General features: G+C 41.5%; 111 protein-coding genes (2 of these 111 only partly in view). 15 read left to right on the forward strand and 96 right to left on the reverse strand.

Annotation, left to right across the window (positions count from 1 at the left end; genetic code table 11):
- Both ribF and truB read right to left on the reverse strand, forming a co-directional pair.
- Positions 1 to 921 carry the 5' portion of a riboflavin biosynthesis protein RibF gene (gene ribF, locus IGI78_RS09120; RefSeq protein ID WP_081118621.1) on the reverse strand. Its footprint begins 33 nt before the window's first position, so the window shows 921 of its 954 coding nt (coding positions 1-921); it begins with the start codon at positions 919 to 921; its stop codon lies off the left edge, out of view.
- 2 nt (positions 922 to 923) lie between these two features.
- A complete protein-coding gene (gene truB / locus IGI78_RS09125; RefSeq protein ID WP_081118622.1) occupies positions 924 to 1,850 on the reverse strand; it encodes a tRNA pseudouridine(55) synthase TruB in 927 nt (308 codons plus the stop codon).
- A 122-nt stretch (positions 1,851 to 1,972) separates the two neighbouring features.
- Here truB and IGI78_RS09130 point away from each other — a divergent pair, with 122 nt between their 5' ends.
- Complete coding sequence (locus IGI78_RS09130) at positions 1,973 to 2,551, forward strand: phosphatase PAP2 family protein (RefSeq protein ID WP_081118623.1); 579 nt, start codon at positions 1,973 to 1,975, stop codon at positions 2,549 to 2,551.
- Between the two features lie 50 nt (positions 2,552 to 2,601).
- Here IGI78_RS09130 and rbfA read toward each other — a convergent pair whose 3' ends face one another.
- The 12 genes from rbfA to IGI78_RS09190 all read right to left on the reverse strand — a co-directional run bounded on the left by rbfA (position 2,602) and on the right by IGI78_RS09190 (position 13,116).
- Positions 2,602 to 2,952, reverse strand: coding sequence for a 30S ribosome-binding factor RbfA (gene rbfA, locus IGI78_RS09135; RefSeq protein ID WP_077454432.1), 351 nt, complete (start codon positions 2,950 to 2,952; stop codon positions 2,602 to 2,604).
- 32 nt (positions 2,953 to 2,984) lie between these two features.
- Positions 2,985 to 5,771: a translation initiation factor IF-2 gene (infB, locus tag IGI78_RS09140; RefSeq protein ID WP_288362126.1), complete on the reverse strand. Its 2,787-nt coding sequence runs from the start codon at positions 5,769 to 5,771 to the stop codon at positions 2,985 to 2,987.
- A 12-nt stretch (positions 5,772 to 5,783) separates the two neighbouring features.
- Positions 5,784 to 6,086: a YlxQ-related RNA-binding protein gene (locus tag IGI78_RS09145; RefSeq protein ID WP_015509584.1), complete on the reverse strand. Its 303-nt coding sequence runs from the start codon at positions 6,084 to 6,086 to the stop codon at positions 5,784 to 5,786.
- The gene (gene rnpM, locus IGI78_RS09150) at positions 6,079 to 6,375 is read right to left on the reverse strand and encodes an RNase P modulator RnpM (RefSeq protein ID WP_005225922.1); all 297 of its coding nucleotides are present in this window, start codon (positions 6,373 to 6,375) and stop codon (positions 6,079 to 6,081) included. The genes IGI78_RS09145 and rnpM overlap by 8 nt, the downstream gene beginning before the upstream one ends.
- A gap of 16 nt (positions 6,376 to 6,391) precedes the next feature.
- Entirely contained in the window at positions 6,392 to 7,606 is a 1,215-nt protein-coding gene (gene nusA, locus IGI78_RS09155; protein WP_081118625.1) for a transcription termination factor NusA, read from the reverse strand.
- A 21-nt stretch (positions 7,607 to 7,627) separates the two neighbouring features.
- Positions 7,628 to 8,101 carry a ribosome maturation factor RimP gene (rimP, locus tag IGI78_RS09160; protein ID WP_077454435.1) on the reverse strand — a complete coding sequence of 158 codons (474 nt, stop codon included), beginning with the start codon at positions 8,099 to 8,101 and terminating at the stop codon, positions 7,628 to 7,630.
- 207 nt (positions 8,102 to 8,308) lie between these two features.
- Positions 8,309 to 8,647 carry a DUF2752 domain-containing protein gene (locus IGI78_RS09165; RefSeq protein WP_170920140.1) on the reverse strand — a complete coding sequence of 113 codons (339 nt, stop codon included), beginning with the start codon at positions 8,645 to 8,647 and terminating at the stop codon, positions 8,309 to 8,311.
- On the reverse strand, positions 8,647 to 9,081 hold the full coding sequence (locus IGI78_RS09170) for a DUF4234 domain-containing protein (RefSeq protein ID WP_086292276.1): 435 nt from the start codon (positions 9,079 to 9,081) through the stop codon (positions 8,647 to 8,649). The genes IGI78_RS09165 and IGI78_RS09170 overlap by 1 nt, the downstream gene beginning before the upstream one ends.
- Before the next feature lie 177 nt (positions 9,082 to 9,258).
- Positions 9,259 to 11,199: a threonine--tRNA ligase gene (thrS, locus tag IGI78_RS09175; RefSeq protein ID WP_005235617.1), complete on the reverse strand. Its 1,941-nt coding sequence runs from the start codon at positions 11,197 to 11,199 to the stop codon at positions 9,259 to 9,261.
- Positions 11,200 to 11,511: 312 nt separating this feature from the next.
- Positions 11,512 to 11,688, reverse strand: a complete 177-nt coding sequence (locus IGI78_RS09180; protein ID WP_005225916.1) for a 2-hydroxymuconate tautomerase — start codon at positions 11,686 to 11,688, stop codon at positions 11,512 to 11,514.
- Positions 11,689 to 11,758: 70 nt separating this feature from the next.
- Positions 11,759 to 12,274: an ASCH domain-containing protein gene (locus IGI78_RS09185; protein ID WP_081118627.1), complete on the reverse strand. Its 516-nt coding sequence runs from the start codon at positions 12,272 to 12,274 to the stop codon at positions 11,759 to 11,761.
- Positions 12,244 to 13,116 (reverse strand): aminoglycoside 6-adenylyltransferase, encoded by an 873-nt coding sequence (locus tag IGI78_RS09190; RefSeq protein WP_081118628.1) that lies wholly within the window; start codon positions 13,114 to 13,116, stop codon positions 12,244 to 12,246. Before IGI78_RS09190 ends, IGI78_RS09185 begins: the two co-directional genes overlap by 31 nt.
- A 140-nt stretch (positions 13,117 to 13,256) precedes the next feature.
- On the opposite strand from IGI78_RS09190, the gene helD reads away from it, so the two are divergent.
- The gene (gene helD, locus IGI78_RS09195; RefSeq protein ID WP_081118629.1) at positions 13,257 to 15,536 is read left to right on the forward strand and encodes an RNA polymerase recycling motor HelD; all 2,280 of its coding nucleotides are present in this window, start codon (positions 13,257 to 13,259) and stop codon (positions 15,534 to 15,536) included.
- Positions 15,537 to 15,601: 65 nt separating this feature from the next.
- Here the strand turns inward: helD and IGI78_RS09200 are convergent, their stop codons facing one another.
- From IGI78_RS09200 to fabT, 24 genes are all read right to left on the reverse strand, one after another.
- Positions 15,602 to 16,261 carry a hypothetical protein gene (locus IGI78_RS09200; RefSeq protein ID WP_077454441.1) on the reverse strand — a complete coding sequence of 220 codons (660 nt, stop codon included), beginning with the start codon at positions 16,259 to 16,261 and terminating at the stop codon, positions 15,602 to 15,604.
- A 213-nt stretch (positions 16,262 to 16,474) separates the two neighbouring features.
- Positions 16,475 to 17,197, reverse strand: coding sequence for a YebC/PmpR family DNA-binding transcriptional regulator (locus IGI78_RS09205; RefSeq protein WP_005225911.1), 723 nt, complete (start codon positions 17,195 to 17,197; stop codon positions 16,475 to 16,477).
- Positions 17,198 to 17,276: 79 nt separating this feature from the next.
- A complete protein-coding gene (locus IGI78_RS09210) occupies positions 17,277 to 18,443 on the reverse strand; it encodes a nucleotidyltransferase (RefSeq protein ID WP_077454364.1) in 1,167 nt (388 codons plus the stop codon).
- 27 nt (positions 18,444 to 18,470) lie between these two features.
- On the reverse strand, positions 18,471 to 19,199 hold the full coding sequence (locus tag IGI78_RS09215; protein WP_081118644.1) for a class I SAM-dependent DNA methyltransferase: 729 nt from the start codon (positions 19,197 to 19,199) through the stop codon (positions 18,471 to 18,473).
- Entirely contained in the window at positions 19,199 to 19,540 is a 342-nt protein-coding gene (rsfS, locus tag IGI78_RS09220; RefSeq protein ID WP_034695537.1) for a ribosome silencing factor, read from the reverse strand. Before rsfS ends, IGI78_RS09215 begins: the two co-directional genes overlap by 1 nt.
- A gap of 11 nt (positions 19,541 to 19,551) precedes the next feature.
- Positions 19,552 to 20,151, reverse strand: a complete 600-nt coding sequence (gene yqeK / locus IGI78_RS09225) for a bis(5'-nucleosyl)-tetraphosphatase (symmetrical) YqeK (RefSeq protein WP_081118631.1) — start codon at positions 20,149 to 20,151, stop codon at positions 19,552 to 19,554.
- Positions 20,141 to 20,782, reverse strand: a complete 642-nt coding sequence (locus tag IGI78_RS09230) for a nicotinate-nucleotide adenylyltransferase (protein ID WP_081118632.1) — start codon at positions 20,780 to 20,782, stop codon at positions 20,141 to 20,143. The genes yqeK and IGI78_RS09230 overlap by 11 nt, the downstream gene beginning before the upstream one ends.
- A gap of 12 nt (positions 20,783 to 20,794) precedes the next feature.
- Positions 20,795 to 21,106, reverse strand: a complete 312-nt coding sequence (gene yhbY, locus IGI78_RS09235; RefSeq protein WP_005225905.1) for a ribosome assembly RNA-binding protein YhbY — start codon at positions 21,104 to 21,106, stop codon at positions 20,795 to 20,797.
- A gap of 15 nt (positions 21,107 to 21,121) precedes the next feature.
- The gene (gene yqeH / locus IGI78_RS09240) at positions 21,122 to 22,240 is read right to left on the reverse strand and encodes a ribosome biogenesis GTPase YqeH (RefSeq protein WP_077454368.1); all 1,119 of its coding nucleotides are present in this window, start codon (positions 22,238 to 22,240) and stop codon (positions 21,122 to 21,124) included.
- Position 22,241: 1 nt separating this feature from the next.
- Positions 22,242 to 22,766 carry a YqeG family HAD IIIA-type phosphatase gene (locus tag IGI78_RS09245; RefSeq protein WP_005225903.1) on the reverse strand — a complete coding sequence of 175 codons (525 nt, stop codon included), beginning with the start codon at positions 22,764 to 22,766 and terminating at the stop codon, positions 22,242 to 22,244.
- Between the two features lie 359 nt (positions 22,767 to 23,125).
- Entirely contained in the window at positions 23,126 to 23,851 is a 726-nt protein-coding gene (locus IGI78_RS09250) for an amino acid ABC transporter ATP-binding protein (RefSeq protein WP_081118634.1), read from the reverse strand.
- A 16-nt stretch (positions 23,852 to 23,867) separates the two neighbouring features.
- On the reverse strand, positions 23,868 to 24,557 hold the full coding sequence (locus IGI78_RS09255) for an amino acid ABC transporter permease (protein WP_005225900.1): 690 nt from the start codon (positions 24,555 to 24,557) through the stop codon (positions 23,868 to 23,870).
- A gap of 22 nt (positions 24,558 to 24,579) precedes the next feature.
- Positions 24,580 to 25,425, reverse strand: a complete 846-nt coding sequence (locus IGI78_RS09260) for a transporter substrate-binding domain-containing protein (RefSeq protein ID WP_077454371.1) — start codon at positions 25,423 to 25,425, stop codon at positions 24,580 to 24,582.
- A 190-nt stretch (positions 25,426 to 25,615) separates the two neighbouring features.
- Positions 25,616 to 26,401 carry an acetyl-CoA carboxylase carboxyl transferase subunit alpha gene (locus IGI78_RS09265; RefSeq protein ID WP_077454372.1) on the reverse strand — a complete coding sequence of 262 codons (786 nt, stop codon included), beginning with the start codon at positions 26,399 to 26,401 and terminating at the stop codon, positions 25,616 to 25,618.
- A complete protein-coding gene (gene accD, locus IGI78_RS09270; protein ID WP_081118635.1) occupies positions 26,394 to 27,263 on the reverse strand; it encodes an acetyl-CoA carboxylase, carboxyltransferase subunit beta in 870 nt (289 codons plus the stop codon). The genes IGI78_RS09265 and accD overlap by 8 nt, the downstream gene beginning before the upstream one ends.
- Positions 27,264 to 27,275: 12 nt before the next feature.
- Positions 27,276 to 28,640 (reverse strand): acetyl-CoA carboxylase biotin carboxylase subunit, encoded by a 1,365-nt coding sequence (locus tag IGI78_RS09275; protein ID WP_005225896.1) that lies wholly within the window; start codon positions 28,638 to 28,640, stop codon positions 27,276 to 27,278.
- Between the two features lie 7 nt (positions 28,641 to 28,647).
- Positions 28,648 to 29,076, reverse strand: coding sequence for a 3-hydroxyacyl-ACP dehydratase FabZ (fabZ, locus tag IGI78_RS09280; protein WP_005225895.1), 429 nt, complete (start codon positions 29,074 to 29,076; stop codon positions 28,648 to 28,650).
- A 4-nt stretch (positions 29,077 to 29,080) separates the two neighbouring features.
- The gene (accB, locus tag IGI78_RS09285) at positions 29,081 to 29,563 is read right to left on the reverse strand and encodes an acetyl-CoA carboxylase biotin carboxyl carrier protein (RefSeq protein WP_008378185.1); all 483 of its coding nucleotides are present in this window, start codon (positions 29,561 to 29,563) and stop codon (positions 29,081 to 29,083) included.
- Positions 29,564 to 30,802: a beta-ketoacyl-ACP synthase II gene (gene fabF / locus IGI78_RS09290; RefSeq protein WP_016610185.1), complete on the reverse strand. Its 1,239-nt coding sequence runs from the start codon at positions 30,800 to 30,802 to the stop codon at positions 29,564 to 29,566. It abuts the gene before it with no gap.
- Positions 30,803 to 30,814: 12 nt separating this feature from the next.
- Positions 30,815 to 31,552 (reverse strand): 3-oxoacyl-[acyl-carrier-protein] reductase, encoded by a 738-nt coding sequence (gene fabG, locus IGI78_RS09295; protein WP_081118636.1) that lies wholly within the window; start codon positions 31,550 to 31,552, stop codon positions 30,815 to 30,817.
- Between the two features lie 9 nt (positions 31,553 to 31,561).
- Positions 31,562 to 32,485: an ACP S-malonyltransferase gene (gene fabD, locus IGI78_RS09300; protein WP_081118637.1), complete on the reverse strand. Its 924-nt coding sequence runs from the start codon at positions 32,483 to 32,485 to the stop codon at positions 31,562 to 31,564.
- Between the two features lie 123 nt (positions 32,486 to 32,608).
- Positions 32,609 to 32,833, reverse strand: coding sequence for an acyl carrier protein (locus IGI78_RS09305; RefSeq protein ID WP_005225890.1), 225 nt, complete (start codon positions 32,831 to 32,833; stop codon positions 32,609 to 32,611).
- Between the two features lie 52 nt (positions 32,834 to 32,885).
- Positions 32,886 to 33,848 (reverse strand): beta-ketoacyl-ACP synthase III, encoded by a 963-nt coding sequence (locus IGI78_RS09310; RefSeq protein WP_005225889.1) that lies wholly within the window; start codon positions 33,846 to 33,848, stop codon positions 32,886 to 32,888.
- Positions 33,849 to 33,857: 9 nt separating this feature from the next.
- Positions 33,858 to 34,298, reverse strand: coding sequence for a fatty acid biosynthesis transcriptional regulator FabT (fabT, locus tag IGI78_RS09315; protein ID WP_008378199.1), 441 nt, complete (start codon positions 34,296 to 34,298; stop codon positions 33,858 to 33,860).
- Between the two features lie 320 nt (positions 34,299 to 34,618).
- Between fabT and IGI78_RS09320 the strand changes: the two genes are divergently transcribed.
- Positions 34,619 to 35,560 carry a GIY-YIG nuclease family protein gene (locus IGI78_RS09320; protein WP_194194602.1) on the forward strand — a complete coding sequence of 314 codons (942 nt, stop codon included), beginning with the start codon at positions 34,619 to 34,621 and terminating at the stop codon, positions 35,558 to 35,560.
- A gap of 68 nt (positions 35,561 to 35,628) precedes the next feature.
- Here the strand turns inward: IGI78_RS09320 and IGI78_RS09325 are convergent, their stop codons facing one another.
- The 7 genes from IGI78_RS09325 to IGI78_RS09355 all read right to left on the reverse strand — a co-directional run bounded on the left by IGI78_RS09325 (position 35,629) and on the right by IGI78_RS09355 (position 41,777).
- Complete coding sequence (locus IGI78_RS09325) at positions 35,629 to 35,859, reverse strand: YkuJ family protein (protein WP_005225886.1); 231 nt, start codon at positions 35,857 to 35,859, stop codon at positions 35,629 to 35,631.
- A gap of 83 nt (positions 35,860 to 35,942) precedes the next feature.
- Positions 35,943 to 36,818 carry an NAD(P)-dependent oxidoreductase gene (locus tag IGI78_RS09330; RefSeq protein WP_081118639.1) on the reverse strand — a complete coding sequence of 292 codons (876 nt, stop codon included), beginning with the start codon at positions 36,816 to 36,818 and terminating at the stop codon, positions 35,943 to 35,945.
- Positions 36,819 to 36,892: 74 nt separating this feature from the next.
- Positions 36,893 to 38,125 (reverse strand): glycosyltransferase family 4 protein, encoded by a 1,233-nt coding sequence (locus tag IGI78_RS09335; RefSeq protein ID WP_195265062.1) that lies wholly within the window; start codon positions 38,123 to 38,125, stop codon positions 36,893 to 36,895.
- 31 nt (positions 38,126 to 38,156) lie between these two features.
- The gene (locus IGI78_RS09340; protein ID WP_077454380.1) at positions 38,157 to 39,167 is read right to left on the reverse strand and encodes a glycosyltransferase; all 1,011 of its coding nucleotides are present in this window, start codon (positions 39,165 to 39,167) and stop codon (positions 38,157 to 38,159) included.
- Positions 39,168 to 39,431: 264 nt separating this feature from the next.
- On the reverse strand, positions 39,432 to 41,159 hold the full coding sequence (gene ptsP / locus IGI78_RS09345) for a phosphoenolpyruvate--protein phosphotransferase (protein ID WP_140964866.1): 1,728 nt from the start codon (positions 41,157 to 41,159) through the stop codon (positions 39,432 to 39,434).
- Positions 41,159 to 41,425 (reverse strand): phosphocarrier protein HPr, encoded by a 267-nt coding sequence (locus IGI78_RS09350; protein ID WP_003126335.1) that lies wholly within the window; start codon positions 41,423 to 41,425, stop codon positions 41,159 to 41,161. The genes ptsP and IGI78_RS09350 overlap by 1 nt, the downstream gene beginning before the upstream one ends.
- A gap of 160 nt (positions 41,426 to 41,585) precedes the next feature.
- Positions 41,586 to 41,777, reverse strand: coding sequence for a hypothetical protein (locus tag IGI78_RS09355; RefSeq protein ID WP_077454381.1), 192 nt, complete (start codon positions 41,775 to 41,777; stop codon positions 41,586 to 41,588).
- A gap of 270 nt (positions 41,778 to 42,047) precedes the next feature.
- On the opposite strand from IGI78_RS09355, the gene IGI78_RS09360 reads away from it, so the two are divergent.
- Both IGI78_RS09360 and IGI78_RS09365 read left to right on the forward strand, forming a co-directional pair.
- The gene (locus IGI78_RS09360; protein WP_428271764.1) at positions 42,048 to 44,306 is read left to right on the forward strand and encodes an AAA family ATPase; all 2,259 of its coding nucleotides are present in this window, start codon (positions 42,048 to 42,050) and stop codon (positions 44,304 to 44,306) included.
- A gap of 151 nt (positions 44,307 to 44,457) precedes the next feature.
- Entirely contained in the window at positions 44,458 to 44,769 is a 312-nt protein-coding gene (locus tag IGI78_RS09365; protein WP_077454383.1) for a DUF1827 family protein, read from the forward strand.
- A gap of 137 nt (positions 44,770 to 44,906) precedes the next feature.
- Here the strand turns inward: IGI78_RS09365 and IGI78_RS09370 are convergent, their stop codons facing one another.
- The 7 genes from IGI78_RS09370 to IGI78_RS09400 form a co-directional block, all read right to left on the reverse strand.
- Positions 44,907 to 46,376, reverse strand: a complete 1,470-nt coding sequence (locus tag IGI78_RS09370) for a helix-turn-helix domain-containing protein (protein WP_140964869.1) — start codon at positions 46,374 to 46,376, stop codon at positions 44,907 to 44,909.
- Positions 46,377 to 46,810: 434 nt separating this feature from the next.
- Entirely contained in the window at positions 46,811 to 47,782 is a 972-nt protein-coding gene (locus IGI78_RS09375; RefSeq protein ID WP_430617965.1) for a WxL protein peptidoglycan domain-containing protein, read from the reverse strand.
- A 73-nt stretch (positions 47,783 to 47,855) separates the two neighbouring features.
- Positions 47,856 to 48,320, reverse strand: coding sequence for a hypothetical protein (locus IGI78_RS09380; protein ID WP_229045497.1), 465 nt, complete (start codon positions 48,318 to 48,320; stop codon positions 47,856 to 47,858).
- A 288-nt stretch (positions 48,321 to 48,608) separates the two neighbouring features.
- Positions 48,609 to 49,226 carry a hypothetical protein gene (locus IGI78_RS09385; protein ID WP_349702159.1) on the reverse strand — a complete coding sequence of 206 codons (618 nt, stop codon included), beginning with the start codon at positions 49,224 to 49,226 and terminating at the stop codon, positions 48,609 to 48,611.
- A gap of 432 nt (positions 49,227 to 49,658) precedes the next feature.
- Positions 49,659 to 50,096, reverse strand: a complete 438-nt coding sequence (locus IGI78_RS09390; RefSeq protein WP_077454388.1) for a hypothetical protein — start codon at positions 50,094 to 50,096, stop codon at positions 49,659 to 49,661.
- Between the two features lie 279 nt (positions 50,097 to 50,375).
- On the reverse strand, positions 50,376 to 51,908 hold the full coding sequence (locus IGI78_RS09395) for a helix-turn-helix domain-containing protein (protein WP_229045496.1): 1,533 nt from the start codon (positions 51,906 to 51,908) through the stop codon (positions 50,376 to 50,378).
- A gap of 672 nt (positions 51,909 to 52,580) precedes the next feature.
- Positions 52,581 to 53,048: a hypothetical protein gene (locus IGI78_RS09400; protein WP_077454389.1), complete on the reverse strand. Its 468-nt coding sequence runs from the start codon at positions 53,046 to 53,048 to the stop codon at positions 52,581 to 52,583.
- A 1,425-nt stretch (positions 53,049 to 54,473) separates the two neighbouring features.
- Between IGI78_RS09400 and IGI78_RS09405 the strand changes: the two genes are divergently transcribed.
- The 3 genes from IGI78_RS09405 to IGI78_RS09415 all read left to right on the forward strand — a co-directional run bounded on the left by IGI78_RS09405 (position 54,474) and on the right by IGI78_RS09415 (position 56,887).
- Positions 54,474 to 54,974, forward strand: coding sequence for a hypothetical protein (locus IGI78_RS09405; protein WP_086292230.1), 501 nt, complete (start codon positions 54,474 to 54,476; stop codon positions 54,972 to 54,974).
- 324 nt (positions 54,975 to 55,298) lie between these two features.
- Positions 55,299 to 55,808 carry a hypothetical protein gene (locus tag IGI78_RS09410; protein ID WP_349702158.1) on the forward strand — a complete coding sequence of 170 codons (510 nt, stop codon included), beginning with the start codon at positions 55,299 to 55,301 and terminating at the stop codon, positions 55,806 to 55,808.
- A gap of 20 nt (positions 55,809 to 55,828) precedes the next feature.
- Positions 55,829 to 56,887, forward strand: coding sequence for a hypothetical protein (locus tag IGI78_RS09415; RefSeq protein ID WP_430617966.1), 1,059 nt, complete (start codon positions 55,829 to 55,831; stop codon positions 56,885 to 56,887).
- 226 nt (positions 56,888 to 57,113) lie between these two features.
- Here IGI78_RS09415 and IGI78_RS09420 read toward each other — a convergent pair whose 3' ends face one another.
- The 8 genes from IGI78_RS09420 to IGI78_RS09455 form a co-directional block, all read right to left on the reverse strand.
- On the reverse strand, positions 57,114 to 57,737 hold the full coding sequence (locus IGI78_RS09420; RefSeq protein ID WP_430617967.1) for a hypothetical protein: 624 nt from the start codon (positions 57,735 to 57,737) through the stop codon (positions 57,114 to 57,116).
- A 564-nt stretch (positions 57,738 to 58,301) separates the two neighbouring features.
- Complete coding sequence (locus IGI78_RS09425; RefSeq protein WP_005225872.1) at positions 58,302 to 59,882, reverse strand: peptide chain release factor 3; 1,581 nt, start codon at positions 59,880 to 59,882, stop codon at positions 58,302 to 58,304.
- A 191-nt stretch (positions 59,883 to 60,073) separates the two neighbouring features.
- Positions 60,074 to 60,889: a MetQ/NlpA family ABC transporter substrate-binding protein gene (locus IGI78_RS09430; protein WP_195265052.1), complete on the reverse strand. Its 816-nt coding sequence runs from the start codon at positions 60,887 to 60,889 to the stop codon at positions 60,074 to 60,076.
- Positions 60,890 to 60,894: 5 nt separating this feature from the next.
- Entirely contained in the window at positions 60,895 to 61,563 is a 669-nt protein-coding gene (locus tag IGI78_RS09435; protein ID WP_194194608.1) for a methionine ABC transporter permease, read from the reverse strand.
- On the reverse strand, positions 61,550 to 62,275 hold the full coding sequence (locus IGI78_RS09440) for a methionine ABC transporter ATP-binding protein (protein ID WP_077454397.1): 726 nt from the start codon (positions 62,273 to 62,275) through the stop codon (positions 61,550 to 61,552). Before IGI78_RS09440 ends, IGI78_RS09435 begins: the two co-directional genes overlap by 14 nt.
- 10 nt (positions 62,276 to 62,285) lie before the next feature.
- A complete protein-coding gene (locus IGI78_RS09445; protein WP_086292223.1) occupies positions 62,286 to 63,302 on the reverse strand; it encodes a lipoate--protein ligase in 1,017 nt (338 codons plus the stop codon).
- Between the two features lie 237 nt (positions 63,303 to 63,539).
- On the reverse strand, positions 63,540 to 64,916 hold the full coding sequence (locus IGI78_RS09450; RefSeq protein WP_077454399.1) for a hemolysin family protein: 1,377 nt from the start codon (positions 64,914 to 64,916) through the stop codon (positions 63,540 to 63,542).
- Between the two features lie 112 nt (positions 64,917 to 65,028).
- The gene (locus tag IGI78_RS09455; RefSeq protein WP_077454400.1) at positions 65,029 to 66,144 is read right to left on the reverse strand and encodes an AI-2E family transporter; all 1,116 of its coding nucleotides are present in this window, start codon (positions 66,142 to 66,144) and stop codon (positions 65,029 to 65,031) included.
- 142 nt (positions 66,145 to 66,286) lie between these two features.
- Between IGI78_RS09455 and IGI78_RS09460 the strand changes: the two genes are divergently transcribed.
- Positions 66,287 to 66,730 (forward strand): GNAT family N-acetyltransferase, encoded by a 444-nt coding sequence (locus IGI78_RS09460; RefSeq protein ID WP_077454401.1) that lies wholly within the window; start codon positions 66,287 to 66,289, stop codon positions 66,728 to 66,730.
- A gap of 58 nt (positions 66,731 to 66,788) precedes the next feature.
- On the opposite strand, the gene IGI78_RS09465 is transcribed toward IGI78_RS09460, so the two are convergent.
- The 4 genes from IGI78_RS09465 to recX form a co-directional block, all read right to left on the reverse strand.
- Positions 66,789 to 67,751, reverse strand: a complete 963-nt coding sequence (locus IGI78_RS09465) for an N-acetylmuramoyl-L-alanine amidase (protein ID WP_195265050.1) — start codon at positions 67,749 to 67,751, stop codon at positions 66,789 to 66,791.
- Between the two features lie 161 nt (positions 67,752 to 67,912).
- Positions 67,913 to 68,446, reverse strand: a complete 534-nt coding sequence (gene ntdP, locus IGI78_RS09470) for a nucleoside tri-diphosphate phosphatase (protein ID WP_005225863.1) — start codon at positions 68,444 to 68,446, stop codon at positions 67,913 to 67,915.
- Positions 68,447 to 68,539: 93 nt separating this feature from the next.
- Positions 68,540 to 69,691 (reverse strand): A/G-specific adenine glycosylase, encoded by a 1,152-nt coding sequence (gene mutY, locus IGI78_RS09475; protein ID WP_081118117.1) that lies wholly within the window; start codon positions 69,689 to 69,691, stop codon positions 68,540 to 68,542.
- A complete protein-coding gene (gene recX / locus IGI78_RS09480; RefSeq protein ID WP_170920106.1) occupies positions 69,684 to 70,478 on the reverse strand; it encodes a recombination regulator RecX in 795 nt (264 codons plus the stop codon). The genes mutY and recX overlap by 8 nt, the downstream gene beginning before the upstream one ends.
- Before the next feature lie 114 nt (positions 70,479 to 70,592).
- Here recX and rlmD point away from each other — a divergent pair, with 114 nt between their 5' ends.
- Positions 70,593 to 71,969, forward strand: a complete 1,377-nt coding sequence (rlmD, locus tag IGI78_RS09485) for a 23S rRNA (uracil(1939)-C(5))-methyltransferase RlmD (RefSeq protein ID WP_081118115.1) — start codon at positions 70,593 to 70,595, stop codon at positions 71,967 to 71,969.
- A 330-nt stretch (positions 71,970 to 72,299) separates the two neighbouring features.
- Here the strand turns inward: rlmD and glyS are convergent, their stop codons facing one another.
- The 5 genes from glyS to IGI78_RS09510 all read right to left on the reverse strand — a co-directional run bounded on the left by glyS (position 72,300) and on the right by IGI78_RS09510 (position 79,609).
- On the reverse strand, positions 72,300 to 74,372 hold the full coding sequence (gene glyS / locus IGI78_RS09490; RefSeq protein WP_081118114.1) for a glycine--tRNA ligase subunit beta: 2,073 nt from the start codon (positions 74,370 to 74,372) through the stop codon (positions 72,300 to 72,302).
- Position 74,373: 1 nt separating this feature from the next.
- A complete protein-coding gene (gene glyQ, locus IGI78_RS09495) occupies positions 74,374 to 75,285 on the reverse strand; it encodes a glycine--tRNA ligase subunit alpha (RefSeq protein WP_077454407.1) in 912 nt (303 codons plus the stop codon).
- 15 nt (positions 75,286 to 75,300) lie between these two features.
- Entirely contained in the window at positions 75,301 to 75,540 is a 240-nt protein-coding gene (locus IGI78_RS09500) for a hypothetical protein (protein WP_081118113.1), read from the reverse strand.
- Positions 75,541 to 75,839: 299 nt separating this feature from the next.
- Positions 75,840 to 77,597, reverse strand: a complete 1,758-nt coding sequence (locus tag IGI78_RS09505) for a glycoside hydrolase family 35 protein (RefSeq protein ID WP_195265046.1) — start codon at positions 77,595 to 77,597, stop codon at positions 75,840 to 75,842.
- Positions 77,597 to 79,609 carry a beta-galactosidase gene (locus IGI78_RS09510; RefSeq protein ID WP_430617968.1) on the reverse strand — a complete coding sequence of 671 codons (2,013 nt, stop codon included), beginning with the start codon at positions 79,607 to 79,609 and terminating at the stop codon, positions 77,597 to 77,599. The genes IGI78_RS09505 and IGI78_RS09510 overlap by 1 nt, the downstream gene beginning before the upstream one ends.
- A 121-nt stretch (positions 79,610 to 79,730) precedes the next feature.
- Here IGI78_RS09510 and IGI78_RS09515 point away from each other — a divergent pair, with 121 nt between their 5' ends.
- Complete coding sequence (locus IGI78_RS09515) at positions 79,731 to 80,537, forward strand: AraC family transcriptional regulator (RefSeq protein ID WP_140964889.1); 807 nt, start codon at positions 79,731 to 79,733, stop codon at positions 80,535 to 80,537.
- Here the strand turns inward: IGI78_RS09515 and recO are convergent.
- From recO to IGI78_RS09560, 9 genes are all read right to left on the reverse strand, one after another.
- On the reverse strand, positions 80,531 to 81,304 hold the full coding sequence (recO, locus tag IGI78_RS09520; protein ID WP_195265042.1) for a DNA repair protein RecO: 774 nt from the start codon (positions 81,302 to 81,304) through the stop codon (positions 80,531 to 80,533). The two genes, IGI78_RS09515 and recO, sit on opposite strands and share 7 nt — an antisense overlap.
- Positions 81,305 to 81,397: 93 nt before the next feature.
- Positions 81,398 to 82,297 carry a GTPase Era gene (era, locus tag IGI78_RS09525; RefSeq protein WP_005225846.1) on the reverse strand — a complete coding sequence of 300 codons (900 nt, stop codon included), beginning with the start codon at positions 82,295 to 82,297 and terminating at the stop codon, positions 81,398 to 81,400.
- Positions 82,298 to 82,333: 36 nt separating this feature from the next.
- A complete protein-coding gene (locus IGI78_RS09530; protein ID WP_170920108.1) occupies positions 82,334 to 82,723 on the reverse strand; it encodes a diacylglycerol kinase family protein in 390 nt (129 codons plus the stop codon).
- The gene (gene ybeY, locus IGI78_RS09535; protein WP_077454286.1) at positions 82,707 to 83,183 is read right to left on the reverse strand and encodes an rRNA maturation RNase YbeY; all 477 of its coding nucleotides are present in this window, start codon (positions 83,181 to 83,183) and stop codon (positions 82,707 to 82,709) included. The genes IGI78_RS09530 and ybeY overlap by 17 nt, the downstream gene beginning before the upstream one ends.
- Complete coding sequence (locus IGI78_RS09540; RefSeq protein WP_220426605.1) at positions 83,183 to 85,384, reverse strand: HD family phosphohydrolase; 2,202 nt, start codon at positions 85,382 to 85,384, stop codon at positions 83,183 to 83,185. The genes ybeY and IGI78_RS09540 overlap by 1 nt, the downstream gene beginning before the upstream one ends.
- A gap of 21 nt (positions 85,385 to 85,405) precedes the next feature.
- A complete protein-coding gene (locus IGI78_RS09545) occupies positions 85,406 to 86,365 on the reverse strand; it encodes a PhoH family protein (protein ID WP_369907672.1) in 960 nt (319 codons plus the stop codon).
- A 184-nt stretch (positions 86,366 to 86,549) separates the two neighbouring features.
- Positions 86,550 to 86,999 (reverse strand): GatB/YqeY domain-containing protein, encoded by a 450-nt coding sequence (locus tag IGI78_RS09550; protein WP_430617969.1) that lies wholly within the window; start codon positions 86,997 to 86,999, stop codon positions 86,550 to 86,552.
- Between the two features lie 33 nt (positions 87,000 to 87,032).
- Entirely contained in the window at positions 87,033 to 87,209 is a 177-nt protein-coding gene (gene rpsU / locus IGI78_RS09555; RefSeq protein ID WP_002356740.1) for a 30S ribosomal protein S21, read from the reverse strand.
- A 160-nt stretch (positions 87,210 to 87,369) separates the two neighbouring features.
- Entirely contained in the window at positions 87,370 to 87,801 is a 432-nt protein-coding gene (locus IGI78_RS09560) for a Fur family transcriptional regulator (RefSeq protein ID WP_005225833.1), read from the reverse strand.
- A 95-nt stretch (positions 87,802 to 87,896) separates the two neighbouring features.
- Here IGI78_RS09560 and IGI78_RS09565 point away from each other — a divergent pair, with 95 nt between their 5' ends.
- A complete protein-coding gene (locus tag IGI78_RS09565; RefSeq protein WP_010748043.1) occupies positions 87,897 to 88,784 on the forward strand; it encodes a pyruvate, water dikinase regulatory protein in 888 nt (295 codons plus the stop codon).
- A gap of 78 nt (positions 88,785 to 88,862) precedes the next feature.
- Here the strand turns inward: IGI78_RS09565 and thrB are convergent, their stop codons facing one another.
- The 6 genes from thrB to trxB all read right to left on the reverse strand — a co-directional run bounded on the left by thrB (position 88,863) and on the right by trxB (position 95,501).
- On the reverse strand, positions 88,863 to 89,732 hold the full coding sequence (thrB, locus tag IGI78_RS09570) for a homoserine kinase (protein ID WP_195265034.1): 870 nt from the start codon (positions 89,730 to 89,732) through the stop codon (positions 88,863 to 88,865).
- The gene (gene thrC / locus IGI78_RS09575; protein ID WP_086292206.1) at positions 89,729 to 90,787 is read right to left on the reverse strand and encodes a threonine synthase; all 1,059 of its coding nucleotides are present in this window, start codon (positions 90,785 to 90,787) and stop codon (positions 89,729 to 89,731) included. Before thrC ends, thrB begins: the two co-directional genes overlap by 4 nt.
- A 2-nt stretch (positions 90,788 to 90,789) precedes the next feature.
- Positions 90,790 to 92,040 carry a homoserine dehydrogenase gene (locus IGI78_RS09580; protein WP_195265032.1) on the reverse strand — a complete coding sequence of 417 codons (1,251 nt, stop codon included), beginning with the start codon at positions 92,038 to 92,040 and terminating at the stop codon, positions 90,790 to 90,792.
- 116 nt (positions 92,041 to 92,156) lie between these two features.
- Entirely contained in the window at positions 92,157 to 92,450 is a 294-nt protein-coding gene (locus IGI78_RS09585) for an ArsR/SmtB family transcription factor (RefSeq protein WP_005225828.1), read from the reverse strand.
- Positions 92,451 to 92,693: 243 nt separating this feature from the next.
- Entirely contained in the window at positions 92,694 to 94,421 is a 1,728-nt protein-coding gene (locus tag IGI78_RS09590) for a phospho-sugar mutase (RefSeq protein WP_077454293.1), read from the reverse strand.
- Positions 94,422 to 94,568: 147 nt separating this feature from the next.
- Positions 94,569 to 95,501 carry a thioredoxin-disulfide reductase gene (trxB, locus tag IGI78_RS09595; protein ID WP_077454294.1) on the reverse strand — a complete coding sequence of 311 codons (933 nt, stop codon included), beginning with the start codon at positions 95,499 to 95,501 and terminating at the stop codon, positions 94,569 to 94,571.
- A 185-nt stretch (positions 95,502 to 95,686) separates the two neighbouring features.
- On the opposite strand from trxB, the gene IGI78_RS09600 reads away from it, so the two are divergent.
- Both IGI78_RS09600 and IGI78_RS09605 read left to right on the forward strand, forming a co-directional pair.
- Positions 95,687 to 97,072, forward strand: coding sequence for an MATE family efflux transporter (locus tag IGI78_RS09600; RefSeq protein WP_140964900.1), 1,386 nt, complete (start codon positions 95,687 to 95,689; stop codon positions 97,070 to 97,072).
- A gap of 154 nt (positions 97,073 to 97,226) precedes the next feature.
- Entirely contained in the window at positions 97,227 to 97,697 is a 471-nt protein-coding gene (locus IGI78_RS09605; RefSeq protein ID WP_195265030.1) for a glutathione peroxidase, read from the forward strand.
- A 232-nt stretch (positions 97,698 to 97,929) separates the two neighbouring features.
- On the opposite strand, the gene IGI78_RS09610 is transcribed toward IGI78_RS09605, so the two are convergent.
- Both IGI78_RS09610 and IGI78_RS09615 read right to left on the reverse strand, forming a co-directional pair.
- A complete protein-coding gene (locus tag IGI78_RS09610; protein ID WP_008378424.1) occupies positions 97,930 to 99,363 on the reverse strand; it encodes a 6-phospho-beta-glucosidase in 1,434 nt (477 codons plus the stop codon).
- A 20-nt stretch (positions 99,364 to 99,383) separates the two neighbouring features.
- Entirely contained in the window at positions 99,384 to 100,775 is a 1,392-nt protein-coding gene (locus IGI78_RS09615) for a 6-phospho-beta-glucosidase (RefSeq protein ID WP_081118099.1), read from the reverse strand.
- Between the two features lie 260 nt (positions 100,776 to 101,035).
- Between IGI78_RS09615 and IGI78_RS09620 the strand changes: the two genes are divergently transcribed.
- A complete protein-coding gene (locus tag IGI78_RS09620; protein ID WP_195265028.1) occupies positions 101,036 to 101,956 on the forward strand; it encodes a MurR/RpiR family transcriptional regulator in 921 nt (306 codons plus the stop codon).
- 78 nt (positions 101,957 to 102,034) lie between these two features.
- Here the strand turns inward: IGI78_RS09620 and IGI78_RS09625 are convergent, their stop codons facing one another.
- The 10 genes from IGI78_RS09625 to IGI78_RS09670 form a co-directional block, all read right to left on the reverse strand.
- The gene (locus IGI78_RS09625; protein ID WP_195265026.1) at positions 102,035 to 103,954 is read right to left on the reverse strand and encodes a beta-glucoside-specific PTS transporter subunit IIABC; all 1,920 of its coding nucleotides are present in this window, start codon (positions 103,952 to 103,954) and stop codon (positions 102,035 to 102,037) included.
- A gap of 199 nt (positions 103,955 to 104,153) precedes the next feature.
- Positions 104,154 to 104,996 (reverse strand): BglG family transcription antiterminator LicT, encoded by an 843-nt coding sequence (gene licT / locus IGI78_RS09630; RefSeq protein WP_081118096.1) that lies wholly within the window; start codon positions 104,994 to 104,996, stop codon positions 104,154 to 104,156.
- Positions 104,997 to 105,301: 305 nt separating this feature from the next.
- Complete coding sequence (locus IGI78_RS09635; RefSeq protein WP_195265024.1) at positions 105,302 to 107,077, reverse strand: ABC transporter ATP-binding protein; 1,776 nt, start codon at positions 107,075 to 107,077, stop codon at positions 105,302 to 105,304.
- The gene (locus IGI78_RS09640) at positions 107,077 to 108,825 is read right to left on the reverse strand and encodes an ABC transporter ATP-binding protein (protein ID WP_081118091.1); all 1,749 of its coding nucleotides are present in this window, start codon (positions 108,823 to 108,825) and stop codon (positions 107,077 to 107,079) included. The genes IGI78_RS09635 and IGI78_RS09640 overlap by 1 nt, the downstream gene beginning before the upstream one ends.
- Before the next feature lie 201 nt (positions 108,826 to 109,026).
- Positions 109,027 to 109,248, reverse strand: coding sequence for a YneF family protein (locus IGI78_RS09645; RefSeq protein ID WP_005225816.1), 222 nt, complete (start codon positions 109,246 to 109,248; stop codon positions 109,027 to 109,029).
- A gap of 107 nt (positions 109,249 to 109,355) precedes the next feature.
- Positions 109,356 to 110,159, reverse strand: coding sequence for an ABC transporter permease (locus tag IGI78_RS09650; RefSeq protein ID WP_195265021.1), 804 nt, complete (start codon positions 110,157 to 110,159; stop codon positions 109,356 to 109,358).
- A 2-nt stretch (positions 110,160 to 110,161) separates the two neighbouring features.
- A complete protein-coding gene (locus tag IGI78_RS09655) occupies positions 110,162 to 111,070 on the reverse strand; it encodes an ABC transporter ATP-binding protein (protein ID WP_195265019.1) in 909 nt (302 codons plus the stop codon).
- Between the two features lie 240 nt (positions 111,071 to 111,310).
- The gene (locus IGI78_RS09660; RefSeq protein WP_195265017.1) at positions 111,311 to 112,834 is read right to left on the reverse strand and encodes a helix-turn-helix domain-containing protein; all 1,524 of its coding nucleotides are present in this window, start codon (positions 112,832 to 112,834) and stop codon (positions 111,311 to 111,313) included.
- Between the two features lie 296 nt (positions 112,835 to 113,130).
- Positions 113,131 to 114,183: an LPXTG cell wall anchor domain-containing protein gene (locus IGI78_RS09665; protein ID WP_195265016.1), complete on the reverse strand. Its 1,053-nt coding sequence runs from the start codon at positions 114,181 to 114,183 to the stop codon at positions 113,131 to 113,133.
- Between the two features lie 182 nt (positions 114,184 to 114,365).
- On the reverse strand, positions 114,366 to 115,343 hold the 3' portion of the coding sequence (locus tag IGI78_RS09670) for an Ig-like domain-containing protein (protein WP_195265015.1). It continues 462 nt past the right edge of the window; 978 of the gene's 1,440 nt are visible here — the last part of the coding sequence; its start codon lies off the right edge, out of view; the stop codon is at positions 114,366 to 114,368.

Here is a 115,343-nt window from a genome sequence, read left to right on the forward strand (position 1 = left end):
TTCAGTGTCTCGTTCGTCTTGCTTTAATTGTTCAATCAATGCTTGCGCACCATTGAAAGCCACTTGATCACGCAAGAAATGATGCCAGCGGATTGCCACAGTTTCCCCATAAATATCTTGGTGAAAATCGAGAATATAGATTTCAACTGTTAACTGGCGCCCTTGACCAAAGGTGTCATTGTGACCAATCGATCCCATCGATGGATACCACTTGTCACCGACTTTGATTTCCGTCACATAGACACCTTCTTTTGGCAACCGAACAGTGCTCTTCACTTTGATATTCGCGGTTGGAAACCCAAGTTCTCGTCCTCTAGCATCACCGTGAACGACGGTTCCTTCAAATTCATAAATATACCCTAACAAGCGATTGACTTGCGCCATATCGCCATTTTGTAGCGCAGAGCGAATGCGTGTGGAGCTAACCTTTTCTTCATCAAACGATTCTTGCGCGACAGTCACAACTTCAAAACGTCCTTCTGCATAGGTTGGCAACAGCGCCATGTTGGCAATTTCCTTCTTGCCATAGGTATAGTCAAAACCTGCAACAACAACTTTTGCATGCAGTCCGATCATATATTCATCTACAAATACTTGCGGTGCCAAATTTGCAAAAGCAGAAGTAAATTCAATGATATAAAGAATGTCTACCCCAAGTTGTTCCATATGCGCTTCTTTTTGAGCCAAACTGGTCAGGTATTGCATTTTTTCAGGATCGACTTTTTGAAACACGATCGAGGGATGTTGATTAAAGGTCATCAACGCCAATTTTAATCCTTTTTCCTCTGCAATCTTGCGCCCTGTTTCAATGACTTTCTGATGGCCTAGATGCACGCCATCGAAAAAGCCTAAAACTAAGACGATCTCCTCTTCAGGAATCGTTGCGTGATCATAAGGGTGTCTCATTTCAATGATTTCCATGTTCATTCTCCTATTTCTGTACGGATGACTTTTACCGGTTTCATCATATCGTGGTATTTGTCATGAGCTTTATAAATACTAATTAATTGTTCTTGATAGAAAATCGCCACTAACTCTTCTGGGCGCTCTTGTAATCCAAATGCACGAAATGGCAAACGCATGCCATTTTTTACTTTCTGCCAGAGGTCCGCATCGATCGTCACTTGAACAAACTCCGATACCCCGTATTCTAAAGGTAGTAGTAGTTCCGAAACACGTTGTTCATCGACTGCCTTTTGAACCTCTGCAATCGTGTAAGATTCTTCTTTAGAAAAACCACCGCTTTTTAGGCGAGTCAAATCAGACATATGCGCGGGTACACCCAGCAATTTCCCTGTGTCGACCGCTAATGTGCGAACATAAGTCCCTTTTCCACAAGAAACTTCAAAACGCCAGCTTTGCGTATTGTCCTCATGAGTAACCGGCTCTGAAATTCGTTTAAAGGAATAAATTTCGGCTTTGCGTTGTGGCCGCTCGACGGTTTCATTGTTGCGGGCATATTCGTAAAGTCGTTTGCCATTGACTTTGACCGCCGAATACATCGGGGGTACTTGGGTAATCGTACCCGTCAACTGTTTCATTGCCTGATCGATCTCTTCCTTCGTAAACGGACGAGTTAGTGCTTGTTGTTCAACGATATCCCCCGACCGATCTTCTGTAGTGGTACTGAACCCCAAGGTGATTTCCCCGGTGTAGACTTTTCCAGAATCAACCAAGTATTCAACGATCTTCGTTCCTTTTCCGATACAAATGGGCAAGACACCATCCACGTCAGGATCTAGTGTGCCGCTGTGCCCAATCTTTTTTGTCTTTAATATTTTTCGTAATTTAAACACGCAGTCGTGACTAGTTTGTCCACGCTCTTTCCATAATGGTAAAATCCCGTCCATCGTATTCCTCCATTTCACTTCAACTTGCTTATTATAACATATAAAAAAAAATCATTGCACGACAAAATCCTTTTCGCACCTTCTCATTACATGATAAACTAAGCATATAAGGAGGTCCTAAAATGGTTGTTTTAACGATAGGCTCATTTATTGGATTTGCCATTTTTTTGATCATGATTCAGCTCGGCACGATGCAGCGTTGGGAAGAAGCGTTTGCTTTGCAGATCATCCAAAGCCGTACTCCGTCTTTGACGCGCATGATGCACTTTTTTACCAATTTAGGAAAAGCCTTTCCGACAGTTGCGATCGCTTTACTGTTGTTTGCCTTTCCATCATCGCGGGCGGATCTTGCACCAAAAACAGCAGTCAGTATCTTCATAGTATCAGCAGCTGCTTATCTTATCAAACGAATCGTCCGAAGAGATCGGCCGATCGATCATCGTTTGGTTGAAGAAAAGGACCATAGTTTCCCTAGTGCCCATGCTGCCACATCAGCCGCTATGTACGGAACGATTGCTTTGAATCTTGGAATTTTGGTTCCCACAGCAGTCCTTCCGATGACTCTACTGGCAATTTTGTTGAGCTTTATGATTGGCTTTAGCAGAGTCTACTTAGGAATCCATTTTTTAACAGATGTGATTGGCGGTTGGCTTTTGGGGACAGGGGTTGCTGGACTGGTCACTTTACTGATGAATACCTGATGCTCATTTCAAATAAAAAAGAACAGCTTCGATTGGAAGCTGTTCTTTTTTTATTCTTCTGAGTGCAATGAACGAATCATTTCATCAATTTTATTCCCGTATTGTACAGATTCATCCAGTTCAAATTGGATTTCTGGGACTTTATAGAGCGTTAACGCTTGACCTAATTCACGACGAACTAAACCAGTTGCTTTTTCCAGTCCTGCTTGGGCTTTTTGCTTATCTGAAGCTAAGTCCGTTAGAGTGCTGTAAAAAATCGTTGCTTGCTGCAAATCTCCAGTTACTCGTACATCTGTGATCGTCACATCTTGCACGCGAGGATCACGAACTTTTTTACGAAGAATTTGATTGACTTCTTTTAAGATTTCTTGTGCCACTCGGCGATCTCGATAATTAGCCATTCAAAAAGCCTCCTTGTATAGTTGTCATTCCGTTATTTTGTCGGTACTTCTTCCATCACATAGCCTTCGATCACGTCATCAACTTTAAGATCGTTGAATTTCTCGATCATCGCGCCACATTCAAACCCTAGCTTCACTTCTTTGACATCGTCTTTGAAGCGTTTCAAGCTGGCAAGTTTGCCTTCATAGATAACGATACCGTCGCGGATCACGCGGACGCCACTGTCACGGCGAATGCTGCCTTCCGTCACATAGCAACCAGCAATCGTACCCACTTTAGAAACTTTGTATGTTTCACGAACGATCATTTGACCAGTGATTTTTTCTTCGAATTCAGGATCAAGCATCCCTTTCATCGCAGTTTCGATTTCTTCGATCGCTTTGTAGATGATGCGATGCAAACGAATATCGACTTTTTCCGCTTCCGCTTGCTGTTTGGCTTGCGGTGTTGGACGGACGTTAAATCCGATGATGATGGCATTACTTGCCGCTGCTAGCGTTACATCACTTTCATTGATGGCGCCAACGGCTGAATGGACGATGTTTACTCGCACACCTTCCACATCGATTTTCTTCAATGACGCAGCTAATGCTTCAGCTGAACCTTGTACGTCTGCTTTGATGATGACATTTACTTCTTTCAGTTCGCCTTCTTTTAGACTTTCAAACAAGTTATCTAATGTCACACGACTACTTGATGCGCGTTGCTCCATTAAAGCACGTTTTGCCCGTTCTTCCCCTGCTGCCCGAGCTGTTTTCTCGTCTTCAAAAGTAACGAAACGATCACCTGCTTGAGGGACATCGTTCAATCCTGTGATTTCGACAGGTGTAGCAGGTCCTGCTGTTTTATCACGACGACCTAAGTCATTCGTCATTACCCGAACACGACCGAAGGTATTCCCTACAACGATTGGATCACCTACATGAAGCGTTCCTTGTTGAACCAATAGGGTAGCCACAGGTCCTTTTCCTTTATCAAGGCGTGCTTCAATGACGGTACCGATTGCCCGTTGGGTAGGATCAGCTTTCAAATCTTCCACTTCTGCTACTAAAAGAATCATTTCAAGCAATTCTTCAATGTTTTGCCCAAATTTCGCTGAGATTTCAACGAAGATCGTATCGCCACCCCAGGCTTCTGGGATCAACTCATGTTCACTTAATTCTTGCATCACGTGTTGTGGGTTGGCACCTGGCTTATCGATTTTGTTTACTGCAACGATGATCGGCACTTTTGCTGCTTTCGCATGGTTGATTGCTTCCACCGTCTGTGGCATCACACCATCATCAGCTGCGACAACTAAAATCGTGATATCGGTGATACTTGCTCCCCGTGCACGCATACTGGTAAAGGCCGCGTGTCCAGGAGTATCTAAGAAAGTGATTGGTTTGCCATTGATGTCGATTTGGTAAGCCCCAATATGCTGGGTGATTCCTCCAGCTTCACCACTCGTCACTCGTGAATGGCGTAAAGTATCAAGCAAGGTTGTCTTCCCATGGTCAACGTGTCCCATGATCGTCACAACAGGTGGTCGTGACACCAAGTTCTCTTCGACTTGTTCTTCTTCTTCAAAGAATTTATCGATGTCTGCGATATCCACTTGGACTTTTTCTTGTGGTTCAATTCCGTAATCAGTAGCAAGCAGTTCAATCGTATCTTTATCTAAAGGTTGGTTTTGATTGACCATAACCCCCATCATAAAGAGTTTCTTGATGATTTCAGCTGGTTCACGGTAGATTTTTTTCGCGATATCCGCTACGTTCATGCCTTCTGTGTATTCCAATACTTCTGGTAACTCACGGAATTTACGTGCTGGAACTGGCGGTTTCTTTTCCGTCTGCTGACGGCCTTTTTTGCCTTTTTTGTTAAATTTGTTGCGATTGTTATTGTTGAAATTGTTATTGCGTCCACCGTAATTTGACTTGCCGCGGTTTTGATTTCCTCCACGGGAATCATTCGATCCTTGCGTACGGTTATTGTTACGGTCTGCCCCTTGCGTATTTCCTGCAGATTGAGCGGCCGGACGGTTTTGCTGCCCTTGATTGTTCGGACGGTTTTGTTGTCCTTGGTTTGTTGGGCGATTTTGTTGCCCTTGGTTGTTTGGACGGTTTTGCTGTCCTTGGTTTGTTGGGCGATTTTGTTGCCCTTGGTTATTCGGACGATTTTGTTGTCCTTGATTGTTTGGACGGTTTTGTTGCCCTTGGTTATTCGGACGATTTTGTTGTCCTTGATTGTTTGGACGGTTTTGCTGTCCTTGGTTTGTTGGGCGGTTTTGTTGCCCTTGATTATTCGGACGATTTTGTTGTCCTTGGTTTGTTGGGCGATTTTGTTGCCCTTGATTATTCGGACGATTTTGTTGTCCTTGGTTTGTTGGGCGATTTTGTTGCCCTTGATTGTTACGATTCTCTTGGTTATTCACTCGATTATGACTTCCTTGGTTATTTGGTCTGTTACTTCCTTGACTGTTCGTGCGATCTACTTGTCCTTGACCAGCAGGACGGTTATTACTTTGCGCAGTTCGCTGTTGACTTTGATTGTTATGACGGTTTTGGAAGTTAGGATTATTTCTTTGCGTTTTAAATTTCTTTTGTTCTTGTTTTTCCGGCTGGTTGGCTGGTTTCTGATTTGCGGGATTTGAGTTTGCAGATGTTTTACCATTTGGATTGCCGCCTAATGACTGCTGCAATTTCTGCGCCTCTCCATCTGAGATCGCGCCCATATGATTTTTGACATCAAAGCCTAAAGATTGTGCTTTTTCAACAACCTCTTTGCTCGATTTGTTCCATTCTTTTGCAAGTTCATAAATTCTTTTTTTCCCCATGCAATCACCTTCCTAACCTAATATTAATTCCTGCACCTTCCTTGCAAATCCTTGATCTAAGATGCCAATGACCATTCTTGGTTTCCCAATGGCCGCACTGATTTCATCAGCAGAAAATGCATCTAGGAGCGGAATTTCGTAATAAGAACTTTTGTCCTTAATTTTCTTTTGTGTATTTTTACCAGCATCACTGGCGACAATGACCAAAGCAGCTTTCTCATTGCGAATCTCTTTTAAGGTCATTTCTTCACCAGTCACTAATTTCCCAGCACGCATGGCTAGTCCTAACATATTTAATGCTTTGGTTTTATTCATTTGCAAATAACTCTTTTCGCGCTTTTTGGTGCGTTACATAGTCCAATAGTTCTTGGTAAAATTCATCTGTCAATTTCGTTTCCAACACTCGATCTAAAATACGCTTATCCCAAGCTTTCTGGGCTTCAGCCGGTTCGATCGCTATATAGGCACCACGACCAGGCATTTTTCCGGTTGGATCAATAGAAACAACGCCTTCTTTTGAACGAGTGATACGAAGCATTTCTTTCTTAGGCAACATTTCACCTGAAATCACTGATTTTCGTAAAGGAATTTTTCGTTTTTTCATCACGATCTCACCTCAACTATTTTTTGTCAAACTCAACATTTTCGTAATCATCTGCAGTCATGTCTGATGAAAGGATTGCTTCATCGAGCGTTTCTGTAGATTCCGTTGCTTCTGTGCTGATTTCTTCGGCAGCTTCTGAAGCATTTGCATCATACTCATCGATATAGTCGCCTTCATCCAACTTCGCATAAAACTCTTCCATGTCTGTTTCTGATTTGATATCGATTTTGAAGCCAGTCAATTTGGCTGCCAGACGGGCATTTTGTCCCCGTTTACCGATCGCCAATGACAATTGGTAATCAGGCACGACAACGGTACAAGACTTCGGATTATCAACATCGAAAATAACGTCGCTAACTTCCGCTGGATTCAATGCATTGGCAATGAAGATCGCTGGATCTTCATTCCATTCCACGATGTCCATGTTTTCGCCTTTTAGTTCATTGACGATTGCTTGAACCCGTTGCCCTTTAGGACCTACACAAGTGCCGACAGGATCAACGTTAGCATCAAAAGAACGAACAGCCACTTTGGCACGATCCCCTGCTTCACGAGCGATACTTACGATCTCTACAGTACCATCATATACTTCTGGCACTTCTTGTTCAAATAATCGGCGTAGCAAATCTGGATGGCTACGGCTAACAAATACTTGAGGCCCTTTAGACGTATTTTCAACACGAGAAACGAATACTTTGATCCGATCATGGGGTTGATAAAACTCATTTGGCATTTGGTCTTGTTTTGAAAGCACTGCTTCAATTTTACCTAAGTTCACATAAATATAACGATTGTCTTGACGCTCTACGATTCCTTGTAGAATGTCTTTTTCATAAGCACTAAATTCGTTATAGATAATGTTTCTTTCTGCTTCTCGAACTCGTTGCAAAATGACTTGTTTGGCCGTTTGCGCCGCAATACGACCAAAGTCTTTAGGTGTTACTTCAAAGCGGATTTTGTCGCCGATTTCATAAGCGGGGTTGATTGTCATCGCTTCTTTTAATGAAACCTCTAGTTGCGAGTCCATGACTTCTTCTGTCACTTCTTTGACTGCATATACGTGGATGTTGCCTTTTTTCTGATCAAATTCCACTTCCACATTTTGTGCTTGCCCGTAATGACGTTTGTACGCTGAAACCAATGCCGCTTCCAAGGCATCGATGACAATCTCTTTTGAAATGCCTTTCTCTGCTTCTAATGCATCCAATGCATTCAACATTTCTTTACTCATGATTCTTTCATTCCTCCGTGTTTAAAATTGAATGGCTAAACGAGCTTTGGCAATATTTTTCCGGTCGATCGTTCGTTCTTTTTCTCTGGTTTTGATTCGGGTCTTCATAACTAGCTGATTTTCGTCGAATGACTGTAAAAAGCCTTCGAACTGTTTTTCTCCATCAATCGGTTGATATAAAGAAACATGAATGTACTCGCCGACTGCCCGTTGATAATCTGCTTCTTTCTTCAATGGACGCTCGGCGCCAGGGGAAGAAACTTCCAAGAAATAGGCTTGTGGAATAGGATCAGGATCGCATTGGTCTAATTGTTCACTAAGTTGTTCACTGACAAAGGCACATTCCTCGATATCGATTCCGCCTTCTTTATCGATGAACACACGAAGAAACCAATTTTTCCCTTCCTTCACGAATTCTACTTCAACTAATTCAAATTTTTGCGCATCCAGAATAGGGGTCACTATATCTGTAACAGTTTCCACTACTGTACTCACAACATCGCCTCCTTTATTTCTCAACGAAACGAACTTCATTCCATTAAAAAGAGTGAGCGAAAAAACCGCTCACTCACTCTAAGTATCATTACATTGTAAATATAACACAATTTTCATAAAGATTCAACTACTGTCGCATGTTCCCTTCGCTTTCAGAAAAAAACAAAGCATTTTCTTAATGTTTTTTAATGCTTGGGTGAATGGATGTTAGTGAATCACTTGACCAATCCGACGTAGTAGTTGTGGGAAAATACTTTCTGGATCAAAGTCCATTGGCGCTTCATGTGGGAAATGAAGCCAGAGCCGACCGCCATAAACCACTAGTACTAAAAGTGTCAATGTCACCCACAGGTTTTGACTGTGGTAAAGTTTGCCGATTTTCGGATTTTTTTTGAATAAAACGATCCCGAATACGATCGGCACTAACCAAAACAAGGGATGAAAATGTAGCGCGCCTTGAAGATCGCCTTGGAATAAATGTAAATATGCGCGCGTCATGCCACAACCTGGACAAGGAACCCCCGTTATCCATTTAAACGGACAGATCAATAATCGACCCAATCATCTGAATCAAACGGATCATTTGAAGCATCAGATGATGTCATAGTATTTTGATCAGCTGCTTCCCACATTTGGTTCATGTCTCCTTGTAAAATCGCCATATTGATAAAATCAAAATTAAAGAGGCTTAAGACAACAAACAGAATTTTGTTGTCACTCAAACGAGGCATTTTCGCTCGTTGTTGCGCACTCATAAAGATATCCGCGATTCGATACCACCAATAAATTTGATACAACCCACAAGTAAGGATCGTTAATAAAATCGACGTCTCTGGTGAAAGACGATTGTCCCCACTGTACTCTGCTAGCTCTTTGGTTGTTTGGTACATCCAAAAGAATGTATAAATGCCACAAGTAATAAATGTTAATAGAATGACCGATACAACCGATTTTTTTCTTACTCCATAATTATAGTTCATCACATACCCCTTCTATTTTTCTCCTTGTTGCTACCTGTTAATTATATATGATTTTATTCACAAAAACAAAATTTTCTGCATTTTCCACAGTTTTTATAGAACAAAAATAGATAAACAGCACCTGCTAAAAAAGCAGGTGCATATACTATAAGACAATTATCTTCTTTGTAACAAAAACTATGCGCGACTATAATTTTTCACTTCTGCAGCCATAGCATCAACAAAAAGATTCAACTCTTCCACTTGAGTTTCTTTGCTGCCATAGCGACGAATATTGACTGTTGCGTCATTGACTTCTTGATCCCCAACAACGATTTGGTAAGGAATTTTTTGTGTTTGCGACGCACGGATCTTGTACCCCATTTTTTCATTGCGATCATCTACTTCCACTCGCAGACCTTGCGCTTGCAAGCGTTCTTTGATTTCGTAGGCATAGTCGCTGTGGGCTTCGACTGAGACCGGAATGATCGATGCTTGGATTGGTGCCAACCAAGTCGGGAATGCCCCTTTATAGACTTCTGTCAAATAAGCCACAAAACGTTCCATCGTTGAAACGATCCCGCGGTGGATCACCACTGGACGGTGGTTGTTTTCGCCATCTTCACCAACGTATGTCAAATCAAAACGTTCTGGCAATAAGAAATCCAATTGGATCGTTGACAATGTTTCTTCCATACCTAAAGCTGTTTTCACTTGGACATCTAGTTTAGGTCCATAGAAAGCTGCTTCACCGTCAGCTTCAAAATAATCCAATTCTAATTCATCCATGGCCGCTTTTAGCATTGTTTGCGCATTTTCCCACATCGCATCGTCATCAAAATATTTGTCTTTATTTTGTGGATCGCGATAGCTTAAACGGAAACGATAGTCAGTAATATTAAAGTCTTCGTAAACGCCCACCATAAGATCCAGTGTCCGTTTGAATTCTTCTTTGATTTGATCAGGACGAACGAATGTATGACCGTCATTTAAGGTCATTTCCCGAACCCGTTGCAACCCTGATAGAGCGCCTGATTTTTCGTAGCGATGCATCATTCCTAATTCAGCGATACGAATTGGTAGTTCACGATACGAATGGATGTCATTTTTGTAAACCATCATGTGATGCGGGCAATTCATTGGTCGTAGAACTAGCATTTCGCCATCACCCATATCCATTGGTGGGAACATGTCCTCGTGGTAATGATCCCAATGCCCTGATGTTTTGTATAAGTCCACGTTTGCCATGATTGGTGTGTATACGTGTTGGTAACCAAGGCTAACTTCTTTATCAACGATATAACGTTCGATCGTACGACGGATCGTTGCTCCTTTTGGCAGCCAGAAAGGCAGACCAGCGCCGACTTCAGGTGATAACATGAACAATTCTAATTCTTTTCCTAATTTACGATGATCGCGTTCTTTTGCTTCTTCCCGTAAACGGATAAATTCCTTCAAGTCTTTTTTATCGAAAAAGGCTGTTCCGTATACTCGTTGCATCATCTGGTTATCAGAGCTTCCACGCCAGTAAGCACCTGCCACTGATAACAATTTGTATACTTGGATACGACCAGTTGATGGGACGTGAGGACCGCGGCAAAGATCGACAAATTCACCTTGCTGATAGGCAGTAATCGTTTCGTCATCTGGTAATTCAGTGATCAACTCTACTTTGTATGGATCTTCGGCAAAAAGGGCCAACGCTTCTTCTTTTGTTAATACACGTCGTTCGATTGGCAGATTTTCTTTGATGATCTTCATCATTTCTGCTTCGATTGCAGGTAGATCTTCCGCAGTTACTGGGTTTTCCCCATTATCTGTGTCATAGTAAAAACCAGAATCAATTGCAGGTCCTACCCCAAAATGGATCGATGGATAGAGTCTGCGCATAGCTTGAGCCATTAAATGAGCTGTCGAATGACGAAGTAAGCCTAAGGCGTCTTCGTGATCGGGTGTCACGATCTCAATCGTTGCATCTTCTTCGATCGGACGTGAAAGATCGATCAGTTGCCCATTGACTTTTCCAGCTAAGGCTTTTTTTGCAAGACTTTTCGAGATACTTTCAGCAATCTCTTTGGTTGTTACCCCAACAGCAAATTCTTTTTTTGCGCCATCAGGAAATGTAATAAATAATGACATATGAATGTCCTCCTTTGAATGATTTCAATCAATAAAAAAAGTCCTAGTATCGGTTACGATACTAGGACGATCACTCGTGGTTCCACCTATTGTTTAAAAACAGAAAAAGTCTGTTTTCCTCTTCATGAGATAACGGTTCAACCGCCTCCGTTTCGACAGAGGTCTAAAAAAAGTGGTCATCCTTTGGTTTTCTTCTAGGAAATTTTCAGCCAAGATTTCCCTCTCTTATCGAAGACTCTCAAATTCAGGTGTCTTTTTTATTGATCGATTATGGCTCAATTAAACCACTACCTACAAGAAAAAGCAAGAGAATTATTTCCAATCGCCATTCACAGCATAGGTTCCTTGCTTCATTTCATTGATGATAACGTGGATATGCTCCTTAGGGGCACCCGTATTTTTATGGACTGCCTCAGTGATTTCTTTCATCATATTCGTCAGTTGTTCTTGTGAACGCCCTTCAACTAGTTCGACATGGATAAATGGCATACGATTTCCTCCTTTGTTTGCTTTTGATTATACACCTTTTTCAGAAAGACAAAAGCGATTGTCGCGCTTTTCATTGAAAATCATGGCCTTCATCTTCTTGATACACAACAGAAAACTTCTCGCAAACACACAGCATTTGATCGTGAAAAGACAAACCCGCTGAGGCATAAGCTCGTCGAAAAAAAGCTTCATGAACACGGCGCCAATAAGCCAAAGTGCGATCTCCTTCCCCTTCTAAAAAGGCGAACGCTGCTGTCACCTCATCAAAAGGCACGATCGACACTGACTCTAAATAAAGAACAGCTCTTGGTACATCCGAACCATCTAAAAGAACACTATACGTTCCTGATTGCGGCAATGCTTCTTGCTCGATTTCATAGAGGGCAGCGGCAGATGTCGTTGCCGTCTTTTTGCCAGCTAAAACCAGTGCTGCCAGTTCATCGGCCATTTGTGGGGTATCACCAAAGGACCAAGCATCTTCATAGGTCAGAGCAGATTGGTTTCTTGGGTTTACTTTTAAAAATTGTTGCCAAAAAGCCTGAATCTGACTGTCTTTTATTTTTGGTTCTCTGGTCTCATCTGCCAATTTTTTTCACTCCAATACTTCGTATATTTTTGGACATTCTCAGCTTCTTGCCAATCATAAGCCAATCCCAATTTCTCGCTAATTTTCTTTGCTTGGCCATCAAATCGTTTTTGCATCTTCAAAAGTGACTGACCGCAAGCAGTGATCGTGGAAAAATCAAGCAATGAGGTCAATTCCCGCCACTCCTTTTCCGTGAGAAACGACTGCAGGTATTTATGATTTTTTCCAGTACTCACCTGAAATTGCTGAGTGTGGGCAACAAACAAATCTTCAATCCATAACAATTCTTGCCAACAAATGGTGTATAAATGATCCGCAGCATAAATCAGCTGCTTTCGAAGCAGCCCTTTCACGACATACGTGCTTACCCACCAAAATTCGTTGCAGTGTTCCCGAAAAGCGGCTTGGGTCGGACGCTTGATCCAGTAATGCGAATGATTTGCTTGATTAGTAAAACTTAGTAATTGGTCTGGATCAAGCAGCGGCTGCAAGCCTGGTTCGTTAGCCAGCCGATCGACCAGTGCAAGAGGACAAAGCATGAGATCGATTCTTACTCCGTCTAAAAAATGCATCAAGTACGTAAAACAACCACCCAGACTGGGCGGATAGATGGTGCTAGCTTCCGGTGTTTGCCTGATCATGAGCGGTCCAAAGGCTTCTAACCATGAAGGATCATCGACCAAGGGCTGAATATCATCCATTACATAAACCACATCAAAGTCTTGCAAAAAATCTTTTGGCGCCTGCGGATCGGTCCGTGAACCAGATAAACCGATGGCACGTGCCCCAACACCTTCGCCCACCGATTGGATCAGTCGGAGTAGTTCTGCTTCTTCCCTCACTCTTTCCACCTCTAATTCGACTAATTTTTGAATTACTATGCTCTTTCTATAAATATTAGCATAGTTTCTTTTTTTCCACGACATTCGCAGGGAAAATATGCTATAATTTTATGTCGCAATTTTTTTAAGGAGGATCCTTCGTGAACGAACGTCAAAAAGAACAACAACATGTTAATGAAACCATTGCTCTGATCCACAGAGAACAAGCGATCCTTTCGCAGCAAAAACAAGAGTTAGCCGCTAAAATGGATGATCAATTAAAAGAAATCGCCGATAAGAAAATTCGCGGGGGCGACAGTGAAGCCTTTTATGAATCAGTTATCGAGTACCAGCAGCATGAACAAGAATTGCTGATAAAATACCAAACCGCAGAATCGCAAGAAAAACGCGTCAAAACCTTAACAACGATGGCGGGCAATCCGTATTTTGCTCGAATCGATTTCAAAGAAGAACAAGAGACCGAGACCCTCTATTTGGGGATCGCTTCATTACGAGACAAAGATGAAGAAACGATCGTCATTGACTGGCGCGCACCGATCGCCAATCTTTACTATGAAGGAGAGCTTGGTGAGACCTTCTACGAAACAGACACTGATCGGTTTACGGTAGAATTGCTTTTGAAACGCCAATTTAAAATTCAAAATGGTGAAATCTTGTCGATGGTCGATACTTCGGAGATCATCAATGACGAATTTTTGTTGGAAATTTTGGATGAAGCCTCTTCTTCTCAAATGCGTAACATCGTTTCAACGATCCAAAAAGCGCAGAACCAAATCATTCGTGATACCACCAATAAATTCTTACTGATCGAAGGGATTGCTGGAAGTGGGAAAACCTCTGCTTTGTTGCAGCGGGTCGCCTTTTTACTTTACCGTAATCGCAAATGGCTGGATGAAAAACAAGTCTTGCTGTTTTCACCCAATCATTTGTTTTCTGATTATATTTCCATGGTCCTGCCTTCTTTAGGGGAAAGTGAAGTGCCCACAAGAACCTTCCACCACTTTATCCAATTGATTCTGACTGGCTATGAAGTGACGAAAGAAACCCAACAAGAAGAAACTTTTTTAAGCGGAGACGACGACGCCATTGAAAAAATCAAAAGCAGTCTTTTCTTGGTGGAAAAAATCAACCGTTATGTCCGTTCGATCGCACCGATTGGTCCCTTGTTCCGTGATCTAAAAATCCAAGGGCAAACCTATTTGACAAAAGAACAAATTCGCCGCTGGTATCAAGAAACCAATAATGAACTGCCGATTTACCAAAGAACCCAACTGCTTCAAACGAAATTATTAAAAAAAATCGGCGGCTTGGAAAAAGATGAAGCCAAAAAAGACTGGGTCAAAGAAGCGACCGAAGAACAATTGCAACAAGTATTCGCCAACGATCCTCATCAAGAATACAGCGAAGAAAACGAACGCCGTTTACGGAAGAAGCTCAGACAGCAAATCGTCCGCAAGAAGTTCCGTTCCTTGACGCGGGGAGTGAAAAACTTTCAGTTTATCAACCAAGCCAAACAATACTTACACTTTCTACAATCGGTTGAGTCTGCTGCAGTCAAAGAAACTGGCATCGAGGCTGCGGCTTGGCAGCAAAGTATTGCCGACATTCGTCAAGGTATGCGCCAAAGACAAATCAAACAAGAAGACGCCGTTTTGTTTTTCTTACTGATTAAACAGCTCTATCCTGTTCACGTCGAAGAAAAAGCTCGGTTTATCTTTATCGATGAAATGCAAGATTTCCCACCTGCCCAAGTGGCATTGCTGCGTCAGCTTTATCCAAAGGCTGGTATCACCCTTTGCGGCGATTTGAATCAAAAAGTGTATGGCAATGAAACGATCGTCGGGGCATTAGCAGAATTATTCCCCCACGAACGTGTGAAACGTTATCAATTGAAAACCAGCTATCGTTCGACTAAGGAAATCACAGATTTCGCCAATCAATTTTTAGTGGGCAGTGATCAAGTGGAATTGACGGCTCGTAAAGGTGCGGTACCAGTAATTACTAAAGGAACTGCAACTGAAAATCTGGCTTTCCTAGAAACTAGTATTCTTGACGCAGCTGAGAATCAGCGTTGGCGCACCGCGATCATTTGTAAAACCGCAAAGGATTGCCAGCAGTTATATGCCCAGCTGGCAGAAACAATGCAGGAACAAGTGCAGCTGATCACCTCTGAAGAAGACTTCATGAAACGCAATGTGATGATCTTCCCGGCCTTTTTAGCAAAAGGGCTAGAGTTTGACCAAGTATTTGTCTGGACACCAGGTGCCACTTTCGTGACTGAACAAGACCAATTGATTTTTTATACAATGGCGACACGGGCGATGCATCAGTTGACCGTCGTCACCCATGAGGAATTGCCGCTGCTAGCAAAAGCTGATCCTACCACTTATCAGTTCCAAGAAGCATCAAAGATTGACTAAAAAACTAACAAAAAACATCACGATCGGCTTGTTTCATTTGAAGAAACAGTCGAAAGTGATGTTTTTTAGCCTTTTAATTCGCCGATAAACAAGCGGGTTTCTGGATAACGCATCCCGACGATGGTTAAAATCATTTGCAGCTCAGAAACGTGTTCTGGATCTTCTGGAACGAATAATTTTGTATGTCGGCCGATACTGCCGTTATCGATCAAGCGATGGGTACGATTCCATTGACTGAATTCCTCAATCGTCGTAAAGCGACTAAGAGGGAAGCCAGCCCCATCAAGAATTTCTGTCAATCGAAAAAGTACATATGAACTATCGATAACAAATTCTTTTCTGTGAGGCAAAGCACGCGTTCGTTTATAATCAATAATTGCTTTTTCTGGTCGGTGCTCTAAAAGCCAATCCAACAGCAAGAAGAACCCTTCCATTCGGTACTCATCGATAAAAAGTCGTTCAGAGTATTCCGACATGCGAAAGACTAATGGAATCAAAAAACGCTCTTTATAAATCAATAATGGTGCGCGATCAACCACGACGTTTAAATAACGATTTAAGTAGGAAGAACCACGATAATCGCCCAAACGATACCCCTCTACCCCATACTTTTTATATTTTCGGCAAAGGGCCGAACAGTCAGAAATCGATACAGACACTTCTGCTAGCTTCTCAAAACCACTTAAGATTCGATTAAATGGCTCTAAAACGATTTTTTCTTCCATGTCTGCCCCCCTAACGAGTTGTTTGCTTATGTAGTAAATCATAACATATAAAATGCCTAGAAACCAACTGAAAAGATAATGAATCTGGAAGAATTTTCAAGAGAAGTGCTTCTCGCTCTCTTGTTTTTTCACTTGGCTAAGCAATGGAAAACCCATTGAAAAAAAAACACCAAAAAATGGCAGCCAGATTACCTCTAGGCTGCCAAGTGCGTTTTATTCTTCGGCGTCTGCCACATTGTGATAGACGTTTTGTACGTCTTCAAGATCTTCTAACACATCGATCATTTTTTCGAATTTTTCTAGATCGTCACCCGTCAAGGTTACTTCATTTTGAGGAATCATTTGCATTTCTGCAATTGAGAATTCAGTGATTCCTTTTTCTTTCAAGGCTTCTTGAATGGCATGGAAGTCACTTGGTTCACCGTGAACGATGATTTGTCCATCTTCTTCAACAACATCACGAACATCGATCTCTTTGTCCATCAAGTATTCTAAGATCTCATCCGCATCGTCACCGGCAAAGCCAAATAATGCTGTGTTATCAAACATATAAGCAACTGCACCTGAAACGCCCATGTTCCCGCCGTTTTTACCAAACGCGGCCCGAACATCGGCTGCAGTCCGATTGACGTTGTTTGTCAAAGTATCGACGATCACCATAGATCCGTTTGGTCCAAATCCTTCATATCGAAGTTCTGAGTATTGTTCATCGCCAGAACCTTTGGCTTTTTCAATCGCACGGTCAATAATGTGTTTTGGTACATTGTAGGTTTTCGCACGTTCGATAACAAAGCGTAATTTTTGGTTCGCGTGAGGATCAGGATCACCCGATTTTGCTGCTGCGTAGATTTCGATTCCAAATTTTGCATAAACTCGGCTATTGTTTGCATCTTTAGCAGTTTTCTTCGCTACGATATTTGCCCATTTACGACCCATGATTTCACTTCGCTTTCTTGTTTTTAAAAATCCTTATTCATTATACTTGTCAAATGGCGTTCTGTGAAGTAATTTTCACTTATTTATCAATAAAAAGCGGAATTCTTCGAAAATTTTGTTCTGTGATTTGAGCATTCCCTTGTTGATAGATCTGGTCGATCCGCAATGACAAGCCATAGCGCTGTGCTTCTTGCTTACCGAATTTAGCGATCAGCGGCAGGGTCAGCTCTTTTTTGACCTCTTTTAAATAGTGCTGCCCTTGCTTCGTATACCCTAAGACCCGAATAAAGGGATGTTCTTGGGCTTCCTTCATTTCAGCTTTTGTCACTTGGAACAATACATAACAAGCAAGACGCTGCAGGCGCGTTTGGGTATAACGTTTCGTCTTTAACAACTTGATAAAATCTGCAAAAGAATCCGCCGCCGTCACATATTGTTTTAGTCGATATTCTAATCCTTCTTCCATCTGGTAAATAGCCGCTAATTTTTCAAGAGGGGCAGAAATGATCTGGTATTGAAGATACGGCCAAAAGGCTTCCCAGTCGACTGTTGCTTGTGAAAGAAAGTTTTGTGTGGCTTCAGGAACAAAATCCGCAACAGCTGCACCTTGTTTGATTGCTTGGCGAATGGCTGTTGCACTGGCGATCGTTGGATGATCGAATTGTTCTGAATGATAGGACGCCGCAACACGTTGGATGGGGACCAAGCGCAATGGTTTTTCATAATGTAACACTTCCCGTGCATACGCCATACCTAACAGATGATTCGGCTGATCTTTTTCTACATGGTACTCAGGATAAAGCTCACTGAGGACCGCACTCATATTTTGACTATAGGTAGCATTTTGCCTAGCTATGCGTTGGAATGCGTCATCGATCATCCGCTGATTTTCTTTTTCAAACTGAGCGAACTTTGCATAGTCAAAGGGTTCTTTCGCATCTGTTCCAAAACACAAAGAATCACATTGCAGATCTTGTAAGATCTTAATCGCTCCCGCTGCAAAAAAATCAGCAGACTGGACGGCCCAAGCGGATGGCAGTTCAACGACCAAATCGACGCCATTTTGCAATGCCGCTTGGGCTCGCTGCCATTTGTCGATGATTGCCGGTTCACCACGCTGTAAAAAATTTCCACTCATCACCGCAACGACGACATCAGCGTTCGTTACTTGCCGGGCTTTGTCCACGTGGTATTGGTGTCCATGGTGAAAAGGATTATATTCTACGACTAGTCCGCAAGCCTTCATCGACATCCCTCCTGTTTTACATAACGGTTACTTATGGCAGACAAAAAACCAGCGACGGCTTTTTTCATTTGGTTTCGTATCGATAAAATCGGCGTAGCATTCAACATTAGCAAAACCAGCATTTTCTAACATTCTTAAATAGCTTTCGAGAGGATAGGTTCTTTCTTGATGAAGCTCATCTAAGCGTTCAAACAAGCCATTCTCTTGTGCAACAAAAAAGGTCAAGAAGTGTTCAATGCTATGGTCTTTTTCGCCTTGATAGCTTTCCCAAAGAAAGGCAAATTCATCGGTTTGGTAATGATAGCTATAATCAGGAAAGACTTCATCGATTTGATATAAAGAATGCACATCAAATAAAAACACGCCATCTTCTTCTAAACAACTGTAAACACCATCAAAAACTTGCTGCACACTCTGCTCGTCTTCCATGTAGCAAAGGGAGTCAGAATAACAGGTAATTGCTTGATAGGTGCCAACATCTACGAGATCCAGCATGTCACCCGCAACAAACTGCACAACTGCCGCTTCTTTTTCAGCCCGTTGACTAGCGATCATCAGCATCTCTTCTGAAAGATCCAACCCAGTCACATCAAAACCAGCCTTGGCAAATTCAACGGCTAACGCACCGGTTCCACAAGCCAATTCTAACAGCTGTTTTCTTTCTCCTAAATGACGACAAGAAAAATCCAGCCACTTTTTATAGAGACTGGAATCCATTACTTCGTCATAGACAAATGCGAAGGTTTCGTAAGCCATTACGCCACGACCCATTCATTAAGATCCACAAGCGGCGCATCAGACCATAATTTTTCTAGGTTGTAAAAAGCACGTTCTGAGGCACTGAATACGTGAACGATCACGTCACCTAAATCGATCAAGACCCATTTTCCACCATCTTTTCCTTCGACACGGCGAACAGATACTTGATTTTCTTCTTCTTTATCGATGACTTCATCGATGATCGCATTGATTTGACGTTCACTATTTCCTGAACAGATCACAAAGTAATCTGCTAGTAAAGAGATTTCCCGCACATCTAATGCCATAATATCTTCGGCATGTTTTGAATCGGCGGCTTTTACAGCAATTTCTAATATTTTCTGACTATCTATGGTAATTCCCTCCTATATTTGGCTACCCAAAAATTGTAGGTTTCGATCGTTTTTGGGTAGATAACTGCTTCTGTTTCGATCAAATGAAGCAAGGTATGTTTCGTTTCGTAAGCAACAGCGGCATCTAAGTCGATCATTGCGATTTCCCTAGCCTCAACGACTCCAGGAAACGTTCGTCCGGGTTCGATATAATCTGCCACATAGATGATTTTATCTAGTAGGCTCATCTTGGCAGCTCCGGTGGTGTGCAAACGGATCGCTTGTAAGATTTCTTCATCATCGATCTCTAATTCTCGTTGAACGAAATCAGCACCGACGAGTCCATGCCAGATCGCATTGTTCCAGTTCAAGAGATCCAAATCAAATCCATCTCTACGAATGACTAATCGAAATTCTTCATCGCTGCGTTCCTTTGCATAATCATGAGTCAAAGCAGCAATGCTGGCTTTGACCGGTGAAGCGCCATATTTTTCCGCAAGGGCAACGGCGGTTTTTTCGACACCCAACACATGCTCAAAGCGCTTTTGACTCATCTGCATTTGGACCTTTTGCATCAAAAGTTCCCGTTCTGCTTGTGTGTAGTGTTCACTCTTCATTCAAGTACAACCCCTTTTCTTGAATATAGTGTAACACATTATCTGGCAATAAGTAGCGAACGGAACAACCTTGTTGTACTTTTTTACGAATTGTCGTTGAGCTGACATCCATCAAGGGGATATCAATCCAAATAATCGGGTATGGACTGTCAATGGGCACTTCCGGGCGGCGAACCCCCACAAACGTTACCAATTCCATCAGCTCATCGATTTGATGCCATTTTGGTAAATAGTTCACCATATCCCCGCCAATGATAAAATAATAATTAGTATCTGGATTCTTAGCTGTCAATTCCCGCATCGTATCAACCGTATAACTCTTCCCTTTTCGTTCCAACTCAATGGTCTCTACAGCAAATCGCGGATTATCGGCGATCGCCAACTCCAACATCGCTAAACGATGCTCAGCGGGGATCGTCTTTTTCTCATCAACATGAGGCGGTAAATACTCAGGCATGAAATAAACTTTATCCAGCCCTAATGCTTGCCCTACTTGCTCACCCATGACCAGATGTGCGTAGTGTACTGGATTAAAATTTCCACCAAGAATGCCCACTTGCTTTTTCGGTACCAGTTCTTGTGTTTGTGTTTCTAAGACCGTTTGTACCTTGCCAAATGTTTGTCCTTGCATGCCTTTTCCCTCCTAAATTGAACGAACTTTGCTTGAAATCGTTTGGTATTTTTCTTTGCTTGACGGTTTGAATAAAACAATCACCCGTCCGATGATCTGTACCACTTCACAGCCGACTTTCTCACGGATCGTTTCAGCTGCTTCGTCAGCAACCTCATCGGTATTTTGGAGCAATGAGACTTTGATCAATTCTCGTTTTTCTAGTGCTTCTTCAATTTGCGCCATCATTGCGTCATTCAAGCCGCCTTTGCCGATTTGAAAAATCGGGTTTAAATGGTGCGCTTCACTTCGTAAAAATCTTTTTTGTTTTCCTCGTAAGTCCATAATCTTCCTTCTTCCTTATACTAATGCTTTACGTCTAAGCACATCGACACCCTTTGGTGCCCACCCGGCGATGACACACGGTTTGGTGATCGTGATCCAGCCAAGTCCCGCAAAAACGATATCGGTTTTTTCTTTGATTGAAAATTCAAAACGGACGAGTTCAGGAAAATCCGCCACTTCATCTGCTCGTGGCGGCTGCAGCAGCCCACCAACATGTTTCTCATAAAATTCATCGGCTTTCGTTAATTTGGTCCGATGGATCGCCACATCATTTGCTACATAAGCAATAAATGAACTGCGTTCTCCTTGAATGAAATCAAACCGGGCAAGTCCTCCTAAAAACAAGGTTTGTTCTGGATTCAGCTGATACACCTTTGGTTTGATCTCTTTGGCTGGTGCCACGATTTTTAGATCTTTTTTACCTAAATAATGCGCCATTTGATGACGATGAATGATTCCTGGTGTGTCGATCAAAAAGTGTCCGTCATCCAAGGGAATCTCGATTTTATCCAATGTGGTTCCTGGGAAACGCGAAGTCGTGATCAATTCGTTGATCCCCGCTGTTTGTTTGATGATTTGATTGATCAATGTCGATTTCCCAACATTTGTCACACCAACCACATACACATCGCGTCCTTCACGATACGTTTCGATTGCTTGCAGTAAAGCTTCCGTTTCACCTGGTTTCTTGGCGCTCGTCAATAATACATCGACGGGTCTTAAGCCAGCTTCATGGGCACGTTCCTTCATCCACTGGGTCATCTTCGATTTTTTCAAAGATTTCGGTAAAATATCCACCTTGTTGCCCACTAATAAGACAGGATTATTCCCAACAAAGCGGTGCAGTCCTGGGATCAATGAACCATTAAAATCAAAAATATCGACGACATTAACGATCAAGGCATCTTTTTCTCCGATTTCATTCAGTAAACGCAGAAAATCATCGTCTGTCAGCGAAACATCTTGAATCTCATTGTAATGGCGCAAGCGGAAGCAACGTTGACAATAGACTTCTCCTGATTCAATTCCTTTTTCTAATGCAGATTGCGGGGTGTAACCCAATTCGTTAGGGTTTGTTGTTTGAATCAATGCCCCGCAGCCGATACAGTGAATTTCTTCGATTCCTTCTGTCATATTAAATTCCTCCACGCCATTTTAACTCTGGGTTATGTTTCAATAGATAGTTCATGATTTTTCTTTCTGCCGCTCGATTAAACTGGGTTTTCCAAGAATCCGTTGGGATCACTGGTTTCACTAAAATACTGCGAACACCGGCACGATTGGCACCTCGTACATCCGTCATGATTTGATCGCCGATCATCACGACCTCTTCTTTTTTCAAACCTAATTGCTGATACCCTTGTTTGATGCCTCTTGAAAAAGGTTTTAGTGCGCGGTGTACGTACTTTAAGCCAAAGGGGGCAACTGCCCGTGCCACTCGTTCACTATTGTTGTTGGAAACGACAACTACCGGTATCCCAGCATTTTTCATTTCCAATAACCAGTTTTTTAATTCTTCGGTTCCATCAGGATTGTTCCAAGCAATCAAGGTATTGTCAAGGTCAGTCAAAATCCCCTTGATTCCCTGTGCCTTAAGTTGGCTGGGCGTAATTTTATAAATCGCATCGACCATCCAAGTCGGTTTATAATTTGAAAACATAAAATCTCCTTTGCTGCATGATTTCTTCGCATATTAAAAATCGGCGACTCGTCAACGATCCAAATTGTCGATCCTTAAAAAGAAACAGTCCGATCTGCATAAAATCACGCAGATGGTTTCTATCAAGATCAGACCTCTTCAACCTGTAATTATACAATAGAATCTTTTTGAATACTAGCAAGTGCGCCAGTTTCTGCAGGTTTCTTGTAAAAGAGCTGAAAAAGGAACCTGCCAAGACAACCGTTTGTTCTATCACTTCTTTAAAGTAGTCTTTTTTTCATCAAAAAAGCATCCTTTTACTGAAAGGATGCTTAGGAAAGGTCCAAATTTATCACTAACAACTGCGAACTTCTCGCAGTTTACAATACTTTACTCAAAAAATCAATGGTTCGTGGATTTTTCGGATGATCAAAGATCTGTTCTGGCGTTCCTTCCTCCATAATGATTCCCTGATCCATAAATAAAATCCGATCCGCGACTTCTTTCGCAAAGCCCATTTCATGAGTGACGATGACCATCGTCATTCCTTGCTGAGCCAAACGCTGCATAACGGACAATACTTCGCCAACCATTTCAGGGTCTAACGCAGAAGTCGGTTCATCAAAGAGCATCACATCCGGTTCCATCGCCAAAGCACGTGCGATTGCGATCCGCTGCATTTGTCCACCAGAAAGACTTTGAGGATAAGCTTTTGCTTTATCTGGTAAACCGACATCATTCAGAAGTTGTTTTGCCAACTGATCCGCTGCCGATTTTGCTACCTTTTTGACTTTCGTCGGGGACAAGGTAATGTTTTCTAAAACCGTCATATTCGGAAAAAGATTAAAATTTTGAAAAACCATACCCATTTTTTCTCGCATCTTATATAAATCATTTTTTGGATCGGTAATATCGGTTCCTTCAAAAAAAATCTTCCCGCTTGTCGGTACTTCTAATAGGTTTAAACAGCGTAAAAACGTACTTTTTCCTGACCCAGATGGCCCAATCACCACCACGACTTCTCCTTGATCGATCGTCGTGGTGATCCCTTTTAGCACTTGATTGCTGCCAAAGTTTTTGTGTAAATCTTGAATATCTAACATCATAGCTTGTCTTCTCCTTTTAACGACGATAGCCTTTGCCTAGTTTCTTTTCCCATAAACTCAATAGTCGCGAAGTCGTAAACGTCAAGATGAAGTAAATGACCGCTGCTACATAAAAAGGTGTTAATGGTTGGAAAGAACTGGTGACAACGATCTGGGCACTGTTCATTAACTCATAGATACCGATCGTTGAAAGCAAAGAGGAATCCTTGATCAAAACGATAAATTCATTGCCTAGTGGCGGCAAAATGTTGCGTAGTGCTTGTGGCAACACGACATAACGCATCGTTTGAAAAGGCCGCAGCCCTAAAGATCCTGCCGCTTCTGTTTGTCCGTAATCAACGGCATTGATCCCCCCTCGGACGATCTCAGCAACGTATGCCCCGGAATTTAGTGATAAGGCAATGATCCCTGGGAAGAGCCGCCCAAAATCAAGACTCAGCACGCCGATTGAGACCGTCGGCAAAGCAAACATTCCTTGCAAAAGACCAAAAGCGATCAAAATTTGCACCAGCATCGGTGTGCCGCGGATGACTTCAATATACGCATTAGCAAACCAGCGCAAAGGCGTCACTTTTGATAATTTCATTAGGGCAAAAATCACCCCTAGAATCGTTCCAAAGATCACGGTGATGATAGAGATCACGATGGTGATCACCACACCAGAAAGAAAATAAGGGTAATATATCGCTAAAAAGGATAAATCCATAATTGTGTCTACTCCGTTCTATCTATTGCGCCGCATTTTCATTGGCTAGATCTGTGTTCTTTTGTACATACTCATCGATTGTACCATCTTCAATCAATTCTTTCAAAATACTGTTTAGTTCTTCTTGTAGTTCGGTGCTCCCTTTAGGTAAAGCAATTGCATAAGAATCACCTTCAGATGCTTCTAATGCTACATCAGTGATCACGAGGTCATCATTTTGTGCAACATACGATTCAGCAACCGCACTTTCAAGGACCAAACCGTCGATCGAGCCTTGTTTCAATTCATTGACTAGATTGGGAACTTTAGCGATGGAAACTAACTGCGAATCAGCTAATTGGTCTTGGACGATCATTTCTTGGATGGATCCTTTTTGAGCGCCAACCTTTTTACCAGTTAAACTTTCGATTGAATCAAATGCCGACTCGTTATTTTTATTGACAACTAATTTTTGTTCTGGTGTAAAATAGTTGTCGGTGAAATCAAAAGTCTGTTTACGTTCGTCAGTTGCTGAGATGCCTGAAACAGCGATATCGGCTTTTCCTTGTTGTAAAGCAGTCAAAACAGCATTGAAATCAAGGTCCAAAATATTTACTTCAACACCAAGACGATCAGCGATCTCATTGACCATATCGATATCTGCCCCAACGATCGTGTCTTTGCCATCGATCAAGGCATGGAATTCAAAAGGAGCAAAGTCAGCAGAAGTTGCCACATTTAACACACCAGCTGCTTTGATGGCTTCCAATTGATTATCCGCCGAACCGCTGGCACTAGAACTTCCAGTACTCGATGAGCCGCCATTCCCACAAGCTCCTAAAACCAAAATCCCCGTCAATACAACAAGTGCTCCAAATAATTTTTTCATTAAAAACGCTCCTCTTCAAAACAAATATTTATGCAATATAATCTTCTTATATTCAGAATATATACATAGTAGCACAGAATAATTAAATTTTAAACTAAAAACTTTGTCATTTGCACGATTTATTCAATAACACTTTCAATAAAAAAATACTAGGATATCCTTCCTCTAATTAGAGTGGATACCCTAGTTTTTAAAATCGGCGAAAACGCTGATACCTTGCCTCAAGCAATTCTTCTGTTTGTAAGGTAGAAAGTTCAGCAAGTTTCGTTGAGATTGCCGCTTTCATCTGTTCCATCAATTGCTCTTTCGGTAAAAAGGCCTCTTCATTGGTTTCAGCAATCACTTTTTCAATAACACCTAATTCATATAGTTCTTGGGCAGTGATCTTCATCAAACCAGCAGCTTCTTTGGCACGGCTGCCATCTTTCCATAGGATCGAAGCAAAGCCTTCGGGAGATAAAATGGCATAGATCGAATGTTCCATCATCCAAACCTCATCGCCTAATGCCAGTGCTAAGGCACCGCCGCTGCCGCCTTCACCAATGATGATTGCCAAGATCGGCACCGTTAAATCGGACATTTCCATCAAGTTACGGGCAATTGCTTCCCCTTCCCCGCGCTCTTCCGCACCAATACCGCAAAATGCCCCCGCTGTATTGATCAATGTGACCACAGGTCGCTGAAATTTTTCGGCTTGCTTCATTAAGCGTAACGCTTTGCGATAGCCTTCCGGATGTGGCGAGCCAAAGTTTCTGCGTAAGTTTTCAGGCAGATTACGGCCTTTTTGAATACCGATCACGGTCACTGGCTTGCCATCTAAACAAGCAATCCCACCAACAACGGCTTCATCTTCGCCAAATAGACGGTCTCCATGAAACTCTTCAAACTCAGAAAAAATGCCTTCAAAGTAATCCAGTGCCGTCAAACGGTCTTTGCTGCGAGCGAGTTCAACGATTTCGTGGGCTGCTCTAGTCATTGCGATCCCATCCTTTCCGCGTATGCAAAGAAATCAAATGGTGGATTTTCTCCCGCAAGTTCGTCCGTGGAACGATTTGATCGACAAAGCCATGATCTAGCAAGAACTCTGCTTTTTGAAAATCTTCAGGTAATTCCTGACGAATGGTTTGTTCAATCACTCGTCGTCCAGCAAAACCAATCAAGGCTTGCGGTTCTGCTAGAATGATATCCCCTTCCATCGCAAAACTAGCGGTAACGCCACCGGTGGTCGGGTCCGTTAAAATCGTTAGATAAAACAAGCCAGCTTTACTGTGGCGTTTTACCGCCGCAGAGATTTTTGCCATTTGCATCAGTGACAAAATTCCTTCTTGCATCCGTGCACCACCTGAAGCGGTAAAAAGAACAACTGGTAGCTGTTTTTCGATCGCCCGTTCAAACAAACGGGTGATTTTCTCCCCCACGACCGTTCCCATGCTGCCCATGATGAAATTCGCATCCATGACACCGATTGCTAACGGCAATCCTTGCACTTTGGCCTCTCCTGTCAGGACAGCCTCATGCAACCCAGTTTTTTCTTGCATTTGTGCGACTTTATCCAGGTACCCTGGGAAATCAAGGGGATCTTTTGTGGTTACATCTGTGTCCCATTCTTCAAAGCTTTTCTCATCAATCGTGATAGCGATCCGTTCCCAGGCACTGATTCGGAAATTATACCCGCAGTGAGGACAGACTTTTTCCGCCCCCATCTCCTTCGTATAAAGCGTTCGTTTGCAACTAGGACATTTCGCCCAAAGATTATCTGGGACGACTGGTTCGTTCGTTGGCAGCTGACCTCGATTAGGATTGATGCGAATGTAGTTTTTTTTCTTAAATAAAGCCACTCAACTTCCCTCCTATTGTTCAGGTGTCCAATTCGGCAAAAATTCCTCTTGTAAAAAGGCGGTAGTATAGTCTCCCGCAATCACTTTGGGGTGACTGATCAAGTCCATTTGGAATTCTGCATTCGTAATGACACCATCGGTCACTAATTCGGCTAACGCCCGCTGCATTTTCATCAATGCTTCAAAACGATTCTCACCGTGAACAATCACTTTAGCGATCATCGAATCATAATAAGGTGGGATCGTGTAGCCGGAATACATGGCACTGTCTACACGAACGCCTAGACCGCCACTTGGTAAAAACAAATTGTTGATCTTACCAGGAGAGGGTGCAAAATTGAAGGCTGGATTTTCTGCATTGATCCGACATTCGATCGCCGCACCCGTCATCTTGATGTCAGCTTGCGTCAAGCCTAGCGGTTCGCCACTAGCGACTTCAAGTTGTTTTTTGACTAAATCAATGTTTGTCACCATTTCGGTGATGGGGTGTTCCACTTGGATTCGAGTGTTCATTTCCATGAAATAAAACTCCCCAGTGTCCGCCATTAAAAACTCGATCGTGCCAGCATTACGATACCCTACCGCTTGTGCGGCACGTACCGCTGCTTCTCCTAGTTCTGCTCGCTTGCTTTCAGAAATCACCACAGAAGGGGATTCTTCCAACACTTTTTGGTTGTTGCGTTGTAGCGAGCAATCGCGTTCACCAAGGTGGATAATATTACCAAAAGAATCACCTAACACTTGCACTTCTATGTGTCGAGCAGGATAAATGATTTTTTCAATGTACATTTCATCGTTGCCAAATGCCGCTTTCGCCTCTTGCTGTGCGGAAGCAAAATGATGCGGCAATGCTTCTTTATCTGCGACTTTCCGTATCCCTTTACCGCCACCGCCGGCTGCTGCTTTGAGCATGACCGGGTAACCAATCTCTTCAGCGATCGTTAAAGCTTCTTCCACATCAGAAATCGCGCCTTTGCTTCCGGGAATGACCGGTACTTCTGCTTCGATCATCAAGCGTCTTGCATTGATCTTGTTTCCCATTGCATCGATAGTCTCACTCTTTGGCCCAATAAAGACGATATTGCATTCCTCGCACATCGCAGCAAAGCGGCTATTCTCTGAAAGAAAGCCAAATCCAGGATGGATCGCCTCAGCCTTTGTGACGATCGCAGCGCTTAGGATCTGCTGTACATTCAAATAAGAGTCGGCTGCTTTGGCAGGTCCGATACAAATCGCTTCATCGGCAAGCTCTGTATGCAACGCTTCTTTATCTGCTTCTGAATAAACGGCGACCGTTTGAATACCTAATTCGCGACAAGCGCGAATGATACGTACGGCGATTTCGCCACGGTTTGCGATCAATACTTTAGAAAACATGTCTCACCTATCCAATCATGAAAGTCAATTCTGCTTCCGCCACTTTTTTCCCATCAACATAGGCAATTCCTTTGCCGATGCCGGCTGCAGATTTCACTTTGATTATTTCTACTTCTAAGATCAAGGTATCGCCCGGTGTTACTTTTTTTCTGAATTTCGCTTTGTCTAAACCGCCAAAGTAGGCAGTTTTCCCACGAAAATCTTCCAATGATAGCAATGCCACAGCACCTGCTTGCGCCATTGCTTCCACGATCAATACTCCGGGCATCACTGGTTCATGGGGAAAATGACCTTGGAAAAATGGCTCATTGATAGTAACGTTTTTCTTCGCAACGACCCGTTTGCCTTCTTCTAACTCCTCTACCCGATCCACTAAAAGCATCGGATAACGATGAGGGATGATTTCTTTGATCTCTTGAATCGTTAATGCGCTCATTGCTTTACCCTTCTTTCACACGGAATAATGGTTGATTGTATTCAACGATTTGTTCGCTTTCAACCAAGACTTCAACTAATTCGCCATCGACGTCGCTGACGATTTCATTCATGACTTTCATCGCTTCAACGATACAAAGAATATCGCCTTTTTTCACGTGATCGCCGATTTGCTTAAAGTTATCTTTGTCAGGACTTGGCTTCAAATAAACGACACCCACTAATGGAGAGACAACTTCTTTGCCCTCTAAGACAGGTTTTGCCACTTCTACTGTGTCAGGTGTTGCTGAGACAGCAGGCGTTGGTGCAACAGGAGTTGGCGCAGCATTCGCTGCAGGAGCAGGCGCAGGTGCAGAGGATGCATTTTGTAGCCCACTTGTCGTATTTTTATTAAAATAAAGTTCAAAGGTCTCTTTTTTTAATTGAAGCTCAGTTAACGTCGATTGATCGAATTGGCTGAGCAGCTCTTTTACCTCATGTGTTTCCAATTACGCTTCCTCCCAACGTTTCAGCAAGATCACTGCATTATGACCACCAAACCCAAGTGAATTACTCATGGCATAGGTCAATTCTGCTGGTTGGCTTTGATTGATAACAACGTTCAAGTCGATCTCAGGATCTTGTTCTGTCACGTTGATGGTTGGTGGAATAAATTGATGTTGTAATGCTAATAGTGAAGCAATGGCTTCGATTCCACCAGCCGCCCCAAGCAAATGACCAGTCATTGACTTTGTACTGCTGACATATGGTTTTTTATAGTCTTCCCCTAATCCGTATTGGATCGATGTCGCTTCTGCACTGTCATTGGCGGGCGTGCTTGTACCGTGGGCATTGATGTAGCCAACTTCAGCTGGGGTGATCGCCGCTTCTTGCATCGCCAATTTCATTGCTTTTCCAGCACCTGATCCATCAGGGTTTGGTGCAGTCATATGGTAGGCATCACAGTTCGCACCATACCCTACGACTTCACCTAAAATCGTTGCCCCACGTTTTTGCGCATGCGCCAATGATTCTAAAATGAAGACACCAGCGCCTTCACCCATGACAAACCCACTACGATTTTTATCAAACGGAACGGAAGCTTTGTCAGGGTCTGATTCAGTGGTTAACGCCGTCAGAGACGCAAAACCAGCAATACCGATTTCACAGATCGTCGCTTCTGAACCACCAGCGATCATAACATCTGCATAGCCATGCTTGATGTTCCGAAAAGCTTCACCGATTGAATGGGTACCAGAAGCACAGGCGGAAACAGTCGTCGTACAAATGCCTTTCGCACCTACCCGTAACGCAATGTTGCCGGCAACCATATTTACAATCGACATCGGTACGAACATTGGTGATACTCGATTTGCTCCTTTGTCATGCATCCGAATCACTTGATCTTGAATCGTTGGCAAGCCGCCGATCCCTGAACCAACCATCACGCCAAAACGATCCACATCAATGGTTTCTGTATCTAACTTCGCCATTTCCATCGCTTCTAACGCCGCATAAATTCCATAAATGGAAAAAAGATCCATCCGCTTCGTATCTTTTTTAACGAAGTACTTTTCTAACGGAAAATCTTTGACTTCAGCGGCAACTGAGATCCCTGTTGCTTCTGCGTCAAATTTTGTAATCGGGCCGATGCCGTTGGTCCCGTTTTGTAAACTTGCTAAAAATGTTTCTGGGTCATTTCCGATTGGAGAAGTGACGCCGTATCCTGTAACTACTACTCGATTCATCTATTCTTCCTCCTACCCTTGCATTGCCATCCCGCCGTCTACACTGATCACCTGACCAGTGATGTAGGGGCTTTTTGCTAAAAAGACTGCTGTTTGCGCAACATCCTGTGTGGAACCAAAACGCCGTAATGGAATATTTACCAATGATTGTTCTTTAACTTTATCCGACAGCACTTCAGTCATCTCTGTTTCGATAAATCCTGGGGCGATCGCATTGCAGGTGATTCCCCGAGCGGCACCTTCACGAGCGGCAGATTTCGTAAAACCGATCACACCAGCTTTACTTGCCGCATAGTTGGCTTGCCCGATATTTCCCGTCAAGCCGACCACACTCGTCAAATTGATGATGCGGCCTTCTCGCAGCTTCATCATTTTTTTCAACGCGTGCTGCGTCATATTAAAGGTACCAGTCAAATTGATTTTGATCACGGAATCAAAATCTTCCGGTTTCATTCTCAACAATAATTTGTCATTCGTGATCCCGGCATTATTGACTAAAATGTGGATCGGTCCGACTGCCGCTTCTGCTTCCGAGAGCATGACTGCCGCTTGATCAAAATCAGAAATGTCCCCATTGATCGCTACACATTTCACGCCGTAGCTGGTGATGCGATCGATCAGTGACTGGGGAATTTCTTTTCGTCCATTTAAAACGATATTCGCTCCTTCTTTGGCAAAGGCTTCCGCGATAGTAAAACCGATCCCTCGCGAGCTACCAGTTACAAAGACGTTTTTATTTTGCAGATCCATAAATTCCTCCTAGTTGAATCGGGCTAGTGTATCTGCCAACGTTTGGCTATCTTCTACACGCGCAGTCTGGATTTCTTTGTCTATTTTCTTCATAAAACCGCTCAATACTTTTCCTGGTCCGATCTCGATGACTTGTTGGATGCCAAGCTGCTTCAGTGTCGCAATGCTTTCGTAAAAACGCACTGGCGATTTCACTTGCAGCGTCAACAGTTCCTTGATTTGGTCTTGCTGCATTGGCTGCGCGGTCGTATTGCTGATGACAGGTACTTGCAACTCATCAAAGGTGATTTGAGCTAATTCCTGTGCTAATTGCTGCGATGCGGGTTCCAACAAAGCAGTATGGAAAGGACCACTGACATTTAAAGGAATCACCCGTTTGGTTCCAGCAGCTTGTAACAATTCCACCGCTTTATCCACTGCCGGCACTTCACCGCCAATGACGATCTGCTGCGGCGTATTGTAATTGGCTGGTGTCACAATCCCGGCTTGACTTGCTTCTTTACAAATTTGTTCAATCGTTTCAGCGGGTGTGTTCATCACAGCGACCATTTTCCCAACACCTGCTGGCGCCGCATTTGCCATATACCGACCGCGCTTTTGCACCAATGCGACTGCGGTCTGGAAATCAAGCGCACCACTAGCGACTAAGGCTGTATATTCGCCTAAGCTCAAGCCAGCAACAGCATCTGCTTCGATTCCTTGCGCATCCAAAAGTCGCCAAAAAGCCGTGCTTACTGTTAAAATGGCAGGCTGTGTATATTCCGTCTGGTTTAAACGTTCGTTTTCAGTAAAGCATAACTCGGCCATATCATATCCTAGAATCGTGCTGGCCTGTTCAAACGTCTCACGAACGATTGCTTCTTGGTGATAGAGCTCTTCCCCCATTTTTGGGTACTGTGCACCTTGACCGCTAAATAAAAAGGCTGTCTTCATTTTGCACTCCTTCATTACTTTGATGGTTATCGTTGGAGAACATGGATTCTTGCAGTTCGTCTATGAATCAGCAAAAACACGTTCTTAAAAAGGAAAGGCTAGGCTGTCTGCCTAGCCTTTGTTTTATGCTTGTTGTTTTTCTACATATTTAACTAGATCTTCAACGGTTGTGATACCATCTTCTGTTTCGATCTTCACATCGAATTCATCTTCGATCTCGTTAATGATTTGGAAAAGATCCAAGCTATCTGCTTCTAAATCTTCTTGGATGTTCGTGTTCAATTTGATTTCTTCTTTTTCTTTTCCTAATTCTTCTGCTACGATTTCTTGAATTTTTTCGAATACCATGTGTATATTCCTCCAATGTGTTTTTCAATAGTAATTTTGTTTCGTGAACAAGTTATAAGGTGGCTAACATAGTTCCCCATGTCAATCCGCCGCCAAAACCTGAGAACACCACTTTTTGACCACTGCCAAGGGACAGTGTACCTCGTTTGATTTCTTCATCTAGCAATAACGGAATCGAGGCTGCCGAAGTATTGCCATAATCTTGCATATTTTGCAAAAATTTCTCACGGGGCTGCTTCAGCTTGCGAGCAACTTTGTCTAAAATACGAGAATTTGCTTGGTGAAGCAAAAAATAATCGATTGCTTCATCTTGTGTCAGATCATTGATCGAGGCGACCACATCACGCGTCGCAAAATCAAAGATTTCTCGTCCAATCATTTGCATACAAGCACTATACGCCGGAGCGTTTTGTGAAAAAGGATTCTCATTCGTGCGAAAACCAGATGTCAAGGACATGCCTCGCGTCCCATCTGCTTTTAAAGACTCTTTGAGTAAATGCTGCTCTGAAGATGCTTCCAGCAATAGTCCACCGGCACCATCTCCGAATAAAACAGCCGTCGAACGGTCGTTCCAATCCAAGACTTTTGAAAGCACTTCTCCACCGATGACCAATCCTTTTTTAGCTCCTGTTCGAATCAGTTTTTCAGCCATAGACAATGCATAAACGAAACCAGCACATGCTGCACTGATATCAAATGCAAAGGCATTGACTGCCCCAATCGCTCCTTGGACTTGGCAAGCAACCGCCGGTGTATTGAAATCCGGTGTGATCGTCGCTACCAAGATAAAATCTAGACTTTCTGCTGAAAGCTGAGCATCTTGCAAGAGCGTTTGAGCGACGCGAATACAAAGGTCAGAAGTGTTTTCGCCAACAGCGACTCTTCTTCGTTTGATTCCCGTACGAGAATGAATCCATTCATCTGAAGTATCCATCAAATTTGATAGATCATCATTTGTTACGATTTTTTCTGGAACATAACTTGCAGTCGCGGTAATTTTTCCAAACATATTCATCCATTATTCTCACTTATAATCTTGTAAAAAGTCATGCAGATTTTTCAGTGCTTTCAACAGTGCCTGTTCCTCTTCAGGAGACATCTGACTCAAGACACCCTTCACCATCTCACGATGAAAATGCTGATGAACACGATAAAGGAGTTTTCCTTTCTTCGTCAAACCTAGTTTGACGACTCGCCGATCATCTTCACTGCGAATCCGTTCTACATATTCTTTTTTCACCAAACGATTGATCGCGATGGTCAAAGTCCCAACAGTGATCGAAAGCTCTTTGGCAACTTCAGTCGTGGTCTTTTTTTTGTACATCCCGATGGCTTCGATGGTATGCATTTCGGTAATTGAAAGGTCTTTGAATTGAGATTTTTTCAATTCAGATTCTTCAATCACTAAGATGTCATTAAAGACGCTGACTAAGTAGTCATTAACTGTTTCTAAATTGGGTTCCATAACCTTCACCATCCGAATACTTTGATAATCAAATCATTTGATAGTCAAACTATATCGGAAGTTATTGAGAAATGCAAGAATTTTTTCGAACTTTTTTTATTTTTAAGCGCATTTTTATTTAAGAATTGATTTTCTAAGATTTTAAAAGCTGCGAGTTGACAAAATAATCCGTTTCCGTTATAGAGAAATTTCCTTTGAATGTCAAAGTTTATCATTGCGTTGCCTCCACTCTATTTCTAATTTTTTCTTGTCGATGGCCAGCAAGCGTTGCTCTCTTACGCTTCATCTGCTACTCTTTGAAGGAAGGAGAGGAACGATCGATGAATCCGAACAAAGAGTTTCTAAAAAACAAAGCAAATGCACTGCCTGAAAAGCCTGGTGTTTATCTAATGAAAGATCAGCACAACGAAGTCTTGTATGTAGGAAAAGCCAAATCATTGAAACAGCGTGTCGTTTCCTACTTCCGAAAAAACCAGCAGCATGCCAATAAGGTGCTTCGACTTGTTTATAATGTCGTTGATTTTGAAACGATCGAAACAGATACAGAATTGGATGCACTTTTACTTGAATGTCGTTTGATCCAAGCTTTTCATCCTATCTACAACCGACAAATGAACCATTCAGCCAACTATTGCTTTGTTGTCTTGACGAATCATACCTTCACGATCACTCAAATACCCCAAATTGGCAGTTATGGCCCCTTTCGGCAAACAAAAAAATTGCCAGCATTGTTTCAATTATTGTCAGAAACCTTTCAATTGCCGACTGTCAACGAACTGACGCTATTGACCTTACGTAAGCAGCTCCCTCAAATGGATGCGTATCCCTTGGAAGAGAAGTGGCGTGAGATCGGTTGTTTTTTTGCTGGAAAGAAGACCGATTGTTTTTTACTCCTTAAAAAACGCTTAGCATATCTGATTGATCACCTATTGTTTGAACAAGCTAGTTTACTGCAGCGCCAGATCCATTTAGCACAAAGCTTTTACCAAGAAATCGTGAGGGTCAATCAGTTTATTCAAGAACCAGAAGTGATTTTTTCTATTCCCCTTGACTTAGAGGAGCCAGGATCACAGACGACTCAAATCAAATACTATCAAGTTAGCTTTGGCAAGTTGATCCAAACAAAAATTCTTTCTCCCGAGGAAACATTCCAGCCACTTCCGCCAGCAAGCGCTGCGCTTCCTTTAGCCCCGGAAGATCTCGATCCATTAGGGATCATCCTTAATCACCTGTATCGCCAAGAAAAAGCAGCAGCTAAATAAAAAACAGCAAGCCCCAGTAGGCTTGCTGTATAGAAATGAGAAAGCGACGACGAACGTCTCACTCATTCTTATTGGATCAAATCATAGATTTCCATGGCTACAATATCAACGTTATCAAATTGATAAGATTGACTTGATTCTGCTTCCGTTAATTCAAACGTTTCTGTCGAATTGTCATAAGTAACGGTACATTTTTCGACGCCTTCTTTTTCAAAACGACGTACTTGAACTTCATTGTCTTGCGCTTCGACCATCGCTTCTAAACGTTTGATGATAGCGACTAATTGCGAACTTTTCATTCGTAAGCCTCCTTTTTCTGTCCGTTATATTGTATCAAAACATCCTCTATCTTGCATTGATTTTTCGTATTTTTTTTGTCATTTTAAGATTTTTTTCCATCTTGCCACCAAAGTTTAATCAGCGCCTGCGTTCCGTCATTTTCGAAGCCTTTTTCAGCCAACTGATCATACATTTTTTTAGCTAAAGTGGTGCTCGGCAAATCCAATCCCATCTTCTTAGCCTCATCCAAAGCGATTCCCAAATCTTTGATGAAATGTTTGACAAAAAAGCCTGGTGAATAATCCTCTTTTAGGATACGAGGACTGTAATTCGTCATGGACCAATTGGCTGCACCACCGCCAGAAAGCGTGTCAATCACTCGTGGTAAATCAAGACCCGCTTGGTTCGCATAGACCAGCATTTCTGTCATCCCCGTCATGGTTCCGGCAATCATGATCTGATTGGCCATTTTCGTATGCTGACCCTTCCCTGCCCCTCCTTGAAGTTGAAACGTCTTTCCTAAAACTTCAAAAAGTGGTTTTACTTGTTGATAAGCTTCTTCATCGCCACCAACCATAATCGTTAGCGTGGCGTTTCTCGCACCAAGATCACCACCAGAAACTGGCGCATCAATACTCGCTGCTCCTTTTTCCTTCGCTGTCTGGTAGATTCGTTCTGCCAAATCAGGGGTGCTGGTGGTAAAATCCACCAATGTTTTACCCGTCACAGTCGTTTGAAAAATCCCTTGAGGACCATAGTAAACCTCTTCAACGTCAGATGGATAACCAACCATTGTAAAGATGATTTCACTTTCCGATGCAACTTCTGTTGGGGTGTCACACCAAATTGCTCCATTCGCAACGAGTTCATCTGTTTTTGCTTTCGTCCGATTGTAAACATTCACTGTATGTCCTGCAGCTAAGAGATGACCAACCATCGCTTGACCCATGACACCAGTACCGATAAATCCTAATTTCATGCAGATCCCTCCAAAATAAAAAAGTTCATGTCTTTAGTATACGCTAAAAACATGAACTTGCGAAAATTTTCTGTTTAATCAATCGTTCGGCGAAATGCCTTCAATTTAACTTTGAATTTTTCTAACGTCTGCTCGGTTTCTTTTTCGATGCGTTCTGTTTCATAGTAAGCGACCATGTCATGGTAGAAAGATAGCATCGACTCACCAAAACGTAGTGCCGAAATCTCATACATCTTCCTAGCAAGAACTTCGGGATCAGCAGGAATCTTTCGTTCATAATAATCAATAAATGCTTTTGCGAAATCCCGATCACTCTCATAGGTGACGCCTAAAGACGGATCATCGATCAAGGTATTTAAGTAGTCATTGCCTTCAACGACTAACGGTGTTCCAGCAGCCATTGCTTCCGTGTAAGTCAAACCTTGTGTTTCTGAGGTTGAGGCACTGACAAAATAATCTGCCGCATGGTAATAGATCGCTACCTTATCATTCGCCACTTCACCAACAAATTGAACATGGTCAGATAAAGCCATATCCACCACTTTTTCTTCTAATTTTTCTTTATGCGGCCCTTTCCCAACGATCACTAATTGCGCATCAGGAATCTTCGTTAAAATTTCTGGCATGCCGTCGATGATTGCTTGGATATTCTTTTCATAAGAAATACGACTGAGGGAAAGCAGCATGGGCTGATTCTCAGTGATGCCCAATTTCTCCCGTAATTCTTTTTTCATGACAGTTGTAATGTCCGGTCGACGAAACTTCTCAACTTCGATCCCTGTGGGGATGATCCGCATTGGTGAAACCACACCATACCCTCTCAGCGTATCGATGACTCGTTCACTAGGACAAACAACACCTGTCGAGTGGTTGGCAAAGAGCCGTGAAAGATATTTCACGTGAGATGGCCGCAAGACCTTTCCGTTGGCGATGTAGTGCAAGTAGTCTTCATACATCGTATGGTAGGTATGGATCACAGGAATCTGCAATTTGCGCCCCACCATTTTCCCCAACATGCCAGAGCCAAACTCGGTATGGGTATGGATCAATTCCAACTCTAATTCTTTGGCGATCAAATAGGCATACAACATGCCGCGCACTACGATTCGCCGGTCTTTGAAGGACACAAACGGGACACTTGGCATGCGAATGATATCTTCTTCATCCAGATCAGCATTTGGATCGGTCGTAGTAAAGATATAGACTTTATGGCCTTTTTTCTCAAGCTCTTCTTTCAATGTCTTGATCGATGTCGCCACACCACTTACCTGGGGGAAGTAGGTGTCTGTAAAAAATCCGATTTTCAAAACGGTCCCTCCAAACTTTCCATTAGTTTCTTCATTCCGTATTCATCACTTTTGTATAAACTTCTTTTAGTTCATATCCGATTTCATCAATACTTTTTTGCTTGGCCGTTTCATAGCCGGCTTCACTCAACTGTGGCAATGTGCCTTCCACGATTCCTTTGATTTTCTCAATAAATCCTTGATTGTTTTTTTCCATGTATGCATTGTGCCCATTGCTTAGCCAACCTTTATAAACAGGAATATCCCGAACAAGCACATTTTGGTGGCTGGCTAACGCCTCAAGGACCACGATTCCTTCTGTTTCTTCATAGGATGGAAAGAAGAACAGATCAGCCGCTGAATATGCGCCTTCGATGATGTCTCCTTTGATATAACCGGGAAACAACACATTTTCTGGATGGTCCTCATTGACGAGGTCGCGGATCTGTTTAGGAATCGTCATCATTGGTGTATGACCAAACCAGATAAACGTATACTCAGGCAACTGTCTAGCTATCTCTACAAAATCAAGAATGCCTTTTCGTTCAAAAAATAAACCGACGGATATAATGACTTTTTGATCTGGTAAGAGATTGAAATACTCGCGAAAGGCTTTTTCTTTCTCTTGATCCGGCTGATATTTGTCAAGATCGATGCCGTTTGAGATTGCCTCGATCGGTACTTGGATACCATACCCTTCCAAAAGTTCTTTCGAATAAGGAGTCGGGGTGATCAACTGATCGGCTCTAGAATAAAGATTGATCAAATATTTTTTATATAATGGCGAAAGCTGGTTTGAGCCGATAAATGAATTCCGAAAATCCTCTTCTGTAGAATGGGCATGGTAAATCACTTTTTTCCCTTGTCTTTTGGCTTTGTTGACCATATGCATACTATTGATTCCATACGTGTTGATGTGAAGAATGTCATAATCCTCATCATTTTTATCAAGAGTAAAAGGAATCCCGACAGATGTCAGCGCTCGTTGCTGATGAGCCAATGCGCGACCGATACCTGATTTAGCTAATAATTTTTCTCCTTCAAAATAAAGAAGTACTTTCAAAGATGATTCCTCCTTGGAAATGCTTATATCTGATATTAGTATACCATAGGCGATCGCAGACATACTCCTACCATGGTCCTAGATTTTGTTCCCCATTTAACCATGATACGGGAAAAACTCAGGGAATCATAGCTTAATTCCAAGATATGACAAAACTGTTCGTTTTCTGAAAAAAGTAGTAAGTTGTTGCAAGTCAAATCAAACAAAATGTCTTCTTAAAACAAAAAAGGCAACAAGCAAAAATTGCTTGTTGCCTAGAAATGATTAGTTTACATACTGTTCGATTAACTCTACAACTTCTTCCATTGTATCGCAATCTTCTAAAGCACGTTTTGCTAATTCTTGCATGTCAGTCGTTGACAAGCGTTTCATTAAGCTACGTGTTTTCAGAACAGATGTTGCACTCATTGAGAACTCATCTAAGCCCATACCTACAAGAAGTGGCACAGCAGTTTGATCGCCGGCCATTTCTCCACACATACCAGCCCATTTTCCTTCAGCATGCGCTGAGTCGATCACGTTTTTGATTAAACGTAAAATTGATGGGTTGTATGGTTGGTACAAGTAAGACACGCGCTCATTCATGCGGTCTGCAGCCATTGTGTATTGGATCAAGTCATTGGTACCAATACTGAAGAAGTCAACTTCCTTGGCGAACTTGTCTGCTAAGACAGCTGCTGCTGGAATTTCGATCATGATTCCGACTTGGATCTCGTTAGAAATCTCAACGCCTTCGTCAATCAATTTTTGACGCTCTTCTTCATACATTTTCTTCGCTGTACGGAACTCTTTCAATGTTGCCACCATTGGGAACATGATACGCAAGTTGCCGTGAGCAGAAGCACGTAACAACGCACGAAGTTGGGTACGGAACATGTCGTCCCCAAGTTCAGATAAGCTGATACGCAATGCACGATAGCCTAAGAAAGGATTCATTTCGTGAGGCAATTTTAGGTAAGGAAGTTCTTTATCGCCACCGATATCCATTGTACGGACAACCACTGGTTTGCCAGCCATTCCTTCTAAAACTGCTTTGTATGCTTTGTATTGGTCTTCTTCTGTTGGGAAATCAGGAGAATCCATGTACAAGAATTCAGTCCGGTATAAACCGACTGCTTCTGCACCATTGTTGTGGACACCTTCTAAATCTTTTGGCGTTCCAATGTTTGCAGCCAATTCAAAGTGCTTGCCATCAGCCGTAACTGTTTCAGCATCTTTCAATTTTTCCCATTCTGCTTTTTGTTCTGCGTAGGCTTTCCCAGCTTCAACAAATTCAGCTGCTTGGTCATCTGTCGGGTTGACGATAACGTCACCGATAATGCCGTTAACAGCTAAGATGTCGCCCGCTTTCACTTTTGCAGTGATCTCCATCGTTCCAACGATTGCTGGGATTTCAAGAGAACGTGCCATGATTGCGGAATGAGAAGTACGTCCACCGATATCTGTTACAAAAGCTTTTACAAAGTTGCGGTCTAATTGTGCAGTATCACTTGGTGTCAAGTCATGCGCAACAACGACTACTTCTTCGTTGATCATTGAAGGATTAGGCAAAGTCACATTCAACAAATGCGCCAAGATACGTTTCGCAACATCTTTGATGTCAGCTGCCCGTTCTTGCATGTAAGCATTGTCATCCATTGCTTCAAACATACCAATATACATGTCAGTAACTTCTTTCAACGCAGCTTCTGCATTGACTTTGTTATCTGTCACGTTTTGTTTGATTTGACCGATCATCTCAGGATCTGAAAGAACCATTAAATGAGCATCAAATACTTGTGCTTCTGCTTCGCCTAAAGTTTGTGCTGCTTTGTCACGGATTTGTTGTAATTCCGCTGTTGACTTCGCTAGCGCATCATCTAAGCGTGCTTCCTCTGCTGCAGTATCTTCAACTGATACTTTTGAAAAAGATAAATCAGGTTGTACTAACAGGTAGGCTTTCGCAACGGCTACACCATCACTAGCAGCAATTCCTTTTAGCATCTCAACCATTATTCAGACAAACCTTCTTTTTTCATTGTTTCTACGATTGCAGCGATTGCATCTGCTTCGTCAGCACCTTCAGCAGTGATAGTAACATCAGAACCTTGGCCAACACCTAATGACATTACGCCCATGATTGATTTAAGGTTTACTGATTTACCTTTGTACTCTAAGTTGATATCAGAGTTAAATTTGCTTGCTGTTTGAACCAATAATGTAGCTGGACGTGCGTGAATCCCTGTCTCAGCAACTACGTGAAAATCTTTCTTTTCCATATTGATCAATCTCCTTTATGATACGTTTTTTTGTGTGAAGGCGAAATTTCCATGCATGCAATGACACCCGAAAAAAATCGCCCTTTCAACTGTTAAGATTACCATTTTTTTCATCGATAGACAACCGTTTTCTCTTAAATAAACGATTGAAATAAATGTCCTATTTATTTTCTTGTACATAACGGTAGATGATCTTCCCGTTTAACCCCGCTTCTCCGACAAAAGAAGACCGATCTTCCAGCTGGAGCCAGACATCTCTAAATGCCAGAAATTCCGGCTGTTGAACAATCAATTCTTTGATCTCTCCATTGCGTAAACGCACTACTTCTACAGCAAAATCTCTGTTCTCCATCGTCCATTCTCACCTCTTTCTTTCTATTATAATTGAATTGATTTCTATTTAAAAGACGCTTTTGTAGATGAAAAAGCAGCGAGAACTTTTCAGAGTAAAATTCTTGCAGTCTGACAAAAAGTTAGTATAATAGAATTATGGTCAGTAAAGGTCAATAATACATTGCCTCGAAGGTGACCGTTTCTTTGCCCACAGCCCCTTTTCTTTTACAAGCGATCAAAAGCGCCGTAAAATAGGGTTGTTGGAACAAATATGAAAGGTCGTGAATCTATGCTTTGTCAAAATTGCGGCAAAAATGAAGCTTCAATTCATTTATATGCCAATGTCAATGGTCAAAGAAAACAACTCGATTATTGTCAAAGTTGTTACCAAAAATTAAAAGCTCAATCTGGGAATGCTGCAGCTGCAATGGCGCAAGATCCTTTTGGATTTGGCAATCTTGATGATCTATTCCGTCAAATGTCTCGTCAAATGCAGCAAGGAAATACCCCTTATGAACAAAATCCACCGACACAAACCGGCGGTAACGGTTTTGTCGGCGGTCAGCCTCCACGCAATAACCAAGCACCTGCAGGTCTGTTAGGAGAATACGGCATCAATATTACCCAAATGGCTCGTGATGGCGAAGTCGATCCAGTCGTTGGTCGTGATTCAGAGATCAAACGAGTGATCGAGATCCTTAATCGCCGAACCAAAAATAACCCTGTTCTTATTGGTGAACCCGGAGTTGGGAAAACTGCCGTCGTTGAAGGGTTAGCCCAAAAAATCGTTGATGGCGATGTGCCACAAAAACTGATGGACAAAGAAGTCATTCGCCTAGACGTTGCCTCTCTTGTGCAAGGTACAGGTATTCGTGGCCAATTTGAAGAACGCATCCAAAAATTGATTGAAGAAATCAAGCAAGCAGAAAACGTGATTTTGTTTATTGATGAAGTCCATGAAATCGTTGGGGCTGGTGCAGCTGGCGACGGAAATATGGATGCTGGAAACATCTTAAAACCAGCGCTTGCCCGTGGAGAACTACAAATGGTCGGAGCAACGACGTTAAATGAATACCGCATTATCGAAAAAGATGCTGCTTTAGAACGCCGTTTGCAACCAGTACGTGTGGATGAACCTTCTGTGGAAGAAACCATTCGTATTTTAAAAGGCCTGCAACCGCGTTATGAAGATTATCATCATGTGAAATATACCGATGAAGCGATCGCAGCTGCCGCTACCCTTTCTAACCGTTACATCCAAGACCGATTCTTGCCTGATAAAGCGATCGATCTGCTAGATGAAACAGGTTCGAAGAAAAACTTGACGATCCAAATCGTTGATCCAAAAACGATCGAAAAGAAATTGCAAGAAGCAGAAGAACAAAAGCAAGCAGCCTCTCGAGAAGAAGATTTTGAAAAAGCTGCTTACTATCGCGATCAAATCAACAAACTGCAAAAAATGAAAGAACGTCAAATCAGCGAAGAAGAAACGCCAGTCATTACTGAAAAAGACATGGAACAAATCGTTGAAGAACGGACGAATATTCCAGTTGGCGAATTGAAAGAAAAAGAACAAACCCAATTAAAAAATCTCGCGGATGACTTGAAAGCAAAAGTTATCGGACAAGATGAAGCGATCGACAAAGTAGCCAAAGCGATCCGCAGAAATCGGGTCGGTTTAGGCAAACAAAATCGTCCAATCGGCTCTTTCCTTTTCGTCGGTCCAACCGGTGTCGGGAAAACGGAATTAGCCAAACAATTAGCTTATGAAATGTTTGGCTCCGAAGAAGCAATGATTCGTTTCGACATGTCAGAATACATGGAAAAACACAGTGTATCAAAATTGATCGGCTCTCCTCCTGGCTATGTTGGCTATGAAGAAGCAGGTCAATTGACTGAAAAAGTTCGTCGGAATCCTTACAGCTTGATTCTATTGGATGAAGTGGAAAAAGCCCATCCTGATGTATTGCATATGTTCTTGCAAATTCTCGATGATGGTCGTTTGACGGATGCCCAAGGACGTACGGTCAGCTTTAAAGATACCCTGATCATCATGACAAGTAATGCCGGAACCGGCAAAGTTGAAGCCAACGTTGGCTTTGGTGCCGCACGTGAAGGCATCACTCGTTCCGTGTTAAATCAATTGAACAATTACTTTACGCCAGAATTTCTCAACCGCTTTGACGGGATCATCGAATTCAAGGCACTAAGCAAGGAAAACTTGTTATCGATCGTGTCCCTTATGCTGCATGATGTCAATCAAACCCTTAGTCATCAAAAACTGCATATCGATGTTCCGCAAGACGTGCAAGAAAAATTGGTGGATCTTGGTTACAGTGCAACGATGGGTGCTCGCCCGCTGCGTAGAACGATCCAAGATCAAATCGAAGATGGGATTGCAGAATTCTATTTGGAGCATCCGCAAGTGCGTCAGTTAAAAGCCCAATTGGAAGATTCAGATAAGATCATTGTAACTTCCGCTGAATCCCCTGCACCTTCTTCAGAAGCCGACACGACTGAAGAAGAATCTTCGGAAACTAACGATTGACAAGCTTTAAAAACGTGTCTTGAACCGTTTCCTTTGCCAGACAACCATGTTTTGCCAAAAAATTGGGTAATTCCGAGTTGTCTGGCTTTTCTTTTGAAAAAAAACGCCCTATAATGTTATTAATAAATACATAGAATGTGAGGTGAGTCTGGTGAAATTAATCAATGTTACGAACAGCCATTCTCGACTAGTATTGAATCAACTTGAAAATACCGACGCAGAACTTGTAAAGGTTTACACAGCCGGAGATACGACCGTGATCTTTACCTCAGCGCCGAACCACAATGAAATTCTGCTGATCAATAAAAAACGAAATATTCGCCCGACAGAAGTAGAAGAAATCAAAAATTACTTTCTAAAAAAATTACCTGATGGCTCGTATGATCCTTCAACCATCTCTGTGATCCAAATGCCTGAAGTGGTTGAAATCTCCATCAAAAAATCCTTATCCTCATCCCATTAGTTTAGCCTAATTACGTCTTAAAAAAATATCTATAAAAGATGACTGTCGCAGCCTTCTTTTATAGATATCTTTTTTGTTTGAATGTAACCAAGAATTTACTTAGCCTTTTAATCAAAACTGTACTCTTTCCGCTAATACTAGCTGATTTTTTCTATCGTATCTGATCGAATTCGTCCTTCAATAATCTTGCTATTGATAAACTCCCCTAATCTTTTCCATGTCTCAATATTATGGATATCTTCAAGAAAGAAAAAATACTGATTTTCTTTCGACTCAACGAACCGATCAGAAATAACAAGATCTGCATCTGCAAAATTTCCTACCATGGTAACTGTCTCTGGTTTGTATACACCTGTTATATAATTTTTCACTAACACGGCATAGTTGGCATGGTACGTAATATGGATCATTACATGCAAGGGTTTTGCCATGACATGTCCAACATAAGAATAGAGCAGCTCAGTTAACTGGGTACTAAATATATCTAAATCTCGCTCTGATATACTTTCTTTGTAAACAGATTTTAACATCTCTTTTATGGTTAAAAATTTATCATTCATCAGTAATTTTTTGTCTTCAAGATAAAAGAAAGAGCTTAAGCTTAGTTTATCTGTGATTAAAGAGCGATAGACCAGCTGGAAGACAAACGTGCGATGAAGATTATCAGGAATGCTATAACTTTCTTCCATTTTTTCTAATGCTTCAACCGCTCTATCCACGATAGGATTTTTTGTTAGTCTCATTAACCCTTCCCCTAAACGCTCACAAATCTCAGGAGTTAAGTATTCTGGGAAGAAATATACAGCAAAGAGATAGTAAAGAAATTTTTCTGATTGAAAAGCAGCATCATTTATTTTTTTATTTAAAGGATAAAACGCTTGGGAAAAGCTTAAATGAAGCTCTTCGTACAAGCACAAACCAATAGACATCTCTTGATCTGAGATCACATCGGTATAGTGGCCCATCTTGTGCGCATCTAAAAAAATTCTAGTTATTCTAGAAAGTTTGTCCCGTTGAATCTTAGTAGGACTCTTTTCGTTTCTATAAAGATAATTGTTGTCTTCTGCAAATGTCGTAGAATGGCTATTCAAGATATATGAAAGCATTCTGATTTGACTCTCCCTTCCTTCCACAATCAAATAATTCATTCTCTTACTGATCTGACACTCTATCCCCATAGATCGTATGATATCGTTTGCCCTATTGACTAATTTATAACAATAAGACTGACTATAATTAAAATGAGTGGATAGTTTGATCATCCCCACTTTTCGATGCCTAAGAAAGTAAATCAAGACTTGGAAAACGGCACTTTGCTTAATATACGTTATTTTCAAATTTGAATACAGCGAAGGATAAGTTCCTGATGCTTTCAACGTGGATATCCGAAATAATCGATTTTCGAATCTGATCAGTGCGTCTGTCGTGCTTGTGTTTTCTATGTAATCTTCGTTTATCTGCATGATTAATGATTTCACATTGCGGTTCGTAAGTGAATGCTTACAAGCTAATTCATCGATTGATGCTTCCGTCCTTGAAATAATATCCTCTAATAAATTCAATTTTTGTTCTTGCCGCTCCGTTAGAAACAACTTCCATAAATCCATGGTAATCTCCTTCTTAACGATAGTTACTTCTGTGATGTTAGTTAACTCATAGTTAACAAGAAAACATATAACATTAGTTATTAATAAAAAAGAATATCTCTTTTATGCTAAAATCTGCTGCTTTTTAATAATAAAAAGCAAAAAGAAATGATCCTGCCGTTCATAAAAAACTACTGCAAGGATCATCAATTACTCAAAGGACCAATGAAGCCAACCGATTTGTAAAGTCCTTTAACGATTTACCACCGAACCTTTTCCCTGATCAAAGTGAAAAAAACTATAGAAAATAAGCAAGTACAAAATAAAAACAGCTTTTTTCGAGACAGTCCTGTGGGAGAGCAAAATCAGCGGCCGCCCAACGGTCTGTTAAAGGATTAAGAAAGATTTTACGCAACAAGAAAAGTCTAGGGGTAACGATCTCCCCTAAACTTCTCTTATTTTTTTAGCAATTTTACAAGCGTTAAAATAAGCAAAACGGAAACGAGTGATAAGGCGATGACCAACCAAAGATTGGCTTTTGATTGAAAAGTAATTGTATTGCTAGAATCAGCAGCCTCCTCAATAAACTGGTCGACCTCTTCCTTTGTGTAATGAAAATAGGTTGTCGTTTCGTCGTTGCCATCTGATCGTATAAATTGATACTCCCCAGACATCAATTCGGCCCCATCCAACAATGGGACATTAAAGAGCGTTTTTATATAGGGTGAAAGAACAATCTGTTCCGACTCTATCTTCCCTTCAGCGATAATCTCCTGATTGGGATTGATCACACGATAGGTGCCACCCTCAGCATAGGTCACAAGCGGATCATTATTATATAGATAATAAGAAAGAGTCGTTGTGTCTCCAGTAATCGTAAATTCAAAATCCCCGATAGTCTGTTTTGTTCCTTTAGCCAGTTCATTCAGTTTTAGGCGAACGACGATTACTTTCTGATAGACTTGCTGAATATCTACAGAATCTTTATTTTCTTGTATGCCGATTACCTGAGAAAAATTGATCCCACCTAATACTTCCCCATGAATCCTTTTATTTACATTAATGATGATTTGAACATCTCGACTTTGCTTTGCATCTAATTGCAAAAAACCATCAACGAAATTCCCATCTTGCGGTTGGATTTTTACATAATTTTTTAAAACATAATCTTGGTTCAGTAAATTTTCTGTTTCCGCTACATAAGTCATCGAATTCCTCGTGGAAACAGCGATACTTGGAAAAACCGAGACTTCAATGGCATAGTTTTCAAGATTGGTAACAGTTGCCGCATAACGATATTCCTGATTCAATTGAGGTGCAAATTGAATATCCTTTACCTGACTTGTCTCATCATCAGCTTGGATCGAAACATTAAATGAAGAGCTGATCTGTTCTTCCGCTGCTACACTTTCAGTGTAAAAGAACATTCCTAAGAACAGGCAAAAAAAGACCACCTTAAAAAAACCGTATTTCTTCTCGCAGTCAGAACTAGACATGAAATTAAGGTGTAACGTCCGTAGCTTCTGATGCAGTCAAAGTGATTAGATAATCTGCTTTTTTGGTACTGTCAAATGTTGCTGGATCGATCGTATAGTCAAAAGTACCTGTTTGAGTTGCTTCGTATCCTTGCTCTGCTTCCACACTGAATACTTCACTTGTAGCAACGGTTAGACCAGGTGCACTTGTTTCTCCCGGCACTTGTGCTGTGATCACCACTTTTTTTGCACCAAAGGATTTATTCGCTAATGTTCCCGATAGTGAGAAAGTACCTGATAGCGGATCTGCTTTTGCATCCGTAAAACTAATCTCTGCAAAGTCAACCGTTTTTGTTTCAGCAGGTGTTTCTAACGTAAATGTTGCTGTTCCTTCGTTAACAGTTACAGCAACTTCCTCTGCTGCTACAGGTACGGACACACCAATAGAGAGAGCAAATAAGAATGCTGTTGCTAAGATAACCTTTTTCATTGATTTCATTCCTCCTTATATATTTTTTTGTAAGAATCGAGCTTACAAAAAAACTATACACTATTTTTTTTTGCAAACTTCTCTTCTTTTTGCAATTTTTTTCACCAAAAGAATAAAGGTTTTTTTAATCTTATCTCGCGAAATTTTCATTTGCCTCCATCAAAACTGGTGGCAGTTAATGAAAATAAATAGACATGAAAAGTGAAATTTTTTCAGATAACAGTCGTAACTCTTATTACTTTGACCCACTCTCTCTAGCAAACAAGGAAAAGCCAAGCCACTATTTGTTTATTCCGGCATGAAAGAAGTATCAGTCGTTTCCATTTCTTCCATCAGAGAAGAACGTTCACTACTCTGCAAGAGACTCTCTGTGGAAAAGGTTGTCTCTGTGGAAGAGGTGCTTGTGGTAGCTGATTCCCCCACACTCTCATCACTCTCGACGATGGATGCATGGTCTTCTTGCTTATTACTTGACGGCAAAAGTGATGACGACAAATTTTGATTCGTCGCTGCAGAAGAGATTTCCGTGATAGTAAAAATTACTTTATAGTTACCTTGATCTGCCGTCAGAAATTTTTTAGGATCTAATGTAACGTAAAAATGGTGGTCATCCATCGTTTCTGTTGCCACCATTTCTTCCGCATTTTCAAAAGCAGCGCTCAATCCACTGCCATTTGAAGAGATCTCCAAGTGATAAGCCGTTGTCACATCACTGGCAGAACTTTCAACTTTTAGACTACCTTCATAACTCAGTAATTCATTACTAAAATCAATCTCCTGAAAATCAAAAATGATTGGTTCTTCCACCGTTAGTGAAAAACTCGCTTCTGCAGCAAAAATTCGTTCCGTATACAATAAAGAAAAACACGAAACCATTAAAAGACAGCTTGCTTTAATCCGTTTCATCATTCTAGTTCTCCTTGAGTAAAAATACCTACTGTTTTAAGGCAAGACACGATTCACTATTACCAAACAAATGACATCCTTCCCTTTCTTGCGGTATCCCTCCGCTTAGAAAGGTGGTCTCTACTCGACAAAGGTAAAAAAACTGATCGTAAAGAGAGGTTCATATTCCCTTACGCACATTCCCTTCAGTCAGTTATCGTCAATAACTCCTTCAACAGCCATTCATCCAGTCAAAAAATAGTTAATGATTTTGGTCTTGTGAATCCTTCTCCGCTTAAATCATAGCATAAATGGAAAACCATCAATTCTCCTCAAAACGCCAATATTTACAGTCTAGGGAGAATTGGTTTCCTCAATGATGCAAAATGACACAACAGTTTATTTGTTTTAAGTCAGAGCTATTCTTCTATATAGCCAAAGGAACTTTCACTTTTATGGTTTCACCACCCAAGCCTCATCATAGTAATCGATCGTAAATTCAGTATTTGGAAATTCAGTCTTCACAAATTGCTTTATTACTGCCAACTCTGTTTCAACATTTGTAATCAAAGTGATATATTCTACCTTGTTTGTGTCCTTCAACTCGACTATGTATTGTTCTGCATCTGTCCAATGGGCATCAATAAATGTGAAAGCTACCTCTTCAGAGGCATGCTTAAACCCATCCATTATCAAAACGTTAGTGGAATCAACGATTTTCAACGTGTCTTTCAGGATATTCAATGAATCAACGATATATTTTTCTACTTGATCTAGGCCAAAGTTTATCGGAAACACGCAATTTCGATAGAAATGATCGTATCTTTTGTTAGCAAAACGTATGGAATACATTCTTTCACTTAAGCGTATATTTTCTATTATTTCCATCATCTTCAAATCACCTTCAGGTTTATTTATTACAAATAAAATTGCTATAGTTAAAATACCGCAATTCCGACTATTTTATTTATCTTTTTTTGTCAAAAATTTGCACATTATTTAGCAATTTTTTTTAATGCGGTCTCAAGCAACTCAAAGTAAGCGGTTCTTTCTCAAACAAGAAAAGCACCTGAGGACAATTTCCATTTCTTTTTTTAGCACTCATCTGCCAGCAACCCAAAACAAATTTTGAAACGACTCAAAAAAAGAGAGCGCCAGCTGCGCTCTGCTTTATGTATATTTCGCCAAGATCGCTGATTGGATCATGGCATTCAAATTATCCCAATCTCTTGTATTATGAACATTGCCAAAAAATGCAAATTTTTGTGATGCATTATGGATCAGCACACCATCTGAAACCAAAATATCAGAGTCAGCTAGATTGGCATTAAACTTGATAACTTTCTCATTATAGATTTTCAATAGCGTATTTTTGATAACAGGGATATATTCCGGATGATTCAAAAGAGAGATACCAATAGTGATTTGATCTTCTTTTTGGATAGGTAGGTAGGAAGTAACGATTTGGGAAAGCTTACGAATAAAAAGCGGCTCTCTCTCGATCCATCCCCGATGATTATTAAGGACCCGATCTATGATAACCTCCACTTCAACCAGTCGATCATTTGTATAATCAATCTCCCCGATTGACAAAAAATTATCTAGATACAGATGGATATAGCCCCAAGTATTGATCACTACTTCATAGATAAAAACTGATGAAGCCTGCTTTGTTAGAGCATATTTCTTTGAAAGTTGCTCAAGAATCTGAGAAGCAAAATCCACATAACCATTGTTTTCAAGCATGAGGAATTTTTCCCCGATCACCTTTTTTTCAGACTCTCTCACTGTTTCTGGGATGAAAAGCACCCGCCAAAAATAATAGTAGACAAGTTCTTTTTCCACATCAGATTGATTGCGAATAGGAAAAAGATTTGCCAGCTGTTGATCATTTTCTTTCTTTAAACAATGATAAAGCGCTAATGTTGACGCATCAACTCCAGGAACAATATTCCCTCGGAGAATGGCATTTTCAATAATAGAAAAAACGATCGCATGCTTGACCTTTGTCGTACGCAACGTCTCATAATCTTTGGCGATCCACTCCACACTAGAACGGATGGGATGTTCTGTATAAACATTACAGGCCATGACTTCGACGAGATAATGATACATGCGAATACATGATTCTTCCCCTGTTAATTGAATCGAATCACTGCTATTACTGATATTTATCGGTACATTTTGGACCGCGAACATTTTTTTTAAATAACTAAGCAGTTTATAACAATAGGAAACACTAAAAATCAGCTCTTCTGAAATATCCACCATTCGTGTTTTTCGTTTTCTTAATAAATAGATGAGGAGTTTGTAATAGGGAGATTCCAAAAAATACTTTTTTTTGAGGTTTACAAAAATATACAGACTTTGTTCTTGATTTAAATCATCAGACAGATGAAGTGTTCTTTTTTCAAGAAAAAAAAAGGAGTCCTCCAGCGTTGATATACCGGCTAGATCATCATCGATCTCAGTTAAGAGAATTTTCACCTGATAAAGTGACTTACTGAGGGATTCTCCAATCGCATCTAAAGAAAGTTGTTTTTCAACAACGAGATTTCTTACAATTGTTAGTTTATCAACTTGTTTCTTAGTTAAGTAAAACCTATACAATTTTTCTATATAATCCAATTTTTCAACCGCCTTAATAAAAAATATCCCAGCTTCCAATTGTATGAAAAAAACTTTAAGTAACTGCCAAATCATTCACAAAACGGTCATTTTTAAACATTTCTTCAACTTTAACTCATTCTAAGATTTTTCTCTTAATCTGAAAAGTATTCTGTCTGAGTGTAGTATTCACTGTTATGATACCCATTTTGGTATTGTAGCTCTGACTTGATCGATCTGCTTTTGGCATCAATAATGAATCTACATACGAAGCTTGTTCTTCAAACTCCGCAAATATGTGAAGAAAAAAAAGCATTTCTACACTTTCTGCTACATACTGATTCACAAAAAAACGCTTAATCCCGCAGCGCATCATTTATAGGAAAACTAAACTTGCACACTAAGATCCTTTCTACTGGTTAGGAGTGTTAGTCATAAGAAGGGGAAAATCAGCAGTCACATTGATGGTTCACTCTGTTCATGTAATCAAAGTTCTTTCGTCCATTGTAAAAAAAGTAAGCTGGCTTCTGCAGGAGTAATGGATTTGTAGCCTCTAGCCAATTCGATTGGCCAATGGCTCTCCTGAGGGATTGAGAAAGCTTGCTATTAATGTCTCGAGAAATTGATTGCTAGCTTTGTCGTTCTATCCACTTGCCGAAGACAAACTAAAGCAACTCCCTTTTACTAAGGCATAAAAAAGCGTGGTAAAATGTCAGAATATTCAAACATAATTTCCGATAGAAAAAGATGAGCTTCTAGAAAGAAGGATCAAGTTCCTTTTAGAGTACTGCGTTCTCGTTTTATCCAGCAATCTTTGTATTCATAGATATTCAAAATGACCAAGTCATCCGTCAATTCATTAAATGCGTCAATCAACTCTTTATCCCCCGCATCAACATTTCCTACTACCTTAAAGTCATAATAGTTGCCCGATTTGTCTACACATTCGATCACATAACAAATAACATCTCCCCAAAAATGCTCTAGTCGATGGTGACAACCGGCTTGATCTAAGCGTGCATGTTCCGCGATACAAAACACATGCTGGATCGTGTGGGTAAGGATGTTGATCTCCCCTAAAGAATCTTCCAAATACGCTAGCGTTTCAGCGATATCTGCTTTTTGATCAACAATAAGATTTCGCTCTAAAATCGAATTTACTTTATTACTGAAAAAACGAACGCTTATCATCAAAGCCTTTTGCTGTTCAATATTTTTTTCTTTAGACTGCAGCATATTTTCACACTCCTAAAAAGAACTTTAATCCTCTTTAATAAGCATATAGCATCTTCTTTTTTAATTTTATCGTCTTTTGATGAAAAAAACTAAAAAAAAAATAATCATTTATTATAATAAGAAGAATTTGCCAGTTACAGAAAAAAATGAGTGTTGAATTTTTTAAACGAAGCTCTGTCCTGAAAGTCAAAGGCTACCCCAAGAGTTTGCTAATTCCCTTCACGATCCATCCTGATAAAATAGGAGGCATCCTGTTTTGAATTGACAGTTCTCATGAATTGCACTTTCAAACAATGGGTTCTATTGAACATTCCATTACATCAGAAACCCTAACTCTGTTAGCTTTCTTCACCATGCCCCTGCTGGTCATTCCTAAAAATGATTCCGCTGAAATCCCTCTTTTCTTTGTAAGAATTTCAGATCGCTAGCACTCCTTCAACCGTCATCACAATAAACATAATTCTACCTATACTTTTTGGGACTGTTCAATCATAAATGATTTCTCAGCCCCAATTGATATAAAATAAAAAAGCCGATCTTTCTCAAATAAAACCTTAACCTGACACAAGAAAACAACAGAGAAAGTGAAATGCTCTACGAGGTCATTCTACCAAAAAAAACCCAAGATTAACAGATTAAAATGCACATTCTATAATTGTTTTCAATAATTTTGACGATATTCAACAAAATATTTATTCTATGCCAATTTTTGTACCACTTGAAAAGATTCCTGAGAATGCAGGCAAAAGCAATCTTAAGGACAATTGTAGAGAATAAAAGCGATCACTTAAATAAAGCCCTCAGAAAACTTGTTCTGTATTTCAGTGAATCTTGGATTTTTAAGAGACTAAATCAAAGGGTTGAAGTCAAGTCTTTTTTTGACTTCTGCCCTTCATCTAGCCTACCTGAAAAACCTCCACAAAATAGTGGCTGACGTTTACGCTGGGCATACTACTTTGCTTATGAACGAAACCGACTCAGATAAAGAAAATGACCTATGATCTTCATAGAGAAACGCCAATGCCAACAAACCAAGAGGATTGTGTTACTACAATTTTGACCGACAAATCACAGCAATTACTCCGAATAGCATCGGAAAAGTGCTTTTTTACCAATAGATCATGCATCACAAAATGGAGAGATGCCCTGGATGCCACCAGTTTGAAGCAATGGTTTCATTTGTTGTTCGTTTAATAGGCTATTTTTGCTTTACTCCTTCGTTTTAGTTATACAGGGACTTCCATAGGAAAAACAACCTATCCCTCCTTCAAAAATCCCCAGCAAAAACAAATAACCCTATTTTTTTATCAATTTTCTACACTATTTGTTGTTATTTTGCAAAAATATAGATAATATCCACGATAATTTCCCTTTATACTTTTTATATTCAGAAAAACATCTGAAAATCTAGAACGAGGTTTAAAAATGAAAAAAACTTTCTTAAGTATCACTCTCGGAGCCACAATCTTACTAACGGGTGGAGTCAATGCGACCGCCTTAAGCGTCAGCAATCCTAATAGCGACCCCCTCAAAGTTACCATCTTAGATGGAAATTCTGCTTTCGCTTTTCACAACGAAATGCGTTTAACGAATGGGGGAAGGTTTACTATCGGAGATGCCTTTTTCGAAAATAGCACTCTTTCTGCGCGAGGAGGAATTTCAAATGTGGGCGGCGCACTATTTAATTACACTCGCTCACCCATTGAGGTGATCGTTGAAGTCAAAGCCCCTGAACAAAGTGGCATCCAAATCACTGATAACCCAACAGTGACGATCAAAGCCGAGGCTATTTCTCGTGGAGAAAACACGATCAACTCCACTTATTCCGTTAGCCGTGAGACTGCTTTCTTAACAGAGCCACCAATAATTACTGTTACAGCCAGACTGTCAGGGGAAAGTGAAAACTTTTCTTGTGTATCACTATAAGCAAAAAAGATCGCCAATTTTTGTACACAATCGAATCATCCGAATCTTTTCTATAAAACGACAGAGACTTATTTATCAAGTCTCTATCGTTTACATTTTATAAACAAAAACCGACGCAGTAGTTTGCAGATCGTTGCTGCCAGCTTCAAATGAACAAATGATAATCGCAATAACAATTTTAACCACAATAAAATATTCCACCGTATATATTTTATATATTTTCAAAAAAATTAGCACTAAATCGGATAATCGCTACCCTAAATTGCATATTATAATTCATTTAAGCAGTGCAACAACTGCAATAATTAAAGTGAGGTTTTGAATATGAAAAAAATAGTTCTAGGCAATACATTCATTGCATCTTTGTTGTTAGCCGGAGGAGTCAACGCGTATGCTGTGACAGATGTCCCTGCCTCGGAGACGATTCCGATTGAACTCGAATATGGAGAGGCAACATTCGAGTTTAATGACGGCATCGCCTTGGAAGAACCTGTACAGATTACTGATGTTTTATTAAACAATGGAACTGTGGCAGGAACTATCTTAAATGTAGGTGGTACTTTGACCAATTTAACTGCTTCTACAGCAATCGTTAATTTTGTTGTAGAATCACCTGTTGGTTTTAATGGAATCCAAATAGACTCCTCTAATCTAGACGATTTGACTGCTGCACCTGTTGAAATCGTTTTCACTCCTGAAGGAACAGACATAACATTTACAATCGATCAAACATTTGCACAAGAGTTTGCTGCATTAGCAGAAGATGCAGACGCTCCTGTGATCACTGTAACTGCACAAGATGGTACCGATCCTGGTCAAACTCCATCACTATAATTTTCAAAAGGAAAAAAATCATGAATCATACATTCAAACACAGAAATTCTTTTCTAAGGATTTCTGTGTTGCTTCTCTTTATAGCATTCATTAGCAATGCAAGCATCCGTCGCGTAAATGCCGATGAAACTGCGAATTCATTAAAACTTACACTTAGTGAAACGGAGTACAAAACTTCTGACAATACCTTGAGTATTTCTCCTGAGATGGAGACGGCGTATATTGTTGAAATTACACTAGAAAATGTTGTATCCGGTGATTCATCCATTGTTGTCACACCTTACACCTCTACTGCTCTCTCACGAGAATCAGCTATCATCTATAGCGATGACCTAAACTTACTGCTAGATGACAAGTATAACTTTTCCAATTATGCATCGATCGAATCAGAGGCATTAGATGACGATAATCAAATTGAGATCCCTCCGAATGAATCCGTTCTGGTGACCGTTACGATTACTCTTCCAGAGGAGCCTGCACGTGAAGGAACCGTGATGGGGGCAATCAATTTTAGCCAGATCATGGGTCTTGAAACAGCAGAAGATTCAATCGGTATCAAATCTGTGTTTGAATCACTTATTTTTATCAACTTACTTTTTAGTGAAGTGGAAGAGCTCAAAGACGTCGTTTATGAAGATTTCTCCTTTGTTGCGCTTCAAGATACGGTAAACCTACAATTTTACGCCCTCAACTATAATCCTATTTTAGGCAACTTGAACAATGCGCTCTACGAACTAATAAACCCAAATGGAGAAATAATTGCCTCTGGGGAGTTAGCAGATTCCGTTCTTTTACCGCCGTTAACCAAATCAAGAATGCAAGTCCCTTTAATAGACAATAGTGAACTTATTGAAGGCGAATACCGTTTGACAATAGAAACAAGTAGAAAAGCAATCACCACTCTTTTTTCTTATGAGAAAGAAGACCTGGATGACTTCAAAAAAGAAAGCATTCCCACAAATACTGTCACTATTCAGTCAGACAATCAATTGTTTATCTGGATCATCCTAATTCTCTTAGCAGCACTTACAGTGGCAGTCATATATATAGTAAGATCAAAAAGAAAAAGAGAGGGCTAGCTCCTCTCTTTTGTGCTGTTTCTGCTTATTCCACTGCTCATCAATTATTGATAGCTTCCTTTTTAAAGTAATGTTGCGTATCTCCTCGCCGAAGTGGGACAAGAAAAACCGCTCATATCAAATAAGCGGTTTTTCCTGATATATGCCTAAATATTTTTTCTTCAATGATCATTTCTTTTGAAAAAAAGGTTGCTGTCTCGTACTGGCTTTTCTCCCCTATAAAAAACTAAGCACTAGCCTCATCCTCGACATCACTGATCGAATCTTCTAGTTTGGTAGAATCATTATCAAGGGAGTCTTCTTCCAAGTTTGCTTGCTCGTCGTAATTGGATTCTGCTTCTTCCTTTTGGCTCTCGGATTCATCTTCGATGCCATTGTCTTCTTGCTTTTCATCGTCTTGGTCTTCATCTGTCAAGTTTTCATCCGGTATCTCTTCTTTTTCCTCATCCGTCTGATTCATTTTTATCTCTTTCGTAAAGGTCTCTGAATCATCAATTGCTGTAAAAGTGACTGATAGGTAGTACTCAGAGTTGGAATCAAGATATTCCTTTATGTTCAATGTTGCAGCTATGTTAAGAATCATTGATGCTTCATCAGCATCCTCAATCTGAATGATCATCTCTTCCGAACCGTTCACGCTGTTTAGTTCTGCTGAAAATGCTTCTCCAACAGCAGTGATTGTAACGCCAAAAGCACCTTCACTGCCGTTGCTATCGACAGTCAGCTGAAGATCTTGTGTGGTTCTTAACAAATAATAGTGTTCATCCTTAAAGTCAATCGTGTTTAAATCAAAAATCAAAGTTTCGGAAACGTCATCAGCCATAGCCTCTAGTGTTGGAAATAAAATCATCACCGAAAAAATGAATAACAAACTTTTTAGCACTACCTGGTCCCCTTTCTTCTTTCAGAAATCACTTTTATTTAACAAATAATTATTCGCTTTAGCAAAATCGATCTATAGATAACTAGTAGCATCTGACAAAAAGAAGATGTCCCTCAATCAATGAATTAAATGCCCTCAAACACTGGCAATCTCTTCTCTGCTTTTCCTCTACTTTCAAACAAGAAGATAATTTCCTGAATCATTAAATGTTGCCTAGGCTATTTTTCTATTCATTTCAAATGCAATTCCTTGCTGTCATCTTTAATACTACGCTCTTTTCCCGACTCAATTTTATCTTCTTTTAAAAGAATGTTTATGAATTAGGATAATTTTTTCAGAAAATTCTTCAATCAATGAATCATTCACGACTAATCCCACATTTCATTCTGCATCAAAAGCACCCTGGCAGCACAAAAAAGCCCCTTCTTATCCATTTTGATAAGAAAGGACCTTTTACGATCGTTCACCTAAAAAAGATTCACGCTACCCACAAAGCTGAGTATACCTAAACAGTCTAGCGGGAAACGGCTCTTACATCAAGCTCTTCAATTCGACATCTGGGTACTTGTCAGCGAACCAACGCATTGCAAATTGATTTTCAAATAAGAACAATGGTTGATCGAAACGATCTTTCGCTAAAATATTACGGCTTGAGCTCATGCGCTCATCTAAGTCTTTCGGATCGATCCAGCGAGCGATCTTGTGGCCCATTGGGGTCATAATAACTTCTGCATTGTACTCATTCATCATGCGGTATTGGAAAACTTCAAATTGCAGCTGCCCGACAGCACCGATGATATACTCATCACTAAGATACGTCTTGTACAACTGGATGGCTCCTTCTTGGACCAACTGATAGATTCCTTTGTGGAATGATTTTTGCTTCATCACATTTTTTGCAGTGACTTTCATAAAGAGTTCAGGAGTAAACGATGGTAGCTCTTCGTAAGCAACTTTGAGTTTTCCTTCATAAATCGTATCACCGATTTGATAATTTCCCGTATCATAAACCCCGATGATATCTCCAGCGACTGCTTCTTCAATATTTTCTCGGGTATCTGCCATAAATTGTGTCACATTGCTGAGTTTCATTTTTTTACCGGTACGCTCTAGTGTCACGTCCATGCCTCGTTCAAAGGTTCCTGAACAAATACGGACAAAGGCGATCCGATCACGATGGGCAGGATTCATATTTGCTTGGATCTTGAACACAAACCCGGACATTTCTGGTTCATAAGGACTGACTTCATCACCGGCCAAAGTTTTGTGACCATAAGGTGCTGGTGCAAAGGACAAGAATGTTTCCAAAAAGGTCTGTACACCGAAATTCGTAAGGGCAGAACCAAAGAACACGGGTGTTTGATCGCCACGAGCGATTTTTTCTGTGTCAAAGGCATCGCCAGCTTCTTGCAGCAATTCCACTTCTTCTAAAACTTGTTGGAACAGCCCATCTTCGGCAAATGGATGGTCTGCAGGAAATTGTCCATTTTCATCTAGGGCAACTAAACGTTCCCCACCGTGATTGTCTGGACGGTAAAATTCGACCCGTTGGTTATGGATATCATACAGCCCTTCTAAGCCTTTCCCCATGCCGATCGGCCAATTCATTGGAAATGATTCGATCTCTAAAAGATCTTCTAGCTCTTCTAGTAATTCTAATGGTTCACGGCCATCACGGTCGAGTTTATTGATGAAGGTAAAAATTGGAATGCCGCGTTTTTTAACCACTTGGAAAAGTTTTTTCGTCTGCGCTTCGATCCCTTTTGCGCTATCGATCACCATAACCGCACTGTCCACCGCCATCAAGGTACGGTAGGTATCTTCAGAAAAGTCCTCATGCCCAGGGGTATCTAAAATATTGACCCGTTTGCCTTGGTAATCAAACTGCATAACGGAACTGGTAACGGAGATCCCCCGTTGTTTTTCAATTTCCATCCAGTCGGACTTTGCGAAATTGCCAGTCTTTTTTCCTTTGACCGTACCAGCTTGGCGAATCGCGCCACCGAATAATAATAATTGTTCTGTAATGGTTGTTTTCCCCGCATCCGGGTGGGAAATAATCGCAAAGGTACGGCGACTATCTACTTGTTGTTTTAATTTTGGATTATCCATTGATTTTATTGCTCCATTTCTTGTATTTACAATGCGAACAGTGTCCATTTTAGACTGTCGCTAGTTTTCTGACCAAATCAGTATATCATGGATAAGGGTGATAAAAAAGCAAAAAAAGACAAGAAATCCCTTCGACTACTCTCTTTTACAGAGTTAGGCAAAGGGCGTTCTTTCCATTTGATAGAAATAAATTAAAATGCTGGCAATAAGGTATCGCTATGGTCGTTTTCTAAAAATTCGCGAACTTTATCGCTAGTCATGGCACGGCGCAAGACGGCGATTTTTTCAGAATCTTGATTGTCTTCTCGAGCAACCAATGAGATAGCAAAGCGATCATCGATGGTCTTTTCTAAGAAAAGGGCATCGGCTGGTTTCAAACCGATTTTCGCAATATAGGTTGGGTAGTTGTATACCAAGGATACATTCGGCTCATCATAGGCTTCCGCAAGATTCAGTAAATCAACAGATAACCATTCAAAATTTTTCGGATTTTCGGTAATGTCTTTTAAGGTCCCATTGACACCAACGCCTTCTTTAAGGGTGATCAATCCTTCTTCTGCTAAAATCGCTAACGCTCGACCTTCATTGGACACATCATTCGGCAATGCGACTTTTGTTCCTTCTGGAATATCATTGATATCCGTATACTCTTTGGAATAAAAACCGACTTTTGCATTGTAGATTTTATCTAATGCCACTAGGTTTGCATCTTTTTCTTCATTATACATTTGCATATATGGTTCATGTTGCGCAAAGTTGGCATCGACCTCGTCATTATTCAGCAGCTCATTGTACTGGATATTGTCATTGACTTGGACCAACTGGATTTCCCAGCCATCTTCCACTGCTTCCGCTGCAACTTTTACGACATCGGTCATTGGTGTCGTTTGCGAAGCGACCTTGATGATTTTCTCTTCGCTCGCCTCATCCGAACTCGTACCGCAAGCCCCCAATACACCTAATGCCAATACACTCAATCCTAAAACAAATCCTTTTTTCACTTTCATTCCTCCTATTTTCGTTTATCAAGTTTTCTTGCTGCTTGATTGCCAATCCCTTGCAGGATAAAGACCAAAAGAATCATGATGATAATTGCAAAATACATGACGCCATATTCGTAGCGTTGATAGCCATAGCGGATCGCAAAATCGCCGATACCGCCGCCACCAACGATCCCCATCACCGTCGAATAAGAAACCATACTGACTGCTGTCGTCGTTAAAGATAAAATCAAGCCGCTTCTAGCTTCCACCAGTAAAAACGACCAAACGTATTGCCATTGACTGACGCCCAAGGATTTTGCCAAGTAAGAAACTTCTTCTGGGACATCCAGCAGTACTTGCTCCGTCAAGCGAGCAAAAATACTCATAGCAACGATGCTCAAAGGGAAACTGGCGGGAATCGGTCCAAATGAGCTGCCTAAAAGCATTCGCGTCAGTGGGATCAAGGCTACAACAAATAATAGAAACGGAAACGAGCGGATGATCGTCACAACGAGATTCAAACACTCATAAAGAAATGAGATTTTTTTCCCACGACTGCGGCTAAGAAAAAGCCAGACACCTAGCGGTAGTCCTAAGACAATGGCTGCAAGCATCGAAATGCCCATCATGATCGCTGTTTCTTTCAAAGATTCCAGCAATTCAGGCAGATAATACAAAATACTCTCACTGATCGTCATGCAGCAAACTCCTCTCCACTTTGTTCACATAAGAACTTTCAATGCGGACAATTGGCTGTGGCTGATTGGCAAATTCCGCCGCAAAGACGGCATCCTCCAATACAAACACACGTTGACAAATTTGTCGGACGGCCGATAGCTCATGACTGACAAAGACAACTGCTGGCTGGAACGTCTGTTGAACTTTTTGCAGCAAAGCAAGTACATCCGCTTTGGTATCTTCATCCAGCGCACTGGTGGGTTCGTCACACAATAAAATTTTCGGCTCACGGATCAATGCTCGTGCAATAGCCACTCGTTGTTTCTCCCCACCGCTCAACTTGGCTGGGTAGATGTGGGCTTTGTCTTCCATCCCAACAAACGAAAGCATCTCCAACACCTTCTCCGATGATTTCCCCATTAATTTCAAAGGCAAATAGACGTTTTCAAAAACGGTTCGATTGTGTAACAGATTGTAATTTTGAAAAATCATGCCGATTTCTTGTTGCGCATGTAGCAGCTGCTTTTTGTTTGATGCATCGATTTTTTTGCCATCAAAAAGTAATTCCCCGCTGTCTGGGGTTTCAATCAAGTTTAAAAGCCGAAGCAACGTCGATTTTCCTGAGCCGCTTTTGCCGACGACCCCAACGATTTCCCCTGCCTGAACCGAAAAAGACAAACCATCGAGAACCTTTCGATCGTAACGCTTTGTGAGATTGATCGCTTCTAACATCTTTTTCCTCCTAATCAAACAGCAATGCTAAAAATTCAGAAGTGGTCATCTGATGGATAAATTGCTCGATGGCGATTCCCTCTAGCAAGCGGCTAATGGTACTTTGTTCAAAATCAACCCCTTGCAACATTGCTTCCAGTTCACTGATCTCTTTTTGCCCAAAAAAGTCACCCGTAATTTGGAGTGCTGCGATCTTGCCTTTGTTCACAGTAAAATCGACTTCAACGATCCCTACTTGTTCAAACCGCTTTCTTTTTTGCCATTCAAATGCTGGGGCTTCATTGAAAATCCACTCATTATTCGCATAGCGCTCTTCAAACAACGTTTGGATCGCTTGTCGATCGGTTTCCGTCAAGACGATCTCTTGATCACTGATTTCATCGATGGTGGCTACTTCGTAGATATGGCAAAGGAGTGTATCTCGAAATTCCTTGGTATCCATTGATTGGTATTGCTCTGCCAAATAAGGTTTGATATTCGTCACACTTTTCCGCACGGATTTCGTTGCTTTAGAAGCAATTTTTTCTTGGGCAACGTGTAGAACGTTCGTCAATTCTTCCAGGTTCACATCATACATCAATGTGCCATGAGAATACGTCCGGCCTTTTTTTGTATACATCGCATTGCCAGAAAACTTTTTCCCATCAATGAACAAATCATTGCGACCGTGTACTTCAATATCCTTGGCTCCCATTGCCGCTAACCCCTTCATGATAGGTTGCGTCGCACTTTGATAATCGCCAAAACTTGTGGCATCTTTTTTAGTGACAAAACTAAAACTCATGTTGCCTAGATCGTCATAAACCGCTCCACCACCAGATGTCCTGCGAGTCAAAACGATATTACGGCTTCGCAAATACTCAAAATCGATCTCTTGATACGCATTTTGATTTCTACCGATTATAACACATGGTTTTTGTATGTATAACAGAAGACAAGGTTCTGAAACATCTATGTTATCCATCAAGTACTCTTCAGTTGCCAAATTGTAACGAATATCTTCACTAAGCATACGGTAAAATTTCATTATAAGCCCCTCGTTCTTATTAGATTTCTATGGACATTCTCGCTTTTCTTTCGAAAAAATGCAATCAAATTGCTTGAAGATAAGATACACATGTTTTTTTATCTGTTTTTAAACTGTATTATTGATTAGATTTATCGTAACCGTTTCTTACAAACAAATCAAGGGGAATAAGTAAAAAAGGAACAAAAAAGACCAAAGCAAATGCCTTGGTCTTCCTCATTTCATTTATACGGAACTTTAACGGCGCGGCTCATCTTCCTCAAAATCTTTGCGGAAATAGCGGCGCTCTTCCTCTGGTTCCACTTCGCCGTCTTCAGGGTCGTGGAAGATCACCCGAATCTTCAAGACCCGTGAGCCTTCCATTTCTTCAGAGATCAGCTTTACGTTGTCCACTTCAAAGGAAAGTTTTTCTCCTTCATCAGGGATCAATCCTAAAGCAGTGATCAAATATCCCGCCATCGTATCCACATCACTCATATGCAAGCTCATGTTGAAGGCTTCATTAAAATCATCGATCAACATGCGGCCTTGAATGACATATTCTTTATCAGAGATTTTCTCATAAAGCTCTTCGACTTCATCTGATTCATCATCGATCTCGCCGACGATTTCTTCAAGCAAGTCTTCTAGTGTAACCAACCCAACGACGCCGCCATATTCATCAAGCAAAATCGCCATTTGGTTTTGGGTTTTCTTTAATTCATAAAGCAAATCATCGATAAAGACCGTTTCTGGCACAAACAATGGTTCTTGTAGAATTTGTTTGATGTCCATCGTATCAAAGCCGTATTTGTACGCACACTTCAATAGATTTTTGGTATGTAGAATCCCTACGACTTTATCTTTATCTTCATTATATACAGGAATACGAGAATAATTTTCTGCTAAAATTTCAGTCAAAATTTCTTCTACTGAGTCATTGATGTCCACCATAAAGGCTGAGGTTCTAGGAACCATGACTTCCCGGGCGACTTTCGTGTCTAATGAAAAGATCCCTTGCAGCATCTCTAATTCATCTTCTTCAAAGACCCCTTCTGTTTCCAACATATACCGCATTTCATCACGGGTCATCTTCGTGTCTTCATCGTCAAATTCCATTGGAGTGATGCGCGCCAATAAACTTGTCGAAGCAGATAAGAACCAGACGAAAGGTTTGGCAATAATCCCGATCGTTCGAATGACACCAGAAGTGAACTGGGCAACTTCTTCTGATTTGTTCATAGCGATCCGTTTTGGATACAACTCACCGAAAACGATCGACACATACGTCAAGATCGCTAAAACGATAATATTCGCTAAGCTTTTAGCCGCCGTCCCTCCACCTAATAAAGGTGCCAAACGGGTCGACAAGGTATCTGCCAGAGATGCCCCAGATAAAATATTCACCAAGGTAATCCCAACTTGGATCGTTGACAAGAAATTTGTTGGATTATCAATGATTTTCAATAATTTTTGTGATTTGACATTTCCTTCTTCCGCTTTTTGCTCCACACGGTTTTTGTTGACTGAGACGACTGCGATCTCAGAGGCCGCTAGAAAAGCGTTGATCAATGTCAAAACGATCAATAATAAAATTTGCGCTAGAAGCGACTGACTCTCGGGGTCAGCATTCATAATAGCATTCTCTCCTTATTTTTTCATTTTCTAAAAAAAATCGTGGGCTTAGCCCACGATAAAATCCTATCACAAAGTTTTTTTCTTTGCAATAAAAAACACCAGTCATTGATTATTCAATCAACCGTTCCTGATTTTTCTTAATTTTGTCATCTTTGATTAGGCGAACAATAAAGACGACAATCGTTCGGCAAATCGCATAAAATGGCACACCTAAGAAAATTCCTAATAAGCCAGCTAGATTACCAGCAACTAATAAGACCAAAATGATCGTTAACGGATGGATCGCCAATGATTTGCCGATCACATTCGGGTAAATAACATTTCCGTCTAATTGTTGGACGATCAGAACCACGATACAGCATAGTAGCGCTCGGAAAGGTTCATCAAAGACCGTCACTAATACCGCCGGAATCAAGCCAAGATAAGGACCTAAATATGGGATCAAGTTCGTAACCCCTGCGATCACACCGAATAAAAAGGCATAATTGACGCCAATCATCCAGTAACCGATGAAGGTGAAGGTACCAACAAAGATACATTCGATCGCTTGCCCACTGATGTAGTTGGACAATGTTTTGTTTAGGTCGCCCAGCAAGCCAACGATCTGCTCTCGTCTTCTTTCTGGAAAGACAGTTTTCAGATTAGGAACCAGCTTTTCCCCATCCTTCAGCATGTAAAACAAGATAAAAGGTACGGTCACGATGATCATTGTTGCGGAAGCGATTGTACTGACGATCGATCCTAAACTGGTGGATAATCCACTAAGAAACTGCTGTAGCAATGAGCCGTAAGAAAGATTTAGGTTTTCTAATTGCTGGGCGATATCGATTTGTTTGAAGAATGGATCATCTGCGATTCTTGAGATCCAGCTCTCCATATTCTTGGCAAATGTTGGAATATTTTCTGCCAATGAAGAAATCTGACTCACCAAATTAGGAATAACACTGACGAAAATCAAGATGATGGCTGCTACTAATAACAACAGAACGAGTATGACAGCAAACAGCCGTTTTATTTTGGTGGTTTTCATCAAAAATAAGACGATTGGATTTAGCAGATAATAGAGAAAGCCAGCAATCAATACTGGTGCAAATAAAGTAGAAAAAAACGTGCCGATCGGTGCAAATAGAAAATTGACTTTACTTAACACAAATACAAGTGTCACTAAAACCAATGCTTCCAAAGACCAAAAGAACAGTTTTGATTGTTTGAATTTGTCGAACAAAAGATTCCCTCCCTTTTTTATAACATTATAGATGATTTTGAAAAAAAAAGCTTGCGACTTTAGCCGCAAACAAAAGAAATTTGTAAAAAAAGTGGTATACTATTAAAAATAACGGAGAAATATTAGCTGAGGTGAGTTTTTTATGCATATTGCACAAACAAAAGATACGCTAAGTGACATTTATCTGGCGTCATTGAAAATACGAAATCAAGTGTTCGTGAAAGAGCAAGGTGTTCCATTAGCATTGGAAGTAGATGAAAATGAAGCATTGGCAGTCCACTTCGTCTTATATGACGATGATAATGAAGCAGTCGCAACCTTGCGTTTCTTACCTATCTCTGATCATGAAGTGAAGTTGCAGCGAATGGCAGTCCCCGCTGCTCATCGTGGTTCAGGTTACGGCAGACAACTGATCGAAGGTGCGGAAGCCTTCATTCAAAAACAAGGAATCAAAAAGGTCACTTTAGGCGCACAATTAACCGCCAAAGAGTTTTACTTGAAGTTAGGCTATCAGCCTGAAGGCGATGTCTTTTTAGACGCGGACATGCCCCATATCAAAATGAGCAAAACCTTTAACGAGAAGTGATTCCTTAAAACAGCGACCATAAAACAGATCCTTCCTCTGTTTTGTTGTCGCTGTTTTTTTATTCCTCTGCTTCCACGATCTCTTTAATCGCTGCCAGCAACGCTTGCGCCACCTTTTGATCATAGCCGTCACTCGTGATCACTGACAGATCGGTGTCACTGTTCAAATAGCCTAACTCCAATAAAACTGCTGGAAGATATTGTTCCCGCAACACATAATAGTTACCAAAACGGGTACCGTTGGAACTCAATGCCACCGAGGAACTCAAATTGGCAGTGATCGTTTCTGCCATCTCTTTTGCCCCAGTATAGTAATAGTATGTTGTCAGTCCTTGATTGCTGTTTGGTATTTCTGAATTATCGTAATGAATGCTGATAAATAGATCTGGTTCTTCTGAAAGAGAAGCAGCGGTAATATCTGACAGCGAGAGATAACGATCTTCGGTGCGTGTATAACTGACTTGAATACCTGCTTTGGTCAGTGCTTCGCCGATCGTTTGGACCGTTGCTAACGTCAAATCTTTTTCCATGATCGTTTGATCCGTCGAAAGTGCCCCAGAATCTTCGCCGCCGTGACCTGCATCAAGGACGACTTTGAAGTTCGATAAATCTTTTGGTACTGCCGAAAGCGCGACTTCTTGAATCGATGCTGATTGCTTTTCAATGTAACCTGTTACCCCATCATCTGTTTGTATTTCAACCATCTCTTCTGTTTGACTGATGAAGGTTGCCCAACTTCCTCGATGGATTTTTCCAATGACTGTCTCTTGACTTGTTGTCTGATAGATCGATACATAATCGTTCTCACTTTCAACCGCTGCATCGTATTCTGAGGGATCTACATAAATTTGGACCATACTGACAGTCTGAGCGGTCTCTTCTGTTTGAGCGTTAGGCTCAGTTTGAGAAGTACTTTCTTGACTCTCCTCACGAGCGGATTGGTCATTTCTCAACACAGCAAACCCCGCTGCAAAAAGCAGAATCATGGTGGTCCCGATAACAAGCTTCCCTTTCTTCTTCATGTGCTTCCTCCACTTATTTTCTTAGTCTCTTTATCATGGGACTATCAGCTTAAACGGAACTTAAAGCCTGCTGATGGAAGCATTCCTTTAGAGACACAAAAAAACTCCAACCAATTTGGTTGAAGTTTCTTGGGGAAAATGAGCGATCCGACCCATTTTACTTATTTTTGAGACAACTGCTTGTAGCGATCATACCAAATGTCCACATACCCTTGCGAAAAGGGTCCTTTGCCATTATTGATCCAATCTACTAAAATTTTGACATTTTCTTTCAAGATAAAATCAATGTCTTGCGGATATTGCATAATCTTACTGTGCAATTCATACTCATCCACATCTAGTAAACGTTTCTCGCCATCAGGAAATACTTTGATATCAAGGTCATAATCGATATATTTCAATGCCTCTTCATCAAGTAAATACGGTGAAGCAAGATTACAATAATAGGAAACCCCCTTCTCTCGAATCATTGCAATAACATTAAACCAGTATTTTTTATGAAAATATACAATTGCTGGTTCACGGGTAACCCAGCGTCTTCCATCTGATTCGGTCACTAGTGTATGATCGTTGACCCCTATCACTGAGAATTCACTGGTCTTTAAGACCATCGTATCCCGCCACGTTCGATGCAAATTGCCGTCATGTTTGTAGCTTTGAATGCTGACAAACTCTCCTTCTTTTGGAACTCGCATAGCAACCCTTCCCTCAGCAAGAAAACTTGCGTTTTGTTTGGGTGTTCATTACACCGACATCGTTAATATTATAGCAATAAAAGAAAGCTTTGCCTAGAAATCTTTATCGAGTTTCTGATATTTCTTTAATTGCTCGACTAATTTCTGCTGAGGTTTTGGAAAAACATAGTTTTGAAAGGACTCTTTGGCAGCCCATTGGCTGTCTTGTAACGTGAGCTCTCCCCGTTTTCTGCCGTAAAATAAAAGGACATGCCATTTCAAATGACTAAAGATATGCGTGATCTCGCCAAAATGTCGTTTTTGCCAAACAACAGGCAGATCAGGAAAAATCTCGAGTGCTTCCTCTTCGGCAATCAAATCCAACTGCAACTGCTCCTCTTTTGCCCATGTCCGCTGCAAAGCCTCATATTGTTCTTTCGTTACTTCTACCAACGGGAAATGCCACATAGAGGCCAATAAGCCTGTTTCAGGTCGCTGCACAAGTAGAAACGAGCCTTGATCTTCGATGGCGCCTGCGATGTAGTAGACATCCTTGGGCTTGGCTTTTTTCGATTTCACTGGAAAGTCTGTTTGTCGATTCTCTGCATAAGCAAGACAGTACTGGCTGATGGGACACTCTTCACATTTCGGTGTGGTGGGTGTACAGATTCGTGAGCCAAGATCCATCAAGGCTTGATTAAACTCACCGGGTTCATCGTGGGAAATGATCGTTCTCATCGCCTCGTCGAATGGTCTTCGGCTGCTAGCTTTCGCAATATCTGCTTCGATACAAAATAACCGACTGACGACCCGCATCACATTTCCATCGATCGCCGGTTCTGGTAAGCCAAAAGCAATACTGCCGATAGCACCAGCTGTATAGGGACCAATTCCTTTTAGTGAACGAATCTCCTCAATTGAATCGGGCATTTTCCCGTCGAATTCTGCCACGATTTGCTGGGCAGCCGCCTTCAGATTGCGGGCACGAGAGTAATAACCTAGACCTTCCCAAACCTTTAACAGCTTTTGTTCTTCAGCTTCAGCCAAATCTTGGATTGTTGGGAATTGCTCCATAAAACGGTAAAAATAGCCAATCACTGTTTCCACTCGTGTTTGTTGAAGCATGATCTCTGAGATCCAGATTGCATACGGATCGTTGGTCGCCCGCCAAGGAAGATTGCGTTTTTCCTTATGATACCAAGTTAAAAATGTTTCTTGGAACGTCTCGATTTTTTCTTCATCCCAAGTTTCCCATTGCTTACTCATCCATTACTTCCTCATCTAAGAATCGTTGTATATCATCGATGGCAAACCCTTTTTGATAAAGGCCTTGCTTGATTTTCATTTTTCGTTTCATCAAGGGCAAACGTTGATGCCGCCGCATAAGGCGAGCACCTTCCCTTTGGAGCGCTTCATTTTCTTGGTCTTCATCTTTTTCCATCGGTAATTCATCCAAAATCATTTGAATGACTCCTTGATGAAAACCTTTTTGCATCAAATGCATTTTTATCTTTTGGATCATTTCTTTATGGCTTTTATTTTGAAAACGACGCATCGCTTTTTCAGCCGTATGATAACCGACTTCAAACTGCATTTCCTCGGTATACAAAGGCAATACTTCTTGAATCACGGGATCTTTCAAGCCTTTTTTTCTCAATTGCTGGCTGATGACCACGGGTCCTTTATCACTCATACGGACTTGGGTGCGAATGTAGCTCTCTCCATAGTTTTTGTCATCGATCAAATTCAGCTCTTTTAGACGTTCAACAACTAAGTCTCGGTCTTGTTTTTCGATTTCTTTGTCTTTCAAATAGGTACGGACTTCCATTTCAGAACGCAGCTGATAGCTGATATAGTTCATGGCTTGCTGCAATCCTAAATCAAATCCTGCACTTTTTTTGATTTCTTTTAATTCTTCTTCACTCAGTTCCTTGCCTTTTAATAGCCGAAAACGGACCAAAAGATCTTCTGAGACCCGCAGCGTTTCACCTTCTGATGTCGCCACTTCATAAAAGGGTCCTTTTCCTTTATTGATACGAATAATTGTATTCATCTTCTTCACCTCGCGAACGTACATTCTATTTTACCACAACTACAATGAAATTCCTTCTAATCAAGCTGAAAAAATGTGGTAAAATGAACTGACTATTTTATTTAAGGAGTTCACATGGCAAATACACAAGTCCAGCTTGGACAAAAACTACAACTAACGATCAAACGCTTAGGGATCAACGGAGAAGGCATCGGTTATTACAAAAAGCTAATTATCTTTGTTCCCCGTGTTCTGCCGGGAGAACAGGTCATCGCCGAAGTCACCAAAGCCTCTTCCCGCTTTGCTGAAGCCAAGATGACCAAAATCGTCAAGCCCAGTAGCGATCGCATCCAACCACCGTGCAAGTTTTATGACCGATGCGGCGGCTGCCAATTGCAGCATTTAGTCTACGATAAACAATTAGATTTCAAAAAAGACCTCTTGAAACAAGCACTTGAAAAATTTAAGCCAAATGGCTACCAACAGTTTGAACTAAGGGATACTTTAGGCATGGATGTTCCTTGGCATTACCGCAACAAAGCGCAATTTCAATTGCGTTACAACAGTCAAACCAAACGTATCGAAGCGGGTTTATACGAAATGGAATCCCATCGCTTAGTCGCCATTGATGATTGCCTCGTACAAGAACAAGATACGCAAAAAGTGATCAACGGCATCGTCCAGTTGTTGAATAAATACCAGATTCCCATTTACGATGAACGCAAAAACAGCGGCATTTTACGAACATTGATGGTTCGGATCGGGATCGCGACTGGCGAAGTTCAAGTCGTTTTCATTACCAATTCTGTCAAACTGCCACAAAAAAATGCGCTGATTCGCGAAATCAATCAGCGCTTGCCGCAAGTCGTTTCCATCATGCAAAATGTGCAAAACAAAAAAACATCAGTCATCATGGGAGAGGAAACGATTCATCTTTGGGGCAAAGAAGCAATCGAAGAACGGTTGAATGAACTGACCTTCGACTTGTCCGCCCGCGCATTCTTCCAGCTGAATCCGCAGCAAACCAGCGTCTTGTATCAAGAAGGGTTAAAAGCCCTTGACTTGAGCAAAAATGAAACAGTCGTTGATGCCTACTGCGGCGTGGGAACGATTGGGCTGAGCGTGGCTCCTTATGCCAAAGAAGTCCGCGGGATGGACATTATTCCTCAAGCCATTGAAAATGCCCAAGAAAATGCGCGCCGCATTGGTGCCCAAAATACCCATTACGAAACGGGGACTGCTGAGGAGCTCTTACCAAAATGGTTCAATGAAGGCTTCAGACCTGATAGCATCATTGTTGATCCGCCAAGGACAGGCTTGGATGAACGATTATTGAAAGCTTTGCTGAAACAGCCACCGAAGAAGATGGTCTATATATCTTGTAATGTTTCTACTTTAGCAAGAGACTTAGTCCAACTAGCCAAAGTGTTTCACGTAGAATATCTGCAATCAGTAGATATGTTTCCACAAACCGCCCGCTGTGAAGTGGTAGTAAAATTGACCCGCAAATAAACATTCGCCTGACAAATCATCTTATGATCTGTCAGGCTGTTTTATTGCACCTATCGTTTCAGCGTATTTCCAATGGAAAAATGAATCGGTCTGTATAATGAGAATCTATGTATCAATAGAAGCATCATCAAATCCTCAATCATAAAAGCTAAACAATCATTGGATTCCCTGAAAAGAAATGGCAAATAAATTTTTTGGTTATTAACAAAATACCGTCACTAGAATACAACTTTGAATAAAAGCAAATCGAGAAACATAGAAAAAAGCCAGAACTGATTCTTTCAGTTCCAGCTTTTTTTATTTAGAAACCTGCAACTGCAAGCTTCCTTTTTATTTCGTAATCAAAGCATCTAAACTAGCAACCGCCAGACTCATCTTCGCGATTTTATCCAACAAGGCAAAACGATTGCGGCGAATATTTTCATCTTCAACCATGACCATTGTTTGATCAAAATAAGCTTCGATCAATGGGCGCAGTGCTACTAAGCTTTGGTAATTTTCTTCCATCGTTTGATGTGGGAACTTGTCCTCTACTGTTAAGACCGCTTCATACAAGGCAGTTTCAGAGTCGTTTTCAAACAAGGCAGGATCAATGGCTACTTGTTCCAATTCGGCTTTTTTCGCTAAATTGATGACTCGAGTCAAGGCTTCCATTGATGGTTTGAAGTCGGTGTCTTGCAGATGTTCTCTTAACATTTGAGCCGTTTCAAATAACGTACTGATATCTGCTTGACGAGCGCCTAAAACAGCTTCAATAACATCATGACGCGTATTTTTGCTGAGTAAGAATTGACGCAGACGGCCTTTCACAAAATCAGTCACTTGTTCTTGACCTGCGGCAAGTTGAATCCCAAAAACTTCCGGTTGGGCATTAATGGCTTCGCGAATCTCTTCTTGTAACTGAGCAAATGGGAAATACCAGCGTTTTTCAGCTAGGATGCGGATAATCCCGTAGGTTTGACGGCGTAAAGCATAAGGATCGTTTGAACCACTTGGAACCATATCAACGGCAAAGAACGCAAGTAAGCTATCTAATTTATCCGCAATGGCTAAAATAGCCCCGATTTTCGATTGTGGCAGCTCGCCTTCTGCTGAGATCGGCATGTAGTGTTCACGAATCGCTTGGGCAACTGCTGGTTTCTCTCCTTGGATCAGGGCATATTTTTCCCCCATGATTCCTTGCAACTCAGGGAATTCCCCTACCATATTGGTCACTAAATCAAATTTATAGATTTGAGCTGCCCGTTGAAGGTCGGTCAGTTCTTCTTCTGTTAAACCAACCGTCTTCCCGATGATTTGTGCAGCTAATCCAACACGCTGCATTTTTTCATACAAACTGCCGATTTTTTCGTGGAACGTGACTTGCTTAAGCTTTTCCACACAATGGTCGATGGTTAGCTTTTTGTCCTCATTGTAGAAAAACTCAGCATCTTCTAAACGGGCGGTCAGTACTTTTTGGTTTCCTTTGATAACATTATCGATTTTCACAGCATCCCCGTTGCGGGCAGAGATGAAATGCGGCAGCAATTCTCCATCAAGGGTGCGGACATCGAAGTAGCGTTGATGTTCTTTCATAGAAGTAACTAACACTTCTTCAGGTACAGAAAGATATTTTTCTTCAAAGTCCCCTACAAAGGCTGTTGGGTATTCAACCAGATTTGTCACTTCTTCTAGTAAGTCTTCATCTAAATCGATCCGCCAGTTGTTTTCTTGAGCGATTTCGTTGATTTGTGCAGTGATCATTTGTTGACGTTCGCTTGGATCAGCAATGACAAACTGATGCTTCATTTTTTCCAAATACTCGTCCGCATGATCAAACGTGACTGCCTCACCTAAGAAACGATGACCTTTTGACTCGCGACCGGTAGCAATATCAAGGATTTGGAAAGGAATGACTTGCTCACCAAAGAGTGCAACGATCCAATGAATGGGTCGGATGTATTCAAAATCGTAATCTGCCCAGTGCATCGTTACTGGGAACGTCAAACTTGTGATTACTTCCTGCAATCCTTTCAATACCTCAACGGTTGCTTGACCTTGGGTATGTTTCGTTACATAGACATACTCAACCCCTTTTAATTCACGGAAGGTGATGTCATCGGTTGTCAATCCTTGTCCCCGAACAAATCCTTGAGCTGCTTTCGACCAGTTGCCAGCTTCGTCTAAGGCGATTTTTTTCGCTGGTCCTTTGACGTCTTCTTGTGTATCGGCTTGTTTTTCAGGAATACCGGTGACATAAACTGCCAAGCGGCGAGGTGTTGAATAGGCTTCGATTGCTGTATAAGGTAATGCATGAGCATCTAAGAAAGCTGCCGTTTTTTCTTGTAATTGTTTCATACTTGGGGTTACGACATGCGCAGGTAATTCCTCTAAGCCGATTTCTAATAATAGGTTTTGTGCCATCTTATTTTCCCTCCTCAATCAGTTTTTGCGCCACTTCTGGATCAAGCAATGGATAACCGAGGTTTTCCCGTTCTGCTACAAATAGTTTTGCTACTTGACGCGCCATATTCCGGATTCGTGCGAGGTACCCAGCACGTTCAGTGACGGAGACTGCGCCACGTGCATCCAACAAATTGAAGGTATGGCTGCATTTTAAGATATAGTCGTAAGCTGGATGAACTAAGCGTTCATCGATACAACGTTTTGCTTCTTGTTCAAAACGATCGAAGTTCCCTAAAAGCAAGTCTTGGTCACTGACTTCAAAGGAGTATTTTGAATGTTCATACTCAGGTTGGCGGAAAATCTCACCATATTTGACACCTGCAGACCATTCAAGATCGTAGACACTTTCAACTTCTTGAATATAAGATGCTAGACGTTCTAAGCCGTAAGTGATCTCTGATGTCACTGGCTTACATGCTAAGCCGCCAACTTGTTGGAAGTACGTAAACTGAGTGATCTCCATCCCATCTAACCAAACTTCCCAACCAAGACCTGCACAACCCATTGAGGGATTTTCCCAGTTATCTTCGACAAAACGAATATCATGTTCTAATGGATCGATCCCTAAAAGACGCAGGCTTTCTAAATAAAGCTCTTGGATATTTTCAGGAGAAGGCTTCATCACGACTTGGAACTGGTGGTGCTGATACAAACGATTTGGGTTTTCCCCGTAGCGGCCATCAGCTGGACGGCGAGAAGGTTCTACGTAAGCGGCGTTCCATGGTTCTGGACCGATTGCACGTAAAAATGTATATGGGCTCATGGTTCCAGCCCCTTTTTCTGTATCATAGGCCTGCATCAGCATACAGCCGTTTTCAGACCAGAATTTTTGCAGGGTCAAAATCATTTCTTGCACAGTTAGTTTACTCATCTTTTTCTTCCTTTCTTATAACGCATTGACGACAGGATAAAATTCGACAACTGATCCGGGGATCAATTTCACTTCGACCACGACATCTGCTTCTAAAACATCAGATAAGTCGTAAAGCATTTGGTCTGGACTCGTTGTAAATTCATGGATAAGCTGTTCATCCTTTAAAAGGCGAACCTGCAGCGGAATACTTGCTAATACTTTGAGCTTTTTTTCGGTAAACGCACTTGCTGGAATCGTCATATCAAATAACATAAAAAAACCTCCTTTGTTTTTGGCTATTCTTGGTGTGAAACATAAAAAAGTCCCTATATCTATACGGAGTGTATAGATATAGGGACGATACATTCGCGGTTCCACCCTACTTCCGACAAGTCGGCAGCTTCATTGATCATGCTCACGGACGCCTGCGAAATAAGGTTCCAACTTGGCTTTCACTCTCCCAAGTTCGCTTCATGGAATGGACTTCTTTCTTTCTTCCGGTCATAGCACGGATTCGATTACCCTTATGATAGTAGTTGAAGCTAGGGTTTGTCAATGACTAATTTGAACTTTTATGCTTCTGGACCTAAATCCGCGTGATCATGAAAGACGATCTCATCAGCGATTTTCCCATCACTTTCAAAAACGATGATCTCGTTTATTCCAGTTTTCAAAAACGGTGCCGGGACGTACAAGCGTTGCTGCGGTCCTTTTTCCCAGAAACGGCCGATCATATGACCATTGACTTGGACAAACCCTTTACCCCAGCCTGGCAATTCGATAAAGGTATCTGCACATTCATCAAAAACACATTCAACGCGTGAGAAACTTGGTTGTCCTTTTTGCCATTTTCCTTGGAAATCAATGGCATGCAAATTATCCATCGGTAAGGGATAGATTTCCCAGTTGCTTTGGAAGGCGCCATTGATGATCACACCGTCTTTGATGCCTTTGTGCTGATGGTTCATTTTTACGGAATAATTGACCCGCCCCATATTCTCCACCAAGATCCCCAACTCGTTTTCTGATTCTGATAAATCGAAACTGTAGGTTTGACCGATTTCTTGATCATAATCGATGCGCAAAAGTTCCTGATTGATAAATGTATGGGCACGATCCATCGTATTGATCAGACGGTAGTCGGCAATCTTCCGAGCAGACCCAATCAGTGAGCGATAATAGATATAACCTGTCGCTTGATTGCAGGCTTCCATCGATAAGGGGTAATTACTTATGATCGGTTGACTGATCGCGTCGATCGTCGAAAACAAGGAGACTCGTTCTTTCACTGAGAATGTTCCATAAGCTTTTCGCTCAATTTCCATACTCAAGGGAAACTCAGGAATTTCCGTATAGTCAGCAATCACCTTTTTGAAGGCTTGGTATTTGGCAGTAGGTTCTCCCCATTCTGTCAGTAAGGCATCGTAATCATAGCTAGTGACATCCGGCGCTAAGCGTTCATAATAGTTTGACCCGTTCATAAAGCCAAAATTGGTCCCACCATGAAACATATAGATATTGACAGAACCCAATGCTAAACAATCCTGTAATTCCTTTACTGCATCTTCTGTGGAGGTCGTATGATGCTGGTCGTCACCCCAGGCATCAAACCAGCCGATCCAAAATTCCATGACCATCAATGGCCGTTTTTCTCCGTGAAATCTTCGAAGTTTTTCAAAGTTTTCCTTGATGTTGGAGCCGCAGTTGATCGTAGGCAAAGCCAAGTCTTTGATACTGCCGTTTTCTAGCATATCGTGCCAAGGTCCGTCAGAGGTCACTAACGGCGTTTCTACACCATGCTGCCGCATCGCAGCCACCATTTTTCGCAAATACTCTTTGTCATTGGCGTAGCTGCCGTATTCATTTTCTACTTGCATCATTAAAATCGGACCACCTTGGGTGATCTGCAGATCCCGCACTTGTGGAAACAAATGGGCGAAATAACGAGTGATTTTTTCCATAAATGGTGGATAATCAAACCGAAGCTTCATCATAGGATCTTGCAATAGCCAATAAGGCAGCCCACCAAATTCCCACTCCGCACAAATATAAGGTGCTGGTCGCAAAATGACATAAAGCCCTACTTCTTGTGCCGTTTGGATAAATCGCCGCAAATCAAGGATCCCCTCAAACTGATAGACACCTTCTTGTGCTTCATGGAGATTCCAAGGAACATAGGTTTCCACGGTATTACAGCCCATCAAGCGTAGCTTCTCTAAACGATCTTGCCAATATTCAGGAACGACACGAAAATAGTGGATCGCTCCAGAGATCACTTTAAAAGGCTTGTTGTCTAAATAAAAGTCATCTTCAATAGCAAAAGTTCGCATCAGTTACGCTCCTCTTTGACGATATAGGTGGTGTACTGTGCCAGTTTCGTTTCTGAAGAAAGAACCTCACCCGTCAGGAGATCCGTTTCTCCGACGAAAATTTCTGGTAAAGGTTGTGCTTCTTCGTGGAAATTAATGATAACGAAGAATTTCGCCTCTGCATTTTCACGACAAGCAACTTCCAGTTTTGTTGCCTCCTCGATCACTGGGGTAATACCGGTTTCTTCGACGATTGTTTTGAAAAGCTGATCTTGTAGCTGATCTTCCAACTGGCCACCAAAGTAATAGACAGTTCCTTCATCAAACGTATTTTTCGTCACTGCCGGCATTCCTGCATAAAAATTGCTTGTATAATGCGCTAGCGCTTCAGCGGTTTCTAAATGGATCAGATCGCTGACTGAATTACTGGTTCCTGTCAGTTCTTCATTGACTAAGGAAACCCCGTTTGATTGTTCTGGGGCTAATGCATCGATTTCTTCCACCCAGATGCCAGATAACTCCCGCAAGGGGCCAGGGTAACCGCCTAAGTGAACATTGTCTGATTGATCAACGATGCCGCTCATATACGTTGTAAGTAAAGCACCGCCTTGCTTAACGAAATCAGTGAGCCGCTCTTGCATCCCTTCTTTGATCATGTAGAGAACCGGTGCTGCGACTAATTTGTATTTTGATAAGTCAGCATCCACGGGAATCAAGTCGACGGCAATATTTTGTTCGTAAAAATACCGATAGTAGCGATGGATCTGTTCTACGTATTTCAGATCAACGGTCGGACCACTGGTGTATTCTAATGCCCAGTAATTGTCCCAATCAAAAATCAAAGCAACTTGTGCTTGAGATTGCGTCCCAATGATGTCTGAAAGCTGCGCTAATTCCGCCCCAAGAGCGGCTGTTTCTCGAAAAACTCGCGTGTCTTCATGACCGACATGTTCGATGACCGCACCATGGAATTTCTCACAAGCGCCAACGGAACGTCGTAATTGAAAGTATTGGATCGTATCCGCCCCATGCGCGATGGTTTGGTAACTTTGTGCCCGCATTTGTCCCGGTTTTTTCAACGAGTTATAAGGTTGCCAGTTTTGTTGCGAAGGTGTTTGTTCCATCAACATAAAGGGCTGTTGTTTCAAGCCACGCATTAGATCATGGGTCATGGCTACTAAACTCCATGGCGTATTATATGATGGATAATTATCCCACGAAACAAGGTCCATTTCCTTTGCCCACTTGAAATAATCCAGTCCTTTAAAGGTTCCCATCAAATTCGTTGTAATCGGAGTTGTCGGATCAATTTTCCGAATAGCGTCCCGTTCCATCATATAGTTTTTTAAAAGACTATCCGAGTTGAACCGTCGGTAGTCAATGGAAATACCCGCAAATGCTGTCTTCTCATAGCCGATTCCTTCTGACAGCGCATTTGGCAGCACGATTTCATCCCATTCATACACAGTGTGTCCCCAAAATTCCATGTTCCAGGCTTTGTTCACTGCCTCGATCGTTTGATACTTGTCTTTTAGCCAAACACGAAACGCTTTCTCACAGTTTTCGCAATAACATTCGCCACCATATTCATTGTTGATGTGCCAACAAGAGACTTGCGGGTTTTCACCGTAACGTTCGGCTAATTTTGTCGCCAATCGCTCAGCGTATTTTTGATAGACTAAACTGTTAGGACAGGCATTGTGCCGTTGCCCAAACTTATGACGGCGTCCATCATAATCGGTGCGAGCGACTTCCGGATATTTCTTGAACATCCAAGCTGGCAGCGCCGCCGTCGATGTCGCTAAGACGATATCGAACCCTTCCTTGCTTAATCTTTCGATGATTTGATCCAATTCCTCAAAATCATAACAATTTTCAGAAGGCTGGATCTTTGCCCATGAAAAGACGTTGACGGTCGCACTATTGATACTCGCTTTTTTAAAGATTCGAATGTCTTCTTCCCAAATCTCTTTGGGCCATTGATTGGGGTTATAATCGCCGCCAAATAAAATTCGATCGAAAAATTTTGTCATAAGAATGAACGCTCCTTTAAAATAAATTGATTTCTACTCTCTTATTGTAAGGCTTTTCATTCTGTTGTAGTATAATACATGAAACACTATTTTATAACTTTTCGAAACATGGAGGTTGGATATGCCTATTTATTTTTATCAAACAAACCAGCAGCTGCCTTTGTCGCTTGAAAGTATCGGAAATGATTGGCCACAAGATGACGTTGTTCGTCCCGATGGCTACCCTTACTTTCATTGGCTACAGACAGAACAAGGAGAAGGCCGCGTCACCTTTGGTCAAGAATCCTTTATCTTACGTCCCAGTGAAGGCATCTTGATTTTTCCTTTTACTCCACATCGCTACTATCCCTTGTCTGATTGGAAAACCTCCTTTGCCACTTTTCAAGGACCTTTGGCAGCTGAGATCTTAAAAAAATTTACAAGTAAACCTTATCTTTTAGTTGAAGAGTCTGAAACTTTTTCCTATATGACTTGGATCAAACAACGCATTAAAGAAGACCCAAAAATCAGTTGGGATCCGTTACAGGCTTCTAGCGAGTGTTATCGTTTTTTGCTGGCGATCATGCAAGAGAACTCGGGGAATCCAACCGAAAAACACCCCTTGTTTCAACAATATCTGATCCCTGTAATACAAGAAATCGAAACCAATTACGATCAGGCGATCACGATCAGAGACTTGGCTGGTTTAGTCTATGTTTCGCCCCAATATCTCTCGCGGTTGTTCCAGCGTTTTCTAGGACAATCCACCGCCCAATACTTATTAAACTATCGCATGGCCCGCGCCAAAGAACTTTTGGTGGCACAGCCGGATCTGCCCATTCAGCAAGCCGCCTTCGCCGTGGGTTTTCAAGATGCGAGTCACTTTACCGCATTGTTCAAAAAAAGAGTCGGCTTAACTCCATTGAAGTTTCGCCAACTCTATCATTGATTTTTCGGTTTTAAGACGTCTTGCCATTGCCCCATCTGATCGATAAACTTCTTGCTTTTCAAATGGATGCCGACATATTCATCATACAATAGATCGATCACTTGTCGAATCGCTGCTTTCGTTTCTGACTTTAATTTGATCGAAGCAATCTGCTCATAGGATATTTGCGAAAACAAGCGAATAAAATGGATCGCACGAGAATCCGCATGATAGCGACGTTCGTCCATCCCCCAGTGCTGTTCACATAAAATACCGCTATATTTTGAGGAATAGTCAAACCGACCGTCGGTTTTTCCGCAGATGGCACAATGCGTCCAATTTGGAGTAATCCCGAAACGGTGTAAAATCTGAATCTCAAAAATATTGGTGATGATCTCTGCGTCGTTTCCTTGATCCATCAATTGTAACGCCTCGTGCAGAAATTGGTAAAGATGTGGATCATAGACCCGATCATCGATGGCAGAATCAGCCAGATTCAACAGATAAGTCGCATAGCCAGCGATAAAAATATCACTTTGAATCGTACGAAATGAATGGATGTCTTTGGCATTGTTTAAAAAGGACAAGCCTTCCGCTTTGATGGTTCCCATGTAAGTCGCTTCAGTATAGGAGAGCAAGGCTGGTGTCAAGGGGTTGTTTTTCCGATGAGCCCCTTTGACATAAAACATTTGCTTCCCAGCTGACTCCGTAAAGATTTTGACTAACTTGTCCTTTTCTTTATGGTCTTTTGAAAAAAGTAAGATTCCTTTTGTTTCAACAAGATTCATCGTCGTACCCCATTTCTTTAAAAAAACTGATCCAGTTAACTAACTGCATCAGTTTTTCCTTTTTAAAGCAGACCATGATTGATCTAAATTTCCTTAATACTCATCTTTGCGATAGCCGTAGTCTGTTAAGAAGGTTTGCTTGTCGCGCCAATCTTTTTGAACTTTCACCCATAGTTCCAAAAAGACTTTGTCATCTAACAAGTGTTCAATGTCTAAACGAGCTTTCGTCCCGATCTGTTTCAGCATTTTTCCGCCTTTACCGATGATAATGCCTTTTTGACTGTCACGTTCGACAATAATCGTCGCTTGAATATGCACCTTATCATTATGGTCCCGTTTCATGGAGTCAACAACGACCGCTACCGAGTGAGGCACTTCATCTCTGGTCAGTAGCAAGACTTTTTCCCGCACCAATTCGGAAACGATAAAGTATTCTGGATGATCCGTGATTTGATCCTCTGGGAAGTACTGAGGCCCTTCAGGCATTTCATCGATCAGTAGCTTCATTAACGTTTCGAAATTATTGCCTTCTGTTGCGGAAATCGGTACGATCTCAGCAAAGTCCATTTGTGAAGAGTAATCTTCAATGATTGCCAATAAAGCATCCGGATGGACTTTATCTATTTTATTGATCACTAGGAAAACTGGCGTCTGGCTTTGACGCAACCGTTCGATGATAAAATCATCACCCTTGCCGCGCTTTTGATCGGCACTGATCATAAATAGTGTCACGTCAACTTCACGAAGTGCACTATAGGCGGTTTCCACCATAAAATCGCCTAGACGGTGTTTGGGTTTATGGATCCCTGGTGTATCGATAAAGATCAGCTGTGCGTCATCTGTCGTATAGACCCCTTGAATTTTATTACGAGTCGTTTGCGCCTTGTCACTCATGATCGCGATTTTTTGCCCTACGACTCGATTTAGTAGTGTTGATTTCCCAACATTTGGCCGCCCGACGATCGCAACGAAGCCTGATTTGTGTGTTGTCATTGTTGTTCCCCTTTATCTTGTGGTTTTGGTGCATCTTTAGAAGAGCTGTAGCAATTTTGGCAAGAAGATGATCGCGGCGACCACTAATGCAAACACAGCGGTCATCAGCACAGCACCAGCTGCCATATCTTTGATTTTTTTTCCGATAGGATGGAAATGAAAGTCCGTAAACATGTCAACGACATTCTCAAAGACTGTATTGATGATCTCCACGATCCACACTAAGAAAACAGCTAACAGCAGCCAAAGCCATTCCATTTGATTCAAACGGAAAACAAAGCCTGCAATGATCGCAACGATACCTAACGCAACATGTTTACGCATATTACGCTCCTCTTTAAAAACGGTTTTTATACCGGTGAAAGCAAATTCGATTGACGAGATAAACTGTTTGTTTTTCCCAATATTCTTATCTTTTGAGTCCATAGGCATCCAGTATTTCCTTTTGCAATCCAAACATTTCCTTTTCATCTTCTGGTGTCATATGATCATAGCCGTTGATATGCAAGAAACCATGCAGCGCCAAGAAACCAAGTTCCCGATCATAAGTATGCCCATATTCAGCAGCTTGTTCCTTTGCCCGTTCAATGGAGATCATAATGTCTCCTAGATCACGAGGCATCTCTTCAAGGGCTTCATCAAAAATGATCGGCATCTCCTCTGGCGTTTCTTCTTCGAAGGCAAAACTGATGACATCTGTCGGCATATCTTTGCCGCGATACTCCCGATTGATTTCTTGGATGGCTGCATTGTCCATAAACGTGACCGACATTTCCGTATCCTCTGGAAGGTCTAAATGTCCTGCAGCAAATTGTAGAAGGCCTTCGATCTCTTTGATCTTGGTTTCCCCTACTGAATTTGTCTCATCTAAAAAGGTAATCTCCATTAGCGCTCTCTTCTTTCTTGTTCTTCTTTCATTTTCTCTGCTTCCGATTTCATCTTTGGGTATTTGATCCGTGAATGGAAGGTACTGCAAAGTCCATTGACCAGTGATTTTTCAATCATTCGGATTTCTTTCAACGTTAACCCTGTTTCATCCAGTTGACCGTCCAAGATCCGGTCATTGATGAGATTCGCAACAAATTCTTGAATCTTTTGATTGGTCGGATTTTCCATCGCTCGAACCGCTGCTTCACAGCTATCAGCGATACTCACGACACCCGCTTCTCGTGTTTGCGGTTTTGGCCCAGGATAACGGAAATCTTCTTCCGTCACCTCGGGATTACGCTCTTGGGCTTTGACATAGAAATAACGCATCAGGGTCGTGCCATGGTGTTGACGGCAAATATCGATCACCATCCGCGGCATTTTGGCCTCTTCGAGAATTTCCGCTCCATCGATCACGTGACCGAAGATGATTTGTTTGCTGTCTTCAGGTAGCAAGAAATTATGTGGATTCTCAGCACCTGCAGGTAAATTTTCAACGAAGAAATTGGCATGTTTGACTTTACCAATGTCATGGTAGTAACAAGCCACGCGGGTCAGTAAGCTTTGCCCACCAATCTCGGCTACAGCATTGGCGCTAAGATTGGCAACCATCATACTGTGATGATAGGTCCCTGGTGCTTCTTCCAACAACTGTTTCAACAACGGATGATTCGGGTTACTCAATTCATTCAACACGATCATACTTTCGTCCGTTACCAATAGTTCGATATACGGATGCAGCCCCATTGTCAGCAAATAGCTTAAGAGCGAGCCGGCCAATCCACAGACGAGTGTTGTCCATGTGTTGCCGCGGGCCAAATCCATTCCTTGGAAAATGACCAGCATGATGCTTAAGAGTAATGGGAAAACGATCACCCACATGACTGCGATTTTCCCTTGACTGGCAATACGTGCTCGTTTGATCATCGTACCCATTAAACCAGAGAAAAGGTAGGTCACTAAAACAGTCGTCAACAAGTTGGTCCCACTGGAATCAAAGTAAATGAAGAGTGCACTGACCACTTGGAAAATCGCGGATAATATTCCTAAACGTCTGCTGGAGAAAATGCTCAGAATCAGCGGTGTAAAGGCTGCTGGGAAAAAGAGCGGGATAAAGGTCACTAATTCTGATTGGAACAGTTGGAAGAATTTCATGATCAAAATACTGAATGCCATCGCCAAAATATAAAAAGTGACGGCGTTCATACGTTTTTCAACGTCTTTTGTCTGTCTTGTATAATAAAACAGCATCAGCATTTGTAAGCATATCGCTAAAACTAAAGCGATCAATGGAAAAACTGAGAAGGTTTGATTGGTCATTCCTAAAAGCTGTAATTTTTCCAATGCGTTGGCATCGATCTGCGAGCCTTCACGAACAATGATTTCTCCTTGATAGATCATTACCGGTGGAACAGCGTCCATGGCGGTTTGTCTCGCTTCTTCCGTCCGCTTTTCATTGGGAATATCATTGACGACGATTCCTTGATTGACAATAAAACGCAATACTGATGCCATGTCTGAAGTAACATCTAGAAATTGGATCTTGTCTTCTGCCTCCGAGCGGAAAGTGCTGAGTTCTGTTTGACGGATCTGCTTAGCCATTTGCTCGTCCACTAGCTGTAAGGCATAGGTTCGTACCGTATTCAATTCATCGCTACTTAAAGAAAACAACGTCGACAAAAAATTATTCGTCAATGACTGATAAAAATCAAGTTCATCATCACTCATTTTTTCAAACTCTTTTTTTAAGGCTGCGATGTATTCATCCGTACTCGGTTTAGGGATATTTTCATCCTCATCAGCCTCAGCAACTTCTTTAGCGTGGGCATCATCTACCGACTTTTTGACTGAATCAACTAAGTCAAATAAATGGTCGATGCGATCGTGCTGTGTCTGCGCCAGTGTGTCTTGATAAGTATACTCTGGTGGAACCGCTTCTGCTGCTAATTTGCGCTTTTGTTCTGTCGCAGCGGTATTTTCAATCGTTTTATTGGCACGGATGTTTTCTTCCGCCACCTGACCTTCGCTATAATCGACATTGTTCTGTTTGACGCTGGTGTACATGATACCAATCGAAAAAAGAAAGAATAGAAACATTAAAACTGGTAAATAGAACTTCCCAAGTCTTTCTCTAAATTTCCGTAGTGGTTGAATGATCATAGTTCTCCTCCTAAAAGACGATCAGCGCTTGTCTTTAAGATCTGCTTCTTCATAAGCTCGAATGATTTCGGCCACAACTGGGTGCCGTACCACATCTCCTGCTTCAAAATTAGCAAAAGCAATTTTGGGGATCTCTTGCAACGTTCGCTCCGCATGGATCAAACCGCTTAAAGTTCCCTTTGGCAAGTCGATCTGACTCGTATCGCCATTGACGATCATTTTGGAGTTGAATCCTAAACGTGTCAGAAACATTTTCATTTGAGCGATCGTCGTGTTTTGAGCTTCATCTAAAATTACAAAGGCATCTTCTAACGTGCGCCCTCGCATATATGCTAATGGAGCGATCTCTATGACGCCACGTTCCATTAAACGATTCGTATGATCCATCCCGAAAATTTGATACAACGCATCATAAACGGGTCGTAAGTAAGGATCGACTTTTTCTTTCAAGTCTCCCGGTAGGAAACCAAGGTTTTCTCCTGCTTCCACAGCGGGCCGTGTCAAAATGATCTTTTGCACTTGGCCTTTCTTTAAAGCAGCGATCGCCATGACAACGGCTAAAAAGGTTTTTCCTGTTCCAGCTGGTCCGACACCAAAGACCACATCATGTTTGCGAACAGCTTCGATATATTTCTTTTGACCGGCATTTTTCGCCCGAATCGGTTTACCATTACGGTCCTTGATGATTTCTTCATCATACATATCTTTGAAATAATCAAGACTGCCTTTGTTTACCATATTCAACGCTGTGATCACATCAGGGGTACTGATATTGATACCTCGTTTGATCAACTCTTGCAACGCTCGAATCACAGATTGTGCTTTTTCTGCTGCATCCGCTTCGCCGACGATTTGGATTAGCTCACCACGAGTGTGAATGACCGTCCCTGTCGAGTCTTCAATAATTTTAATGTTTTTATCGTGAGCACCTAATAGCAAACGAACATCATCGTTTTCACTAAGTGTTATCTCGATCGTCATAGTTTTGTCTGTCAAATATGTTACAGCTCCTTTTTTGGCGTTCTTATTAATAATAACATAAGATGGAAAAAAGAAAAATTACTTATAAAGCCCAAAGGTAGTTTCCTTTTGTCCTTATGCTTTTTTTAAGTTTTCGAAATCAGAAAAAAGCCGCAAGCATGTCATCCATACTTGCGGCGTGAGCTTACATTTGATCCAATAATTCTTTAACGATTGCATTGACTTGATTGCCGCCTGCTTTGCCTGTGACTTGCGGCATTACAGCACCCATCACTTTTCCAAATTCTTTGGAAGAAGAAGCACCAGTCTTTTCAATCGCTCCAGCAACGATTTGGCGGATTTCCGCTTCATCAAGTTGCGCTGGTAAATATTTTTCAACAACTGCAATTTCAACTTTGACTTTCTCGGCTAAATCTTTTCGGTCAGCTTTCTCAAACTCATTTAAAGAGTCCCGACGTTGCTTCATCTCACGAGATAAAACAGTCAACTCTTCTTCTTCATTCAAGTCAGTACCTTTTTTGATCTGCTCATTTTGAATTGATGCTTTCAACATGCGGATCACCTGCAAGGTTTCCTTGTCTTTGGCTTTCATCGCTGTCTTCATGTCATCATTCAGTGTACTTAGTAGTGTCACACTACCAGCTCCAATTCTCAAAACAGTAGAAAATTAGAATTTTTTGCGTTTTCTAGCTGCTTCAGATTTTTTCTTACGCTTTACGCTAGGTTTTTCGTAAAATTCACGTTTACGAGATTCCTGTAAAGTACCCGCTTTTGACACGGAACGTTTGAAGCGACGAAGAGCATCGTCAAGTGATTCGTTTTTGCGAACGACTGTTTTTGACATGTAAATTCCCTCCCTCCGAGCTTAAAAAGTAACCGTAGTTGTTATTGAAATAAAATCCCAAAAAACACGACTGTCCTTTAAAAATTATAGCTAACCCCTGAAAAAGTGTCAAGGCATTCTGGTAAAAAAGTCTTCGATACTGTCAAGTTTGTTTGGGTTTTCATTGACATTCTTCACAACGCCCCAGAATCTCGAAGCGATGACCCTCGATCAAACAACCAGGAAGCTGTTCTTGAAAGAAGTCCATTGGACAAATATGCAGTTCTTTTGTTTTGCCGCAGACTGTACAAATGAAATGATGGTGGTGATGGTCCTCTAATTCTGCACAGCAGTTATAGCGAAACTTCATCTCACCGTTCAGCTCTGTTTCTTCTAAAATACCGATCTCAGAAAAATCGTGCAAATTCCGGTAGATCGTATCATAACTCAAACCAGGATACTTTTCCGACATGTATTCATGAATTTCTTTTGCTGGTAAATAGCGATTGCGTTTGACTAAATAGGTGATGATCGCTTCTCTTTTTTTGGTGTATTTAAAGCCATTTTCTTTCAATGTTGTCATGGCATGCTCAATAAGTGTTTGATTTTTCATCGTAGGCCCTCCTGATAAATCAAAATCATTCCGATTCTATCGATCTTAAGTATGGTATAATGAAATCAATAAAAAAGCAAGAGAGGATTTTTCTTATGAAGCCAACTGAACCTGAACAACCAGACTTGCAAGAAAAATTGCAAACCAGTGCCGCAGTGACGATGTTCGTGTTGTCGGACTCTGCCGGCGAAACGGCATCGAAGCTTGCACAAGCGACAATGGCCCAATACCCCAGCGTCGAATTCAACCTTTTTAGACGCACCTTCATCCACACAAAAGAGCATTTGATCAAAGCATTATCAGATGCAAAAAAACACAATGCCATTATTCTTCATACCTTGATCAAAGAAGAACTCGTAGATTTGACCAATCATTTTTGTGAAGAAGCGGATCTCTATCATTTTGATGTACTGACACCGCCTGTGAGTGAAGTTGAACGCCGCACTGGGGTGGCACCGTCACGAGAACCCGGCGCTTTGCACCACTTGAATGAAAATTATTTTAAACGCATCAAAGCCATGGAGTTTGCTGTGATGTATGATGACGGAAAAGACCCCCGAGGCTTTTTAGAGGCGGATGTCGTTTTATTGGGTGTTTCTCGGACCTCAAAAACGCCTTTGAGTCTATTTTTAGCGAACAAAAACTTAAAAGTCGCTAATTTGCCTTTGGTTCCGCAAGCCCACATACCAAAACAGCTCTGGGAAATCGATCCGAAAAAAATCGTTGGGTTAACAAACGATCCGAATGTATTAAACAGTATCCGCAAAGAACGGATGCGCTCCTACGGCTTGAACCCCGATTCTGCGTATTCCGATATCGAAAAAATCAAAGCGGAGCTGACGTTTGCCAATGATCTTTATGAGAAATTAGGTTGTGTCGTGATCAATGTCGCTTCTCTTTCCATCGAAGAAACCGCCTCAATGATTTTAAATGCATTAAACTTAGAAGATCATAGCTATTACACCTCAGAGACGAAAGATTAACCACTATTAAGCAATAAAAAACGATGAGCGGACTCAGTCTGCTCATCGTTTTTGGTATATTTTTCATTTTAAAGCTCTTTAGAAAACTTGTAGCCCTTCACGATCGATTTGCAATTGTTCGATATACGCATTACTTTCCAGCGCATGCAAAAGTTTTGAGATACGTTCTGCCTTGTCTTCTGGGACGATTGCTAAGACAGTGGGACCTGCGCCACTCAAGAAACAGCCATAACCGCCTTCTTCTTCACAAATCTGGCGAATGGTCGACAAGTGTGGAACAAGTTTCTCACGATAGGCTTCATGAAAACGATCTTGCTGCATCAATTTCCCTGCAAGAGGCAGATTGCCATTGATGACTGCTGCGATCATAACATTGGCGATCGCACTGGCTTCGACTGCTTGCTCGTGAGAAAGTGTCTGGGGCAAGACTTGGCGACTTGCTTCCGTCAACAACTCATCGTGAGGGATATAGGCGATGATCTCACATTCAGGAAAATGATGTTTGACTAAATACGTATGCTTGTGCTGATGATCATAGGCAGCAATCGTAAAATCTCCATAGATCGCTGGTCCGACGTTGTCAGGATGCCCTTCAATGGCGGTTGCGATCTCAAGTTTTTGTGCTGCACTCAGATTCATATGCGCCATGCGGTTGGCTAGTTCAATCCCAGCAACAATAACAGAAGAACTGCTGCCTAAGCCTCGTGCCAATGGAATATCTGAGCTCATACGAATCTTCAATGGTTTCATGTCTGGTGCTAATTTCAAAGCCACACGCAAAAGTAAATTGGTTTCATCGGTTGGAATCTCTGAGCCTAACTCATGGATGATTTCCCACGTATCGTTTTCTTTTAAAACTTCAATGAACAAATACTTTGACAGGGCAATCCCGCAGGAATCAAAACCAGGCCCTAAATTCGCACTGGTTGCAGGAACGCGGATCTTCATAGATTGGCAACTCCTTCACGAAGATGCTGACGCATTTCTTCTAAATCACTCATTTTATTGATGGTTACTTCGGTTGCTTTAATTGCTGTATCCGGATCTTTCAGACCATTTCCAGTAAAGACAGCAACGACAGTTTCACCTGATTTGATTTTTCCTGCTTTCACGTGCTGGATAACGCCGGCAAGTGATGCGGCTGAACCTGGTTCAATAAATACACCATCTTGCGCAGCGATTTTACGGTAAGCATTCAAAATTTCCTCATCGGTTACTGCATCAATATGTCCTTTTGATTCATCACGAGCGGCTTCTGCCAACTGCCAGCTGGCCGGATTGCCGATCCGAATCGCTGTAGCGATCGTTTCTGGCTGTTCGATGACTTCACCACGGACGATGGCAGCAGCACCTTCAGCTTCAAACCCATGCATTCTTGGCAACGTGGTGCCTTTTTTCTCATGCCATTCTTTGAACCCTTTCCAATATGCCGAGATATTTCCTGCATTACCGACAGGAATCGCAAGAACATCTGGCGCTTGTCCTAATTGTTCGCATACTTCAAAGGCAGCTGTTTTTTGTCCTTCTAAACGATAAGGATTGACTGAGTTTACTAGCGCCACGGCTTCCGTTTCTGCAATATCCCGGACCGCTTTTAACGCTTCATCAAAGTTTCCTGGAATCGAAATGATATCGGCTCCATAAACGATTGCTTGCGCCAATTTTCCCATAGCGATCTTGCCATCTGGAATTACAACGTAGGCTTTGATACCCGCTCTGGTGGCATAAGCTGCTGCTGCCGCACTAGTATTTCCTGTCGAGGCACAGACGATTGCTTTAGCGCCTTCTTCCACCGCTTTTGCCACCGCCATCACCATACCGCGGTCTTTAAATGAGCCTGTTGGATTCAGCCCTTCGTATTTTCCATACAATTGGATCCCTAATTCCTTGGAAAGGCTTGGTAAGGGAATCAACGGCGTGTTACCTTCTGCCAGTGACAATGCTGGGGTATTTTCATTAACTGGGAGATATTCTTTGTATTGATGCAATAATCCTTGATACATGTTTATTCCTCCATCACTTTCATTATTTGAATGCTTTGTGCATCGGTATAAGTTGCGAGTTTTTCTGCTAGCTTATTTTCGCTCATTGAATTGGTGATTCCAACGATTCGTTGGTCTGCTTCGTTGAACACCGTTTGCTCAAACGCAAACCATTCTGGAAGAGCGTTCGCTTTGATCTCTTGACTTGAAAACGACACATAATGCCGGCTGGGAACTTCTCGGACAGCAGCTAATGCTGTTTCTTTTTCAAAGGTTAGAAATGGTTCCACGATCCCATAGCTTTTATTTTTTGCTAGCACGGTTAAATCCGCAACCACGCTGGTGGCCGTCGGTCGCGATCCTGCTCCTGGTCCATAAACCATTGATTGATCAATGCCTTCGCTCTCGATAAAAATACCATTAAACTCGTTTTGGATCGTCGCTAACGCATGGTTTTTCGGTACTAATACAGGTCCGACTGACACAGTAAGGGAACCGTCAACTGTCTTTTGAGCTGCGCCGATCAACTTCACTTCATAACCAAAGGCTTGCGCCTGCTTAATATCTGCCACAGCTAATCCGCGGATGCCTTTCGTTGCAACATCATCAATGCTGATCGTTTTCCCAAAGGCAAATTTCGTCAAAATCACCATTTTGTAAGCAGCATCAATGCCATCGATATCATTGGTAGGATCTGATTCCGCAAAGCCTTTTGCTTGAGCTTGCGACAAAGCATCTTCATAGGTCATGCCATCTTCTGTCATTTTCGTCAACATGTAATTGGTCGTCCCATTGACGATACCAAAAATTCCTGTGATGGTATCAGGTAGATAGTGGGTGCTCAATGTGCGCAAAATCGGAATGCCGCCACCCACACTGGCTTCATAATAAAGAGAAACACCGGCTTTTTCAGCAATTGCCAGCAGTTCAGGTCCATGGGTGGCAATCAAATCTTTATTTGCCGTCACAACATGCTTTTTATTTTCTAAAGCAGCTGAAATAAACGCTTTTGCCGGATCGATCTTCCCGATCAATTCCACAATTACGTCGATGGTCTCATCTTCAAACAACTCATTTGCCTCATTCGTCAAAGCAAACCCATACTTAGCCGCCAACTCAGACTTGTCCTCATAAGGCGATGCTAGTGCTTTCGTGATTTGCACATTGACTCCTGTCCGTGCCAGAATGGCTTCTTTTTGTTCCGCCAGCACTTGACAGACTCCACTGCCGACAACACCCATTCCTAATAATCCAATGTTTAATCGCTTACCCATAATGCCCCCTAACTGAAAACGTTATTAAAAACCGTTCATCTAATTTTAATATTTCCACTAGCATACCAAAAACAATAAGAAAAAACTAGGACTTTTGAGAAATTCTCGCCCTAGTTTTAACGGTGATGGATATGTTCAAATGTTTTTTGCAAAATATCCACAACATGTTTGTCATCGAGACTATAAAGAATCGTTTTTCCTTGTCTCTCTGACTTTACGATCCGATTATCTTTCAAAAGTTTCAACTGATGAGAAACTGCTGATTGTTCCATATGTACTTGTTCCGCAATCGAAGTGACGTTGCGTTCACCTTCTTGAAGGGACAACAAAATTTTTAGTCTGGTGGGATCACTAAGCATCTTAAAAATCTGTGTTACTTGCTGAATTTCCTCTAATTTCGGCGTAGTCATCGCGCCACATCCTCTCTTATTTCCTTTTGCATTTTAGCCCTTGGTTGACGGCTTGTCAATCCACCTTTGATGAGCAAGGGAAAGAAAATAGATAAAAGACACGAATAGATCCAAGTGTCAGAAAATTTCTTCTCGAAGCTTTGATTCCTCAACAGCGGGGTGCTGAGGCATCGAAGCTTCGTTTCTACCACTCGGATCATTCAGTCAGTTGCAATTTCTTGGTATTGGAGACATCAGGTAGTTTTATTCCCCAGTGATCTCTTCGATGGCTGCTTGCAGATCAGCAATTTTTTGTTCTGCCTCATCTGCCGATTCGCCTTTCACACCAATATAAAACTTGATTTTGGGTTCAGTTCCAGAAGGACGCACAGCAATCCAGCTTTCATCTTCTAATGTGTATTTCAAAACATCAGAAGGCGGTGTCGTCATTTTTTGCAGGTGTCCATCTAAGCCCACACGAGTCAACAGTTTAAAGTCTTCTGTTTGAACGACAGGAGTTCCTGCGAAAACAGAAGGAGCTTTTTCACGGAAAGTCTTCATCAAGGCAGCAATCTTAGTTGCCCCCTCCATACCGCTCATCGTTACTGAAATGGTTTTTTCTGCGTAATAACCATATTCTTCAAAAATATCTTGCAGACCATCATAAAGGGTTTTGTCTGATTGTTTGTAAAAAGCCGCCACTTCTGCTAATAAAACGAGCGCTTGGATCGCGTCCTTGTCCCGTACAAATGGTTTCACTAAGTAACCATAACTTTCTTCAAAACCAAACATGAAGGTTTGCGAATGATCTTTTTCAAATTGTTGGATTTTTTCGGCGATGAACTTAAAGCCGGTCAAAACATTGATCATATCCACATTGTAAGATTTGGCGATCGCTGTTGGCAATTCACTAGAAACGATCGATTTTAAGACTGCTGCATTTTCAGGCAAGGTTCCTGCTGTTTTATGAGCTTCTAGAATATAACGGATCATCAATGCGCCTAATTGGTTTCCAGTCAACACTTGGTAATTGCCATCTGGCATTCTTACTGCAGCCCCCAAGCGATCGGCATCTGGGTCCGTGGCGATCAATAGGTCCGCTCCTTCTTTTTCTCCTAAAGCAATCGCATATTCAAAGGCAGAGTGCTCTTCTGGATTCGGTGATTTTACTGTACTGAAATTTGGATCAGCAACCGCTTGAGAAGGTTCAATAATGAATTGTTGGAAACCAGCTTGTTTCAACGCTTTCTCTCCAAGCATCCGCCCTGTTCCGTGAAGTGGTGTATAGACAAGTTTCAAATCTTTGCCCACCGTATCGATCAATTCTTGATCGATCGTGACTTCTTTGATCTCTTTCAGATAGGCAGTGTCGATCTCTTCGCCAATAATAGAGATCAAGCCGCTGTTTTTGGCTTCTTCTTCACTTAATACCGGGATCTCCAATGGATTTTCAATTTCCCGAACGAATTTGGTCAATGCATCCGCATCTGCAGGTGGCATTTGCCCACCATCTTCCCCATATACTTTGTAGCCATTGTATTCGGCTGGATTGTGAGAAGCAGTGATCATGATTCCGGTGAAAGTTTTTAGGTAACGCACAGCAAAAGATAATTCTGGCGTCGGACGTAAGCTTTCAAAGACGAAGGCTGGAATATCATGTTTTGCCAATGTTTTCGCTGCTTCCATCGCAAACTCAGGTGAAAAATGACGGGAATCATAGGCGATCGCTACGCCACGACGTCTTGTTTCAGGATCTTGTGTATCCATAAAGCGAGCCAATCCTTCGGTTGCTTGACGAATCGTATAAATGTTCATCCGGTTGATCCCAGGCCCTAAAATACCTCGCATACCGGCAGTCCCAAATTCCAAAGGCATATAAAAAGCGTCTTCTAGCATCGCAGGATCTGCTTCTAATGCGGTCAATTGTTCTTTTAATTGTGGATCTAAGTGTTCACTGTTTTTCCATTGATTAAATGTTTGTTCCCATGCCATAAAATAACCTCTCCTTTTTCCGTTAAAATGCTCTAAAATTAGTATAACACTACTTACAGATTTCTCAAAGAATAACCAAACGAAAAATAAAAACAGCTGCTATCAAAAGTGATTGACACTTTAAAAATAACAGCTGATTCCATTAGGTTATTTCGTTAATTGAGCATCTTTTTGCGTTTCAATAAAATCAAACACTTGTTGACCAGCAATACTGCCATCGCCGACTGCCGTCGTGATTTGACGCAAGCCTTTTTCACGAACATCGCCAACCGCGTAAACACCAGGAATTGAAGTTTCCATCTGATCATTGGTTAAGATCCAGCCAGCATCATTCGTGATACCGCTGGCTTTGAATGGCTCTGTCAACGGATCTAAACCAACATAGATAAAGACACCGCCAGCAGCTTCTTCTGTCACTTCATCCGTTTTTACGTTTCTAATTTGCACGCCAGTTACGACCATCTCATTGCCTTTGATTTCTTCCACAACAGAATCCCAAATAAAAGAGATTTTCTCGTTGGCAAATGCGCGGTCTTGGATGATTTTTTGTGCTCGTAATTCGTCACGACGGTGAACGATCGTTACTTCAGAAGCAAATTGTGTTAAGTAGATAGCTTCTTCGACTGCCGAGTCGCCTCCACCAACAACAATCAAGCGTTTGTTACGGAAAAAGGCACCGTCACAAACCGCACAGTATGAAACACCGCGTCCAGCAAATTCTTCTTCGCCTTTGACGCCTAACTTTCTATGTACACACCCTGTGGCAATAATGACTGTTTTTCCTTGATAAGTTTTGTCTTCGGTCACAACTTCTTTAAACTCACCTTGGTCAGTGATGTTTTGAACGATTCCATAAGCATTTTCAACACCAAATTTTATGGCACCTTCATACATCTTGAATGCTAGTTCAGGGCCTAAGATAGACTCGTATCCTGGGTAGTTTTCAACTTCAGCCGTATTATTCATTTGACCGCCAGGTGCACCTCGTTCAATCATTAGTACTGATAAATTCGATCTTGACGCATAAAGCGCTGCTGTCATCCCCGCAGGGCCTGCGCCGATGATAATTACATCATACATATATTTCCCTCCAATTTGGACTACCCATACTTTACTTTCAAAAGCAAATTCTTTCAACTCATCTGCTTACAAAAAATAATAAGATATTCCTGCTTTTACTTTTGAAAATTACATTGACTTTCTTTTCAATTTTTGTAAAATTTTCACGATACGTCTATTATATAGAAAATAAGGAGTCCTTACAATTGAATAAGAAAAAACTTTTAGGAAAATCAGATCGCGAACTGCTTTTCCTCAGCTGGCCGATTTTTGTTGAGTTATTTTTGCGGGTCGTTATTGGGAATATCAACGTTTGGATGATTTCTCATTACTCCGAGCCAGCAGTAGCGGCTGTCAGTGCCGCCAATCAACTGTTAAATTTAACGGTCTTTATTTACGGTTTCATAACCGTGGGTACTCAGATCATTATCGCCCAATTAATTGGTGCAAAAAAACGGGACCAGATCCCGAAAGTCATCAATACCGCTCTTTTTGGCTCATTATTCATTGGAATTTTAATCAGCTTAATGTTCCTTTTTGGCTCAACCTATCTCTTGCGTTTCATGGGACTGGATGCTGAATTAGTTGCCCTCGGGCATGGGTACTTACAAGTATATGGCGGAAGTCTGTTTCTTTCCTCGATCACGGCGGTCATAATTGCTGTCATGCGTAGCCACAGTTTCACAAAACCTGCGTTATTGGTACCGATGTTTGCTAGTATTCTAGCCGTGATTGGGAATTATTTTGTCTTATACAGCCCCTTCGGATTGCCGAATTTCGGTGTGACTGGATTGGCATTTTCTAGCGTCTTTGGTAATTCGATCGGTTTAGTAATTGCCGCAGTACTACTGAAGAAGCACGTGAATTTTTCTGTTTTGTCTGCCCGTTTTTCGAACGTCTCTTGGGGTGTGATGAAAAACATTTTGACTTACGGATTGCCTTCTTCTGGCGAATCTCTTTCCTATCAAGGTGCGCAAGTCGTGGTGACGATGATTGTGGCTCAACTTGGTGCAAGTGTCTTGATTGCAAAATCTTACGTAACAGCTATCACCCAATTTGTTTATTTGATTGCCTCCGCATTGAGTCAAGGGAATCAAATCATGATTGGCCGCAATGTCGGTGCTGGAGAATTCGATCGCGCGCATCAGCGAGGCATGCGCACGATGGTGATCGGGATCATTGCCTCAGTGACGATCTGTCTATTGACTTACTTGTTTATTGAGCCAATCATGGGAATCTTTACCTCCAACGCGGAAGTGATCGAGATTGCTAAAGGTGTCTTTTTGGTAGAGATCGTCTTAGAAACAGCTCGTGCAGTCAATATGATCCTTGTGGGTTCCTTGAATGCAAGTGGCGACGTGAAGTTCCCATTGATCTGCAGTCTGGTTGTTCTATGGGTCATCAGCTTACCGTTTTCTTACTCATTGGCCATCGTCTTTAAATTCGGTTTGATCGGCGTTTGGATCGCTTATGCCATTGACGAAGCACTCCGTAGTATCTTAATGATCTATCGCTGGCATTCTGGTGTCTGGAAAACCAAAGCTGTCGTTCATCCCCAAGAAGCCGAACCAGAAGTCTTACCAGAAGCATAATTAAAGTCCAGCGGTCTCGGTGACTGCTGGACTTTTTTGTTTTCCATAAAAAAATAAGATACGCCAAGAAGTTTGCTTGGTTTTTTTGAAGACTTTGCTCTATACTTGTCTCAGAAGCTATCGACTATGATTTACATTAAAAGGAGCGTTTGCTATGTCAATCTATGACTACCAAGCAACATTAGAAAACGGCGAAACGTATTCGCTAGCAAAATACGAAGGTCAACCGCTAGTGATCGTCAATACAGCTACGAAGTGCGGTTTGAGCCCGCAGTTCAAAGAATTACAAGGTCTTTATGAAACCTATAAAGACCAAGGGTTGGTCGTTTTAGGATTTCCTTCTGACCAGTTCAAACAAGAAGTCGGTTCAGCCGAAGAAGCCGCAGCCGCTTGCCGAACCACCTATGGTGTTGATTTTCCGATGCACAAGTTAACGGTGATCAATGGCAAAGACTCGGATCCCTTGTTTCGCTATTTGGAAGAAGAAGCACCGGGCACGCTAGGCAAAGCCATTAAATGGAATTTCACGAAATTTTTGGTGGATCGCCAAGGCAGAGTCGTTGAGCGTTTTGCTCCACAAACCAATCCTCAAAAAATGATTCCTGAAATTGAAAAAGTTCTTTAAAAAATTGATAAAGGCGACCTTAAGGGCAAAATATGTCATCCTTAAGGTCGCCTTTTTGTAATTGCTGCAACGCAAACATTTTACAACACTCTCATTGTCGGTTATCAAAAATATTTGAGCCTCCATTTCTTCTTAAAGAAGCCATTCATTACAAAAGTTTTTAAAAAGACTTTAAAAAACTGCCGTTGATCTCCTTAGATTTCTCTAAGAGATCAACGGCAGCTTCTTTTGATTAGTTATTCGACAAATCTTCACCGTTTGAAGCAATCACTTGTTTGTACCAATCAAATGATTTTTTCTTTGTTCGTTTCAAGGTGCCGTTTCCTTCATTGTCACGGTCCACATAAATGAAACCATAGCGTTTTTTCATTTCACCGGTTCCAGCTGAAACTAAATCGATACAACCCCATGTGGTGTAGCCCAATAGATCGACACCATCTTGTTCAACCGCATCTTTCATTGCTTGAATATGCTCTGCCAAATATTGGATTCGATAGTCATCTTCCACATAACCATCTGCATCCGGTGTATCGACAGCTCCTAAGCCGTTTTCAACGATGAACAATGGTTTTTGGTAGCGATCATAAATGTCATTCATCGTGATCCGCAAACCAAGTGGATCAATTTGCCACCCCCACTCACTAGCTTCCAAGTATGGGTTTTTCACAGAGGCAAAAATATTGCCAGCCGTTTGTTCTAACAATTCAGCGTCCGTTGTTGATACGCGGGAAGAATAGTAAGAGAAAGAAATAAAGTCAACGGTATGAGCTTTCAACAGCTCAAGGTCACCTTCTTCCATTTTGATTTCGATCCCATTGCGTTCCATTTCTTTCAGCGCATATTGTGGATATTCCCCACGTGATTGAACATCAATAAAGAAATAGTTTTCGCGATCTGCTTTGCGAGATTCCCAGACATCTTCTGGTTTGCTTGTATATGGATAGTATGCGCCAGCAGCTAACATGCAACCTACTTTGTTCTCAGGATCGACTTCATGAGCGATTTTCGTTGCGATCGCAGAGGCCAACAGCTCATGGTGAGCCGCTTGGTATTTCACTTGCTCAACGTTATCGCCTTCTTCAAAGTACAAACCAGCTCCCATAAATGGCGCATGGAGAATCATGTTGATCTCGTTAAAGGTCAACCAGTATTTTACTAATCCTTTGTAGCGGTTGAAAATCACATTACACAAGTTTTCATAGAATCCGACTAATTCACGAGAACGCCATGCGCCGTATTTTTCAACTAAATGCATCGGACAATCAAAGTGAGTGATCGTTACTAACGGTTCGATCCCATATTTGTGGCATTCTTTGAAAAGATCTTCATAGAATTTCAAGCCGTCTTCATTTGGTTCTGTTTCATCTCCTTTAGGGAAAATCCGACTCCAAGCGATCGACAAGCGGTAGGTTTTAAAGCCCATTTCGCCAAATAATGCGATGTCTTCTTTGTAGCGATGATACATATCGATTGCTTCTTTTGCTGGGTAGAAATGTTCGTCATCAAAATCAAACATTTTCATTTGACCAGTAATCACTGGAAAACGATCTTTGCCGATCGGTACCACGTCTACGTTTGCTAAGCCGCGTCCGCCTTCTTGGTAGCCTCCTTCACATTGATTGGCAGCTGTTGCGCCGCCCCATAAAAAGTCTTTTCTAAATGCCATGTTTCTTTCCTACTTTCTCTTTATTTAACTAGTTCGCGATCAAGTTCGCGGGCTACTTCATCTTGTACTTCGACGCCTTCTTTTTCAAGACGAGCGATTGTTTCCTTAAATTTCGGCAAGTGATCTTTGTGGGCAATAAACAGTTCGTCCATGACACGTTTTGCCGTATCCCCTGATGGAACCAGTGGGTTGATGGTGAATGCTTGTAATGCGATATTGTAATCCCCAGTCACAGCGGCTTCGATCGTCAATAATTCCATTGCTTTCATTACCTGTAACCAACCTTTTTCAGCTGTCGGTAACTCACCAAAGGCAACATTTCTCGCGCCTTGTCCACCAACGTAAGCGGTCACTTCAACTACGCAATCGGCAGGCAGATCAGGAACGGCGCCTTCATTTTTGGTTGAAACGACGATTTGGGTATTTTTATTAGCATAAATGGAAGCAATCGTTTCACACGCTGCATCTGAGTAGTAAGCACCACCACGTTTTTGCAGCTGTTCAGGTTTATGATCCAATTCAGGGTCTTTGTACAACTCAAACAATTCAGCTTCGGTTTGTTTTACTTGTTGCGCGCGCGTACCGACGGTCTTGTATTCTTCGATCGCATGATTCAACATTTCTTCTTGACGATAGTAATAACGGTGATACCCACAAGGGATCATCTTCATTTGTTCCAGCTGTTCTTTGTAAAATGGTACATCAAAGATATTCTTCGGTAAGCCATTGTCTTCTTCATACATTTTATCAATAATGTCCATCGTTACATCGTTGCCGTGTGAATCAGCAACTTTGTGCCAGTGGAAGTGGTTCAATCCTGCAAATTTGTAAATCAACTCATCCGGTTCTTTGCCAATTAAGGCTGGCTCAATCATGGTTGCCATGACTGGCACATTACACAACCCGATGACTTTGTCCCATTTTCCGTAACGCACGATTGCTTCTGTCACCATGCCGCTTGGATTCGCAAAATTGATCAGCCAAGCATCCGGACATAAACGTTTCATGTCTTCAACAATTTCAAGAATGATCGGTACCGTACGGAAAGCTTTGAACATTCCCCCAGGGCCATTGGTTTCTTGACCAATCATGCCGTAATAGGCAGGAATTCGTTCATCTTTGATGCGGGCATTCAGCAACCCTACTCGGAATTGAGTCGTAACGAAATCGGCATCCTTTAACGCTTCTTCTCGATCCAACGTCATGTGGATTTTTACATCATAAGGCGTGGCGTCCCACATTCGTTGTGCCATCGCACCTACGATTTCTAATTTCTCTTTTCCTGCTTCGATATCTACTAGCCAAATTTCACGAATCGGCAATTCTTCATAGCGTTTGATAAAGCCTTCCATTAACTCCGGGGTATAGCTGCTGCCGCCACCAATGGTTGCAATTTTAATTCCTTTTGTCATTGTATTGCTCCTTTGCTATTTTATTTACATTCTTATTATCATTCATAAAAACATTTGATTCAATGTAAATAGCTTATTTAGAAAAAGCGTTTGCAAATCTCGCTTCTTCTAGCAGGTGTTTTGTAAAAAAGATTTACAAAGAGCATAAAATAAGGAATAATTAGGATGTAAACGATTCGCTAATTACTTACTAAAGAAGAATTTCTGTAAAAAACATTTACAAATAATCATAAAAAAATGTAAAAAGGAGCATACATACCATGTTGCTACAAGAAAAAATGCGCCAAATCAAACTAGCACCCGCGGAACGATCGTTGATCGATTATTTATTAGCCAACCCGACTGCGATGGCGGATCAAACCATCAAGGAATTGTCAGAAAAAACCTACGTTCATCCTTCTACTTTTATTCGGATCGCAAAAAAATTAGGCTTCAATGGTTGGCTCGATTTAAAAACGGCCTTTGTGGAAGAGCAAACTTATATGAGCAGCCATTTTACCGATGTGGATGCGAACTTTCCTTTTTCCTCCCACGACGGCATTATGACCATCGCCAAAAAGTTGGCAAAGCTTGAACAAACAACGATTGAAGATACACTTTCCTTGATCCATCATGATGAATTACAAAAAGCGAAACAATCGTTGCTCAATGCCCACCATATCAAGATTTTCGCCAGTAATGCCAATACCTTGATTTCTCAAGACTTTGTTTTGAAGATGCGACGTTTAGGAAAAAACATCCACGTCTGCGACACCTTCGGCGAAAGTGCCTATGAGGCTTCCAACTGTACCTCCGATACGACTGCGATTTTGATCTCTTATACTGGCGAAAATAAAATGGTCAAAGAAATTGGGAAGATCCTTGCCGAACGGCAGGTTTCCATCATTGGCATGACGAGTATCGGGGAGAACTCCTTGGCAAAATTAAGTAATTGTGTTTTGAATATCACGACAAGAGAAAGGCTCTACTCAAAGATCGCCAACTTTACGATCAATACATCGGTTTGCTACTTGCTGGATTTGTTGTATGCAGTCGTTTTTTCGGAGCATTATGAAAAAAACTTGCAGCATTTGATCGATATTGGCATGGCTTACGACAAGCGCCCTACATCATCAACGATTATTGCTGAACCAACCTACGATAAAAATCTTCATTATAAAGACTCACTGTTTCCCAATTAAATGAATATCAAAAAGCGATCGCGCCTTCACGACCGATCGCTTTTATCTCTATATAGCTGTTTTGTAGGTAAACATTTTCTAAACTAAAGCCGTGATCAAATCATCGGAACAGCCAACTTCTCGTTTGTCAGACTCGATGATATCCAAATAATCGGCGGAGTTGGTAACTAATACTGGCGTCTCAATATTGAATCCAGCTTTGATCAATGCATCTTTATCAAAGCTGATCAGTTTTTGTCCACGAGTGACTTTATCTCCTTGCTTCACATGCGCTTCAAAGAATTCGCCATTTAACTGAACCGTATCCAAACCAATATGAATCAATAGCTCTAAGCCGTTATCAGAAATCAAGCCAATGGCATGTTTCGTTGGGAACAAGGTCATTACTGTGCCATCGAAAGGAGCCACAACTTCACCTTTTGAAGGGTGGATCAAGATGCCTTTTCCTAGCACTCCTTGAGCAAAGGCTTCATCTTTTGCGCTGCTTAATGGTGCGATGGTTCCTTCCACTGGAGAAGTGATCACTTCTTTTCGAACAGTCATCGCTGGTTGTCCTTCTGCAATTTCTTCTTCCACTGCATCATCTTTCCAGAAAGCCATCGTCAAACCAAAGCCAATCGCTGCCGAAATGGCGATTGCAATCAGAGAAGTCCACATGCCACTCGCATCTCCATCCGGTGTGATGAAATTAAAAATTCCAAAAATACCAAGTCCGCCCATTGTGTATCCTGTTACACCATTGACCATCAAGAACAGACCCCCAACAGCCCCACCGATCATGGAATAAATGAAAGGTGTTTTTTTAGGAAGAGTGATTCCATAAATTGCTGGTTCAGTTACACCAAAAATACCAGAAATGATTGCTGGAGGGCACAATGCTTTCATCTTTTTGTCTCTTAATTTGAAATACATTGCAACGACAACAGCTGTTTGAGCAAAACTAGCTCCAAATGAACCTGTCAACACTTGACTGAATCCTTGTTGAGTAACTTGCATAATCGCTAGTGGAACAACTGACCAATGTAAGCCGAAAATAACCAAGACTTGCCAGAAGAATCCTAGAATGAGACCATAGATTGCTGGCGAGAAATCCATTAGTGCTTGGAATCCAGCACTCAATAAATCTGTCAACATGCTGATTATTGGACCAATAATCAAGAACCCAACAGGTAAAGCAATCAGCAAAACAAAAAATGGCACCAGGAAAGTTTGTACTACGCTTGGAATCAGTTTTTTTGCAAGCTTCTGAATCTGTGCAGCAAATGCAATAATGAAAATAACTGGTACGACACTACTTGTATAGGTTGCGCCTACCCATGGAATACCTAAGAAAGTTTGGTAGGCTGATTGTCCAAGTAAGCTATAGGGTGCTGCTGCCCCTTCTCCGGAAACTGCAGTAAACGCTGTTTGTAGTGCAGTGCCTTGAATCGTTGGGTAGCATAATGCAGCTCCAATAACGATACCGACCATTGGATTCAAACGGAATTTTTTTGCAGAAGTATAACCTAAAATCACAGGCATGAACATAAATATTGCGTCACCGATCGCATTCAACATCACATATGTTCCTGATTCTGCTGTATAATTGAACCAACCTTGTGTGCCTAAAAAGACTAATAATGCATTGAATCCTTTGATCATACCAGCAGCTGCCAACGCACCTAAGAAAGGCTGAAAACATCCACTGAGGATGTCAATCAGACGATTGAATATATTCCCACCAGAACTTTCTTCTTCAGCATCACCACTGATTCCTGCAACATCGATCACTTCTGCATAGACATCTGGCACATGGTTTCCGATAACCACCTGGTATTGACCGCCACTCTTCATGACCGTCACGACACCATCCATGTTCTTTAAGACTTCATCATTTGCGACGCCTTCATCCTTTAATTTAAAACGCAAGCGTGTGATACAATGTGTCAAGCTATTGATGTTCTCTTTCCCACCGACATTTGCGACGATTTTTTCTGCTAATTCACGATATTTTCCCATTTTTGATTCCTCCAATTTTTTTGTATTGAAGGTTTAGCCAACTGAATGTCACTATCCAAAATGTTTTCTTTTTTTGATTTTTTGCTGCATGGTCAGATGTCTTGAAGCTGATGTTTAGTAAGAATCATTGCGAAGAAATTCTTCTTTTTCGACATCTTCTCATGAATCAAGAAATACTTCTCCTTTCTTATTTTTTCAATCAACGATTTTTTTGCACAAGTCTGGCAATATGAATCGTTAAATACAAACTTTCGTCACTGGACATTTGATACTGATACTGATTTTCTAATAGTTCAGCGATTTTTTGTACGCATTGATACGCATTTCGGTATTTCACTTTGACCATAGCCAAAAGATCTTCATCAGTTTCATCCGCATGAGGGGTATGGTTTTGCATTCTTGAGACAAAAAACTTCAGATGCGTGGTGAAGCGATAAAAATAAACGGATTCTTCATCAAAGGTTGTTTTAAAAAAATATTTAACAATGTTAATGATGTCTTGCATCGTTTGGGTTAGCTCAGCAATATTGCCTTGGTCACCATTCTCGGTTTGTGCATTGACGAGATGCAGAGCAATAAAGCCAGCTTCGTCATCTGGCAGCTGAATCCCGTAATGTTCTTTGATTTTCTCTACGGTTTTACAGCCTATTTGGTACTCATCGGGGAAAAAACGCTTGATATCCCACAATAAGACATTTTTGACCGTCATTCCTTTTTTCGATCGTTCAATGGCACAGTGCATATGATCTGTCAGCGAGATGTAGATGGAATCATTGATGGGGGATGACAATTCTCGCCGAGCATACTCAATGATCTCATTGGATAATTCAAGGTATTCCAGTGGTAAGTCAGCAAGCAGCTCTTGAAATTGAGATAAGATCGTCTGATTTTCTAAGCGATACACTTTATCGATCGCTTCTGAAGAAATGTCATCCCCCACTTTTTTCTTAAAGGCAATCCCCCGCCCCATAACAATAATCTCGTTTTGACTTTGATCGGTAGTGATCACAACATTATTGTTTAACACTTTACTGATTTTCATGTCCTACCCCCACTTACTTTATCATTGCGGATATGGTTCATTGCTTGTCTTTATTGCTGAGCCAACAGTCAACACAGAAAAAACCTCATGAAAGCAGCGCAAATACCGCAGCTTCATCAGGTTTAGCTTGTTAAAAATCAACAATCACTATCCATTAGAACCAGTTTTATTATCTTTATCATAGCAAAGGTAGAAAGCGCTGTCAATCGTTGTTCGTTATTTTTATATTCATCCCTTCCTTCTTTTTTCATACAAAAAAACCTTAAAAACAAAAGTCTTTAAGGTTAGCGTTACTAATAAAACTATTAAACTTCACTTGCCTGCAAACGATACATATCGGCATACAACCCTTTTTGAGCCAAAAGTTCATCATGGGTGCCTCGTTCCACGATCGAGCCTTTATCAAGCACCAAAATCAACTCAGCATCGCGAATGGTAGACAATCGATGGGCGATCGCGATCGTGGTTCGCCCTTGACGCATATTGGCCAACCCTTCTTGGATCAGTCCTTCTGTTTCAGTATCAATATTGGCAGTCGCCTCATCCAAGACCAGAACTTTCGGATCGGTCACCATCGTGCGGGCAAAGGAGATCAATTGTCGCTGACCGCTTGAATAACTGGCACCCCGTTCAATCACTTTGGCGTGGTATTTACCAGGTAGTTTTTGAATGAAAGCATCTGCTTGAACAAATTTTGCTGCTGCTTCAATCTGTTCCTCATCAATGTCCTGATTTAATAAGCGGATATTATCAGCGATGTCCCCATAAAACATGAAGGCATCTTGCAATACGAGTCCAACTTTTTTCCGAAGCTCTTCCATCGTAAAGTCGCGGATATCTTGATCATCGATCAAAATTTGCCCTTCCCCGAATTCGTAAAAGCGCATCAGCACATTGATAATCGAGCTCTTGCCACTTCCTGTGTGACCGACTAAAGCCACGGTCTCACCTGGATAGGCGATGAAAGAAATATGATTTAATACGTTGTTTTTTCCATCATAGGAAAAACTGACATCACGAAATTCAATTTTTCCTTTGGTGATGGTTTGACTGGCATCGGGGTTTTGTTGCGGCGTATATTCTTCATTATCCATAATCTTCAAAATACGGCTACCGGCGACCATCCCATCAGTAAAGACGCTGAGAAAATCCATCATCTGTGTCATGGGATTAAAAAATCCTTGAATATAGGTCGTAAAGGCGAAAATCAACCCGACTTCAACGGGCGATTCTAAAGCATCAAACCCAAAGACCGTCAATGACAAGGCGATCGCTAAGGCATACAACAAACTAATGATTGGTGATAATAGCAGCGCATTCGTGCGGATCATGGCGTATCTAGTTTTCAAATAATCATCGTTGGTCGCTTCGAATTCTTCATTCAGCCGCGCCTCTTGGCGGAATTGTTGAATGATCTGCATACCAGAAATCGATTCATTCAATTTCGTATTCAGCTGACTCAGTTTTTCCCGCATTTGACGATAGATACGAGAGCTGAATTTTTGATAATACCAGATGACTACCATTAGGATTGGCAGAAAAATCAAGTTTAATAAGGCGATTTTGACGTTGATGCGGAACATGGCGGCAAAAGAAGAAACCACCGCAAAAATTCCTGTCAATACCATCAAGAAGACATACCAAAATTCATACAATGTTTCTGTGTCGTTGCTGACCCGTGAAACGATTGACCCTGCTGGTGTCTGATCGAAATAGCGCATCCCAAGACTATGCAATTTTTCAAATAATTTTGCTCGAATATATTGATAGGTTTTTAAAGAACCCATCGAATAAAGGAACCATTGGAAAAACCAAATCACAGCTTTTACCAACACCCCAAAGAAATACAGCGCAGCAAAGAAATAAATGACTTGCTGGGTCGCCGTTTGATTGGTCAAATAACTATCCATAAAGGTTTGAATGATCAAAGGCAACAAGATATTGACGATCGATAGCACAAAAGCAAAAAAGATCGCTGCATAGAAGGTTTTTCGAAATGGCTTGGCAAAAAGGAACATTCGTTTGATGATGTTTTTTTGCTCTTTAAAGGGAATCGATTTGCTCCATTCTGATTCTTGCATTAGGCTTCACTCCCTTCGATTTTGGCTTCTAATTGCTGTTTGTCCCACATTTTTTTATACCAGCCATTTGCAGCCAATAATTGTTCATGGGTCCCGCGTTCACTGATTTTCCCATTGTCGATCACCAGAATTTCTTCTGCGTGCTTGACACTGCTTAGGCGGTGAGCAGCAATGATTGTTGTTTTATTCTGACGGAAGGTCCGTAACTGTTGTAAAATAGCTTCTTCCGTTTTGGCATCTACTGCTGAAAGGGCGTCATCTAAAATCAATAATTCTGGATCAGTGATCAAGGCACGCGCAATGGATAAACGCTGTTTTTGTCCGCCGGAAAGAGAAACACCACGTTCCCCCACCATCGTTTCGTATCCATCAGGAAACTGACTAATATCCTCATGGATCACTGCTAATCCAGCAGCCGCTTCCACTTCTGCTTGAGAAGCTCGTGGTTGCGCAAAGCGGATATTGTCTCGAATCGTCATGGAAAACAAGAAATGATCTTGCGGAACATAGCCAATCGAACCCAAAAGAGCATTCAAGGAGTATTGCTTGCTATCGATGCCCCCGAAGGTGATCGCTCCATCAAATGAATCATACTCTCGCAACAAGAGCTTCATCAAAGAGGTTTTTCCAGCACCGGTTTTCCCGACGACACCTAGTGTTTGCCCGGCAGGCAAAGTAAAGTGGATGTCTTGCAGAGCAAAATCATCTCCTTGATAGTGAAACTCATTGATTTGAACGTCAACCGTTCCTTGGGCTGGGGCATCGACCGCATCTTTGGCTTCAATGATATGGGTCTTTGCCGCCAACAATTCGGCAACCCGATCATAACTAGCATTGCCTCGTTCCAGCACATTAAACAGACGTCCGATGGCAAACATCGGCCAAACTAACATACCGATATAACTGATGAAGGATACCAATTGACCGATCGAGATGGTACCGTCCATAACATAATTGCCGCCAACGATGATCGTCAGCACATAGGAGATTCCGATGATGATCGTAATAAACGGATCAAACAAGGCATCCAGAAAATTGACTTTGCGGTTTTTGATGATGGCATGGTCGATTTTGGTTTGAAAATCAGCGATGTCCTCTTTTTCCTGTCCAAAAGTTTTGATGACTTTCATCCCAGTAATACTTTCTTGGGCTTTGTCGTTGATGGAAGAAAAGGCTTCTTGCGAGTCACGAAACGCATCATGCAATTTGCTACCAAGCACCCGTGCCATGACTGCTAAGAAAGGCAGCGGCAATAGAGCAATGATCGTTAACCGCCAGTCGATAAAGAGAACCATCGCAATGATGGTTGCCCCTCCCGAGATGAAGGAATCGGCAAAGGTTAAGATCCCCGCCCCTGCCACATTTTGGATGGCATTCAAGTCATTGGTGGCATGGGCCATCAAATCACCTGTCCGATGCTTTTGATAAAACAACTGATCCATCCTTGTAAAATGTGCAAATAGCTGTCTGCGTAACGTTTTTTCTAGCCGAGCAGCACTGCCCCAGATATGCGTCCGCCAGACGAAACGGAACACGTATTGAGCGATAGCTGAAGCAATCAAGATCATGACCCAAAAAAAGATCGTCTGCATCGAGATCTCTTTTTCCGCAATCTCATCGATGATGATCCCAATAACTTTTGGGGGTGCCAACTGTACCAAGGCGACTAGGACTAAAGAGCCTACGCCTAACAAATAATGTTTCTTTTCTTGTTTAAAAAACCAACCTAACTTCCTAAATATTGACATAACACTCTCCATTTCTTTGTGACCTGTTGCCTAAATTTTGCGATTTTTCCGAATATTTATTAGATTCAGATTCGATTGCTACCCCGCTATTCACAGAAAGTAAATAGCAAAAGCAGCATGCGGCCATTTTTTTATTAGTTTCTACATTTTGCCGCAATAAAAAGCGAGCTGATAAAATCAGCCCGCTTCTTAGAAAAAAACCTACTTTTGGTTTTTCATTTGCTGCATCATCTGACGAATTTTTTTCTCAGAAGGTTTTTGACCCATTGACATCATCATCGAGCGAAGCATATCCTCATTAACGGGAGGATTTTTCTTTAGATAATCTTGCATATATTTACGCGCCAAAAAGAAGCCGCCGACAGCGCCTAGTAATGCTGCAACAACAGCGATCACGATTACGATTCCTATATTAATAGTCATTTGAAAACTCTCCTTTCTCTTGTACTCTCAATGAATCATTTTACTAGAAAAAAACACAAAAAGAAAGAGTGAAAGCTGGATTTATCCAAAAACTTTCACTCGTTTCCTCAACTTAATGCGACATCTCTTTTGTTGAATAACCAATTTGTTAAAAGGTAGATTAAAACACTGTAAACAAGGATCCCGATCGCCATTTGCCAATAGCCCAATCCCGGATCAAAAGCAGTCATCTGCATGTCAGGACTATTTAATAAACTCGGTATCTGCTCTTTGATATTCATAAAATTAAATGGATTCCACTTCAGCCATGAGTATTTTTCTTGCGCAAAAAGCATGATCGAGTTGATGATGCTGCTTCCGAACAACATACCCAAGCCTAAGCCTACCGCTAAGCTTTGAGAGCGAATGACGGCTGAGATAAAGATGGTCAATGCAATATAAAAGACAATCAATAGCAAGTTGGTTCCCGCAAAAACAAGGGCAACGAGAATCGCCGCTAGCCCGTTGTAGCCAGTAGCAGCAAAAGGTGATTCAGCTGCTAAAAATAAATTGGCGGCTGCTAAACTACTGATTAGTAAAACAGCAGTCCCTAAAAGCGCAAATAAAAACGTGTTGATGGCTTTTGCTGCTAAGATTTGGCTTCTTGAAAAAGGCCGAATCAATAAGAACATGATCGTTCCACGACTGAACTCTTCCGCCACTGAAGAAGCTGCCACAATCACTACAAATAAGTTTAAGAACGAAGTCATGTCGCTCAAAGAAGCGAATAAATCATTGGCACCAATTTCTGGACTACCTAAGCGTACAACATAGGTCAAGCCAAACGTCATTAAAACCAATAAAAGCAGCATGATCCAAGTAGAACGCTTTTTGGTTAATTTGATCCATTCATTTTTAATCAATGTCAGCATGCTTACAAACCTCCTTCTTCGGTCCAAGCCAAGAATGTATCTTCTAGAGAAGATTGCTTTGTCCGTAGTTCTTTCAAGCCGATACCCGCCGTCACGATCGCTGCAGCGATTGCCGAACGCTGATCGGTTTGCAACGTGACTTGCAATTCATCTGCAACCTGCAAGACCTCGACCTCAAAGGAAGCTTTTAACAGTGCTTCTGTTTGCGCATTATCATCTGTTTTAATAATTAGTACATTTTTCTCTGCTTTCAACTCTGCCATTGCTACTTGATGAGTGACTTTTCCTTTTTGCACCACGATCAAATGATCGGCAATTTGTTCGATATCGCTTAATTGATGACTGGAAACTAAGACAGAAACTCCTTTTTCTCTCAAAGAAAGAATGATTTCTCGAAACTCCCGCATGCCTTTAGGATCCAGACCATTCATCGGCTCATCTAAAACTAATAAGTCTGGTTGATGGACCAATGCCTGGGCAACACCTAAACGCTGACGCATCCCTAATGAATAGGTTTTGACTTTTTGATGGATATGTCCTTCTAAATGTACCTGACGAATAAGTGCTTCTAATTCTGCTGTCGTACTTTTTTTCTTCGCCATGCGCTGATACTGCATCAAATTTTCATATCCGGTCATGTAATTATAAAACTCAGGATTCTCAACGATCGCTCCGACTGAGGCAATCGCTGTTTTAAACGAAGAATCCAATAAATTTCCCATAATGGCAATCGATCCTGTGTTGTGCTTCATCAAGCCAACGATCATCCGGATGATCGTCGTCTTCCCAGCCCCATTAGGCCCTAATAAACCAACGACTTGTCCTTGGTCCACCACAAAGGAAACATCATCAATGATTCGTTTGGTTCCAATCAATTTGGAAACATTTTGCAGTGCTAATACTTCTGTCAAAGTTACCCCTTCTTCCTAACACCATTTCTGCAACGATTTTAAATAAAAAACGTTATGATAATATGTATACCATGCCATCTCTGTAAAAAAAAGTCAAGAAGCGAAAAAGGAACATCAATGCTCCTGTTTTTGCTTCTTGACCTCTTCGTCTATCACTGTCACTTTTGAGGTTTGACCTATTGCTACTGGTCAAAAGCTTGGCAAAATTATAAGTTCTATCTGATCGATCTTATAGCGGGATCACTCCGTTTGGGTGAATGCCAGCTGGGCGAACGCCGCCTTGTTCTTGGCACTTCTGATCTGTTTGATCACTTGCTTGAGCTGTTTCCACTCCTTTGCGCTTGGGTGACCATTCCAATAAAAGAGGTACGGCTGTTCTTCCTCAGGAAATTCCTGATGGATCGGATAATCGCTGATCACCAAATCTGGCTTTTGAGACAGCGAATAATGGGCCATCGCTCGATGCGTGGCATTCATCAAGCGGTTCTTGATCCAAAGCTCTTGCGTTTTTCCGTATTTCGAATGGATCGAGAACGTGACCGGCTGTTCATATTTTATAAAAATAACTCTCAGTAACATACAGTATTGGAAAATCAAGCGATCATTCATTTGCAGTAATCTACACAACTCTGGTAAAGAAACAGTCGCTTCCAAAAAAAAACGTTTCATGGTTGGATAAAGCACTGGAAAAGCGGCTTGCAGCTCTTGCTCGTTGGTTGTTTTGCCAAAACTATCGCTTTTTTGTTGCGTACCAAAACAGCCAGATGCGGAATGGATCATTACCAGATTAACCAGTAAATAGTTTTTTTCGGCTTCTGTAAACGTCAACCGAAAATACACGGCTAGTTTTTCAACGAGCTGCGCTTCTTGCTGGTACGTTGGCTGAGTCAGCCACGAGATGTTAGCAGCATCGAGATCCTCCTCAAGATAGGTGTTCATTACGCCAAACATATAATACAAGAAGCTGCGTTCATCCTCCGAAATTTCAGAAAACGACAGATGATTCCTGTTAAACAATGGTTTCAAAAAGACCTGATCAAACTGATTTTTTTCAATTAATGGGTGCTCAAACGTAAGTACTTCTTTTGGTAAAAATGAAAGCGGATGCTTTTGATGGATTCTTTGCACGGAGATAGCGAATAGATGAAGAAATTTCTCGATATCGATTTTTCTCATATAAGAAGCATGGGTTTCAAACAACGCTACAGCCTGCTCTTTCTCCTTGAGCGATGCCAAGACTCGTGAGTCCTTCTCATCAAAAATTTGCCAATAGGTAAGATGATAAAAATAGCGGATCGCATATTCAGCACCTGCCAAAGGATCACCTTTTTTTAAACTATAGGACAAATGATAGTTCGCCAAAACATGATTTAACTCCTGCAATTTTCGTTGAATCGTGCGGGGACTCCTAAAGGTTTTTTGACTGAGTTGTTCAAGGGAATGATAGTCCCCCTGAAAGAGTGCATCCAGCAAGATAAATCCAACGGTTCCCTGCAACAATATACTATAGGCTTGACTCAATAGGAATCGTGGAGAAAAAGCAATGGATACTTCTTTCTCCAGCCGATCATAGGTCAAAGTAAACTGAGGATAGCGTGTACGAAACACCTCTACTTGCTGAACGATCGACTGCATTTTGTTGGTTTTCCAATCGAAAACACCTGAGAGCTCTTTCATTGTATAATCTTTCTTGTTCGTTTCGTAACAATGACTTAGAAACGCATAAATTTGTTTTTCTGTCGTATCCAAAAGTGCCTGTAACATGAAATTTCCCTCGCTTGAATAATCAGCAAACGCTGTTTTTACCCTAAATTTGTCATCTTACAAAATTGTAAGCTGTCAGTGTTTGGTGATCGTACCACCGTGCGCTCTTTTCTGTCAAATCACTTTTAACAAATTCTCCTTTCGTTATCTGTGTATTTTCATAAAAAAAGTCTGACGCCTCAATACGATCGTCAGACATTTTGTTAAAACAGTAAAACAAAACGTGATTGTGCTTTCTGGGGAAGAAAATTCCAATCGTGGGTTATCAAGTCTCTCATTTTCCTTGGCTTTTTTCTTTACTGCCTCTCATCAGAAAATAACTTTCTATTCAGCCAGTAAAGGAAGACAGCAAGGATAACCACGCCTAGACCAAAGAAGATATAGCGAATACTCGTATTTTTGCTGCCGGTTTTCGGTAGTACGGCTCCATTGACCTCCTTAGCACTGCTTGTCTTCGTACGTTGTTCCTGTTCCTTTTTCACTGAAGACGATGCTTTAGAGAGTTGTTTGCCTGCGGGATCATTGGAAGAAACACTTAGCTTGCTTGACTGACTTTGGTTCGGCGCTAATTTGTTTGGTTTCGTTTCTGAATCTGAAAGCTCCTCAGATGCAGCTTCACTAACGGTCGTTGTTCCTGTTGTTGCGGTGGTTTCTCGACTCCTAGTTATCTGACTTGATTCGCTCTCACTGACTGGTTGAGTGTTCAAACTTTCTGACTCACTTGAATTGTGACTACTTTCTATACTTTGAGAATCCTGACTTGTGTTTTCCGTAGTAGAAGTCCTTGGATCCGTGGATTGAGAGTCGCTAAATTTCGGTTCGATACTACTAAAGGAAGAGCCCGTTTCTTCAGTCACCTTAGAGCTTGCGCTTATCTCAGAGTTCGTGGTCTCGCTAGAGCTCGGGGGCGTTATTACTTGCCATTGACTGGGCTTCAAGTTCTCAGTTATCGTTGTTTCACCATCATATATGACAACTAAATCAACTTTATCCATACTTTTTATCTCATCAATAACCATCTCAGCATGAATTCTTAAGTAGTTTTCAACACCTGAAAACCAATCGACATTCGTTAAAACTGTTTCGCCGATCACTTTTTCGCTGTGACCGTTCCCATCCCAACCATAAGTTAGTAGGACACGAACCTTTTGTGAAGTCAGCGTTTTGTTCGGCCGTACCGGGATCGTAATGACTTTCAAGGCTTCATCATAGATCACTCGGTTCGTTTGAACAGAAAACGATAAATTCCCTCCGGCTCGTTCTTTTGCTGAAGTATGATCGAAACCAAACACCAGCAGCAATAATCCCGCTAACAGCAAAATCAACACGATTCCAACCAGTTTTCTCATTTCCTCACTTCCTAAATGAATATTTCAAGATAACTTGATAAGGAAATTATAATAAATTCTCAGAGAAAACATGCGCCGAAAAAAAAAGGAAAGTGGCCATAAAATGGCATCTTCCCTTTAAATAAGTCTTTATTAATTTTTCTTCCTAGTAATAATACAGCCTCCAAAATTTCAGTTTCTATCTACCTGATAAATTTTCTCCAACTTAACTTCAGCGCGCATCCTGCTAAAAACATTCCTATTGCAATCCATAAATGATTAGACGCTTCATTCGTTTGAGGAAACTGCTGTTTTTCTGATTGATTATGCAAATTATTTGATTGGGATACCTGCATGTTCCCAGGGGTTGAACTTTGATGTGTCATCGCCCCATTATTACTAGAACTACTCCCGTTATTTGATTCTGAACTAATAATCATACTGCTTCCACTACTTGGTTCTGTGCTGCTGGTGCTGCTTTCACTACTTGGTTCCGTGCTACTGCTGGTGCTGCTCTCACTGCTTGGTTCCGTGCTACTACTTGTACTGCTTTCGCTACTTGGTTCGGTTGTACTAATGGTGCTGCTTTCACTACTTGGTTCCGTGCTACTACTTGTGCTGCTTTCGCTACTTGGTTCCGTGCTACTACTGGTACTGCTTTCGCTACTTGGTTCCGTGCTGCTGGACTCCCCTGGTTCACCGGTTCCACCACCACCGCCACCATAGCGTGGGGTATAGCCAGTAATACTGCTTGTTCTGGGCACATCATTGACCAAGGCATCGAGGATGCCCTGATTGGTATATTGTTCCAATGAACCATCCGTTTCTGTTTTGTAGGTAATGTAGATCCGTTCCTCCGTATCCCGCAAAGGAATTTCAAAGGAGCCATCACTATTTAAAACGATCGGTACTTCATCAACATATGTTGGGTTGGAAACGCTGGGTCCATAGACCACTCGAGCAGTCGTACTGACGAGTGTCTGATGGGGACCTAAAATATCAATAAGCGTTCCATCTTTGATCGTCACTTGGTTTGTATCAAACGAGTTGATGTACACACGCCAATCAATAATCCGTTTGGGTTCTTGCGTACCTAAATACAGTCCTTGTTTGGTGAGTAAGGCACCTTCCCCTGTATCATCCACTGCTTGAATAAAAATAGGCACCGATTGCATTCCATT

The sequence above is a fragment of the Enterococcus sp. DIV1767 genome, from assembly GCF_050542585.1.
Classification (GTDB): Bacteria; Bacillota; Bacilli; order Lactobacillales; family Enterococcaceae; genus Enterococcus_D; species Enterococcus_D innesii.

What these genes read in the sequence shown, in the direction of transcription:
- truB (WP_081118622.1), bottom strand. Translation starts at nt 1,850, where the DNA reads ATGGACGGGATTTTACCATTATGGAAAGAGCGTGGACAAACTAGTCAC.
- IGI78_RS09130 (WP_081118623.1), top strand. Translation starts at nt 1,973, where the DNA reads ATGGTTGTTTTAACGATAGGCTCATTTATTGGATTTGCCATTTTTTTG.
- rbfA (WP_077454432.1), bottom strand. Translation starts at nt 2,952, where the DNA reads ATGGCTAATTATCGAGATCGCCGAGTGGCACAAGAAATCTTAAAAGAA.
- infB (WP_288362126.1), bottom strand. Translation starts at nt 5,771, where the DNA reads ATGGGGAAAAAAAGAATTTATGAACTTGCAAAAGAATGGAACAAATCG.
- IGI78_RS09145 (WP_015509584.1), bottom strand. Translation starts at nt 6,086, where the DNA reads ATGAATAAAACCAAAGCATTAAATATGTTAGGACTAGCCATGCGTGCT.
- rnpM (WP_005225922.1), bottom strand. Translation starts at nt 6,375, where the DNA reads ATGAAAAAACGAAAAATTCCTTTACGAAAATCAGTGATTTCAGGTGAA.
- nusA (WP_081118625.1), bottom strand. Translation starts at nt 7,606, where the DNA reads ATGAGTAAAGAAATGTTGAATGCATTGGATGCATTAGAAGCAGAGAAA.
- IGI78_RS09170 (WP_086292276.1), bottom strand. Translation starts at nt 9,081, where the DNA reads ATGAACTATAATTATGGAGTAAGAAAAAAATCGGTTGTATCGGTCATT.
- thrS (WP_005235617.1), bottom strand. Translation starts at nt 11,199, where the DNA reads ATGTCATTATTTATTACATTTCCTGATGGCGCAAAAAAAGAATTTGCT.
- IGI78_RS09180 (WP_005225916.1), bottom strand. Translation starts at nt 11,688, where the DNA reads ATGCCATTTATCCATGTCGAACTAGTTGAAGGGCGTTCACAAGAACAA.
- IGI78_RS09200 (WP_077454441.1), bottom strand. Translation starts at nt 16,261, where the DNA reads ATGGAAGAAAAAATCGTTTTAGAGCCATTTAATCGAATCTTAAGTGGT.
- IGI78_RS09205 (WP_005225911.1), bottom strand. Translation starts at nt 17,197, where the DNA reads ATGGGTCGTAAATGGGCAAATATCGTAGCGAAGAAAACTGCTAAAGAT.
- IGI78_RS09210 (WP_077454364.1), bottom strand. Translation starts at nt 18,443, where the DNA reads ATGAAGGCTTGCGGACTAGTCGTAGAATATAATCCTTTTCACCATGGA.
- IGI78_RS09215 (WP_081118644.1), bottom strand. Translation starts at nt 19,199, where the DNA reads ATGGCTTACGAAACCTTCGCATTTGTCTATGACGAAGTAATGGATTCC.
- yqeK (WP_081118631.1), bottom strand. Translation starts at nt 20,151, where the DNA reads ATGAAGAGTGAACACTACACACAAGCAGAACGGGAACTTTTGATGCAA.
- IGI78_RS09230 (WP_081118632.1), bottom strand. Translation starts at nt 20,782, where the DNA reads ATGCAAGGACAAACATTTGGCAAGGTACAAACGGTCTTAGAAACACAA.
- yhbY (WP_005225905.1), bottom strand. Translation starts at nt 21,106, where the DNA reads ATGGACTTACGAGGAAAACAAAAAAGATTTTTACGAAGTGAAGCGCAC.
- yqeH (WP_077454368.1), bottom strand. Translation starts at nt 22,240, where the DNA reads ATGACAGAAGGAATCGAAGAAATTCACTGTATCGGCTGCGGGGCATTG.
- IGI78_RS09245 (WP_005225903.1), bottom strand. Translation starts at nt 22,766, where the DNA reads ATGTTTTCAAATTATAAACCGACTTGGATGGTCGATGCGATTTATAAA.
- IGI78_RS09250 (WP_081118634.1), bottom strand. Translation starts at nt 23,851, where the DNA reads ATGATGTTAGATATTCAAGATTTACACAAAAACTTTGGCAGCAATCAA.
- IGI78_RS09255 (WP_005225900.1), bottom strand. Translation starts at nt 24,557, where the DNA reads ATGGATTTATCCTTTTTAGCGATATATTACCCTTATTTTCTTTCTGGT.
- IGI78_RS09260 (WP_077454371.1), bottom strand. Translation starts at nt 25,425, where the DNA reads ATGAAAAAATTATTTGGAGCACTTGTTGTATTGACGGGGATTTTGGTT.
- IGI78_RS09265 (WP_077454372.1), bottom strand. Translation starts at nt 26,401, where the DNA reads ATGACTAGAGCAGCCCACGAAATCGTTGAACTCGCTCGCAGCAAAGAC.
- IGI78_RS09275 (WP_005225896.1), bottom strand. Translation starts at nt 28,640, where the DNA reads ATGTTTTCTAAAGTATTGATCGCAAACCGTGGCGAAATCGCCGTACGT.
- fabZ (WP_005225895.1), bottom strand. Translation starts at nt 29,076, where the DNA reads ATGAGCGCATTAACGATTCAAGAGATCAAAGAAATCATCCCTCATCGT.
- fabF (WP_016610185.1), bottom strand. Translation starts at nt 30,802, where the DNA reads ATGAATCGAGTAGTAGTTACAGGATACGGCGTCACTTCTCCAATCGGA.
- fabG (WP_081118636.1), bottom strand. Translation starts at nt 31,552, where the DNA reads ATGGATCTGCAAAATAAAAACGTCTTTGTAACTGGTAGCTCGCGAGGG.
- fabD (WP_081118637.1), bottom strand. Translation starts at nt 32,485, where the DNA reads ATGAAGACAGCCTTTTTATTTAGCGGTCAAGGTGCACAGTACCCAAAA.
- IGI78_RS09305 (WP_005225890.1), bottom strand. Translation starts at nt 32,833, where the DNA reads ATGGTATTCGAAAAAATTCAAGAAATCGTAGCAGAAGAATTAGGAAAA.
- IGI78_RS09310 (WP_005225889.1), bottom strand. Translation starts at nt 33,848, where the DNA reads ATGAATATGTTTGGAAAAATTACCGCGACTGCAAGTTATGTTCCAGAA.
- fabT (WP_008378199.1), bottom strand. Translation starts at nt 34,298, where the DNA reads ATGGAACCCAATTTAGAAACAGTTAATGACTACTTAGTCAGCGTCTTT.
- IGI78_RS09320 (WP_194194602.1), top strand. Translation starts at nt 34,619, where the DNA reads ATGAATCCGAACAAAGAGTTTCTAAAAAACAAAGCAAATGCACTGCCT.
- IGI78_RS09325 (WP_005225886.1), bottom strand. Translation starts at nt 35,859, where the DNA reads ATGAAAAGTTCGCAATTAGTCGCTATCATCAAACGTTTAGAAGCGATG.
- IGI78_RS09330 (WP_081118639.1), bottom strand. Translation starts at nt 36,818, where the DNA reads ATGAAATTAGGATTTATCGGTACTGGTGTCATGGGTCAAGCGATGGTT.
- ptsP (WP_140964866.1), bottom strand. Translation starts at nt 41,159, where the DNA reads ATGGTTGAGATGCTAAAAGGAATTGCTGCTAGTGATGGTGTAGCCGTT.
- IGI78_RS09350 (WP_003126335.1), bottom strand. Translation starts at nt 41,425, where the DNA reads ATGGAAAAGAAAGATTTTCACGTAGTTGCTGAGACAGGGATTCACGCA.
- IGI78_RS09355 (WP_077454381.1), bottom strand. Translation starts at nt 41,777, where the DNA reads ATGGAGAACAGAGATTTTGCTGTAGAAGTAGTGCGTTTACGCAATGGA.
- IGI78_RS09360 (WP_428271764.1), top strand. Translation starts at nt 42,048, where the DNA reads ATGCTTTGTCAAAATTGCGGCAAAAATGAAGCTTCAATTCATTTATAT.
- IGI78_RS09370 (WP_140964869.1), bottom strand. Translation starts at nt 46,376, where the DNA reads ATGGATTTATGGAAGTTGTTTCTAACGGAGCGGCAAGAACAAAAATTG.
- IGI78_RS09375 (WP_430617965.1), bottom strand. Translation starts at nt 47,782, where the DNA reads ATGTTCTTTTACACTGAAAGTGTAGCAGCGGAAGAACAGATCAGCTCT.
- IGI78_RS09380 (WP_229045497.1), bottom strand. Translation starts at nt 48,320, where the DNA reads ATGAAAAAGGTTATCTTAGCAACAGCATTCTTATTTGCTCTCTCTATT.
- IGI78_RS09385 (WP_349702159.1), bottom strand. Translation starts at nt 49,226, where the DNA reads ATGAAACGGATTAAAGCAAGCTGTCTTTTAATGGTTTCGTGTTTTTCT.
- IGI78_RS09390 (WP_077454388.1), bottom strand. Translation starts at nt 50,096, where the DNA reads ATGATGGAAATAATAGAAAATATACGCTTAAGTGAAAGAATGTATTCC.
- IGI78_RS09395 (WP_229045496.1), bottom strand. Translation starts at nt 51,908, where the DNA reads ATGATTTGGCAGTTACTTAAAGTTTTTTTCATACAATTGGAAGCTGGG.
- IGI78_RS09400 (WP_077454389.1), bottom strand. Translation starts at nt 53,048, where the DNA reads ATGCTGCAGTCTAAAGAAAAAAATATTGAACAGCAAAAGGCTTTGATG.
- IGI78_RS09405 (WP_086292230.1), top strand. Translation starts at nt 54,474, where the DNA reads ATGAAAAAAACTTTCTTAAGTATCACTCTCGGAGCCACAATCTTACTA.
- IGI78_RS09410 (WP_349702158.1), top strand. Translation starts at nt 55,299, where the DNA reads ATGAAAAAAATAGTTCTAGGCAATACATTCATTGCATCTTTGTTGTTA.
- IGI78_RS09415 (WP_430617966.1), top strand. Translation starts at nt 55,829, where the DNA reads ATGAATCATACATTCAAACACAGAAATTCTTTTCTAAGGATTTCTGTG.
- IGI78_RS09420 (WP_430617967.1), bottom strand. Translation starts at nt 57,737, where the DNA reads ATGATTTTATTTCCAACACTAGAGGCTATGGCTGATGACGTTTCCGAA.
- IGI78_RS09425 (WP_005225872.1), bottom strand. Translation starts at nt 59,882, where the DNA reads ATGGATAATCCAAAATTAAAACAACAAGTAGATAGTCGCCGTACCTTT.
- IGI78_RS09430 (WP_195265052.1), bottom strand. Translation starts at nt 60,889, where the DNA reads ATGAAAGTGAAAAAAGGATTTGTTTTAGGATTGAGTGTATTGGCATTA.
- IGI78_RS09435 (WP_194194608.1), bottom strand. Translation starts at nt 61,563, where the DNA reads ATGACGATCAGTGAGAGTATTTTGTATTATCTGCCTGAATTGCTGGAA.
- IGI78_RS09440 (WP_077454397.1), bottom strand. Translation starts at nt 62,275, where the DNA reads ATGTTAGAAGCGATCAATCTCACAAAGCGTTACGATCGAAAGGTTCTC.
- IGI78_RS09445 (WP_086292223.1), bottom strand. Translation starts at nt 63,302, where the DNA reads ATGAAATTTTACCGTATGCTTAGTGAAGATATTCGTTACAATTTGGCA.
- IGI78_RS09450 (WP_077454399.1), bottom strand. Translation starts at nt 64,916, where the DNA reads ATGAATGCTGACCCCGAGAGTCAGTCGCTTCTAGCGCAAATTTTATTA.
- IGI78_RS09460 (WP_077454401.1), top strand. Translation starts at nt 66,287, where the DNA reads ATGCATATTGCACAAACAAAAGATACGCTAAGTGACATTTATCTGGCG.
- IGI78_RS09465 (WP_195265050.1), bottom strand. Translation starts at nt 67,751, where the DNA reads ATGAAGAAGAAAGGGAAGCTTGTTATCGGGACCACCATGATTCTGCTT.
- ntdP (WP_005225863.1), bottom strand. Translation starts at nt 68,446, where the DNA reads ATGCGAGTTCCAAAAGAAGGAGAGTTTGTCAGCATTCAAAGCTACAAA.
- mutY (WP_081118117.1), bottom strand. Translation starts at nt 69,691, where the DNA reads ATGAGTAAGCAATGGGAAACTTGGGATGAAGAAAAAATCGAGACGTTC.
- recX (WP_170920106.1), bottom strand. Translation starts at nt 70,478, where the DNA reads ATGAATACAATTATTCGTATCAATAAAGGAAAAGGACCCTTTTATGAA.
- rlmD (WP_081118115.1), top strand. Translation starts at nt 70,593, where the DNA reads ATGGCAAATACACAAGTCCAGCTTGGACAAAAACTACAACTAACGATC.
- glyS (WP_081118114.1), bottom strand. Translation starts at nt 74,372, where the DNA reads ATGGCACAAAACCTATTATTAGAAATCGGCTTAGAGGAATTACCTGCG.
- glyQ (WP_077454407.1), bottom strand. Translation starts at nt 75,285, where the DNA reads ATGAGTAAACTAACTGTGCAAGAAATGATTTTGACCCTGCAAAAATTC.
- IGI78_RS09500 (WP_081118113.1), bottom strand. Translation starts at nt 75,540, where the DNA reads ATGTTATTTGATATGACGATTCCAGCAAGTGCGTTTACCGAAAAAAAG.
- IGI78_RS09505 (WP_195265046.1), bottom strand. Translation starts at nt 77,597, where the DNA reads ATGCGAACTTTTGCTATTGAAGATGACTTTTATTTAGACAACAAGCCT.
- IGI78_RS09510 (WP_430617968.1), bottom strand. Translation starts at nt 79,609, where the DNA reads ATGACAAAATTTTTCGATCGAATTTTATTTGGCGGCGATTATAACCCC.
- IGI78_RS09515 (WP_140964889.1), top strand. Translation starts at nt 79,731, where the DNA reads ATGCCTATTTATTTTTATCAAACAAACCAGCAGCTGCCTTTGTCGCTT.
- recO (WP_195265042.1), bottom strand. Translation starts at nt 81,304, where the DNA reads ATGAATCTTGTTGAAACAAAAGGAATCTTACTTTTTTCAAAAGACCAT.
- era (WP_005225846.1), bottom strand. Translation starts at nt 82,297, where the DNA reads ATGACAACACACAAATCAGGCTTCGTTGCGATCGTCGGGCGGCCAAAT.
- IGI78_RS09530 (WP_170920108.1), bottom strand. Translation starts at nt 82,723, where the DNA reads ATGGACTCAAAAGATAAGAATATTGGGAAAAACAAACAGTTTATCTCG.
- ybeY (WP_077454286.1), bottom strand. Translation starts at nt 83,183, where the DNA reads ATGGAGATTACCTTTTTAGATGAGACAAATTCAGTAGGGGAAACCAAG.
- IGI78_RS09540 (WP_220426605.1), bottom strand. Translation starts at nt 85,384, where the DNA reads ATGATCATTCAACCACTACGGAAATTTAGAGAAAGACTTGGGAAGTTC.
- IGI78_RS09545 (WP_369907672.1), bottom strand. Translation starts at nt 86,365, where the DNA reads ATGACGATCGAGATAACACTTAGTGAAAACGATGATGTTCGTTTGCTA.
- rpsU (WP_002356740.1), bottom strand. Translation starts at nt 87,209, where the DNA reads ATGTCAAAAACAGTCGTTCGCAAAAACGAATCACTTGACGATGCTCTT.
- IGI78_RS09560 (WP_005225833.1), bottom strand. Translation starts at nt 87,801, where the DNA reads ATGAAAAATCAAACACTTATTGAGCATGCCATGACAACATTGAAAGAA.
- IGI78_RS09565 (WP_010748043.1), top strand. Translation starts at nt 87,897, where the DNA reads ATGAAGCCAACTGAACCTGAACAACCAGACTTGCAAGAAAAATTGCAA.
- thrB (WP_195265034.1), bottom strand. Translation starts at nt 89,732, where the DNA reads ATGAAGATCCGCGTTCCTGCAACCAGTGCGAATTTAGGGCCTGGTTTT.
- thrC (WP_086292206.1), bottom strand. Translation starts at nt 90,787, where the DNA reads ATGTATCAAGGATTATTGCATCAATACAAAGAATATCTCCCAGTTAAT.
- IGI78_RS09580 (WP_195265032.1), bottom strand. Translation starts at nt 92,040, where the DNA reads ATGGGTAAGCGATTAAACATTGGATTATTAGGAATGGGTGTTGTCGGC.
- IGI78_RS09585 (WP_005225828.1), bottom strand. Translation starts at nt 92,450, where the DNA reads ATGACTACGCCGAAATTAGAGGAAATTCAGCAAGTAACACAGATTTTT.
- IGI78_RS09590 (WP_077454293.1), bottom strand. Translation starts at nt 94,421, where the DNA reads ATGGCATGGGAACAAACATTTAATCAATGGAAAAACAGTGAACACTTA.
- trxB (WP_077454294.1), bottom strand. Translation starts at nt 95,501, where the DNA reads ATGTATGATGTAATTATCATCGGCGCAGGCCCTGCGGGGATGACAGCA.
- IGI78_RS09605 (WP_195265030.1), top strand. Translation starts at nt 97,227, where the DNA reads ATGTCAATCTATGACTACCAAGCAACATTAGAAAACGGCGAAACGTAT.
- IGI78_RS09610 (WP_008378424.1), bottom strand. Translation starts at nt 99,363, where the DNA reads ATGGCATTTAGAAAAGACTTTTTATGGGGCGGCGCAACAGCTGCCAAT.
- IGI78_RS09615 (WP_081118099.1), bottom strand. Translation starts at nt 100,775, where the DNA reads ATGACAAAAGGAATTAAAATTGCAACCATTGGTGGCGGCAGCAGCTAT.
- IGI78_RS09620 (WP_195265028.1), top strand. Translation starts at nt 101,036, where the DNA reads ATGTTGCTACAAGAAAAAATGCGCCAAATCAAACTAGCACCCGCGGAA.
- IGI78_RS09625 (WP_195265026.1), bottom strand. Translation starts at nt 103,954, where the DNA reads ATGGGAAAATATCGTGAATTAGCAGAAAAAATCGTCGCAAATGTCGGT.
- licT (WP_081118096.1), bottom strand. Translation starts at nt 104,996, where the DNA reads ATGAAAATCAGTAAAGTGTTAAACAATAATGTTGTGATCACTACCGAT.
- IGI78_RS09635 (WP_195265024.1), bottom strand. Translation starts at nt 107,077, where the DNA reads ATGCAAGAATCAGAATGGAGCAAATCGATTCCCTTTAAAGAGCAAAAA.
- IGI78_RS09640 (WP_081118091.1), bottom strand. Translation starts at nt 108,825, where the DNA reads ATGTCAATATTTAGGAAGTTAGGTTGGTTTTTTAAACAAGAAAAGAAA.
- IGI78_RS09645 (WP_005225816.1), bottom strand. Translation starts at nt 109,248, where the DNA reads ATGACTATTAATATAGGAATCGTAATCGTGATCGCTGTTGTTGCAGCA.
- IGI78_RS09650 (WP_195265021.1), bottom strand. Translation starts at nt 110,159, where the DNA reads ATGCTGACATTGATTAAAAATGAATGGATCAAATTAACCAAAAAGCGT.
- IGI78_RS09660 (WP_195265017.1), bottom strand. Translation starts at nt 112,834, where the DNA reads ATGTTACAGGCACTTTTGGATACGACAGAAAAACAAATTTATGCGTTT.
- IGI78_RS09665 (WP_195265016.1), bottom strand. Translation starts at nt 114,183, where the DNA reads ATGAGAAAACTGGTTGGAATCGTGTTGATTTTGCTGTTAGCGGGATTA.